Annotated in this window: 74 protein-coding genes and 3 tRNA genes; 35 read left to right on the forward strand and 42 right to left on the reverse strand. The window is 64.5% G+C overall.

The window, feature by feature from the left end; all coding sequences use genetic code 11:
* Positions 1-335 precede the first annotated feature (335 nt).
* Positions 336-3,116, reverse strand: a complete 2,781-nt coding sequence (locus ATE62_RS08500) for a TonB-dependent receptor (RefSeq protein WP_058807515.1) — start codon at positions 3,114-3,116, stop codon at positions 336-338.
* Positions 3,117-3,382: 266 nt separating this feature from the next.
* Between ATE62_RS08500 and ATE62_RS08505 the strand changes: the two genes are divergently transcribed.
* On the forward strand, positions 3,383-6,703 hold the full coding sequence (locus ATE62_RS08505; protein WP_231736205.1) for a glycosyl hydrolase: 3,321 nt from the start codon (positions 3,383-3,385) through the stop codon (positions 6,701-6,703).
* Here ATE62_RS08505 and ATE62_RS08510 read toward each other — a convergent pair.
* Genes ATE62_RS08510 through ATE62_RS08530 form a run of 5 tightly spaced genes read right to left on the reverse strand, consistent with a single transcriptional unit; the run spans position 6,700 to position 10,899 of the window.
* Complete coding sequence (locus tag ATE62_RS08510) at positions 6,700-7,800, reverse strand: copper resistance protein B (RefSeq protein WP_058807513.1); 1,101 nt, start codon at positions 7,798-7,800, stop codon at positions 6,700-6,702. The two genes, ATE62_RS08505 and ATE62_RS08510, sit on opposite strands and share 4 nt — an antisense overlap.
* On the reverse strand, positions 7,797-9,584 hold the full coding sequence (locus ATE62_RS08515) for a copper resistance system multicopper oxidase (protein ID WP_058807512.1): 1,788 nt from the start codon (positions 9,582-9,584) through the stop codon (positions 7,797-7,799). The genes ATE62_RS08510 and ATE62_RS08515 overlap by 4 nt, the downstream gene beginning before the upstream one ends.
* Positions 9,585-9,641: 57 nt before the next feature.
* Positions 9,642-10,205, reverse strand: coding sequence for an RNA polymerase sigma factor (locus ATE62_RS08520; RefSeq protein ID WP_058807511.1), 564 nt, complete (start codon positions 10,203-10,205; stop codon positions 9,642-9,644).
* Positions 10,202-10,633, reverse strand: a complete 432-nt coding sequence (locus tag ATE62_RS08525; RefSeq protein WP_058807510.1) for a periplasmic heavy metal sensor — start codon at positions 10,631-10,633, stop codon at positions 10,202-10,204. The genes ATE62_RS08520 and ATE62_RS08525 overlap by 4 nt, the downstream gene beginning before the upstream one ends.
* On the reverse strand, positions 10,633-10,899 hold the full coding sequence (locus ATE62_RS08530) for a hypothetical protein (protein ID WP_058807509.1): 267 nt from the start codon (positions 10,897-10,899) through the stop codon (positions 10,633-10,635). The genes ATE62_RS08525 and ATE62_RS08530 overlap by 1 nt, the downstream gene beginning before the upstream one ends.
* Before the next feature lie 138 nt (positions 10,900-11,037).
* Here ATE62_RS08530 and copC point away from each other — a divergent pair, with 138 nt between their 5' ends.
* Positions 11,038-11,418, forward strand: coding sequence for a copper homeostasis periplasmic binding protein CopC (copC, locus tag ATE62_RS08535; RefSeq protein WP_058807508.1), 381 nt, complete (start codon positions 11,038-11,040; stop codon positions 11,416-11,418).
* A gap of 3 nt (positions 11,419-11,421) precedes the next feature.
* The gene (copD, locus tag ATE62_RS08540) at positions 11,422-12,333 is read left to right on the forward strand and encodes a copper homeostasis membrane protein CopD (protein WP_058807507.1); all 912 of its coding nucleotides are present in this window, start codon (positions 11,422-11,424) and stop codon (positions 12,331-12,333) included.
* Positions 12,334-12,343: 10 nt separating this feature from the next.
* Here copD and ATE62_RS08545 read toward each other — a convergent pair whose 3' ends face one another.
* Both ATE62_RS08545 and ATE62_RS08550 read right to left on the reverse strand, forming a co-directional pair.
* A complete protein-coding gene (locus ATE62_RS08545) occupies positions 12,344-12,790 on the reverse strand; it encodes an Lrp/AsnC family transcriptional regulator (RefSeq protein WP_058807506.1) in 447 nt (148 codons plus the stop codon).
* A complete protein-coding gene (locus ATE62_RS08550) occupies positions 12,790-14,730 on the reverse strand; it encodes an isoaspartyl peptidase/L-asparaginase (RefSeq protein ID WP_058807505.1) in 1,941 nt (646 codons plus the stop codon). The genes ATE62_RS08545 and ATE62_RS08550 overlap by 1 nt, the downstream gene beginning before the upstream one ends.
* A gap of 178 nt (positions 14,731-14,908) precedes the next feature.
* Between ATE62_RS08550 and ATE62_RS08555 the strand changes: the two genes are divergently transcribed.
* A complete protein-coding gene (locus ATE62_RS08555) occupies positions 14,909-17,656 on the forward strand; it encodes a TonB-dependent receptor plug domain-containing protein (protein ID WP_231736206.1) in 2,748 nt (915 codons plus the stop codon).
* A gap of 179 nt (positions 17,657-17,835) precedes the next feature.
* On the opposite strand, the gene ATE62_RS08560 is transcribed toward ATE62_RS08555, so the two are convergent.
* From ATE62_RS08560 to ATE62_RS24020, 4 genes are read right to left on the reverse strand one after another with little or no spacing between them, the layout of a single operon-like run.
* The gene (locus ATE62_RS08560) at positions 17,836-19,155 is read right to left on the reverse strand and encodes a hypothetical protein (RefSeq protein ID WP_058807504.1); all 1,320 of its coding nucleotides are present in this window, start codon (positions 19,153-19,155) and stop codon (positions 17,836-17,838) included.
* The gene (locus tag ATE62_RS08565) at positions 19,152-20,363 is read right to left on the reverse strand and encodes a caspase family protein (RefSeq protein ID WP_058807503.1); all 1,212 of its coding nucleotides are present in this window, start codon (positions 20,361-20,363) and stop codon (positions 19,152-19,154) included. The genes ATE62_RS08560 and ATE62_RS08565 overlap by 4 nt, the downstream gene beginning before the upstream one ends.
* A complete protein-coding gene (locus ATE62_RS08570) occupies positions 20,356-21,189 on the reverse strand; it encodes a M12 family metallopeptidase (protein ID WP_058818493.1) in 834 nt (277 codons plus the stop codon). The genes ATE62_RS08565 and ATE62_RS08570 overlap by 8 nt, the downstream gene beginning before the upstream one ends.
* Positions 21,190-21,214: 25 nt before the next feature.
* Positions 21,215-21,343 (reverse strand): hypothetical protein, encoded by a 129-nt coding sequence (locus tag ATE62_RS24020; RefSeq protein ID WP_269433357.1) that lies wholly within the window; start codon positions 21,341-21,343, stop codon positions 21,215-21,217.
* A gap of 261 nt (positions 21,344-21,604) precedes the next feature.
* On the opposite strand from ATE62_RS24020, the gene ATE62_RS08575 reads away from it, so the two are divergent.
* Positions 21,605-23,419: a di-heme-cytochrome C peroxidase gene (locus ATE62_RS08575; protein ID WP_156420489.1), complete on the forward strand. Its 1,815-nt coding sequence runs from the start codon at positions 21,605-21,607 to the stop codon at positions 23,417-23,419.
* Between the two features lie 370 nt (positions 23,420-23,789).
* Here ATE62_RS08575 and ATE62_RS08580 read toward each other — a convergent pair whose 3' ends face one another.
* The 3 genes from ATE62_RS08580 to ATE62_RS08590 form a co-directional block, all read right to left on the reverse strand.
* The gene (locus ATE62_RS08580) at positions 23,790-24,908 is read right to left on the reverse strand and encodes an endo-1,4-beta-xylanase (RefSeq protein WP_058807500.1); all 1,119 of its coding nucleotides are present in this window, start codon (positions 24,906-24,908) and stop codon (positions 23,790-23,792) included.
* Positions 24,908-25,930, reverse strand: a complete 1,023-nt coding sequence (locus ATE62_RS08585; protein ID WP_082662688.1) for a formylglycine-generating enzyme family protein — start codon at positions 25,928-25,930, stop codon at positions 24,908-24,910. Before ATE62_RS08585 ends, ATE62_RS08580 begins: the two co-directional genes overlap by 1 nt.
* Positions 25,931-25,999: 69 nt before the next feature.
* Entirely contained in the window at positions 26,000-27,301 is a 1,302-nt protein-coding gene (locus ATE62_RS08590; RefSeq protein WP_058807498.1) for a sugar MFS transporter, read from the reverse strand.
* Between the two features lie 173 nt (positions 27,302-27,474).
* Between ATE62_RS08590 and ATE62_RS08595 the strand changes: the two genes are divergently transcribed.
* Together ATE62_RS08595 and ATE62_RS08600 are read left to right on the forward strand one after the other, a co-directional pair.
* On the forward strand, positions 27,475-29,088 hold the full coding sequence (locus tag ATE62_RS08595; protein ID WP_058807497.1) for a sulfatase family protein: 1,614 nt from the start codon (positions 27,475-27,477) through the stop codon (positions 29,086-29,088).
* Complete coding sequence (locus ATE62_RS08600) at positions 29,085-30,767, forward strand: sulfatase family protein (RefSeq protein ID WP_058807496.1); 1,683 nt, start codon at positions 29,085-29,087, stop codon at positions 30,765-30,767. The genes ATE62_RS08595 and ATE62_RS08600 overlap by 4 nt, the downstream gene beginning before the upstream one ends.
* Here the strand turns inward: ATE62_RS08600 and ATE62_RS08605 are convergent.
* Genes ATE62_RS08605 through ATE62_RS08615 form a run of 3 tightly spaced genes read right to left on the reverse strand, consistent with a single transcriptional unit; the run spans position 30,733 to position 35,581 of the window.
* Entirely contained in the window at positions 30,733-31,944 is a 1,212-nt protein-coding gene (locus ATE62_RS08605; RefSeq protein WP_058807495.1) for an MFS transporter, read from the reverse strand. The two genes, ATE62_RS08600 and ATE62_RS08605, sit on opposite strands and share 35 nt — an antisense overlap.
* On the reverse strand, positions 31,941-32,996 hold the full coding sequence (locus tag ATE62_RS08610; protein WP_058807494.1) for a LacI family DNA-binding transcriptional regulator: 1,056 nt from the start codon (positions 32,994-32,996) through the stop codon (positions 31,941-31,943). The genes ATE62_RS08605 and ATE62_RS08610 overlap by 4 nt, the downstream gene beginning before the upstream one ends.
* Before the next feature lie 14 nt (positions 32,997-33,010).
* Positions 33,011-35,581, reverse strand: coding sequence for a glycoside hydrolase family 3 protein (locus tag ATE62_RS08615; protein WP_058807493.1), 2,571 nt, complete (start codon positions 35,579-35,581; stop codon positions 33,011-33,013).
* Positions 35,582-35,715: 134 nt separating this feature from the next.
* Here ATE62_RS08615 and ATE62_RS08620 point away from each other — a divergent pair, with 134 nt between their 5' ends.
* The 3 genes from ATE62_RS08620 (at position 35,716) to ATE62_RS08630 (ending at position 37,964) form a co-directional block, all read left to right on the forward strand.
* Positions 35,716-37,221 carry a sulfatase gene (locus tag ATE62_RS08620; RefSeq protein ID WP_197411636.1) on the forward strand — a complete coding sequence of 502 codons (1,506 nt, stop codon included), beginning with the start codon at positions 35,716-35,718 and terminating at the stop codon, positions 37,219-37,221.
* Positions 37,222-37,336: 115 nt separating this feature from the next.
* Complete coding sequence (locus ATE62_RS08625; protein ID WP_058807491.1) at positions 37,337-37,585, forward strand: hypothetical protein; 249 nt, start codon at positions 37,337-37,339, stop codon at positions 37,583-37,585.
* A 70-nt stretch (positions 37,586-37,655) separates the two neighbouring features.
* Entirely contained in the window at positions 37,656-37,964 is a 309-nt protein-coding gene (locus ATE62_RS08630; protein ID WP_058807490.1) for an EF-hand domain-containing protein, read from the forward strand.
* A 105-nt stretch (positions 37,965-38,069) separates the two neighbouring features.
* Here ATE62_RS08630 and ATE62_RS08635 read toward each other — a convergent pair whose 3' ends face one another.
* A complete protein-coding gene (locus tag ATE62_RS08635) occupies positions 38,070-40,964 on the reverse strand; it encodes a TonB-dependent receptor (protein ID WP_058818494.1) in 2,895 nt (964 codons plus the stop codon).
* Positions 40,965-41,166: 202 nt separating this feature from the next.
* Between ATE62_RS08635 and ATE62_RS08640 the strand changes: the two genes are divergently transcribed.
* From ATE62_RS08640 to ATE62_RS08655, 4 genes are all read left to right on the forward strand, one after another.
* On the forward strand, positions 41,167-42,621 hold the full coding sequence (locus ATE62_RS08640; RefSeq protein ID WP_058818495.1) for a sulfatase family protein: 1,455 nt from the start codon (positions 41,167-41,169) through the stop codon (positions 42,619-42,621).
* A 97-nt stretch (positions 42,622-42,718) separates the two neighbouring features.
* Complete coding sequence (locus ATE62_RS08645) at positions 42,719-44,263, forward strand: sulfatase (RefSeq protein ID WP_058807487.1); 1,545 nt, start codon at positions 42,719-42,721, stop codon at positions 44,261-44,263.
* A gap of 11 nt (positions 44,264-44,274) precedes the next feature.
* Positions 44,275-45,318, forward strand: a complete 1,044-nt coding sequence (locus ATE62_RS08650) for an aldose 1-epimerase (protein ID WP_058807486.1) — start codon at positions 44,275-44,277, stop codon at positions 45,316-45,318.
* A gap of 191 nt (positions 45,319-45,509) precedes the next feature.
* The gene (locus ATE62_RS08655) at positions 45,510-45,959 is read left to right on the forward strand and encodes a DUF1565 domain-containing protein (RefSeq protein ID WP_156420488.1); all 450 of its coding nucleotides are present in this window, start codon (positions 45,510-45,512) and stop codon (positions 45,957-45,959) included.
* 262 nt (positions 45,960-46,221) lie between these two features.
* Here the strand turns inward: ATE62_RS08655 and ATE62_RS08660 are convergent, their stop codons facing one another.
* Complete coding sequence (locus tag ATE62_RS08660; RefSeq protein ID WP_058807484.1) at positions 46,222-52,617, reverse strand: hypothetical protein; 6,396 nt, start codon at positions 52,615-52,617, stop codon at positions 46,222-46,224.
* A 450-nt stretch (positions 52,618-53,067) separates the two neighbouring features.
* Here ATE62_RS08660 and ATE62_RS08665 point away from each other — a divergent pair, with 450 nt between their 5' ends.
* Positions 53,068-54,087: a S1 family peptidase gene (locus tag ATE62_RS08665; RefSeq protein ID WP_058807483.1), complete on the forward strand. Its 1,020-nt coding sequence runs from the start codon at positions 53,068-53,070 to the stop codon at positions 54,085-54,087.
* A 96-nt stretch (positions 54,088-54,183) separates the two neighbouring features.
* Positions 54,184-55,635 carry a Shedu immune nuclease family protein gene (locus tag ATE62_RS08670; RefSeq protein WP_082662693.1) on the forward strand — a complete coding sequence of 484 codons (1,452 nt, stop codon included), beginning with the start codon at positions 54,184-54,186 and terminating at the stop codon, positions 55,633-55,635.
* 235 nt (positions 55,636-55,870) lie between these two features.
* Here the strand turns inward: ATE62_RS08670 and ATE62_RS23240 are convergent.
* The 7 genes from ATE62_RS23240 to ATE62_RS08700 form a co-directional block, all read right to left on the reverse strand.
* Positions 55,871-55,974 (reverse strand) — tRNA-Thr (locus ATE62_RS23240).
* A 201-nt stretch (positions 55,975-56,175) separates the two neighbouring features.
* Positions 56,176-57,327: a site-specific integrase gene (locus ATE62_RS08675; protein ID WP_058807481.1), complete on the reverse strand. Its 1,152-nt coding sequence runs from the start codon at positions 57,325-57,327 to the stop codon at positions 56,176-56,178.
* 311 nt (positions 57,328-57,638) lie between these two features.
* Positions 57,639-58,880 carry a VapE domain-containing protein gene (locus ATE62_RS08680; RefSeq protein ID WP_058807480.1) on the reverse strand — a complete coding sequence of 414 codons (1,242 nt, stop codon included), beginning with the start codon at positions 58,878-58,880 and terminating at the stop codon, positions 57,639-57,641.
* A 440-nt stretch (positions 58,881-59,320) separates the two neighbouring features.
* Positions 59,321-59,812: a hypothetical protein gene (locus tag ATE62_RS08685; protein WP_197411635.1), complete on the reverse strand. Its 492-nt coding sequence runs from the start codon at positions 59,810-59,812 to the stop codon at positions 59,321-59,323.
* 179 nt (positions 59,813-59,991) lie between these two features.
* Entirely contained in the window at positions 59,992-60,255 is a 264-nt protein-coding gene (locus ATE62_RS08690; RefSeq protein ID WP_058807478.1) for a hypothetical protein, read from the reverse strand.
* A gap of 77 nt (positions 60,256-60,332) precedes the next feature.
* Positions 60,333-60,695, reverse strand: coding sequence for a hypothetical protein (locus ATE62_RS08695; RefSeq protein ID WP_156420486.1), 363 nt, complete (start codon positions 60,693-60,695; stop codon positions 60,333-60,335).
* 176 nt (positions 60,696-60,871) lie between these two features.
* Positions 60,872-61,594 (reverse strand): hypothetical protein, encoded by a 723-nt coding sequence (locus tag ATE62_RS08700; RefSeq protein ID WP_058807476.1) that lies wholly within the window; start codon positions 61,592-61,594, stop codon positions 60,872-60,874.
* A 419-nt stretch (positions 61,595-62,013) separates the two neighbouring features.
* On the opposite strand from ATE62_RS08700, the gene ATE62_RS08705 reads away from it, so the two are divergent.
* The 4 genes from ATE62_RS08705 (at position 62,014) to ATE62_RS23245 (ending at position 67,219) form a co-directional block, all read left to right on the forward strand.
* Positions 62,014-62,658, forward strand: coding sequence for a UPF0149 family protein (locus tag ATE62_RS08705; protein ID WP_058807475.1), 645 nt, complete (start codon positions 62,014-62,016; stop codon positions 62,656-62,658).
* Positions 62,659-62,891: 233 nt separating this feature from the next.
* Complete coding sequence (locus ATE62_RS08710; protein WP_082662694.1) at positions 62,892-64,235, forward strand: DNA cytosine methyltransferase; 1,344 nt, start codon at positions 62,892-62,894, stop codon at positions 64,233-64,235.
* A 6-nt stretch (positions 64,236-64,241) separates the two neighbouring features.
* Complete coding sequence (locus tag ATE62_RS22835) at positions 64,242-65,951, forward strand: AAA family ATPase (protein ID WP_082662695.1); 1,710 nt, start codon at positions 64,242-64,244, stop codon at positions 65,949-65,951.
* Between the two features lie 692 nt (positions 65,952-66,643).
* A complete protein-coding gene (locus tag ATE62_RS23245; RefSeq protein WP_197412017.1) occupies positions 66,644-67,219 on the forward strand; it encodes a hypothetical protein in 576 nt (191 codons plus the stop codon).
* A gap of 200 nt (positions 67,220-67,419) precedes the next feature.
* Here the strand turns inward: ATE62_RS23245 and ATE62_RS08715 are convergent.
* The 5 genes from ATE62_RS08715 to ATE62_RS08730 form a co-directional block, all read right to left on the reverse strand.
* Positions 67,420-67,495: transfer RNA gene (locus tag ATE62_RS08715), tRNA-Thr, on the reverse strand.
* A 546-nt stretch (positions 67,496-68,041) separates the two neighbouring features.
* A complete protein-coding gene (locus ATE62_RS23845) occupies positions 68,042-68,617 on the reverse strand; it encodes a tyrosine-type recombinase/integrase (protein WP_331458875.1) in 576 nt (191 codons plus the stop codon).
* Between the two features lie 87 nt (positions 68,618-68,704).
* Positions 68,705-68,869 (reverse strand): phage integrase central domain-containing protein, encoded by a 165-nt coding sequence (locus tag ATE62_RS24105; protein ID WP_443028861.1) that lies wholly within the window; start codon positions 68,867-68,869, stop codon positions 68,705-68,707.
* On the reverse strand, positions 68,797-69,366 hold the full coding sequence (locus tag ATE62_RS23850; RefSeq protein ID WP_231736209.1) for an Arm DNA-binding domain-containing protein: 570 nt from the start codon (positions 69,364-69,366) through the stop codon (positions 68,797-68,799). Before ATE62_RS23850 ends, ATE62_RS24105 begins: the two co-directional genes overlap by 73 nt.
* 79 nt (positions 69,367-69,445) lie before the next feature.
* Positions 69,446-69,532 (reverse strand) — tRNA-Leu (locus ATE62_RS08730).
* Positions 69,533-69,729: 197 nt separating this feature from the next.
* Here ATE62_RS08730 and ATE62_RS08735 point away from each other — a divergent pair.
* The 10 genes from ATE62_RS08735 to ATE62_RS08780 all read left to right on the forward strand — a co-directional run bounded on the left by ATE62_RS08735 (position 69,730) and on the right by ATE62_RS08780 (position 82,741).
* Positions 69,730-70,668, forward strand: a complete 939-nt coding sequence (locus ATE62_RS08735) for a complex I NDUFA9 subunit family protein (protein WP_058807519.1) — start codon at positions 69,730-69,732, stop codon at positions 70,666-70,668.
* A 75-nt stretch (positions 70,669-70,743) separates the two neighbouring features.
* Positions 70,744-71,631: a hypothetical protein gene (locus ATE62_RS08740; RefSeq protein ID WP_058807472.1), complete on the forward strand. Its 888-nt coding sequence runs from the start codon at positions 70,744-70,746 to the stop codon at positions 71,629-71,631.
* A 142-nt stretch (positions 71,632-71,773) separates the two neighbouring features.
* Entirely contained in the window at positions 71,774-72,574 is an 801-nt protein-coding gene (locus tag ATE62_RS08745) for an undecaprenyl-diphosphate phosphatase (RefSeq protein ID WP_058807471.1), read from the forward strand.
* A 159-nt stretch (positions 72,575-72,733) separates the two neighbouring features.
* Positions 72,734-74,176, forward strand: coding sequence for an NAD(P)-dependent oxidoreductase (locus ATE62_RS08750; protein ID WP_058807470.1), 1,443 nt, complete (start codon positions 72,734-72,736; stop codon positions 74,174-74,176).
* 89 nt (positions 74,177-74,265) lie between these two features.
* The gene (locus ATE62_RS23595; RefSeq protein WP_058807469.1) at positions 74,266-74,973 is read left to right on the forward strand and encodes a hypothetical protein; all 708 of its coding nucleotides are present in this window, start codon (positions 74,266-74,268) and stop codon (positions 74,971-74,973) included.
* Positions 74,970-75,587 (forward strand): DUF2059 domain-containing protein, encoded by a 618-nt coding sequence (locus ATE62_RS22845; protein WP_197411633.1) that lies wholly within the window; start codon positions 74,970-74,972, stop codon positions 75,585-75,587. The genes ATE62_RS23595 and ATE62_RS22845 overlap by 4 nt, the downstream gene beginning before the upstream one ends.
* Positions 75,584-76,744, forward strand: a complete 1,161-nt coding sequence (locus tag ATE62_RS08765; protein WP_231736211.1) for a DUF2059 domain-containing protein — start codon at positions 75,584-75,586, stop codon at positions 76,742-76,744. Before ATE62_RS22845 ends, ATE62_RS08765 begins: the two co-directional genes overlap by 4 nt.
* A 34-nt stretch (positions 76,745-76,778) precedes the next feature.
* Complete coding sequence (gltB, locus tag ATE62_RS08770) at positions 76,779-81,308, forward strand: glutamate synthase large subunit (protein ID WP_058807467.1); 4,530 nt, start codon at positions 76,779-76,781, stop codon at positions 81,306-81,308.
* Between the two features lie 265 nt (positions 81,309-81,573).
* Positions 81,574-81,999, forward strand: a complete 426-nt coding sequence (locus ATE62_RS08775) for a hypothetical protein (RefSeq protein WP_058807466.1) — start codon at positions 81,574-81,576, stop codon at positions 81,997-81,999.
* A gap of 70 nt (positions 82,000-82,069) precedes the next feature.
* Positions 82,070-82,741, forward strand: a complete 672-nt coding sequence (locus ATE62_RS08780) for a glutathione S-transferase family protein (RefSeq protein ID WP_058807465.1) — start codon at positions 82,070-82,072, stop codon at positions 82,739-82,741.
* Between the two features lie 100 nt (positions 82,742-82,841).
* On the opposite strand, the gene ATE62_RS08785 is transcribed toward ATE62_RS08780, so the two are convergent.
* Complete coding sequence (locus tag ATE62_RS08785; RefSeq protein WP_058807517.1) at positions 82,842-83,435, reverse strand: YdeI/OmpD-associated family protein; 594 nt, start codon at positions 83,433-83,435, stop codon at positions 82,842-82,844.
* Complete coding sequence (gene ubiG, locus ATE62_RS08790; RefSeq protein ID WP_058807464.1) at positions 83,432-84,157, reverse strand: bifunctional 2-polyprenyl-6-hydroxyphenol methylase/3-demethylubiquinol 3-O-methyltransferase UbiG; 726 nt, start codon at positions 84,155-84,157, stop codon at positions 83,432-83,434. Before ubiG ends, ATE62_RS08785 begins: the two co-directional genes overlap by 4 nt.
* Before the next feature lie 158 nt (positions 84,158-84,315).
* Between ubiG and ATE62_RS08795 the strand changes: the two genes are divergently transcribed.
* A complete protein-coding gene (locus tag ATE62_RS08795) occupies positions 84,316-85,563 on the forward strand; it encodes an aspartate kinase (protein WP_058807463.1) in 1,248 nt (415 codons plus the stop codon).
* Between the two features lie 20 nt (positions 85,564-85,583).
* Here the strand turns inward: ATE62_RS08795 and ATE62_RS08800 are convergent, their stop codons facing one another.
* From ATE62_RS08800 to ATE62_RS08820, 5 genes are all read right to left on the reverse strand, one after another.
* Positions 85,584-86,078 carry a YdeI/OmpD-associated family protein gene (locus ATE62_RS08800; protein ID WP_058807462.1) on the reverse strand — a complete coding sequence of 165 codons (495 nt, stop codon included), beginning with the start codon at positions 86,076-86,078 and terminating at the stop codon, positions 85,584-85,586.
* A gap of 21 nt (positions 86,079-86,099) precedes the next feature.
* Positions 86,100-86,699, reverse strand: coding sequence for an inner membrane-spanning protein YciB (locus tag ATE62_RS08805; protein ID WP_058807461.1), 600 nt, complete (start codon positions 86,697-86,699; stop codon positions 86,100-86,102).
* Positions 86,700-86,829: 130 nt separating this feature from the next.
* Positions 86,830-87,939 (reverse strand): HlyD family secretion protein, encoded by a 1,110-nt coding sequence (locus tag ATE62_RS08810; RefSeq protein ID WP_082662697.1) that lies wholly within the window; start codon positions 87,937-87,939, stop codon positions 86,830-86,832.
* Positions 87,936-88,352, reverse strand: coding sequence for a PaaI family thioesterase (locus ATE62_RS08815; RefSeq protein ID WP_058807460.1), 417 nt, complete (start codon positions 88,350-88,352; stop codon positions 87,936-87,938). The genes ATE62_RS08810 and ATE62_RS08815 overlap by 4 nt, the downstream gene beginning before the upstream one ends.
* Entirely contained in the window at positions 88,349-88,942 is a 594-nt protein-coding gene (locus ATE62_RS08820) for a TetR/AcrR family transcriptional regulator (protein ID WP_058807459.1), read from the reverse strand. Before ATE62_RS08820 ends, ATE62_RS08815 begins: the two co-directional genes overlap by 4 nt.
* 55 nt (positions 88,943-88,997) lie before the next feature.
* Here ATE62_RS08820 and ATE62_RS08825 point away from each other — a divergent pair, with 55 nt between their 5' ends.
* Together ATE62_RS08825 and ATE62_RS08830 are read left to right on the forward strand one after the other, a co-directional pair.
* Complete coding sequence (locus tag ATE62_RS08825) at positions 88,998-90,611, forward strand: DHA2 family efflux MFS transporter permease subunit (protein ID WP_082662698.1); 1,614 nt, start codon at positions 88,998-89,000, stop codon at positions 90,609-90,611.
* Positions 90,612-90,717: 106 nt separating this feature from the next.
* Positions 90,718-91,143: a hypothetical protein gene (locus ATE62_RS08830; protein ID WP_058807457.1), complete on the forward strand. Its 426-nt coding sequence runs from the start codon at positions 90,718-90,720 to the stop codon at positions 91,141-91,143.
* A gap of 101 nt (positions 91,144-91,244) precedes the next feature.
* Here ATE62_RS08830 and katG read toward each other — a convergent pair whose 3' ends face one another.
* On the reverse strand, positions 91,245-93,434 hold the full coding sequence (gene katG / locus ATE62_RS08835; protein ID WP_058807456.1) for a catalase/peroxidase HPI: 2,190 nt from the start codon (positions 93,432-93,434) through the stop codon (positions 91,245-91,247).
* A 368-nt stretch (positions 93,435-93,802) separates the two neighbouring features.
* Between katG and ATE62_RS23250 the strand changes: the two genes are divergently transcribed.
* The gene (locus tag ATE62_RS23250) at positions 93,803-93,946 is read left to right on the forward strand and encodes a hypothetical protein (RefSeq protein WP_156420483.1); all 144 of its coding nucleotides are present in this window, start codon (positions 93,803-93,805) and stop codon (positions 93,944-93,946) included.
* Between the two features lie 73 nt (positions 93,947-94,019).
* Here ATE62_RS23250 and ATE62_RS08840 read toward each other — a convergent pair whose 3' ends face one another.
* Both ATE62_RS08840 and ATE62_RS22850 read right to left on the reverse strand, forming a co-directional pair.
* Positions 94,020-96,572 carry a TonB-dependent receptor gene (locus ATE62_RS08840; protein WP_058807454.1) on the reverse strand — a complete coding sequence of 851 codons (2,553 nt, stop codon included), beginning with the start codon at positions 96,570-96,572 and terminating at the stop codon, positions 94,020-94,022.
* 93 nt (positions 96,573-96,665) lie between these two features.
* Positions 96,666-96,839 carry a YezD family protein gene (locus ATE62_RS22850; protein WP_231736213.1) on the reverse strand — a complete coding sequence of 58 codons (174 nt, stop codon included), beginning with the start codon at positions 96,837-96,839 and terminating at the stop codon, positions 96,666-96,668.
* 190 nt (positions 96,840-97,029) lie between these two features.
* On the opposite strand from ATE62_RS22850, the gene ATE62_RS08845 reads away from it, so the two are divergent.
* On the forward strand, positions 97,030-98,034 hold the full coding sequence (locus ATE62_RS08845; RefSeq protein WP_058807453.1) for an NAD(P)H-dependent flavin oxidoreductase: 1,005 nt from the start codon (positions 97,030-97,032) through the stop codon (positions 98,032-98,034).
* Positions 98,035-98,139 lie beyond the last annotated feature (105 nt).

Here is a 98,139-nt window from a genome sequence, read left to right on the forward strand (position 1 = left end):
CCCTCCACCATGCTTCGCATGGTCCCCCTCCCCATCGCTTCGCGACAGGGAGGATTAAAAGGGCCGCTCCCGCCCGAAAACCGCCCCAGCAAAAACCGCTTTCCTAATAAATCGCGCCATGGTCTACCCTGCCGGATGACGCCCATGCCCATCCGCAGCACCACGCGCTCACCGCGATTGCCGCTAACCCCTTGTTCCCGCGCGCGATGGGGCGTCAACTTAGTCAACTTCCGCCCCAAACCCGCCACAAAAAATAGGCCCCCCGCTTGGCGGCGGGAGGCCCATGAAGTCAAAGGGATGGGCGGGAGGAAAATCGACCCACCCCCTGGGACAGATCAGAATTTCGCGCGCACGCCGAACGACAGGCGGCGGCCGGTCATGCGATATTCCTTCGTACGGTCGGGGCTCATCGAATAGATGAACTCCTTCGCATTCAAGAGATTGAGCCCGTCGGCGAAGACCGTGAAATTGTCGGTCAGGTCGTAGGACAGGCTGGCGTCGAGCTGGCCGTAACCGTTGAAATATTCCTGTTCGCTGTTGCGGCCGATCGCGACCTGCAGGAAGTCGTCGCGATAGGTATAGGCGACGCGCGCCTGCAGCCCGTATTTCTCGTAATAGCCGACAAGGCTGTAGGAATATTTCGACAGGCCCTCGAGCGTGTAGGTCGCGCCCGGCGTGATGCTGGGATAGTTCGCGTTCGAGTCGGTGTAGTTGAAGCTGGTCTGGACGCCGAAGCCGTCGAAAGGTTCGGGCAACCAGTTGGCGAAGGACTGGCGGTAGCCGACCTCGAAGCCCTTGACCGTCGCGCCCTTGCCGTTGCCGGGGACGGTCACCTGGAAGGTGACCTGGTCGACCTGTTGCGGCGTGGTGATCAGCGTCACGAAGCTGTCGATCTTCTTGTAGAAGACTGCGGCGTTGATCAGCGATTCCGGCGCGAAATACCATTCGGCGCCGATTTCGGCCTGCCAGGCGCGGAACGGCTGCAGGTCGGGGTTGCCGCGGCGGATCGTTTCGTTGCCGGGGTTGGTCTGGATCGTCTGGCGCGGCGACAGGTCGGTCAGCGTCGGGCGCGTCATCACCTTCGACCCTGCGAAGCGCAGGATGAAATCGTCGGTGACGCTCAGCCGGACGTTCAGCGACGGCAGCCAGTCCTGATATTTGCCCCGGAAGTTGACCGGAATGTTCGGCGAGACGACGATGTCGTTCTGGCCCGTCGGATTGCCGTTCTGGTCGACACGCGGCCGCGCGCTGAGCACGGTCCGCGACGCGCCTGCCGAGGTATAGTCGGTGTCCTCGAAACGCACGCCGGCGTTGATCGCGAGCCCCATGCCGCCGATCTCTGTATCGAGCGAGCCCATCAGATAGGCGATGCGCACCTTCTCGTCGATCACCGACGAGGCGGTCGCCGACGGCGTCGCGGGGTTGAAGGCGCGCCCGTCGGCGGTCGCGAACTGGTCGACCTGCAGCACCAGCGCGCGCGGGTCGTAAATCACCCAGTCGCGCAGGATGTCGCCGTCATAGCCCGAGAAGAAACCGCGGTTGGTCGGAGCGAACAGCGCCTGCGGCAGCACCCGGTCCGACCCGCAATAGGCGCATTGCTCGCCGAACGGCATTTCGAGCCCGCGGATTTCCTTGAGCCGGTTCGACGCCATCGCACCGGCCGCGAGGGTGAAGGGGCCGCCGCCGGGGTTCCATTCGACGTCGCCGCGATATTCCTGGATCTCGTCGTCGGCATTCGCGCCGCCACCCCAGATATAATAATGCGCGGTGATCCCCTGCGGGTTGGTCGCGGCATTCTGGTAATTGGGGCTGGTGAAGCCGTAATCGTAGATCGGGCTGCCGCTGCGGCGGTCGAACCAATGGTCGATATTCTTGCGGCGGATCGTCGTGAACAGATTATTCTCGGCCCCGCGCTTGCGCGCGCGCGAAAGCGAGATGTCGAGCTTGACCTTCAAATCGTCGCTGGCCTGCCAGTCGACGTTGGCACCGATCTGGTCGGTGGTGACGTCGCGGTCGTCGTACTGGATGATCTGGTCGACGAAGCCGCCGACATAGCGCTGGTACACCGCTTCGCCGCCGGTCTGGACGCCGTTGACGACGCTGCCGCCCTCGACGACCTGCTCGACGAGCGTGCCGCCGGAGAAGTCGTAGGCGAGGCCCGTCTGCTGCTCGAGAAAGCGCGACTTGGTGTAGAGGCCGTCGATCGTCACGGTGAAGCGATCGGAAGGCTTCAGCTGTATCGCGCCGCTGACGCCCCAGCGGTCGAGTTCGCGCTCGAAGAAGAAGGGCGACAGGTTCGACGGCATCGACACATTGGCGAAGGGCTGGACCCCGGGACCGACGCGTGCCCCCAAGGTGTTGTTGACCGTATAATAGCTGTCGGTGCGCGAACGCTTCACATGGCCCGCGCCGATGGTGAACTCGTCGATGCGGTTCTTCTGGTTGGTCCAGACGCCCGACAGCGCGACGCCGAAGGTGCCCGCGTCGTTGCGCCAGCTGCCGACCGCGGCGATCTCGGGGTTGAGCTTCTCCGACAATTCGCTCCACGTGCCCGTCGCCGAGCCCGCGATGTGTAGGCCGGCCTTCTGGTTCAGCGGCCGCATCGTGCGGATGTCAACCGTCGCGCCGATCGACGCGCCGTTGATGTTCGCCTGCGGCGACTTGTAGACGTCGGCGCCCGAGATCATTTCGGACGGCAGCACATCGAACGAGAATTCGCGGCCATTGTTGTCGGTGGCGAGCGTGCGGCCGTTGACGGTGACCGCGTTGAACTTGGGACCGAAACCGCGGACGGTGACGAAGCGGCCCTCGCCGCGGTTGCGCTCGATCGTCACGCCAGCGATGCGCTGCAGCGATTCGGCGACATTCTGGTCGGGGAGCTTGCCGAGATCCTCGGCGACGATCGAGTCGACCACCGCGACGCTTTCGCGCTTCAAGTCGATCGAGGCGCGCTGGCTGGCACGGATGCCGGTGACGACGATCGCATCGCCGTCGGCTTCATCGGGGGCCGCGGCGGGAGCGGGCGACTCGCTCTGCGCATAAGCGGAAACCGACAGACCGGCGCTCAAGGCCGAAATGGCGATGCCGCCCACAAGAATGCGCCGCAAATCAAGCATTGAACTACCCTCCTCTACCCTGGTCCCTGGCAGGCGTAGAAATCGCACTGCCTTTATCTGAAATATCAGATACCGTAATTGACATCGCAATGGCAACAGGATTTTGACGATCCGGCGACAAAATTGCGATTTCGGGCGCCGCGGCATCGGCGCGAATGCCCGTAAAACCGCCATTTTGTCGAGAAAATTTGCGCTGCTAATAATATTATTATATTAATATCAAAAAGTTGGGGAATCGGATGCCAGCCTGTCGAACCGCAACGATCTTGTCGGCAATTTTGTCGATCGCCCTTCCCGCCGCGGCGCAGGAAGCGCCCGATCCGCTGAGCGGGGCCTTCGAGGAGCCACCGCCCTCGGCCCGCCCGCGCGTCTGGTGGCACTGGATGAACGGCAATGTCACCGAAGAGGGAATCCGAAAGGACATCGACTGGATGGCGCGGATCGGCATCGGCGGGCTGCATAATTTCGACGCCGCGCTCGAAACGCCGCAGATGGTCGAAAAGCGCCTCGCCTATATGACCCCCGCGTGGAAGCGCGCCTTCCGCCTCGCCGCCGAACTCGCCGATCAAAAGGGCATGGAACTCGCGGTCGCCTCCTCGGCCGGGTGGAGCGAAACCGGCGGCCCATGGGTCCCGCCCGCCGACGGGATGAAGAAGCTGGTGTGGAGCGAGACGGTCGTACGCGGCGGCGCGCGTGTTGCCACCCTGCTGCCGCGCCCGCCGGGAAACACCGGCACCTTCCAGGACATGCAGCCGATGAAACATGTCACCGCGACCCAGCCCGCGACACCGATCCCCGATTTCTACGCCGACGCGCGCATACTCGCCTATCCGGTAACCGATGGGTCGCCGATGCCGCCGCCGCGCATTACCTCGAACGCGCCGCCCCCCATCGATGCCGCGCTGCTCGTCGACGGCCGTTATGGCGCGAGCATCGACCTGCCGCGCGGGACCGACGCCGCACCGGCGTTCCTCGCTTTCGCTTATCCAGCGCTGCAGACGATCCGCGCGGTGAGCGTCGCGCTCGACAGCCGCGGCCGCGTCTATCGCCCCAGCGACGTCGCGCCCGCGCTCCAGGCAAGCGACGACGGCGCGACCTGGCGCACGGTCGCCGAGCTGCCGATGCTCACTGGCGTCCCGACGACGGTCAGCTTCGCGCCGGTCACCGCGCGCCATTTCCGGATGATCTTCCCCACGCGGCTAGTCGACGATCTGCGCGTCACGATCGGCCATGCGCCGGGCGCCGTGAAGCATCTGGTCGATACCACCCCGCTGCCCGTCATCCCGATCCGCGAACTCACCCTCCACCGCGAGCCGCGCATCGACCGCTTCGAGGCCAAGGCAGGCTTCGTACTCGTCGACGACTATTACGCGCTGGACCGCGCGCTGGCTTCCGAGGGGGCCATCGCGCCGGGCAGCGTGATCGACCTGACCGACCGTATGGCTCCCGATGGCCGGCTGGAGTGGACCCCGCCGCCCGGCGACTGGCGCGTGATCCGCCTCGGCTATTCGCTAACCGGCACGCTCAACCATCCCGCGACGCGTGAGGCGACGGGGCTCGAGATCGACAAATACGACGGCGCTGCGGTGCGCCGCTACATCGACCATTATCTGGGTACCTATGCCGACACGACCGGCCCAGGCCTGATCGGCAGCCGCGGACTGCAGGCGATGCTCACCGACAGCATCGAGGCGGGCCCCGCCAACTGGACCGGCGACATGATCGCACGCTTCAAGGCCTTGCGCGGCTATGATCCGGTACCCTGGCTCCCCACGCTCACCGGCGTGCTCGTCGGCTCGCGCGAGGCGAGCGAGAAATTCCTCTACGATTATCGCCGCACCCTGTCGGACCTTGTGTCGTCACAACATTACAAGGTGATCGCCGACGCCGCACAGGGTCGCGGCCTGACGCTTTATGGCGAAGCTTTCGAGGTCGATCGCCCCTTTTTCGGCGACGACATCGCGATGCGCCGCTACGCCGACATCCCGATGGCGGCGCTCTGGACCTGGCAGCCCGAACGCGGCGTGCGCACCACTTTGCTCGCCGACATGAAGGGCGCTTCGTCGGCCGCGCATCTCTATGGCCGCCCCATCGTCGCGGCGGAGTCGCTGACCTCGGCCAACGCCCCCTGGGCTTTCGCGCCCGCCGACCTCAAGCCCGTGGTCGACCTGCAATTCGCCTATGGCATCAACCGCACGGTCATCCACACCTCGGTCCACCAGCCTGTCGACGATCGCCAGCCCGGTCTCTCGCTCGCCCTGTTCGGCCAATATTTCAACCGCCACGAGACCTGGGCCGAGATGGCGAAGCCGTGGATCGACTATATCGCGCGCAGCAATTTCCTGCTCCAACAGGGCCGCAATGTCGCCGACGTCGCCTATTTCTATGGCGAGGAAGCGCCGCTGACCGGGCTCTACAACCAGCGCCCCGTCTCCGACGCGCCGCGCAGGTTCGCTTATGATTTCGTCAACGCCGACGCGCTTCTCGACGATCTTACCGTTGAAGCCGGCGAGATCGTCAGCCGCGGCGGGGCGCGCTACCGGCTGCTCTATCTGGGCGGCAGCAGCCGGCGGATGACCTTGCCTGTCTTGCGGCGGATCGAGGCAATGGTCCGGGCGGGCGCGACGGTTGTCGGACCCAAGCCCGAGGCCTCGCCCAGCCTCGCCGACGACCCCACAGTCTTCGCTACCCTGGCGACGCAATTGTGGAGCGACGGCGACATCGGCGCGGGCAAGGTGATCGCGAGCAACGATATCGAGGCCGCGCTCGCCGCACTCGATGTCGCACCCGACTTCGCGCATTCCGGCACCGCGGAAGATGGCGACATCCTGTTCGTCCACCGACGGCTAGACGACGGCGACCTCTATTTCCTCAGCAATCGCGGCAACCAGCCGCGCCGCGTCGAGGCGCGCTTTCGCATCGCGGGCAAGGCACCCGAAATCTGGCGCGCCGACGGCGGCGCGCCCGAGGCCGCAAGCTATGCGATTTCGCAGGGCATCACCAGCATCCCGCTCGACCTGCTTCCCAACGACGCCTTCTTCGTGATGTTCCGTCAGCCCGCGACCGCTACCCGGCACACCGTCGCGCGCATGGCGCTCCGCGAGCTCGCGACGCTATCGGGGGCGTGGAACGTCGCCTTCCAGCCCGACCGCGGCGCGCCGCCCTCCGTCGATCTGCCAGCGCTCGCGCCGCTAGACACCCACAGCGATCCCGGTATCCGCCATTTCTCCGGCACGGCAACCTATCGCAGGACGCTCACGCTGCCTGCCGCGGCGTGGGGCAAGACGCTGTGGCTCGACCTCGGCCGGGTGGGCGATGTCGCCGAGGTGCGACTGAACGGCCAACTCGCCGGCACGGCCTGGAAGGCGCCCTATCGCGTCGACATTTCAGGTCTGGCGTGCGCGGGCTCGAACGAGCTCGAAGTGCGAGTCGCGAATCTGTGGGTCAACCGGCTAGTCGGCGACGCACGCTCGCCGGACAAGAAGGTCGCCTTTACCACGCTTCCTACCTATCACGCCGACGCGCCGCTCCGTCCCTCGGGCCTGATCGGGCCCGTCACCATCCTCGTGCAGGAGCCCGCGCGCTAGAACCAGGCGCGGAGTCCCATCACCAGGCTGACGCTGCTCGCATCTTCGCCCGCGGCGCGCGCGAAGCGGGCGGTGTCGCCGAATTTGCGCGCCCATTCGACCCCGACATAGGGCGCGAATTCCCTGACGATCTCGTAGCGGAGGCGAAGGCCGAGCTCCATGTCGGAGAGGCCTGACCCGACGCCGAGCTCGGGCACGTCCTGCGCCGCGACATTGAGTTCGGCCATCGGCTGCAGGATCAGCTGCTGCGTGATGCGCTGGTCGTAATATCCTTCGATCCGGGCGCTGACGTCGCCCTTGTCCGACACAAACAGCGCGCCCTCGACCTCGAACCAATAGGGCGCGAGCCCCTCGAAGCCGACGGTCGCATAGGTCCGGCCGGGGCCATGCCCCAGATCCTGGCGGATACCCGCCTGCAGGTTGAAATAGGCATCGACCGGGCGGCTGTAGAGCAATTGCGTCTCGATGCTTTCGATCGCCTCGCCGAAACTGCCCTCGCCCTCGCTCTTCACCGTCACGCGGTTGATGTCGCCGCCGTACCAGCCCTCGGCGTCCCAGCGATAGCCGTCGCGGCCCTTGCGCACCTGATATTCGGCGAGGTTGAAGCTCAGGAAGGCGGTGGTCTGCGCGCCATTCTCCAGCATCATCGCGTGGCGCGAATGCTCCATCTCGCTCTTGGGATAGAGACGGTCGGCGTACCAGTCGCCCGGCGGCGGCGGCGCGGGGGCATCGCCGGCGGGCAGGTCGGTCCCCACCATGCCCGTAGCCGAAGGCGCGGGCATGGTGGGCGGCGCGATGGCCGGGGCGCAATGCCCCATGGCCGCATGCTCGGGCGGACAGGCGGGCGCATCGTCCGGCGCGGCTGCCTCCGCGTCCGGCGTGCAATGCCCCATCGCGGCATGTTCGGGGGCGCAACTCGCGCCGGCCGGCATCTCCATTTGTCCGTGATCGCCGTCGCCCGCGGGCGCTGGCTTTTCGGGCATCGGCATCGGCGCGGACTGGGTTCCGCCATGCCCCGCATGCCCCGACTGGGCCGCAGCGGGGGCGCCTAATGCCAGAGTCGAAAGCCCGGCGAGCAGCAGCGCCGCGCGCATCACGCCGCCTCCCCCTTCGGGCGCACGCTGACGACGCGCATCATTCCGGCGTGCATGTGATAGAGGAGGTGACAGTGGAAGGCCCAGTCGCCGAGCGCGTCGGCGGTGAAGTCGAAGGTCGCGATACCCCCCGGCTGGACGATCACCGTATGCTTGCGCGGCGCGCGGTCGCCCTTCCCCGTCACCAGCTCGAAGAAATGGCCGTGCAGGTGGATCGGGTGGACCATCATCGAATCGTTGATCAGGTTCACGCGCACGCGCTCGCCCTCGATGAAGGGAATGGGCTCGTGGTGGTCGGACATCTTCACGCCGTCGAACGACCACATGAAGCGCTCCATATTGCCCGTCAGATGGATGTCGAGCGAGCGGCTCGGCGCGCGCACGTCGGGGTTGCGCTCGAGCGCGACGAGGTCGCGGTAGGTGAGCACCTTGTGCCCCACATCCTCCAGCCCCTGCCCCGGCTCGCCCATGCGGTCGGCGGGCATCGGCGAGATCGTCTGCACGCTGGGGTCGCGCTTGACCTGCGGCGCGACCGAAAAGTCGCGCATGCTGTGCTCCATCCCGCCCGCGCCATGGCCCATGGCGGCATGGTCCACGGCAGGTGCGGCCTCGGCCGGCGTGCAATGTCCCATGGCCGCATGCTCGGGCGCGCAGGCCGCGTCGCCGCCGCCCGCCATCGCGCCCATGCCCATGTCCTTCATCGTCGCGAGCGGGCGTTTGCGGAGCGGCGGCACCTCGGCGGCCATACCCGCGCGCGGCGCCAGCGTCGCGCGAGCCATGCCCGAGCGGTCGTTGACCTCGGCGATGAAGCTGTAGGCGCGATCGGCAGCGGGGGTGACGATCACGTCATAGGTTTCGGCGACGCCGATCTGGAACTCATCGACCGGCAGCGGCACGACGTTGAGTCCGTCGGCCTGGACGATCGTCATGCCGAGCCCCGGGATGCGGATATTGAAGATCGACATCGCCGAGGCGTTGACGATGCGCAGCCGCACGCGCTCGCCGGGACCGAAGAGCGCGGTCCAGTTGTCGCGCGGGCCGTGGCCGTTGATCAGGAAGGTGTAGGTCGAGCCGTTGACGTCGGCGACGTCGGTCGGATCCATCCGCATCGCGCCCCATTCGACGCGTTCCTCGAGCGACTGATCCTCGCCCGCGAGCAACCCGCCGAGCGTCTGGCGCTGCCTGTTGAAATGCCCAGGATTGACCTTGAGTTTGCGAAAGATCGCCTCGGGCGACAGGCGGCTGTGGTCGGACAGCACGATCACATGCTCACGGTCGTAGGCGACGGGGTCGGCGTCCCTGGGATCGATGATCAGCGGGCCACAATGGCCGATCTGCTCCTGCAGCCCCGAATGGCTGTGGTACCAATAGGTCCCCGCCTGCACGACGGGAAATTCATAGACGAAGGTCGAGCGCGCCTTGATGCCGGGGAAGCTGACGCCGGGCACGCCGTCCATATGGAAGGGCAGGATCAGTCCGTGCCAGTGGATCGAGCTTTCCTCGTCGAGGTCATTGATCACAGTCAATCGCGCCCGCTGCCCTTCGCGCAGGCGGACAAGCGGTCCGGGGATCGTGCCGTTGATCCCGATCGCACGGCTGATCTTGCCGTCGACGCGCATCGTCTGCCGCGCGATGCGGAGCGTAATATCCTCGCCCGACACGGTCGGCAGCTGCGATCGGAGACCCGCCGACACCGGCTGCGCCCAGGCGGGGAACCAGGCGGCGAGCGCCGCCGCGGCGCCGCCCCCCGCTGCCGCGCCGATAAAGTGCCGCCGATCGATCCGCATGATAGTCCCGTCTTCCTCTTGTATCCGAAGCATATACGCGCGCGACGCGCGCGCCCCTCACGCGTCCAGCATCGCGCGGAGCTTCGCGCGCGCGCGATAGAGGCGCGTCTCGACCGCCTTTTCGCTGACGCCCAGCATTGCGGCCGCTTCCGTCTGGCTCAACTCCTCGATGCCCCGCAATATGATGACTTCGCGCAGATTGGCCGGCAGGTCCATGATCGCCTTTTGCACCCGCGCCAGCTCGGCGCGGTCGCTCGCTTCGACGTCGATCGACGGGGTGTCGCTCGCGACTTCATAGGCGCTCTCGAGCGGCAGCGCGCGCGCGAAAAAGGCGCGGACCTTGCGGCGGCGCGCCCAGTCGCGGCATTTATTGAGCGCGATACGCGAGATCCAGACGCGAAACGGCCGCTCGCCGTCGTAGCGCGCGAGCGCGGCGAAACCGGCGACGAAGCTTTCCTGCACCAGGTCCATCGCCTCGCCCTCGTCACCGACATGCGCATGGATCAGGCGAAAGACCGGGGCCTTGTAGCGCGCCAGCAATTCGCGATACGCCTCTTGCCCGCCCGCGAGCGCGAGCGCCGCGAGCTCGCGCTCGCCAAGCTGCGCCAGCGCGCCGGTCACCTCGCATCGGCGGTCAGCGCCTTGACCACATGCTTGTCGAACAGCGCCGCCTGCTCGGCATCGAGGACGCTGCGCATCGCGAACAGGTGCCGCAGCGTTTCCTTCTGCAATTCGCCCATCAGCCTATGCGTGTCGTCGATCGCCGCGGTGACGCGCGGGCCATAGCCATGCTCGGCCTCGATCGCCTGCGCGAGGCGGGTGTTGGCGGCGCGCATCTCGCCCTCCAGCGCCGCGCGCCGTCCCGCGAAGCGCGCCTCGATCGCCTCCAGCCGCTTTTCCTGCGCGGCCGACAGCGTGAGTTCGCGGTGCAACAGTGCATGGAGCTCGGTCTCGCTCTGCCGCGGTGCGTCGACGAGCAGCCGGCCGGCGAAGACGCCGGCGAGCGCCGCGACGAAGGCGATGAAGCCGATGATCGCGACCCGCCGCATCAGCGCGCATCCAGCAAGGTCGAGGGCGCGAGCGGGCTCGCCGAAATCAGCGGGGTGAGCGGGCTCGCGGCGACGGCTTGCGGCGCGAAGGCGCTGCCCGCCACCATGCCGCCGCCGAGCGAGAAGAGCGCCGCGACCATCATCAGCCGCCGTGTCGCCGCGATCTCGGCCTTTCGCGCCACGAGCGCGGCGAGCACGCGGTCGTCGAGCGCGTCCAGCGCCGGAGGCAACGCCGCGGTATTCAGCTTTCGAAACGCATCGTCCATCGCCTGATCACCGGTCCTTTCACCAGCGCTATACGCGCCCGCGCACGCCACCCCTCATTTCCTTTTTCGCCGACCGGGCGCGAGGGGCGCCGCCGCGCCCTGCGTATTAGCAGCACGACCCTGTGATTGGAGCCCAATATGATAAAGCCTGCCCTCGCCGCCCTTGCCGCCGCGGCGCTCACTCTGGCGCCGACCGCCGCGCTGGCGCACGCCAGGCTGCTGGCGTCCACCCCCGCCGCGAACGCCACGGTGGCCAAGGTAACCACGATCCAGCTGAAATTCAGCGAAAAGCTCATCCCCGCGACCGTGCGCGCCGAGCTGGTGATGACCGCCATGCCGGGCATGGCCGACCATCCGCCGATGAAGATCTCGATCGGCTCGGCGATGGGCAAGGACGGCAAGTCGATGACACTCACCCCGAAGCGTGCGCTCGCCGCCGGCACCTACAAGGTGACCTGGTCAGCCGCGGGCGCCGACACGCACCGCATGGGCAGCGACTTCGCCTTCACGGTGAAATAAGTCATGACCGATCCGCTCATGACCGGCCTCAGGTTCCTGCTCTTCGCCGACCTGATGCTGGTCATGGGGCTGGCCGCCTTCCCGCTCTATGCGCTCCGTGCCGGCGAGCGCGAGGATACGGAGCTCGTCGCCGGATTGACCGCGCCGCAGCCCTGGCTCTGCGGTCTCGGCCTCCTCGTCTCGCTCGGCGGCATGCTCGTTCTCACCGCGAATATGATGGGCATCGCGGTGACCGACGTCGGCCCCGACATGCTGGCAACAATGGCTTTCGAGAGCGACGCCGGCAAGGCGTGGATCGTTCGCACGCTCGCGCTCGTCGCCGCCGCGATCGCCGCGACGCAGCTCGGCCGGAGCCCGGCGGCAGCGATGCGCGTGCTGGCCTTGACGGGGGCGGTCGCGCTCGCCAGCCTCGCCTGGTCGGGCCATGCCGCCGCGAGCGAAGGCCTCGCCGGGGCGGTGCACCGCATTGCCGACGCGCTGCACCTGATCGCGGCAGGGATCTGGATCGGCGCGATCGGCGCCTTCCTGGTCCTGCTGCGCCCGGCGGCGGGCGACGCCGGACAGGCACGGCTCAACCTCGCCGCGCGCAGCCTCGACCGCTTCGCACGCGTCGGCACGCTCTGCGTGCTCACCGTGACCGCCACGGGGCTGGTCAATCTGCAGATGATCGTCGGCATCGGCCGGGCCGGGCGGCTCCTCGATTCCGCCTATGGCCAGCTGCTCGTCGCCAAATTGCTGTTCTTCGCCGCGATGCTCGGCTTCGCGGCGCTCAACCGCTGGCGGCTGGTGCCCGCCCCGGCGCTCGTCGGCGGCGGCGCATCGACCCGCGCGATCCGCACCAGCCTCGCGCTCGAAGCCAGCGCCGCCGCGCTGATCCTTGCGCTGGTCGCGGCGCTGGGTTTGCTGGAACCCTGAAAGGAAACGGTCAGCGCTCGATCTTGGTCGCCAATATGACCGAGGTCGTGGTGCGCTCGACCCCTTCGAGCACCCCGACGTCGTCGATCAGTTCGTTGAGCTGCGCGCTGTCCTCGGCCTCGAGCATCGCGATGATGTCATATTCGCCGCTGATCGCATGGATAGCCTGCACCTGCGGCAGTGCCGCCAGTGCTGCCTCGACCTCGCGGTGGAAGCGCGGCAGCGTCTTGATCATCATATGCGCGCGGATGCGACTGGCGGCGAAGGCATGGCCCAGGCGGACCGTATAGCCCGCGACGACCTTGTCCTCCTCGAGCCGCGCAAGGCGCGAATAGATCGCGCCGCGCGAGATGCCGAGTTCCTTGGCGAGCTGCGCGATCGTCTGGCGGGCGTCGTCGCGGAGCAGGCTGAGCAGGCGTTCGTCGACATCGTCGAGACTGACGCCCGTATGCGGCATCACTCGGCCAGCTTTTCGTCCGCGAAGATCGCGGTTTGCGGAGACCCCCCGGCGCTCATCCGGCCACGATACATGCCGAGATCGTTGATGGCAAAGGCCGGATCGCCGTCGGGGCCCATCGCGATCAGCCCGCCGTCGCCGCCGATGGCGCCGACCGCCATGATCGAAGCCTGCGCCGCGTCCTTCAGGCTCTCGCCCTTCCACGCGACGCGGTCGCAGACCTGGCGCGCGGCGCTTTCGCGGATGAAATATTCGCCCGATCCGGTCGCCGACACCGCGCATTGGCCGTTCTTGGCATAGGTGCCCGCGCCGATGATCGGCGAATCGCCGATGCGGCCCCAGCGCTTGCCGGTCATACCGCCGGTCGAGGTCGCCGCGGCGAGATTGCCCCCGGCGTCGAGCGCGACCGCGCCGACGGTGCCGAACAGATGCGTCGGGTCGATGGCCGCCTGCGGTTGCTTCTCCCGCCATTTAAGCAGCGCCTGCCAGCGGTCCTCGGTGCGGAACCAGGCGGGGTCGACCTGTTCGAGCCCCTGTTCGAGCGCGAAGCGGTCGGCGCCGTCGCGTGCGAGCATCACATGCGGGCTCTTGTCCATCACCGCACGCGCGAGGTCGATCGGGTGGCGCGTGCGCGTGACCCCCGCGACCGCGCCCGCCTTTTGCGTCTTGCCGTCCATGATCGCGGCGTCGAGCTCGTTCTTGCCCTCGGCGGTGAAGACCGCACCGCGCCCGGCGTTGAACAGCGGATTGTCCTCGAGCACGCGCACCGCCGCGGCGACGGCGTCGAGCGCGGGGCCACCCTTGTCGAGCACCGCCCCGCCGACGCGCAGCGCCTCGTCGAGCCCGGCGCGATAGGCGGCTTCCTTTTCGGCGGGCAGCGACCCGCGCTCGATCACCCCCGCCCCGCCGTGGATCGCGAGCGACCAGCGCGGAACTTCGGCGATGGCGCCGGCGCGCGCGGCATAGTGCCGCTCGAACACCGGATTGTCGACGCGGCCCGAGGGCAGATGGATCACCGAGCCGGGGCCGACGCCGGTCACCTTGATACGCGGCGCGTCGAGCGGGCGGCGCGGGGTGGCGCCCTCGAGCCCGGCGCCGTCGACGACCCAGGCATAGCCATCGGGCGCGGTGGCGTAGATGCGCCCGCGCCCGTCGGGCTCGACCGCGAGCGCCGCGCTTTCGTCGACACCGAGGCCGAGCATCGGCGGCAGAGCCGGGTCGCGCCCGACCTGAGCCTTGGCGACAAAGGCGAAGAGGCGCCCGAGCCGTTCGCGCTCCTTGAAATGCGTGTCGGTGACGATGCCCTTCAGGAGTGCGAGATGGAGGAAATCGCCCTCGATCGTGTTCGCGGGACCGAGCGGATCGGCGAGCGCCTCGGGGCTCTTGATGCTGCCGTCGTCCATCGCGCCGTAAAGCTTCTCGCCCTGCATCGCGAGGCCGGCGCTGGTCCCGGCGAGCGGCTTGCCCGCAGCGACATGCGCGTCGAGGATCTCGTTCACCGGGGTGCCGCGCCAGTAGCGGACGTAGCGCGCCTGGTCGCCGCCGGCGATGAAGATGCCGTCAGCCTTGCGCAGCCGGTCGAGGATCTTCTTGTCGGTCGATTGCGAGCGCGCATGGAAGACGAAGATTTCGGCCGACTGGATGCCGCCGATCTCGCGGAAGAATTCCTGGCCCATCTCCTCGCCGTAAGAGGCGCTGATGATCACGATATGGCCGTTCCCGGCCTTGCCGAAGAACCATTTCATCGCGTCGAGATTGCGGTCGCCGCCGCCCATCAGCAGCAGCCCGCCCGACACCGGGCCGGGGGTCGGGGTGTTCAGCTTGCCGAAGACATAATGTTCGACGGGCTTCTCCTTCGCCTCCTTCGCGGTGGCAGGGCTCAGCCCCAGCCCGAGCGCCGCGACCAGCAGCCAGATTTTCCCGATCAACGCGCGCAGCATGGTTTTCCTTCCACCCGAAATCTCGCTCCACGTTACATAATGTCGCACATCAAAGACAATATGATTTCCTGATTCGTCATATTGATTGAAATTATCGACGGTTTCTGGTGGGGTGCGCGAAACATCCGGACCGCGGGGGCGTAGGGCATCGAGTCGAGCCGGACAAGCAAGGGGTTGTATGATGACGAAATTCCGCCGCCGGCCGGTCAAATTCCTTCTGGCACTAAGCGTTTGCACGCCGGCGCTGATCGCCCCCGCCTTTGCGCAGGACGCGCCGACAGCCGGAGACGAGCAGGAAATCATCGTCACCGGATCGCGCATCCCGACGATCCGCGACCAGGGGCCCGCGCCGGTCACGACGATCGATTCCGACACGATCCGCGCCAACGGCTATACCAGCGTCCCCGAACTGCTCGCGGCGATGACGCAGAACAGCGGCGAGACGCAGAGCCCGCAATCGGGCAGCAGCGCCGACTTCACCCCCGGCGCGCAGCAGGTCGATCTCCGCGGCCTCGGCCCCAACCACACGCTGGTGCTGATCAACGGGCGCCGCATCGCCGACTTCCCGCTGCCCTATATCGGCCGCAGCAATTTCACCGACATCTCGAACATTCCCGTCAGCCTGATCGACAAGGTCGAGATTTTGAGCGGCGCGGGGTCGGCGATCTACGGCTCCGACGCGATCGCGGGCGTCGTCAACTTCAAGATGAAGGAAAAACTCGACGGCATCACGCTCGACTATCGCCACGGGCGCACCGAGCATGGCGGCGGCATGTCGCACCGCGTCACCGCGACCGGCGGCTGGTCGACGGACCGCTTCAACATCGCGGGCGGCATCGAATATCTCGACCAGCGGCCGCTGTGGGCGTTCGACCGCAGCATCCAGGACAGCACGCAGGACAATCCGGTCAACACGCTCGCGCGGCGCACCTTCCTGCGCATCGACGAGAATGTCGACTATATCGCGCCGCCGCCGGGCGCCTGCAACGCTTTGTCGAGCCTCAACATGGGGACGATCCGCCAGTATAACCGCCCGCGCTATGGCGATTTCTGCGGCAGCGAGGAATCGATCGCCTATGGGACGATCATTTCGGGCCGCAAGGGTTTCAACAGCTTCGGCACCATGTCCTACGAACTGTCGGACAATGCCAAGCTGTTCGCCGACTTCCAGTTCGGGATCAGCAAGGTCCGGCTGATGTACGACGTAACGAGCTGGGCCTTCGAGCAATCCTCGTCGAGCGCCGACAATTATTTCTACAACAGCTTCACGGACCAGCTCGAGGACTGGTCGCGCCAGTTCACGCCCGAGGAAACCGGCGGGTTCGAGATGCAGCGGATCAAGCAGACCACCTACAGCATCACGCCGGGCATCCGCGGCACCGTCGCCGACAAATGGAATTACGAGCTGTCGTTCAACTACAGCCGTTACCAGTCGGTCGTCCGCTGGCCGCAGATCATCAACCAGAAGGCGCAGGACCTGTTCCTCGGTCCGCAGCTCGGGATCGATCCCGGCACCGATTATCCGATCTACAACGCCAACCCGTCGCGCCTCTACACCGCGCTGACGCGCGCCGAATATGAGAGTATCTCGGCCGACACCGTCTATCGCCCCTATGCCTGGACCAGCAATCTGCAGGCGACGCTGACCAATGGCGAGCTGATCGAACTGCCCGCCGGGCCGGTCGGCTTCGCGGTGGTCGCCGAATATGGCAAGCAGGGCTACAACCTCCGCCCCGACCCGCTGGCGCTCACCGACTATTATTACAGCTGGCGCGACAGCGACGGCGAAGGCAAGCGCAGCCACGCCGCGATCGGCGGCGAACTCCGCGTCCCCGTGCTCGATTTCGTCACCCTGACCGGCGCCGGGCGCTTCGACACCTTCGGCTTCGCGGGCCGCGACGTCAGCAAATTCACCTATAATGGCGGGCTCGAAATCCGGCCGACGAACAGCCTGCTCTTCCGCGCCGCTTATGGCACCGCCTTCCGCGCGCCCGACCTCCACTATGTCTTCACCGGCCCGGGGAACGTCCAGAGCAGCGTCGACGATTATTATCTCTGCGGCATCGAGGAGCCCGACGAGGATATCGGCGATTGCACCTATTCGGGCACCGGCGTCGTCGTGAACCGCACCGGCAACCGCGACCTCAAGGCCGAAACGGGCAAGACGCTGACCGCTGGCATCGTCTTTGCGCCGTCGAGCCGGCTGCATGTCTCGGTCGATTATTTCCGCGTGACGCTCGACAACCAGGTCGACGACCTCAGCATCGACCAGATCGCGCGCGACGAGGCGGCGTGCCGCCCCGACATCAATGGCAACACCGAACTCGATCCCACATCACCGACCTGTCAGGACGCGATCGCGCGCGTGTCACGCTTCACGTCGGGCGGCTTCGTCAATCAGATCTCGTCGATCCGCGTCAACCCGATCAACATCGCGCAGGAGCGGACCAGCGGCATCGACATCGCCTTCCGCGGCACGCTGCCCACCAGCTTCGGCGATTTCACCCTGTCGGCGGCGCACAGCCATGTCTTCAAGCACAGCTTCCAGCAATATCCGGGCGACCCGATCGAGAACAAGCTGGCATTCGACAGCGGCTTCTATCTGCCGCGCGACAAGTCGAACGGCAGCATCAGCTGGGCGAAGGACGGGCTGCAGTTCACCTTCTCGGGCACGCGCCTCGGCAAGCTGCCCAATTATGACGAGGATGCCTTCCTGAAGGCGAGCTACCTCTTCAACGCGACGCTGCAGTACGACTTCACCGACCATATGCGCGGGTCGCTGACGATCCGGAACCTGTTCGACACCAACCCGGTGAAGGACCCGACCTGGTCGGCCTATCCCTATTACAACACCAGCTGGTTCGACAGCATCGGGCGCAGCGTGTTCCTGCAGCTGACCTACAAGCTCGGCGGCGCGGGGCTCTGAGCCCGCCGACGGACCGGGGAGCGGTGCGGCCGGCCTGCCGCTCCATCCGGCGTGCTGCTGCCCGGCGGTCGGGCCGCGGCGAGCGTCGCCTCGGTCTTCGCGAACGCCTCCTGGAGGACAAGCGCGTCAGGGGCGTGACCGTTCCAGCGGCTTGAGCAGGATATCGGAAAAAAGGCGTCCTATTTCTGACCGATAGGCACGTCGAACGTCGTAAAGACGTGACCGGTGGACAGGAAGGGGGTCAGACGCTCGAACCGCTTCTTTGCCGCGCCAAATCTTTCCCAATCGTCGGCGCCGACACCAAGCGACTTGCGCGACGCCCCTTCGAGATCGAGATAGAGGCGCAGCCGTTCGACCAGATAGCTGACGCCCGCCCTGCACCACGGGCATTCGGCGTCGAGCGCCCTGGACAGCGCCGCAGCGGCCTCCGCATGGCGGCCGGTCCTGGCGAGGAATTCGACGCGCATCGCCCGGATATCGGCCACTTGCGGCGCGCGCTCGGCAAGCGCATCGATCCATTGCTCGAGCGCGTCGACGGCATTGGTGCGCAGCATGACATAGACGCCCGTCATCCCGCGCAGGAGGGAGAAACCGGGTTCGTCCAGCAGTCCTGGACCGCGCTCGATAAAAGCGGCGCTCACGGTCTGCATGCCGCCGTAGATGCCCGAATCGACAAAATCGAGCAGCGCGTTGGCCTCGCTGCAGAACGGCGACCGGTAGCGCACCGCGGCGATCCCCTGGTCGCGCCTGAGCAGGGCGAGGATCGAACCGCGCGCCGCGTTATCGGGATCCTGGCCCGCGGCTCGGTCGAACGGCACCACGCAAAGCCGGAGCATCGGCCGCGAGTCCCCCGCCTCGTTCACCGCCTGATGCCGGAGAACGAGACATTGGTCTTCGCCCGCCTGGGTCACGATCTCGACGGGTTGCCCTTCGCTCAAGGTCATCGCCGGATCCAGGAAATTGCCGTCGAATATCGTCTGTGGGCCATCCCATGCCTCGAGGAGGCTTCCTCGCCAGAGCCCCGCCGCGACCTGACCGGTTTCGGGTGCTGCAGGGGCTGGATCGGCTTCGGCCGCAGCGGGCTCCGCGCCCACGGGCGACGCGGCGGCCGTCGGCGGCGGCACCGCGATACTCTCGGGCAAGGCTTCGGCCACAAGGTAGGAATCCGCGGAGGCGGTGGTGTCGAAAAAGGCCGTCTCCGCCGGGCTCGATATCTGCACCGCGATATTCGCGCTCACGCCGCGCAAGCTATCGAGATCGATCCGCGGGGCGACGATCTTCCCTTCCTTGACATGGGTCAGCTTTTGCGAGGGCACCTCCGTCCCGTCGGGCATCAGGACGCTCACCACATAATCGCCGAGCGGCACCTCGAACTGCTGGCCCGAAAAGCCGCTCGCGACCAGGATGCCGTCGCGCGTGCGCACGCGGACCGGCAATGTGCCGAGCTCTGCGATCTCTTTCGCTTTCACGTTCCAGAGGATTTCACCAGCCTTGATCATGGCAGTCCCGCGATTGTGAAGGTCCACGGCATTTTACGCTGGATCGAGAGAAACTCTATTCCCGATGTCGCCATCGGGTCGACTTTGCTCTTCTCGCTCACGACCAGCCGATAATAGCCGGCAGGAATCGAACTGTCCCAGATTGTTTCCCCGGATGATCGCTGTGTCGACGGAATCTCGCTCTCCGTCTTGTGATTGAGCTCGATGAGGGTCACTTTTTCGACCCTTGCGACGGCGTCTCCCGGCTGAAGCGCGAGCTTGAACCTGAGGCTCGGAGCGTCGCGGCGGAAGCAGAGCACGGGGTCCGCCACCAGGCCCGTCAATTCGATGCGGTTTTCGAAAAGCTCGTCGGCGGCTTCGACCCCCGCCTTCAGCGACTGCGCCGAGATCGGCCAGATCGCCCCGATGCCCACCATATCCGTCGCACCAAAGGATCCGTGATCGAGCGACCATAGCAGGGCCTTGGCGAAATAGGTCGCCTCGCCCGAATTGCCGGCCGCAACCCCGCCGGTCTTGGTTGCGAACAGGATCGGCGCCTTGCGGTCGTCATAGGTTCCAAGGTCGGTCTTGAATATCTTGGGGGTCTGCGTGTCCTCGAGCTGGTCGAGCGCATCGGGTTTGTCGCGGCAGGCGTCGATGAAATAAAACTGGTCGCGGCCGATATCGGGGAACCGCGCCGATGGGACCATGCCATTGTAGATGTTGCGCAGGTTGAACGCGAGGTTGAGCTCGACGTCCTCATTTGCGTCGAGAAAATTGCGCGCGAGCAATATCGTCTCTTCGAGCGATCGGCGGATGCCATGGCCGCTGAAATAGAACAGCGCCTGTTCGTTCCGGCTTTGGGCGACATCCTTGCGCCAATCGATGAGCGCGGTCCGGATATTTTCGCGGTTCGGATCGGCGCCGCCCGCGCCCGCGAGCGCGGGCTGTGCATCCAGTTCGATCACCGACGGGGCGACCAGAAGCCGGAGCGTCTTCAAACGGCGGACCAGCCGGCTCTCGGCGTCGAGCGCCCGAAGCTTTTCGGAGACCTGCCAGGCCGACAGCGCGGCCGACTGCAGCTTCTTGAGCGCCGCGAGGCCCTCGCCGGGCGGCGAATCCGGATCCTTCAGATTGCTGTAGTCGCTTATGCCGATCAGGATCGCATGCAATCCCGGCTCCGAACCCATGTCCGTCCGGCGGTCGACGATCAGCGACGCGTCAGCCACCGGCCGAGGGCACGTCTTTGTAGAGCTCTTCGACCGCGGCGACATCGCCCGCGCTGAGCGCCGTTCGCTGTCCCATGACGACTCCCGCCGGAAGGGGCCGGCGGGGCCGGATCGTCGTCGATGCCGGCGTCATCCCGAACGCTGTCGCGGGGTAATGCATGATCGATCCATAGTCATAGGCCCCGAGATCGACCCCGTCCGATATATGCTGCCTGAAATTATGTTCCGTTCCAGGCGTGATATTGTCCTCGATGATCTCGACAAAGGTGTCGCGGTCTATGCGGCTCTGTTCGTGCCACAGGCCGACGGCATGGCCGAGCTCGTGGATAACGTTGCCGAGGGTGCAACTGTCGCGCAGGACCAGCGTTTGCTCCCCGCCCTGCCGCCCGACCATCGATGCACAGCCGTTGGTCATGCGCTTGAAAAGGATATAATCATCCTGGTGGGTGCGCGGGACAAAGCGGATGCTGGTCTTCTCGTGCCAGTGCGCGATCGCGTTGGTGACGCGGCCCGGATCGGGAAAATCGGCGGGCAGCACGAATGGCACCGTCCTGTTGTCCCAGCGATATTGCTGACCCAGAATCGCGGAGCCGTGAAGATTGATGCCGGGGTCGGTCAGCAGCTTCGGCATCGACGCGATCCGCTGCTGGAGGACACCCTTCACATGCTCCATATCCTCGGTCTGGCCGAGGATGATGCAGCCTTCGAAAATCGCCTCGCCGTCGACATTCGCATAAGTGACTTCGCGCCACGCGCCTCCAAACGGTTTTATGAAGGTGGTGCGGACGTCGCTGCTCCGCATGAGGTCATGATCGTCTCCGCACATCGCATTTCTCCCTGCCGTGCCCGTGCTAGCTATTGTCGAAAAGATCGGCCGCGACGCTTCCGAACAGCGCGGCAATCGCCGCGCCCCCGACCGTCGTGAGATCACCGAGAGTGACGTCGCTCTTCCGACCGATCGAAAATGTGGCAGCGGTCATGACTGGCGCCCCCAAGCTAAAGAATAATCAAAGCTTTCCGTCGCTTAGTCGACTTTCTATGGAAAGGCCGACCGATTCTTCCGTCGCAATCCATAATATTCGTCAATTGCCCTGCCGATGTCAATGAACAGCGGAATCGAGTTTGCGCCACATTGCGCAATGACAGGCTTGTTTTTCAAGACGACCGGGCGCAGTCTGTTGAAGAGGGTGGAGTCCCGAAACCTGTTATACATGTAGCTCTTCGATCGAACGGAGGCAAAGATGCTCTTTCGCCCTATCGTCGGATTAACCATTTCTGCCGCGCTCCTTGCCAGCTGCGCGGGTTCCTCGTCCGAACCCGAGACATTGCAAGGCTGGAGCGATCCCGATCGCTACGCCTGGTATGATGCGACGCAAGGCTCGCGCCTCATCCCCTACAGCTGGCTGCGCGCGCTCGAGCAGCCCGGCGGACAGGGCGCGTTTGCGGATCCATCTTATCTCGAAACATTCGGCTATTTGCGCTCGCGCGGGGACCGGCGGGAAATCCTCCCCATCGGCTTCGCCATCGACCAGCAGCCCGACACGGGCTTCAAGGTCACTGGCCTTCGCTGGTACGAAGGCCAGAAAGGGGACCGCGCGAGCGAAGCCGAGCAATGGGTCGGGCTCAATTGCGCCGCCTGCCACACCGCCGAACTTTCTTACAAGGGCAATGCCGTGCGCGTCGACGGCGGGCCTGGCCTCGGCGACTTCCAATCCTTCATCGAAGCGCTGGATCTCGCGCTCCGCGAGACGATCACGCAGGACGATCGCTTCGACCGCTTCGCGGCCAAGGTTCTTGCCGGAAAGGATACGCCGCGCAATCGACAGAACCTCAAAGATGCGCTCGGCAAATTGGTCGCGTGGGAAGAACGGGTCGAAGAGGCCAATCGCACGCCGCTGCGCTATGGTTTTGCGCGCGTCGATGCGTTCGGCCATATCTTCAACAAGGTGGCGCTTTTCAATGGGGCCGAAGACCAGGTGCGCAATCCTGCGGACGCGCCGGTCAGCTATCCGTTCCTGTGGGACATCTATCGCCAGAAGCGGGTCCAGTGGAATGGCGTCGTGGAGAATACGCCGACCAAGGTCGGCGCCGGAACGCTAGATTTCGGCGCGCTCGGGCGCAATTCGGGCGAAGTGATCGGCGTCTTCGGCGAGGTGCTCATAACCAAGCCCGGAGGCCTGGGCCAGACGTTCAAGGGCTATAAATCCAGCCTGCAGGTCAAGAATCTCGATCGCATGGAAGTCCTGCTGAGAAAGCTTCGCGCGCCCGCGTGGCCTGCAGCCTTTCCTGCGATCGACACCGCGCTTGCGGCCCGCGGAAAGATCACCTTCGACCGCGATTGCGCGTCATGCCATCTCCCGCGCGAGCAGTGGGTCGCGGACAAGCCGATCGAACGGATGATGCCGCTCAACACGATGAAGGAAAATCTGACCGACATCTGGATGGCCTGCAACGCCGTGACCTATGTGGCGCGCACGGGCAATCTGAAGGGCACGAAATTCGGCTTTGTTTCGGGCGAGCCCCTGCAGGCCAACGAGCTCATCGTCAAGCAGCTGCAGACCACGGTGAAGGGCGCCCTGATCGGCAAGAAGGGCGATATCGTCGCCGTCGCCGCCGACACCTTCATCGGGGTGGACCGGCGACCCAAGGTCATCCCGGGCGCGGCCGATGCCGAGACCGCCGACGACCAGCGCGAAGCGCGCCGCGAATTCTGCAAGACCGACACGGACAAATTGCTGGCGTACAAGGCACGGCCGCTGAACGGCATCTGGGCTACGGCCCCCTATCTCCACAACGGCTCGGTGCCGACGCTGTTTCATCTGCTCCAGGCGCCCGAAGACCGCCCGAGGACCTTCTGGGTTGGCAGCCGCGAATTCGACCCCCAATTTGTCGGCTATATCTGGAAAGACCGGCCGGTCGGGCCGGCGTTCGAATTCAGCACCCACCTCGGCGATCAGCCGATCGACGGAAACAGCAACGAGGGCCACGACTATGGCGCCAGTTCGCTCACCGACACGCAGCGATGGGAGCTCGTCGAATATATGAAGACCCTGTGATCCTGCCGAGGCGCGGCCTCGGCCCTAGAGCGAAAGGATTGCGGCTACCGTCGCGCTCAGTCGAAGCCGAAACTGATCGCGCCCCGAGATCGGCGCCACCGACCCGGAAGCTTTCTCCCGTCGGGACGAGCGTCGCGAGGCGGGTAGCCCGTCCATCATCCAGACGATGATCGGCCGCGATTTCCGCGTCCAGCGCCAGCGGCGTCTTGCCGAGATCGAACGGCGGGCCGCTTATCCGCAAGCCGGCCGTCCCTACTATGCTCTCATAGGTTTGACGTGCGAGCTACAAGGCGGTCACCGATGATCCCTCGCTGGTCCCATCCAGCTTCGTGCGGACATAGGCTGTGCCGATGAACGGCTCAGCGGGACGTCAGCTCCGGCGGTCGGGAGCGGCCGCGAGGGCCGCGGCGATCGCGGTACGAAGCGGCTTGGGCTTCATCTCGGCGTCATAGGGGTGTCCGCGCATCGGCAGTCGGTCGGGCCGCCGCCGCTCGTCGGGATAGCCGGGCCGGTCGAGGTAGCTGTCGAAGTCGGTCAGGCTCCACGCCACCACTTGCTTTACATTTGTGAAGCTCAAGGTCAGGTCGAGATACCCCTTGGCAAAGGCCGCCGTCTCCGCGTCGCGCGTCGCCGGATCGGTCGCGGCGACGTTTCGGTCGCTGCAGTCGAGCTCGGTGATCAGCACCTGTAGCCCCATGCCCTTCACGGTTTCGAGGAAGTGGCGCCATGCCTTTTCATCGCGCGGCCGCCCCAGCGTGCCGCCGATGTGGCTCTGGATGCCGAGCGCGTCGATCTTCACGCCCCGCCCCAGCGCGCCATCGAGCATCCGTAGTACGCCGTCGCGATGGTCCGCCTTCGCGTCCCAGCTCATATAGTCGTTATAGACCATCTGGCATCCGGGCAGCGCGGCGCGCATCATCGCAAAGGCGGTATCGATGAAGCGCTCACCGAGTATGCGAAGGAAAAGCGAGCTTCTGAGGGCTCCGTCCTGAAGCTGAACCACTTCGTTGACCACATCCCATGACGCGATCGCCGGATAGCGTTTTGCCAGATAGTCGCAGTGACGCTGCATCAGCGCGACGAGCGGCTTACCACCGTCCCGGGCCAGCTCGGCTTCTTTCGCGAGCATCCAGTCGGGAATGCGGTTATCCTGGCTCCACACAAAGGTGTGGCCGCGAAGCTGCATCCCTTCGTCGTCGGTAAAGTGATAGAAGGCGTCGGCTTCCGCCGTACGATATTGGCCTTCAACGCGTTCGAGATGTTTCCACTTGAGCTCATTCTCGGGCGTCAGCACCCCGCATTCGCGCGCGATCAGCGCCCGTGAGTCGGCTCTGCGGAGCTGATCGAAAGAGGCTGCCGTGCCAAAGCGCAAGCCGCCTCGCTTCGCGATCGCGTCGAGCGTTTCACCTTCGGCCGCCCACGCCGGAGCGCTCGCCGCGGCAACTGCGGCGCCGACAGCACTCCCCACGAAGGCGCGACGCGCCAGCATCAGGCGGTCGGCGCCTTGTCATAGACGAGGCGGAAACCAACGTTGCTGGTGCCGAGCCCGGGATCACGGCCCTGGCGTGACGCGGGGCGATAGCGCTGGCAATAGTTGGGGGCGCACAAATAGCTGCCGCCCTTGACCGTCCGCGACGGCATCCCCGGGTTCAGCGGATCATAGGCGCTGTTCTCGTCAGGCCCCTTGGGATTATCCTTTTCGTCGGGATTGTGGCCCGGCTTGAAGAAGTCGGAAGTCACTTCCCAGACATTGCCGACCATATCGTAGAGGCCGTTGGCGTTGGGCTGGTAGCAGCCGACCGGCGCCACGCCCTTGAAACCGTCGGTTTCGGCATTGTAGTTCGGGAAGGCGCCCTGCCAGCTGTTCGCCTCGGCGGGCTGGACATTCTTCGATCGTTTCCCGGCGCTCGCGGCATATTCCCATTCGGCCTCGGTCGGGATGCGGCCGCCCGCCCATTTGGCATAAGCGACCATATCGTCCCATGCGAGATGGACGACGGGCTCGTTCGCAACCTCTGCCGGGCCGGCCGGGCCAAAGGGTTTTTTCCAGTTCGCGCCGGGCACATATTTCCACCAGTCGGCATAGTTGTTCGACGGGAAATCGGGCGGCGTGAACACCGCCGACCCGGCCTTCAGCATATCCGCAGGAATCTGCTCCACGGGAACCTGAAACTGCTTCGGATCGACGGGCTTTTCGGCGACGGTGACATAGCCGGTCGCCTTGACGAAAGCAGCAAATTGGCGGTTGGTCACCTCGTGCGGGTCGATCCAGAAGCCGGCGACGGTCGTTTTGCGTACCGGCCCCTCCTCGTCATAGACATCGTCCTCGCCCATCTCGAAGCTGCCGCCGGCAAGCTTGACCGGCGTGTCGGCGATCGCCGGGCATTTGCGCGAAGCCGCCGCCGTGACCGGCTTCTTGTCGCCCGCGGCGCCGTCGCCACAGGCGGCGAGAGCGAGGAGCGAGGCGGTCAGCGTCAGCACGCAGAGGGATGCAGAAGACTTGCGAAGCATGGATGTCACCCGTGAATGATCTGATAGGATTGCCGCACGAACCAAAGCTGGACGGACGCGTGTTACTGGTCAATGGGCGGAAGCGGTCGTGCCGGACAATCGCGTTCGCGCTCGGGAAGCCCCAGCCGCGAAAGCGAAGCAGGCGAGCATCACATAGCAGGTGAGCGGCACCAGGAAGGAGGCGGAATAGCCCTGGGCGTCGGCGATGGATCCTGCAACCAGCGGCAACAGTGCGCCGCCGATGATGGCGGTGCAAAGAAAGCCCGAGGTAGCCTCGACCGACGCGCTCGATCGCTCGAGCGTCAGGGTGAAGATCAGCGGGAACATGATCGAGTTGAAAAGGCCGATCGAAAGCGCCGCGTATCCGGCCACGGGTCCCGACGACAGGAAAATGAAGAGGCAAAGCAGCGCATTGACCGCCGCGAAGATAGCCAGCAGCCGCGCGGCCGGAATCCGGGTCAGCAGCACCGATCCTGCAAAGCGGCCGATCATGGCTCCCAGCCAGTAGAGGCTGACATAATATCCCGCATGCTGGAGCGGGATGCCCCATATGCCGTCGTCGGAGAGGAAAAGCGCCATCTGGGTACCGATGGCAACCTCGGCCCCGACATAGAGAAAAATGGCGGCACCGCCGAGCAACGCCCATGGTGAGGCTAACACCTGCTTGAGCGTGCCGACAAAACCGGGCGCTTCGCCCGAAGCCGCAGGCGCGGCACTGGCGATGCGGCGGCGCGAACGCCAGATGAAGGCCGCCAGCAGCGCGAGCAGCGCGCCGACGATCAGGAAACTGAGATCGATCGAGGCAAGCGCGGCCGACCGGTCGGCCGCGCTGATCGCTTGCCCTTCGGGCACCTCGACACGTTCGAGGAGCAGCTTTGCCCCGAGCAACGGGCCGAGCACGGTGCCAAGCGAATTGAACGCCTGGCTGAAAGTCAGGCGGAAATGACTGCGTTCGGGGGCGCCGAGCGCAGCGGCGAGCGGATTCGCCGCGACCTGCAGGATCGTCACGCCGCTCGCGAGGATGAAGAGCCCGAGCAGCACGCCCGCATAGGTCGCTAGGTTGCTCGCGCCGAGGATCACCGCGCAGGCGAGGATCATCAGCGCGATCGCAAGAACGATCGACGGCACCGCGCGCATCCGCGCGACGAGCAATGCCGCCGGAATCGAGACGACGCCATAAGCGATGAAGAAAGCGAAGGCGGTGAGCTGCGCTTCGAGGTTCGAGAGCGCAAAAATGCCCTTCACCGCGGCGACGAGCGGGTCGATCAGCGAGGTAATGAAACCCCAGGCGAAAAACAGCGTCGTTACGCTGGCAAAGGCACCCGCCGTCGAAGACGCGGCGCGCGTCGGGGCTTCGGCCCGGTCGGTCATCACTTGGCTCTCCCACCGCCGAATCAATGCGTCGGCAATGGCGCAACATTGGCAGGTTGCCATCCTATGTCAATATTGTCATAACCGCGAATCAGCCATTTATGGAAGGACATGGCGGATGGAAGCGGCGTGCCACGGATGCGCGGCCCTCCGCCTGAAAACGGGTGAGGACGATGACGAACAAAAAGTCTCCGGCAGCATTTCGCGCGGCGCGGACCGCGCTCGCGTTCGGCGCGCTGACGCTGCTCGCGCCGGCCGGGCCGGCTGCGGCACGGGGCGCGGCCAAGCCCGCGCATCCGAACATCGTCTTCATCCTGAACGACGACCAGCGCTACGACGCAATGGGTTTCCTCGATCCCGCGATCAAGACGCCGAACATGGACCGGATCGCGCGCGAGGGTGTCTATTTTCGCAACGCCTTCGCGACCACCGCGCTCTGCTCGCCCAGCCGCGCCTCGATCCTGACGGGGCAATATATGCACAATCACGGGATCGCCGATAATAACATCAAGTTCCGTTCGGGCACCTTCTTCTTCCCGCAGGCGCTGCAGCAGGCGGGCTATGCGACTGCCTTTATCGGCAAGTGGCACATGGGCGGACACACCGACGCGCCGCAGCCCGGTTTCGATCACTGGATCAGCTTCAAGGGTCAGGGCAATTATTTGCCTGACGACGGCAAGGGCGGACCGCGCCACAGGCTCAACATCGATGGCAAAAGCGTCGAGCAGCGCGGCTACATCACCGATGAACTCAATCAGTTCGCGCTCGACTGGCTGAAGCAGCAGAGCGGCAAGAAGCCCTTCTTCCTCTATCTGTCGCACAAGGCGGTCCATTCGGACTTCATCCCCGCCGATCGCCACAAGAACCTCTATTCGCGCGATTCCATCAAGCTGCCCGCATCGATGGCCGATACCCCCGAGAACCGCGCGGGCAAGCCGATGTGGGTGCAGAACCAGCGCAACAGCTGGCACGGCGTCGACTTCCCCTATCATTCGACGCTCGACATCACCGACTACAAACTGCGTTACAATCGCACGCTCGCCGCGGTCGACGAGGGGATCGGCGCGATCATCCAGCAGCTCAAGGACAAGGGCCTGCTCGAAAACACCGTCATCATGATGATGGGCGACAATGGCTTCATGTTCGGCGAGCATGGCCTGATCGACAAGCGCAACGCCTATGAGGAATCGATGCGCGTGCCGCTCATCGCGTTCAGCGGCGGCATGACCAAGGGGCGCGTCGTCGACGACATCGTCGCGAACATCGACATCGCGCCGACCTTCCTCGCGCTCGCGGGGGCAAGCACCAATGCCAAGATCGACGGCATGAGCTTCGCCGACCAGCTGATGGGGCGGCAGCACGAAGGCAAGTGGCGCGATGCGCTGAACTACGAATATTATTGGGAGTATAATTACCCGCAGACGCCGACGACCTTCGCGCTGCGCGGCGACCGTTACAAATATATCCAGTATCACGGCATCTGGGATACCGAAGAGCTCTACGACCTCCAGAACGATCCAAAAGAGATGCGCAACCTCGTCGCCGACCCGTCGCTCAAGAATATCGTCCGCACGATGCGCGCGGCCTTGTTCGCCGGCCTCGATCCCGACGAAGGGCGCTCCTACGTCACCTTCACCGAGCGGAATGGCGAAGGCGCGGTGCTGCGGAGCCGTAAGGGCGCGAAGGCGGGCGAATTCCCCGATCGCTGGATGCGCAACGGCAATGAGGCGGACCTGCGCGACAATCTCAAGAGCGAAGGCGGCAAGAAAGAAAGCACCTCCGAATGACGCGCGTGCTCGCGGGGCTCGCCGCGCTGACCCCGATGCTGCTCGGGGGCTGCGCGGGAAGCGCGCCGCGCGCCGCAACAGCGTCTGCATCCGCGCGGCCGAACATCATCCTGATCACCGCCGAAGACCTCAGTCCGCGCATCGGCTCCTACGGCGATAATGTCGCAGTCACGCCGAACATCGACCGGCTCGCGGCCGAGGGCGTTCGCTTCACCCGCGCCTTCACCACCGCCGGTGTGTGCGCACCCTCGCGCTCGGCGCTGATCACCGGGGTCAGCCAGGAGACGCTCGGCACGATGCATATGCGCACGCGCGACTATGGCGCGAAGATGAAGGAGGGCTTCCCCTATGAGGCGGTACCGCCCGCCGAGGTAAAGGCCTTTCCTGAGCTGCTGCGCGCCGCGGGCTATTACACCGTCAACGACCAGAAGACCGATTATCAGTTCGGCGACTCCTTCACCATATGGGACCAGAACCGCGACGAGGCCGACTGGAACGCGCGGAGGCCCGGCCAGCCCTTTTTCCTGATGTTCAACCACGAACATACGCACGAAAGCCGGACGTGGCCGCTGGATACCGACGTAAAGCTGCATCCGTCGGTCGCCAATGTCATGAAGCAGAACACCAGGCTCGATGCCGAAAAGACCTTCGCGCTCACCGATCCGGCGAAGGTCCGTGTCCCCGCTTATTATCCCGACACCCCGGTCGTTCGCGCCAATATCGCGCGCGAATATGACAATGTCCGCGCGATGGATGCCGCGGTCGGGCGCCTGCTCGACCGGCTGCGCGCCGAAGGGCGCTTCGACGACAGCATCATCATCTTCATGACCGACCATGGCGACGGGCTGCCGCGCGGCAAACGGACGATCTTCGACAGCGGCACGCAAGTGCCGCTGATCATCCGATTCCCCGACCGCCATGGGGCAGGAACGGTGCGCGGCGATCTGGTCAGCGCGATCGACCTTGCGCCAACCTTTCTCCACTGGGCCAAGGCGCCGGTCCCCAAGTGGATCCAGGGCCGCGACCTGTTCGGCGGGAAGGCTCCCGACGCGGTCTATATGGGCGGCGACCGTTTCGACGAGGTGCCGCAGCGCTTTCGCGGCGTGCGCGAGGCGCGCTATCATTATATCCGCTATTATTCGGACCTGCCGGTGATCCCGTCGCTCGCCTATCAGAACGTCAATCCGATCATGCGCGAATGGCGCCGTCTGCTTGCGGCGGGCGGGTTGACGCCGCTGCAGCGCGCCTATCTCGAAGGCCCGGCACCGCGCGAGATGCTGTTCGATACGGCCACCGACCCCGACGAGGTGACCAATCTTGCGGGCGATCCGAAATTCGCGGCAGAGAAGAAACGGCTTTCGGCGAAACTCGACCGCTGGATCGCTGCGAGTGGCGACCAAGGCCGCGACAGCGAAGCGGTGATGACCGAACGCATGTGGCCGGGGGGCAAGCAGCCGGTGACGGCGCCCGTCGCGGCGTGTCGCCTGTCCGTCGGCACCATCCGCCTGGCGTCCCCCACATCCGGCGCATCGATCGGATGGGGCGGCCCCGAAGGCAAGACCAACCTGTACGCGGCTCCGCTGGTGGCGAACACGCCCTTCATCGCACGCGCCATCCGCTATGGCTACAAGCCCAGCGAAGCGATTACGGTCGATCCGGCGAAGCTGCCGGCGTGCTGAGCCGGCGGCCGTAGCGCAGCGCGAACAGCGCGATACCGCCAAAACAGAGCGCCGGGACCCAAAGCGCAGCGGCCAGCGAGAAACGGTCGGCGACCTCGCCGAACAGCAGCGGCACGATCCCGCCGCCGACGATGCCGGTGCACAACCAGCCCGCCGCCTTGGCGCGGGCTTGCGGCTCGAGGTCGGCGCTGGCGATCGCGAAGATCGTCGGGAACTGGGGCCCGCCAAACAGCCCGACAGCGAGGATCGCGATCGCCGCCACCGCGCCGCCCGCTGTGCTGGCGATCAGGCAGAGCGCTGCTGCGAGAAACGCCGTCGCCGCGAGCACCCTTTGCCGCTCGAAACGCAGCAGCACCGGCACTGCGGAAAAGCGGCCAACGAGCATCCCCAGCCAGAAGAGCGCGACGAGCGCCGCCGCCGCCTCACGCGAAATCGCAAGCCTCTCCTCGAGGAAGTTGACGAGCGTGGTGGTGATCGCGACCTCGGCACCGACGTAGAGAAAGATCGCCGCGACCCCGGCACGCAACCGGGCCGTCTCGATCAGCCCGAGCGCCCGTCCCGGCTCTTCGGGCCGCGGCGACTGTGCCTTTTCATTCTCGCGCAGCGTCAGCCGCGCCAGCAACGCCAGCGCCAGGACAAAGAAGGCGACGCCGGCGAACAGCGTGCGGACAGGCTCTAGCGCACTGTCGGGCGTCCCGAGGAAGGCCGCGCCCGCAATCAGCGGTGCCGCAACCGTCCCCAGCGAATTGAAGCCCTGCGCGAACGTCAGATTGCCGGAAGCGCTGCGCAAATGGCCCTCGACGGCCGCGAGCGGGTTCGCCGACACCTGGAGCAATGTCACCCCGCTGGCGAGCACGAAGATCGACGGCAGCAGCGCAACGAACTCGCCCGCCAATGTTGCAGCGGCGAGGCCGAGCGCGCCCAATCCGATCAGCACCAATCCGAGCATGGCGCCGTTGCGAAACCCGATCCGCGCCGTAATGGCCCCGCCCGCGCGCGAGAAGAGCAGATAGGTGATGAAGAAGGCCGACTGGACGAGCAGCGCGTCGCGATAGCCGAGCTCGAACGCCGCCTTGAAATGCGGCACCGTCATCCGGACGAGGACGCCGACGACGCCCCAGGTCAGAAAGACGGCAAGGAGCGTGATCCGTCCGGCGGTTCCCAGCCGGTAGTTCACTTCGGCTGCGGCGCGGGGCCCGTCGATTCACGAACGACCAGCTCATAATCCAGCTGGACATTGTCGAGCGTCGCGCCTTCGGGGTCGCGCTGATATTCGATGACCTTGCGCGCCGCGGTTGCGGCCATGTCGGCAACGGGCTGGCGAATGGTGGTCAGTGGCGGCCACATGGCGGAGGCCGTCGCAGCGTCGTCGAAGCCCGCCACCGAAATGTCGCCGGGCACGGCATAGCCTCTGCGCTGCACTGCGATCAACGCGCCCGCCGCCATGTCGTCGTTGCTCGCAAAGATGGCCGTCGGCGGCCTCGAAAGCGCCAGCAACCTATCGGCGCAGACCAGCCCCGAGCGCATCTGGAAATCGCCCTGCTCGACCAGCGTCTCGTCGAAGGCGATACCCGCCGCGGCGAGCGCGTCGACATAACCCTGCAGCCGGTTCTGCGTCGTCGCGGTGCCCGCGCGCCCCTTGATGAAGCCGATCCGCTGGTGCCCGAGCTCGATCAGGTGGCGCGTCATCGCGCGGGCGGCGCCACGGTCATCCATCGAGACCCCGAACCCCATTGTCAGTTCGCGGCTCGGCGAGATGCGCGCAAAGGGGCGATTGAGCTTCGACAACGCGGCGAGCACCGTCGGGTCGTCGCAGAGCGGCGGCGGCACGATCACGCCGTCGAGATTGCCCTGGATGACGAGCTGGGTGATCGCTGCGCCGAGCCCCTTGCCATTGCGTTCGAGCGGTTCGAACACGAGCTGATAACCCTGCTCCTTCACCGCCTGCTGCGCCCCGATCAAGAGGTCGAACGTATAGCTGGGGTTGGGATTATCGAACACGAGCCCGAGCATGAAAGACCGCGCGCCAGTGGTGCTCCGCGCGGAGATCGTCGGGCGATAATTGAGCTGCTCGATCGCCGCGCGGACCGCCTTGCGCGTGTCCTCGCTGACGTTCGGTTCCTGCCGCACGACGCGCGAGACGGTCTTGATCGACACGTCCGCGAGGCGCGCGACGTCGGTGATCGTCGAACGACGCACCTGCGTGTCGCTGATTTCGCCGTCGGACATGCTTCCCCTTCGCATCAGCAGGACAATTTCCGTCCGCGCGCCGGGCCAAGGCCCAGGCTAGCAAGCTGGATAGCGAAGCGGCCGTCGGTGGCAAGCATCAGTGGCATGTCGACGTTCGAAAAATCGACGTTCGGACCCGCGAAACATTTGAGCGGAACGCTGATTTCTTCCCACTGACCGGGGGTCAATTGCTTCAGCAGCGGCGTCAGGTCGACGCTGCCATTCTTCGGAACGGTGCCAAAGCTGGCGGTCACATTGGCGGCCGGCACTTCGAGCAACGAAACCGACAGCACCACCGACTCGTCGTCGGCGACGCGCTTCGACATGTCGACATCGTTATAGCCGAGCACGAACATCTTGCCGGCACCCTTGCCCGACCAGCGCGCGATCTTCGTATCTTCCTGCCGGTTGCGGTCGGCGCTTTCGAAGCTGATCGCGCCGGTGCGGCTGGTGACATAACGATCGCCTTCGGTCTTCAGCCGCGCCTCGGCGCTGTCGCCCAGATAGACGCGCCACGGCGCGACCGCGCGGCCTTCACTGAAAAAGACGCCGTTGCTCGCCGCACGCAGCATCTCGGCCGAAATGCCGGGATCTTCGCCGAGTTGGCCGATCGGCTTGCGGCTGCCAAGCGACAGGCCATAGCCGAGCGCGAAGAGCGGATCATAATCCTTGCCGCCCTTGTTGAGCGCGGTCTGGCTCGCCAACTTCGGCCAGGAGAAGGACAGCCGGCCGGTGAAGTCATAGGCCGGCCCGCCGTCGGCATCCGCGACGATCAGGTCGGCGACCGCGCCGCCGCCCTCGGTCCCCGGGAGGAAGGCCGCGACCATCGCGTCGCTAGCATTCAGTTGCGGGTTGATCCACAGCGGGCGGCCGCTCAGGAAAATGCCGATCGTCGGGATGCCCGCGGCCTTCAACTTGCGCAGCGTCGCAAGATCGGGATCGCTGTCGGGCGCCTTGTAGATCACGCTTTCGCGGTCGCCCTGATATTCGGCGTAGGGGGTCTCGCCGAACACGACGACGGCATAGTCGGGCTTGCCCGTGAAGCTGCCGTCGCGGCTCAGCGTCGCGGAACCGCCGTTCGCGTCGAGCGCCGCCTTGAGTCCCGCGTAGACGCTGGTCGAACCCGGGAAATCCTTGTTCGACAGGCCGGTGCCCTGCCAGTTCATCGACCAGCCGCCGACCAGCATCGGAACATTGTCGGCGCCCGCGCCCGCGACGAGTATCTTCGAGTTCGCCGGGAACGGCAGGATTTTCGGATCGTCCTTGAGCAGCACCATCGACTGGCGCGCGGCACGGCGCGCGATCCCGCGGTGTTCGGCGGTGCCGATATGCTGCTGGCCTGCGAAGGCGCGCGCCGAGGGCTTGGGCGCGTCGAACAGCCCGGCGCGCTCCTTGACGCGCAGGATACGCCGTACCGCATCGTCGAGCCGCGCTGCCGGGATGGTGCCGTCCTTCACCTGCTTGACCAGATTGCCGTAGAGCGGCTTCCAGTCGACGGGGATCATATACATGTCGACGCCTGCAAGCAGCGCGTCTGGGCAATTGCCGTTGGTACAGCCGGGGATCAGCGCATGGCCGTTGAAGTCGCCGACGACGAAGCCGTCGAAGCCGCCATGATCCTTGAGCATCGAGGTCAGCAGCGGCCCATGGCCATGCATGCGAACGCCATTCCATTTCGAGTAGGAGGCCATGATCGTCTGCGCGCCGGCCTGCAGCGTCGGCACGTAGGGCGCGAAGTGCACGTCGCGCAGTTCGCCCTCGGGAACCACCGCATCGCCCTGATCGCGCCCGTTCTGCGTGCCGCCGTCGGCGACGAAATGCTTGGCGGTCGCGATGATCGAGCCTGCGGGGAAGAATTTGCCCTTGGGATCGCCCTGCAGCCCCTTGGTGTAAGCGGCGCCGAGCGTTCCGGCGATCGTCGGGTCTTCCGAATAGCCCTCATAGGTACGGCCCCAGCGATCGTCGCGCGGGATCGACAGCGCGGGCGCGAAGGTCCAGTCGGTGCCGATCGCGGCGCTTTCGACTGCGGTCACGCGGCCGACCTCGACCATCAGCTTCGGATCGTTCGCCGCGCCAAGGCCGATATTGTGCGGAAAGATCGTACCGCCGAACACCGAGTTGTTGCCGTGGACCGAATCGATGCCCCAGATGATCGGCACCCCGACACCGCCCCCGGTCTTGTCGGTCGAGGCCGCCCAGAAGGCGTCGGCCATCGCCAGCCAGTCGGCGGCGGGGGCGTGGATATTCTTGTTCGGGCGCCCGTTGCCGCCGTTCAGCACCGACCCGATATGATATTGCTTCACCTCTTCCGGGGTGATGTTCATGATCTCGGGCTGGAGAAGCTGGCCGACCTTTTCCTCGACGGTCATCCGCTTCAGCATCGCCTCGACGCGCTTTTCGGTCTTCGCACGCGCGTTGGCGGGCACCGCCGAGCCGATCACCGGCCAGCTCTTGATGTCGAGTTTCACGTCCCCCGCGGGCAGCTTTATCGCGCCGTCCTTCGCAGCCGCGCCCGCGGCGAATCCCGCCGCGATCAGCGGCAGCATCGCAAGCGCCCAGCGTGCGGGGCGAAAAACCTTGGCCATCACAATCTCCCTTTCGCCGCTGTTTCGACATGGCGCGGGCCCCAGTCTTGCGACAAAACTGCGACAATTGCGCGATTGACAATGTTGTCTATTTAGGGAATGCCCAGCCCAGTCAAGATAAAAATGGGAATTGGATGACTATGGCCCGCTTGCTTCCCCTCCTGCGTTCGACCTCGCTCGCGACCACATGCCTCGCCCTCGCCGCCTGCGCGGTCGGCGGCGTCGCCGCGGCCCCCGGGCCCGCCGCCGCGACGGAACAGGCGCCCGCGCCGGCACCCGGGGCGAAGGGCAAGCCCAATATCCTGTTCATCATGATCGACGACCTGCGCCCCGACCTCGGCATCTATGGCCATCCGACCGCGCAGACCCCGAACATGGACGCGCTCGGCAAGTCGGGGCTCGTCTTTGAAAATGCCTTCGTCAGCCAGGCGGTCTGTGGCCCGTCGCGCGCGGCGCTGATGACCGGGCTGCGCCCCGACACCACGGGCATCAAGGACCTCGAGACGCCCGTCGACAAGGCGGTTCCCGACGCCGTCACGCTGACCGAGCTGTTCAAGCAGGCGGGCTACGGCACCTACGGCTATGGCAAGATCTATCACCATACAGACGATAATCCCGAAGGCTGGACCGTTCGCAAACCCGACATGGAAAAGGTCATCCAGCGCCAGAAGCGTAAGGACGGCGAGGAAAAGGTCGCAGTGGCGCGCGCCGCCGATGGCGAGGAATTGCCCGACACGATCAACGTCAACCTCGCGCTCGAACAATTGCCGCAGCTCGCGAAGAGCGGCGAGCCCTTCTTCATGGCGGTCGGCATCCACCGCCCGCACCTCCCCTTCATTTCGCCGAAAAGCGACTGGGACCGCTACACCGCAGCCACCGTGCCCGCGCCGATCAACCCCGAGGGACAGAAAGGCGCGCCGCCCTGGGCGCTCGTCGCCTATGAGGTCTGGAACTATCCCGACACCAAGCCCTTCCAGCCCGACATGCCCCAGAACAAGGCCGACGAGCTGCGCTGGGGCTATCTCGCCGCGGTGAGCTACGCCGACGACCTCGTCGGCCGGCTGATGGCCGCGCTCAAACAGCAGGGCCTCGACGACAACACCATCGTCGTCCTGTGGGGCGACCATGGCTGGAAGCTCGGCGACCATGCCAAATGGTCGAAGCACAGCACCGCGAACATCGACATCCACATCCCGCTGATCATCCGCGCGCCGGGCGAGACGCAGGCGGGGACGCGGTCGAAGGCGATCGTCGAGACGGTCGACATCTATCCGACGCTCGCCGAACTCGCGGGCCTCGGTGCACCCACCAACCTCGAAGGCCTGTCGATGGTGCCGGTGCTCGAAAAGCCTGACCGCGCGTGGAAACAGGCGGCCTTCGCCCAATATGGCCGCAACGCCGGCCTCACCGAGGGCAATGGCGCGCTGACCGGCTATACGGTACGCACCGACCGCTATCGCTACACGGGCTGGGTCGATGCCGCCGCGAAGCTGGTGCGCGCCGAGCTCTACGACCTCGAGCAGGACCCCAGCGAAAGCGTCAATCGCGCCGACGATCCGGCGTACAAGTCCGCCGCAGCCGAACTGGAAGCGGTGCGCAAGGGCGGCTGGAAACCGGTGCGCGAGCGCGTCGGGCGCTGAGCCGGGGGCATGGCGCAATCGCCGCGACACTCTGCGACAAATTTATACAGCGATGGCATTCGATCGCGGGACGGGAGTGATATCGGCACGGCAGTCATAAAAAAGGAGAAACTCCATGATTGCCTTGCTCCCCACCCTGCTCCTCTCGGCCACGGCGACCCAGGCGGCGCCCGCCCCCGCGCCGACGATCTTCGAACACGACGGCCAGCGCTATCACGCGGTCGATTTCCGTCGCGGCGCCGACCGCATCATTCGCGGCAAGCGCAGCGACGGCGCGAAGTTCCGCTTCGTCGTGCGCGGCGACCGGGTGACCGGCATGGTCGACGGCCAGCCGGTCGCATTCCCGATCGCCGACGCGCGCTGAGGGACAGGCGGCCTTCAGCCCGCCCAAGATAGAAAACCCCAAATCGTCGCACCCAAATAGAGGAAATATCATGCGTAGATGGATCATTGCCTTCACTGCTATCGGCCTCGCCGCCGGCACCGCCCACGCCCAGGAAGGGCGCGGCAAGATGTTCGCCAAGTTCGACGCCAATGCCGACGGCCAGCTCGACGAGAGCGAGGTCACCGCGATGCTGAAGGCGCGCGCCGAAAAGAAGGGCGACCCCTCGCTTGCCGAGGACAAGAAGGTGAAACGCTTCATCAAGCGCCTCGACACCGACGGCAACGGCACGGTCAGCCAGGCCGAGATGCAGGCGGCAGCCGCCGCGAAGCAGGCCGCGGGCGGCGCCGAAGCCGAATAGGCCGCCGGCAAAACCGCAAAGCAAAGGGGCCGGGGATCGTTCTGATCCCCGGCCCCTTCGCCTTTGTGCCGGGCCCGCAGCGACCACGCGGACCCGGCGGAAGGGTCAATTCTTGATGCGGATCCCGAACAGGACGCGCCGGTCGTTGACGCGGTACGACAGCAGCCGCTCCTCGAGTTCCTGATAGCGGAGCTCGGGCTCGTTGAGCAGGTTCAGCCCCTCGACGCTGACGCTGATATTCGGCGTGATGTCATAGCTGATCGACGCGTCGAGCTGGCCATAGGCCTTGGCGAAGGACGCCTGGTTGGTGTCGGTGCGCTCGTCATAGAATTTGCTGCGCCAGTTATACGCGGCGCGCGCCTGGAAACCCCATTTCTCGAAATAGCCGATCAGATTGTAGCTGTGCTTCGACAGGTCCTGCACCGGCAGCACCGTGCCGCCCGCGCTGACCCCGCCGCCGCTGGCGTCGACATAGGTATAGTTCGCGATGAAGCCGAGCCCGTCGAGCGGCGACGGCAAGAAGTCCAGGCTCTGCTGCCAGCCGAGCTCGACGCCCTTGACCGTCGCGCCGCCGACGTTGAGCGGCAGTTCGAGGCGCGTGCGATCCTGACCGACCAGGCAGCCGTCGTTGCCCGGTGTCTCTTCGAGACCGCCGACCGGGGTCGGCAGGCACAGCTCGCTGATGCCATTCTCGATCCGCTGCTTGAAATCCTTGTAGAAGAAGGCGGCCGAGATCAGGTTCGACTTGCCGAAATATTTCTCGATCGAGAGGTCGAACTGGTTGACCTCCTGCGGCTGCAGCGTCGGATTGCCGCCCTTGGCGCGGTCGAAGGAGTCGCTGATCACGATCGTCGGCGCCGAATCGAGCAGCGACGGCCGCGCGATCGACTTCGCCGCGGCGAGGCGGACATAAAGGCGGTTCGCGGGCTCGAAGGTCAGGTTGATGCTCGGCAGCAGCTTCGAATAGCTGTTGCCGACCGTGACGACGTCGAGCGTGTTCGCGCCCTGCGTGCCGCCCGGGATGACGCCGGTCGCGGTCTGGTCGGTGTGGATCCAGCGCAGGCCGGCGTTGCCGAACACCGCGAGGCCGCCCACGTCGAACTCCAGATTGGCCTTGGCGTAGAGCGCCTGGTCCTTGCGCGTGACGTCGAAGGCATAGCTGGGATCGACCGCGAAGACGAAGCCGTATTTCTCCTGCAGCCGGTCGAGATTTTCGTTCAGATATCCGGGATCGGGGTTGAACCAGAAACGCTGGAAATCGCCCGTCGCGCCGTCGAGCAGGTCGTCGAAGGGCAGCCCGACGATCAGGCCCGGCTCGGCGGCGTTCAGCGCCGGATAGAGCGTCCCGCCGAGCGTCCCGTCGGCCGCGCCCGCGGCGTCGCGTGCGCGCATCCGCGAGCGATAGCCACGGTAATGGGCATGGCGCCCGCCGAACTCGATCGACTTGATCGGCCCGGCGCCCACGTCATAGGTCAGGTCGAGCCGCAGCGCGGTCTCGCGCGTGCGCTGGCGGTCGCGGTTGATCGCGATATTGGCGAAATTATAGAGCGCGGGGTTGGTGAAATCGTAGCGCGCATCTTCGCGGAACGCGGTGACGCGCTGGCCACCGACCACCGACTGCTGCGGCACGATCGTCGGAATGTCGCTGTCCGCGGTATAATCGAAGAAGAAGAAGGGGCGGTCGGCATTGTTGATGCCGCTCGTCGTGTTGATGAACCGGTTATATTGCTTGCCGTTGGCGAAGGAGAGCTGGCCTTCGACGTGCAGCCGGTCGGTCGCGTCCCATTTGATGCCCGTCTGCAGCGACAGCACATCCTGTTGCGGCGGGTTCGACGCGCCCGACAGGTTGAAGCCGATGCCCTGCGCGACGCCGCGGTTGTTGAACGACCCCACGAACGCCTGCAGCACCGTATGATCGGGCGAGACGAGGATATTGCCCAGATTGGCATATTGCGTGCCGAGCCGGCTGCCGCCGTTCGCGGCGTCGGGGACGATCGCGTTGCTGAGGTTGGCGACGACCTGGTGGCTCTCGTCCGACGCCTTGCTCTGGCTATAGGTGCCGTTGATGTAGAATTCGAAGCGGCTCGACGGGCGCATCTGGATCGCGCCGGTCCAGCTCTGCAGCTTGCGCACCTGTTCGGTGACGCGCAGCCGCGTCTGCAGCGGGACATAGACGCCGTCCTGCAGGTCGGTGATGATGCCGCTGTCGGCATCGCGGCTGATCGCCTCGCCGACCACGCCGTCGCCGTCGAGGTCGCGGCCGATGCCGTTCACCGCCTCCCAGCCACGCACGTCGAAGAAGTCCTGGCGCAGCTTGCGCTCGTTGCGCGTATAGCCGAGCAGCACGCCCACCTCGCCGTCGCCGAGCGACCAGCCCTTGCTCGCGAGCAGGCTGATGTTCGGGGTCCAGGCATCGGCGCGTTCGGCATATTGCGCCTGCGCATTGGCCGAGAGGATCAGCTTGCCGCCATTGTCGAGCGGCATGCGCGTGTTGAAACGCACCGTGGCGCCCAGCGAACCCTCGATATCGCTCGCCGACGGCGATTTCACGACTTCGATCTTCGAAAAGGCTTCGGAGGGAATGGTGTTGAACGCGATCGCCCCGCCTGCGTCGCTGCCGATCTGGGTCTGGCCGTTGATCTCGACGCGGTTCTGCGCGAAGCCGCGCACCGCGATTTCCGACCCTTCGCCGAAGTCGCGATTGATCTGCACGCCGGTGATGCGCTGCATCGCCTCGGCGACATTGGTGTCGGGCAGCTTGCCGATGTCCTCGGCGCTGATGACGTCCTTGATCTGGTCGGCCTGCTCCTTGTCGCGCGCGGCGTTGGCGAGCGAGGCACGGATGCCCGAGACGACGATTTCTTCGGTCGTCGGCTCGGCGGCGGGCGGCGTTTCCTCCTGCGCCGCGGCGGGCACGGCAGCGACGAGCGCGATCAGCGACGCACCCAAAAGCGAGTGGCGTACGGCTTCGGACAGGCAATCGGCATGCTTACGGGTCATTTTCCCTCTCCCCACGGGCAGGTGATTCGTTCGTCACCGGCCTCTAACCATCGAAAATTCAAGGAGCTAAGCCCGCCCGGCGGACTATAGCGCATCCCTGTTGCGACACCTTGTGACAATATTGACATCAATTGACAATATTATCATTGTAAAAATATGTCCGGACGGAGATTCGGGGAATCTGACGATGGGAGAGAATGACATGCGAGGGAGAACCGCCCGGCTCCTGCTATGCGCCATCGGCCTGGCGCTGGCCGGACCCGCTGCCGGACAGGCCGGCACGGCGCCCGCGCGCCCCAATATCCTCATCATCTATGCCGACGACATGGCCTATGGCGACCTGAGCGCGAACGGCGCGGGTGCCTGGGTCGAAACGCCGAACCTCGACGCGCTGGTGGCATCGGGCGTGCGCTTCACCAACGGCTATTCGGCGGCGCCCGTCTGCGGGCCAAGCCGCGTCGCGCTGCTCACCGGCGCTTATCCCGCGCGCTATGGCGCGTGGTGGAACCCCGACACCGGCAAGGTCAAGATTCCCGACGCGCGGCTGCTGCCCGCGGTGCTTGGCGAGGCCGGCTATGCCACCGCGGTGGTCGGCAAATGGAACCTGCCCAACGATCCCGCCAGATCGGCGCACACGGTGGTCGACAAGATGACTTGGGGCGGGCGCTATTGGCCCAACCCCGACGGCAGCTATACGGGGGTCGGCAAGGGCAGCGGCGCCGAGGGCGGCGATTCAGGAAAATGGGACGTCTCGCGGCCCGATAATCTCTACCTCACCGACCGGCTGACCGAAAATGCCCTGTCCTTCCTGGACAAGCGCGATCCGGAAAAGCCCTTTTTCCTCTATCTCGCCTACAACGCGCCGCACAGCCCGCTCGAGGCGGCCGAGCGCTTCAAGGATCGCGTCGCGCATCTCGATAGCGAACCCAAGCGGCTCTATGCCGCGATGGTGCTCGCGCTCGACGAAGGCGTCGGCCGCGTCCGCGAGGCGCTGGCCCAACATGGACTGGACAAGAACACGATCGTCGTCTTCGCCAGCGACAACGGCCCCGCAAAGTCCGACTTCCGCGGCTATCAGCCGGACTGGCCCGACGAAATCCTGGGCGCGCGCGGGGTTCTGAGCGGCGAAAAGGGCACGTTTCGCGAGGGCGGGGTGCGCGAACCCTTCGTCGTCAGCTGGCCAGGCGTGATCGCCGCGGGACAGGTACGCGACGAGCCCGTGATCACGATCGACCTCTATCGCACGCTGATCGGGCTGGCGGGGAGCACCGCGCCGCAATCGGCGGTGCCGTTCGACGGCAGCGACCTGATGCCGCTGCTGACCGGCAAGGCCGGGCTCGCCGAGCGCGACCTCTTATGGGCCGGGCGCATCTGCAAGGCGAAAAAGGGCTGCGTCGATTCGGGCGCGCTGCGCCGCGGCCGGTGGAAGCTGCTGATCGAGCAGGGCGGCAAGCCCAAGCTGTTCGACCTCAATGCTGACCCGTCCGAAAAACGCAACCTCGCATCGGCGAACCCCGCGCTGCGCGACGCGATGACCGCAAGCTACGCACGCTGGAAAGCGACGTTGCCGACGAATGCGTCGGGGACCGCCGGCAAGCCCAAGCCCGCAAAGGGCAAAGGCAAGCGCGGCGAACGCGATGCGGGCGGTGACGAATGAAGTGCGCCCCTTCACCTTCGCGACAGTCTCTTCATCCTATCCTTTGATCCGGTTTCGGGAGGTTTATCCGATGTCCTTTGCCCTATCCCCGCGCCGCATGCTCTGCTCGGCCGCCGCCATTGCGTTGCTCGGTGCCTGCGCCGCCGCGACGATCCCCGCCGCGACCGCCGAGCCAGCCCCGGCCGCGAAGCCCGCGGAGCAGCGCCCCAATATCCTCGTCATCCTGATGGACGACCTTGGCGCGCGCGACGTCAGCTATGCCGGGTCCGATTTCTACGAGACGCCGGCGATCGACCAGCTCGCGCGCGACGGCATGCGATTCGACAACGCCTATGTCGCCTATCCGCGCTGCACGCCCTCGCGCTATGCGCTCATGACGGGCCGCAACCCAGCGCGCGCGCAAATCCCCGGCGGCAGCGGCGGCGAGGTGATGGCCGCGTCCGAATATACCATCGCCGAGGCGTTGCACGCCGCGGGCTATGCGACCTTCTTCGTCGGCAAATGGCACCTCGGCAAGACGCCCGACGCGATGCCCGAGGCGCAGGGTTTCGACGTCAACATCGGTGGCGGCTCGACGGGCGCGACGGGATCGCACTTCTTTCCTTATAGCGCCGAAAAGGGCCGCACGATGGGCCCGGGGCTCGAAACCGGCCAGCCCGGCGAATATCTGACCGACCGGTTGACCGACGAGACGATCCGCCTGATCGAGGCGCATCGGAAAGCCAAGCCCGGCCAGCCCTTCTTTGCCTATCTGTCGCATTATGCGGTGCACACGCCGCTTCAGGCCAAGGCCGAATATCGCGCCAAATTCGCCAAGAAGCTGGCGGCGATGGGCGGCGCGAAAGCCGACGCCTATCTGGCACGCGACGGCGAGACCAAGAAATATCAGGACAATGTCACCTATGCCGCGATGATTGCCAGCATGGACGATAGCGTCGCCAAGCTCCGCGCGGCGCTGGGCCGGATGGGCATCGCCGACAATACGGTCATCGTCTTCACGTCCGACCATGGCGGGCTCAGCAACCGCGGCGTCGGCGGCAACCGCGAGGTCGCGACCAGCAACCTGCCGCTGCGCGCGGGCAAGGGCCATGTCTATGACGGCGGCACGCGCGTACCGATGATCGTGCTGTGGCCCGGCCACACCAGGCCGGGCAGCCACAGCGCGGCCTTCGTCAACAACACCGACCATTATCCCTCATGGCTCGAGATGGCCGGTGCGGCGCTGCAACCCAAGTCGCACGTCGATGGCGTGCCCTATCTGCCGCTGCTCGCAGGCGGCAAGGGCGACCCGGCGCGCGTGACCTATTGGTACAGCCCGCGTCCGCGCCCCAACCAGACCGGCGACACCGCCGCGGGAGCGGTGCGCGTCGGCGACTGGAAACTTGTGCGCAACTATGACCCGTCGAAGAAGGACGAATTGTTCAACCTCGCCGCCGATCCCGGCGAAAACAAGGATCTGGCGACCAGCGATCCGAAGCGCGCCGCGACGATGCGCCAGCAGGTCGACGGATGGCTCGCCTCGATCGGCGCCGCCAAGCCTCGGCTCGGGCGCGGCGAAGAAAATGACAAGAAGGCCGCGCGCAAGGAAAAGCGCCGCGCCGCAAAGGGCAAGGAAACGGCGAGGGAGCAGGACGAGGATTGAGGGCCTGCCGCATGGCGTGTCTCCACCGCATCCTGCTCTTCGCTACCCTGGCCTTGGCGCAATCGGCCGGAAGCGCCGCGCAGGACGCGCCGGCCGGCTGTCCCGAAAAGGCGCCGGCGGACCTGCTAACGCTGGAAAGCGCCGGCAGCCCGCTCGCCGCGACGATTGCCCCAGGTGCCGGCGGCGAAATGGTGTCGCTCCGACTTCGCGAGGCAGCGCCTTCGCGCGAGCTTCTGTATCGCGGCGCCAATTTCTGCGCGGCCGACGGTTTCGAGGGCAAGGCGCCCATCCTGTGGCCGGCAACCGGTCGTACATACCTGCCCGATACGCCCGGACAAAAACCACGGCGCGGCTGGCTGTGGCAGGGCAAGACCTATGACATGCCGGTCCACGGCTTCGCGCGCGACCTGCCGTGGCGCGTTGTCGACACAAAGCGCGATGACTCGGAAGCGAGCGTGACGCTCGAACTCGTCGACAGCGCCAATACGCGCAACCTCTATCCCTTCGGCTTCCGCTTCCAGCTTCGCTACGTCCTGCGCGGCCGGGTGCTATCGGTCGAACATCGCATTCGCGCGGCGCCGGACAACAAGGATCCGATGCCCTTCTCGCTCGGCAACCATATCGCCTTCGCACTGCCTTCCTCGGGCGCCACGTTGACGAGCGCGGCAACACGGCGCCTTTTCCTCGACGCGCAGGCGCGGCCGACCGGCAGGGCCGAACCGATGGCGCCGCTGGCAGGCGCGCCTCTCGCGCCGTTCGCGACCGGCCCCGCGGTTCCTCTCGCGGGCTACGGCCAGCCTGCAGCGGCGCGCCTCGACTTCGGCGACGGCTTGTCGATCGGGGTCGAACATCGCGGGAGCAAGGCCGCGACCGGCGATCCGGTCGGCTTCAACATGTGGGGCGATCTCGAGAAGGGCTTTTTCAGCCCCGAACCCTGGTGGGGAAAACAAGATGCGCTCGCGACAGGTGACGGCGTCGTCACGCTCGCGCCCGGGGAGGCGTTCGAATGGCGCTTCGACGTCGAGGTATCAAGTCCGCCAGCTGAAAGGAAATAACAACGCTACGGGGCAAAACAGGCGAGACGCATGACACGGAACTGGGGAATTCCGACACCGGCCATGCTCGCCTCGACGAAGGCACTTTCCGCATGCGGCGGTGGCGGCAAGAGCAAGTCGCCACCGGTGACGATCGCGGCGACCGCACCCGTAGCTGGCGGTGAGGCCCGCGCGCTGTCGCGGTCAGCGCCATGGCCAGTAGCGGTACGCAAGGCCGGAACCGCAGCTTCACCGTGACCGTCGGCGCGGGCGCTGCCGACCCCGCAGGCATCTATGTCGCGCCAGGCGGCACCGACAGCAATGCCGGCACGGCGACCAGCCCCTTCCGGACGCACCGCAAGACGCTGCAGACCGTGAATCCCGGGCTAACGATCTTCGTGCGCGGCGGCGAGTATCGAAACAGCAAAATGGATTCGCCCTATTCCGGACGCACCGAGGCAAGCCTCGTCCGGATCACGCGCGACGGCACCGCGGCCCAGCCGATCATCTTCCGTCCCTTCGGCAATGAATATGCCAAACTCGTCAGCGATGTCAGCCGCATCGCGATGCAAGGGGCCGGCTACTGGACCATTCAGGGTTTCGAGATCGCCGGCAACGCCCAGCCGCTGGCGTATATCGCACCGACCCGTCGGCCTGGTTAGTATCCGCACCCTTCAGATCGGCGTTCGGACCGAAAAAGATGATCCGCCTGCAAATGGTCAGAAGAGACATCGAGTTTCTTCACTAGTGGATTGATACAAAAAGAGAAAATTGAGCAAATTTTGAAGATGCCCCGGAAAGTGCCCTCGACTTTTTTTGATTGAGTGGTTCGAGTCCCGTCACGCATTTCAGATGCCCACCAAGATGCCCGGGCCCCGCAGGTCGCCCTCCACGCCGTGTGATCTATGGCAACGTCCACGGATGTCACTCACCCCATCTATGGATTTCGCGAAAACGGCTGCATATCCGTGAAATCTCGACTTCGAGCCTCTCCGCTTCATCAGGCGTCGCACGCGCGCGCTTGCCGTCGAGTTCCGCCGCGCGATGGAGAAGCCACCGTCCGAGCGTATCGACGCTGTTTCTCATTCTCTCACGTTTGATGAGCAAAGGTCCGAGACCCCGCTTGACGCGTTCGATGCGGTGCAGATGGTCATGTTGGTCGAGCACATAAAGGGCCCAGCGGGTGTCTCCACCCTCTTCGTGCCTTCGCCGCCGCGCAATTTCCACATAGATCAGAAGGCTTTTGTTCGCTTCCGTAAGAAGTTTCCGCAAAAATGCGCGAGGCGCGGTCGCACGCCATCCCGCGCCTCTGTGCCCCTCCTCGTCTCCCCACATGGCAAGTGAGATTGCAGTTTGATTTCCTGAAGCGCGCCAGCGCCTATCACGGGCGTCGAACTGGAGGTTCATCGAATCGATGCACCGGCCTTCGGGGCGAATGGGCACCCCCGACACGGCACCGCGCAGCATGTCGCAATGATCCGACCGCGTCTCGCGTTCGGTGTAGCGGAGCCATCCTTCAAGTTCGAACCCGGGTTCGTTGAATGTATGATCGTCACCTGTACCAGGGACCAGAAAATCCATGCGATCGCGCGCAGTCAGCAGCGCTTGACCGAGCGCAAGGGCTGTCTCGGGCGTCACGAGCGAACTGCGGACATCGACCGCCTGCGTCCTGTCGCCCCAGCGCAGACTAAAGTCGGCCGCAATGACGAGGTCGCTATCGTCTAGGTCGATTTCGGCATCGAAGACCTCGGACTTTACCGAGAAAATCCATGGATCATGAGGTGGCGCCGCTCCCTTTCTCCGGTGCAGCGTCTCGGGATCGGGTTCTTCGACGTCATCGGTAGGAGGGTGTCCCCAAAAACGGGCTTCGAACGGCGCCGGTGTCCGAAGATCGCTCAACCATGCTGGCCCGATCGTCGGCATCCTGTCGCCCAGCCAATCTGCAAAGCTGTTACCATAGCGCCCCGGCTTGGCGAGCGGATGCGTCTCGATCAATTCGCCAAGTGCGCACATCATCCCGTTCCACTCGAGATAATGGGTAAGCCGCTCGACCATCGGGCGCGCACCATGACGGTTCGAGACGTGACGCTGTTCGGTCTCGATACGTGGCAGCCTCGGCTCTTTGATCCAATGGGTCGTCTCTTCGCCATAGCCCCAGCGCCCGTGGATCCACCCCTCGATGCGGTCGAGGAAGCTTTCCATATCGATATCGAACAAGGCGGCCGGCGCCTGATACCAGTAACGGATCGTATCCATCGTATCAAAATGGAAGGGCCGTTTCTTCTCCTCTTCATGGAAAGCGGCCGCCCTCAGCGAACGATCTTTGCCAACCACCGGTGCGAACTGGCTCCGGTTGAGTTTGCGAACATAGTCGCTGTCGACCGGCGACAGCGAAATCGCCTTATTCGCTTCGAGGTCGAGCAAGATCGCCTTGCCCAGTTCGCGAACAATGAGATGCGGGTCGGATCTCAGGCAGGCGAGAATCTCAGGGACGAAGCGCGCTACGGAGGCCGGCACCGACTGGCTCGCGCGCCATAGCACCGTCATCAATTGCTCACGCGCGGCATAGAGATAGAAATCCGCCCCGACAAAGTCCCGCTCGTCGGTGACAGCAAGTTGGCGAACAAGATACTCGGTCGCCGGATCCCCGATTTCGACGAGTAATAATGCAGCGTGCGACGCGCGCCATCGTATCCGCTTATCGACGTCCGCCATCGCCGCAAAGAGGAGGCGCGCGACCGACTGGTCACGGTTGTCGAGAATGTCGACACCGACGAAACTTACCGCTGGTGGTTGTCCGGCGCGGTCCGTCACCCGCTTGATAAGAGTATCGAGCAGCGCGTTGCGATCCTCCGGAGCGGCTCGCGCAGCGATCACGCCGACCAAAGCGAATAGAAGTTCGGCCGAGATGGTCTCGGCATGATAGGCAATCGCCTCAAGAACGATAATCGCCTGTGCGTCAGACGGTAATCCCGTCGATTCGAGCAGCGCCTCGAGTGGCCCTGTTTCTTCATATCGCCACTCGAAGAGGTCGCGAAGCGCGAGCGCGACATAGCCACCGATGCGTTCGCCCGCCCAAAGCTTGACCGGAGGGTAATCGGACCACTCCCTCAGGAGGTCGGGCAAAACTTGACCAAAGTCACCCTTTTCTCCCGCTGCCGCCAGCGCGAGGTCGAGGAAGGCAACGCGAAGGTTGCGCGACATGACCCGCGCAGCGATCTTCTGGAACGCATATTTGCTGATACCATGCTCCGCCGATCGTGCAGCGTCCAACGCTGCCGCAATGCCCTCCCGACTGGTCAGCGGGGCCTGTGGCGCCGCGGACGCATCATCATCATCATCATCATCATCCTGCTCGCTGGCCTCGCGATCCTCGGAACCGAGAGCGAGGAGCGCCCGGCGCTGCGCTTCGGCTTCGGCAAGCGCCGGACTGGTTCGGATGTCGGCAATGTTGGCGATATCATTCAGCGCATCGGCAAAGCTGTTGAAGTCGCCCGAAAGCAGGCGAGATCGGCTTTCGGCAGCGATCACGGGTTCGGGAACCGGCTCGCCGTAGACCATTTGCGACAGCGACGGACGGCTTTCATCGCTCAAGAGCGAAATCGCATAGCGCTGCGCTGGGGTCAGCCGCCGCGCAGCCGGCGCGGTAAGGAACTCCGGAATGGTGATTTCGTAGCGGGCAACACCGAGTTCATGCCAGCGGCTGATCGCAGCAAGACCCGTTGGAAGATCCCCCGCCGCGATCGCGCAGGCGGCACCCTGCCAAGAAAAATCGCCTCCCAGTTCGAGGGTGGCGGCGACCGCGCCCGCGGCATCGCCGATACGCTTTGCCAGGTCGGCACGCTCGGAACGCGTTCCGCCAAGTCCGGCCTCAGCGATGGCGCGGCACGCGGCCATTTCGGCGATCGCCTCAAAATCGACCCCGGCTGTGCGGGCAAGGGCGGAAGCGAAGAATCCGGCCGCAAGCGCGGGGTCGAGCGGCAGCGCCACGCGCGCGCACTGCGCGAGCAATTTGGCGCGTTCGGACGCGGCGCCGGCGTCGGTTTCGAACTCCTGCGCGAGTTCGACAAGCCATGCCAGCGCTGCGTCATGTCCGGCGCGCAGCAGCACCAGCGCCGACGCCATCTCGAGCATCGTCTTGTCGTTCGCTGCGTGCCAGGATTTTAGTGAGGACTTGGCCCCGGCACGCAACCCGGCGAGGTCCGCGCCCGCAAGACCGGCGTGGAAGAGATAGCTGCGCACCAAGAGGGTGGTGGCACCGGACTCCCGCGGTCGCGAGTCGTGATCGGGGGCATAGCTGATCGCTTCCGGAAATCGCTCAGCCGCCTCGGCGGGGCTGATTGTACCGATAAACAGGTCGCGCGTGACCCGCGCGGCCGCCAACATGGTACCGAACACGTTGAGGGTCGTCGCGCGCGTCTCGTTCCAATATTCCTCTGGCGATCTCTCCTGCCGAGGAGCGCTCCATGCCGCCCTTCGCCCGGCTGCCGGACGTGGATCCCGCGGAATCGGACGCGGCGGCGGCAGGATATCCTGCAAGATGATGGCTTCGCCGTCGATAAGTTCGGTAAGCGCCATCACCCTGACGCGCAGCGCGCCAGCGGTGCGGAGTTGGAACAGGTCATGGGTTTCCGCGAGAACCGGCATCGGGAAGGCGCGCGCCAGAATCGTCCCGACCGCTGTGCGGAGCGCAGGATCCGCAGCGGCGCGCTCGCACAGGAATAGCAGGGCTTCGTGCCAACTCAGCGGTGGCGATTGGCTCGCATGATGATCGACGGGCTTGGACCATTGCTCCGCTGTTGCGCTTGCAAGGCGGTCGAGCGCGCCGCGCAGGATCTGATCCGCAAAAGTCTCGCCGGCAAGCAGCGCGGCAGCGACCAGTGGCGCGAGCGCACAGGGCGGCCAGTCTCGGGCGATGATCGCCTCGCGCAGCGGCTCGGGCCGGCGCCCGGCGGCGCCCTGCGCGAGCCGCTGGAAAACCGGGGCAAGACTTTCAAGCGGTGTCCATTGCTGGATACGGTCCATTGCTGCAGCATCGCCAGCGATCGTCGCATGCGTGAAGACGTCGGCAACGATATCGGACGAGAGAATATCGAACTTGGCGTCGTCCGACAAAGCGGCGTCGCGCAGATGTTCCTGCCACCAGCGATAGTCGCCGCGCGCTGCGGCTGGATCGGTTTCGGAGAGCGCCGCGGCGCGTTCGACGCGATAGCGTGCGACGTGCTTGCGGTAACGGCGGCCGGTCAGGACGAGACGCATCGCAGCATCGGGTTCGAAGCGAACCGACAGGTCGAGATTGTCGACAATCAGGTCGTCCATGATTTTTTGCCGCTTGGTCGCTTCGGCGGAGGCGATGAGCAAGTTGCACGCCATGCCGATGTCGGCGGCACGCTGGCACGCCCGGAGCGCAAGCGCGAGCCGTCGTGAGCGGATAAATTCGCCTTCTGCGGCGGAGACATCGGGCGGCATCGGCGCCTGGCCCGTCACCAGTGCATAGAGGTCGTCGAGCTTTCCGGCACTGACGAGCACTTCGCCGAGCGCCAGCGCCGCATAGGCGTCGCTCTCGGCGCGGGCGGCAAGAATCTCACTTGCCCGACGGAGGAGCGCAGAAGCGCTGTCCTTCGCGCGCTCATCGACGAACGCCTCGAAATCTTCGTCGGCAAACGACCAGCCGCTCGGATGTGAGACGATCCCGCCAATATCGTTGGCGATGTCCCGCACATCAGCGGTGTTGAGTCCGGCGATCGCCGCGAGGATGTGGGCGGGGACGGGGCGCGGTAGCCGTGCGAGCGCGCTCAGCATCGGCCAGATACGCGTCGGACCGCCGACCCGTACACCCGCTTCCTCGACGCGCTTGGCGAAGAGCGGGTCGATCCCGGTCGCCCGCGGCAGCAGCCGTGCAACCGCAAGGTCTTCTTCTTTGTCGCCGAGGCCCTCCACGGCATAGACGAGCCGGCGAGGATTACCGCCTGTCAGGTCATAAAGAATCGCTCCACTCTGCGGCGACCATTGCGGCTGCCATAGCGCGACCAGATCTGCCGATTCCATTTTATCGAGCGGCAAAACCGGAAAGTCGTCGTAGAGGTCGGCGGCCCCGACGTCATCGAGACGTGCGTTGCGACAACTGACCACGATCCGGACGTTGTCAGGCCAGACCGATGCCGCGGCGAGATCGTCGAGAAAGCAGGGCTCGACCCAATGCTTTGCTCCGATTCGCGCATTGTCGACAGCATCGAAGGCGAGGACCAGCAGCGCGTCGGGGCCGCGCGCCGCGATGATCTCGCTTGCGGCTGCCACTCGCCGGCGAAACGCCGAAAAGGCGCTGAGGCTCTCATGACGCCGGATCACAAAGGGAGTGCAAAGCCGTGCGGCAAGTTCGTTACCGAGTTGGGTGAAGGCATGTTCGGGAAGATGCCGCCTCTGGTCCGACGCGAGAAAAAGTCCGCCGCCATAGCAATCATAGAGGAGAATCTCCGACCCCTCCGGCAGCAGGCGATCGAGCGTGCTGATAAGGCCGGTCTTCCCGCATCCACCGTCCGCCCTGATCCGCAGGGGTTTGGCGAGCGGTTCTTTCAATCGCCCGGCGAGAACGGCGGCGATGGACCGGGTGAGGAGCGGATTTGGGGGAGAGATGGCCGAGGGTGCCGGGAAGAAGATTTCTTTCGCGCCTGCTCCCAGCCAGAGCAATATGGACTCGCGCGTGAGCGCACCCATATGCTGGCCCTCGGGCAGCATCAGTTGCTTGATGTTGTGTTGCAGCCTTCGCGCGTCTTCGCGCGCATCGGCATCGGTCGAGTCCGCAAGACGCCGCACGACCTCCGTATGAAGTTGGAGCCGTGAAACCGAGTTGAAGGCGCTCAAATCCCAAGCGCGAAGGAAGCGGAGAAGTTCATCGCCCTTGAGCCCCAACTGCTTCATCAGCAGCGTCGCCGTTTCGGGCGGATCGCTCGGCAGTCGATCGCCAAGAGCGAGCAACGCCTCGATGTCATTGGCGACATCCTCGTCGAGCGGCTGGTTCGTGACGATCGCGAAGTCACCCTTGAACGATACCCCGCGCATCAACCCTGCGAGTTTGCCGAGCACGCTGCTGTATTTTTTTGTTTTTGCCTTGGGCGTCGTCAGTCGCGCCCAGGTCCACGCCTTTTCGGGATGCGACGGCGAATATTTGAGCTGAAGGTAGCGAAAGGACTGAACGCCATCCTTCTCCAGCGTCAGCGTGACATCGACTGCCTGCGCATGCTCGCCAAGATCAGCATGTGCGGCGTCGTCGGGCACATTTTCGACGAGGATCGACGCGGTTTCCCCATCCGGATCGAGCAATCGCAGAAGTTCGCGCGCAACCCATTGTTCGTGGAAATCATCCCCCGCGCTCGATGCTACGGCCCCTAGAAAGCTATTCTCCTGTGCCAATCCAGACCTCTTAAACAGACGTGATCGCCGCCCCCAACAAGCAACGCCTTCACATATTCACCACCATAGCATCGGGAATCGCTTCCGCTTGCGCTACTAATCCAGATGAACCATCGACGCATCTGCCGGACAACCGGTTCACAGTTTCGGAATGTCGCACTTCTTGCCGGTCGTGTGAAGCAACGCGGGCCACTGCGAATTTCTTTGCGAGTCGCGATTCGATTCGGTCCACGCGAGGCTGGAGAACCGACATGTCCTCGGCACTTCTGATCAAGACACCGGATGCGCGCATCGGCGGAACGATCATCGCGCCATCGGCGAGATAATACGGTAAGGGGCGTCGTCATCCCGGAGCCAGCCATGCCGTTCCCTTTCGATATCGCGGGCGAGACGCCCGATCGGCGCGATCTGTATCTTGTACAGGATCCGTACCTGCGCGAACGCATCCTGCCGCTGCTACGCTTTGATCCGAACGAACCCGACGATCGGCCGAGCGGCCACGGGACGGCGTTCCGGATCGACCCCTGGTCCCGTTGCGCGACGGCTTTCCATGTGCTGGAAAATCTTTTCGAGGTCGATCGCGCGGGGACGACGACCCACCTAAAGGACAATGTGCGCCTGGCCGCGCTCGAACTCCCCGGACAGGGATATGGGCTGCTGCCGATCCCTCGCGACGCGTGGCGGCCGATGCACGCCTCCTTCAGCTATTTCCGGATCGATAGGCCGTTCGGTCAGGCCGCGAGTTTCCGAAACCTGATCGAGTTGATGGTGCTGCGGATTCGACCGGCCTCGCCGAGCGAAAGCGGCACCCCCTATTTGCCTGTGAATCTGAGCAGTTGGCGGCCTTCCATCGGGGAGCGCGTGATGGCGATAGGCTATCCCGACCTCGACGAGGCGAAGGACGGAGAGGACAAGGACGATCCGAACAGACCTTTTCATCAATATCTTTACGCATCGGTAGGCGAGATCACCGATATCGAACCTGCGGACACACGACGTGCGCGGCCTTGGCCGATGCTACGGATTGACGCGAACTGGCCGGGTGGCATGAGCGGTGGACCGGTGTTTAACGAGCAGGGCCATGTGATTGGCATCGTCTCCGCCGGGTTCGAAGGAGAGGGCGGTGCGACCGCGACCTATTTCTCCAGTTGGGATGTTCCCCGGCAGATTTTCGGCTCGCTCGATCCCGATAATCCGGGGCGTTTCATGAACTGGGGCGTTTTCGACGCCAGCGGCACCCTCGTTTACTGCGGTCAGGACAAGGCCGAGATCGAACGCTTCGCTCGGGATCACGGCCTGAACGACTTCGGCATGGTGTCGATCGACCCGGTGACAGAGGAATGGTTGCGCTCGCAGGTGGTGGCATTTCCCGAATCCTGACGCCCACTCCAAGGGCGCGCTCGCTGATGTCGGTAAAGTTGCTCAGCCTGCGCGCATCGTACATCAGCGTAGCGAAGCGATACTTGGAGAGGCGGCATGGCAGACTTCGAATTATTGGCAGCTGCGACAAGCAACGGAATCGCGTTCGATCTCCGGATGAGCCGAACGATCAGCCGAATGGCCGATCCGAAGCTGAAACGAAGCGATCCTCTCCCGACCCGCCGACTCTTTGATATTCACGTCGGAGAGGATCAACTCGTCACCTATCCTACTTTTACGCGGCCGACCGACCGCTTTCTGACCGGCAAATACGCACCCCTGCAGTCGATCAGCTTCGAACTCACCGAGCCATTTTCGCTGCCGGACACGCAGGAAGACGCGGTCGCCTTTCTTGACGACCGGCTGCCGCCGATGTTCATCCGCGACCCCGCCTTTGGCCTCGGCGTGACCACCCTCATCGCCCCGCTGATAAATGTCATCTGCGAGATCGGCACGATCATTTACTTGGCCCTGGGCTCGGACGAGACACATATCGAAGGCAAGACATTCCATCTGAATTACGACGACTATGAAGATCTTCGCCTGAACTTTGGCCGGATCGCTCGCAAATATCAGAATGAGAGCAAGATAGACCGCACGATCGCCGCCAACGATATGCTGCTTCATGATCTAGACCCCGAGCGCTTTCCTCTGCGCGGACGGCCCTACCAGACGGGTTCGATTCACAAGTTGCTCGGGGGCCCCAATCTTCAAAAGACACAACTCAAAGGCAAGGATCGGGTCGGCGTAGCCCAAGCAGCCTCCGCCAATGCGAAGACATTGGCCCGAAAGGAACCGCTCGAATTCGCTGCCCTGCAACGCGACATCGAACTGGTGAGTCTCGATACCCTGATCGAACGGTTCGACGCCTTGATGAAGGCCAATGCATCCGAGTCTCGTTGGCAGAAACTGCTCGACGCCAATCCCTTTATATTGTCCATGGTGTTCGGCTATCCGGTCGTCCTCGTTGCCAGCAGTTCCCCCGTGGGCGGCATCCGCTTCGGCGGAAATGGCCAGAAGATCGCCGATTTCCTCTACAAAAATGATCGGACACAGAATGCTGCCCTGGTCGAGATCAAAAGGCCCGACACCGACCTGATCGGTGCAGTCTATCGCGGCGAGGTCTGGCCGCCCCATTGGAAATTGACCGGCGCGATAACCCAGGTGCTCGACCAGCGCGCCAAGTTCATCAAATCGCTGCCGGCGCTCAAGGAGAGTTCGGAATATTATGCGATCGAGGCGAATGCGGTCGATTGCGTGATCGTCGCCGGAACGACGCCCGAAGACCGCGACAAGCGCGCCAGCTTCGAATTGTTCCGGGCGCAAATGAAAGATGTCCGGATCGTCACCTTCGACGAGTTGCACGCCAAACTGGTGATGCTGCGCGAACTCCTCGCCGCACCGGTCGGCCCCGACGATGGCGGTGCGATCGGTGCTGCGGATGAGCGGGCAGAACTCGACGAAGCCCATCTTGATGATGCGGATCCGCGCCAGGATTACGACCTGTAGTACTGCGCCCCGCGAGGCAACTGTCTCTGCCACCAGCGCAAGTATCTTTTCAACTCCGTCTCGCTCGCGCGTCCTATGATCGAACCTGACGGCGCGCGATCCGGCGTCGCCATCGAACGGAAGGAGCGGTTATGCACGAAGCGGGTGACGAGCGGGCGAACTCCCCGGAGACAAAGCGCACGCACCATCGGACCCGCACAACTATGAGGCCTAAGTCATTGATATTGGTGAGCGATGGTGCCGCTTACAGGACTCGAACCTGTGACCCCATCATTACGAAGGAAAATCGCGTGCGCAGAAGAAGCGAGGATTGTCAACGGCTTTTGCGATAATGGCGGCGGTATCGAGCAAAGACCCAAGCGCGACCCAATCAGGCGTGGCATTGTGGGACGGCCCTAACCTTGTGAAAGTGCTTTCACCCAATCACGAGATGAAATCGGACCTCCGAATGTCCCACAAGCTTCGGTGACGACGGCCCAAAAAAATAGGAAGGCCCAACCCCGGACCTGCGCAAGGCAAATCCGGGGTAAGGTAAGTGTTCTAGCTCGCCCAGCCTGCGGCGCCCGCCTCAACCGCTTTCATAAGCGTGTCATTGGCAAGATGGCTATACCGCTGCGTGCTTTGATGATCGGCATGGCCAAGGATGCGACCAACCGCATAGAGATCGATTCCCGCGTTGATCATGAACGACGCCGCTGAGTGACGCAGGTCATGGATGCGAAGATCGGGAAGCTTAGCTGCCTTCCTCGCCTCGTCCCAAGCCCGTTTGATGTTCGTCAGCGGTTGCAGGCTAATCGGGTGGGGCAACAGCCAAGGGCAGCCGTCCCATTTTGGTAGGTCGGTGATAATGTCGATCGCCGCCTGACTGAGCGGGACATGTCGAGCCTTCCCGGTTTTCGAAGTCGGGATGTGCCAAGATCGTCGTTCCAGGTCGACATGCTCCCACTTTGCATTGAGCAGTTCGGACTTCCGCGCCCCGGTCAGCAGGAGCAGACTTACAATGTTGGGAAGCTGCGGATTGGTTGACTTTGCCACAGCCTCCTTGAGCCGCTTCGCCTCCGCCGGGGTCAGATAGCGTTCACGGGCGTTGTCATACTTGGGTCGCGGCACATGCCTAACCGGGTTTGAAGCAACGCCGGGTAGCTGCCATTTCATCGCCAGCTCGAACGATCGGTTGAAGGTGATCCTAATCTTCTCAACCGTCGCCGGAGCAAGACCCGACGTGCGTTTCTCGGCGAGCCACTTGGCGACATCCTGCGTCTTGATCTCGTCGAGCCGGACCTTGCCCCAACGTGGCAGGATGTGGCTGTTCAGCACGCGCTCGGTATTCTCGGGGCGTTTCTGATACCCCTTGGCGAAGGTCAGATGCTGATCGGCGAGTTCGGAATAGAGCGGCACCGCCTTCTTTTCCCTCTTCTCGGCTTGGGGATTGCCGCCGAGATCGACTTCGGCGCGCAGCTTTCGGGCGGTCTTACGGGCCTGTTCATTGGTGATCAGGTCGAAGCGGCCGATCTTCCGTTGTCGCTGCGTTCCGCCATCGTCGGTGTAGCGCAGGGCATAGGTCTTGCCGCCACCGGATCGCACTTCGAGCACGAACCCCGGAATGATGTTGTCCCAGTGGTCGGTCTTGCGGCGTCCCGGCTCGCAGGTCGCGGCCTGACAGTAAGCGTTATCGAGCTTTGCCTTGGGCATAGCTGTTCTCCTTGATTAAGTGATGTTGAGGTTGAGTTCGGACAGAGCCGCCCGTGGCGGGCGAGGCCCCATGTTGAATCGGTCGGGTTTCGCAGCACAGCGAGGCTGCAGCGGCGCCTGATGGGGCGGGAGGGGCGCATCCGGCATCCCGCCACCCCCAAGTTGTATCAGCAGCCGTTGCGTTTCCTCGGCGCTGGAGCCGGGGGGCAGGAGGGGCAGCATGGTCGGCTAGTCGCGAGCGTTAACAGCGTCCCATCCACTCCCATTTTTTCATTTTATGCTACCCCTCCCCCCACCCGGCGACGTTCAGGTCAGTATATTTCGGCAGATTTCCTGACGTGGATAGGTTGCCATGCGGTGGCGCCATTGTCGGTCAGCGGCACCTTCCAGCGGTTGATGCCCTTGATCCGCTTCGATTCCCCAAGCAGCGACCGCAAGGCGGCGGCGCACTCTTTCGCCTGTGGATTGGTAGGCTGCTTATAGCCCATCAGTTCCAGCATCTCGGTCGCCGTCACCAAGGCGACGCGCGGCCCGTCGAAGCCGTCGAGATCGACATACTCGGCGAGCTTCTCGGCAATGGCACTGATCGTCTGATGACGACCGTTCAGGGCTTCCAGCGTCGCTTCTTCCTCTTCGGTCAGCCACCATTGCGCCCCGTTTTCGAGGTCGACAGCCAGTTGAGCGAAGACTTGCTGCATGTCGATGCTGTGGTGAAAGTCGAGCTTCTGCACCGGGATGACCCACCAGCGGGTGTTCCCCGTCGTGTCGGTCAGGAAGTTGGAATCGTTCACCGTGGCCATGAAGACCGTGCGGCGAGGATATTCCGATTCCCGCCGATCGTAGGGACGACGAACCCGGTCCGAATCACTGGTTAGAAAGCCCTTCAGCCGCGCAATGTCCTTCTTGAAGGAGCTTTCCAACTCGCCGATCTCGACCATCCAGTGACTGATGGCACCAAGGATGGTGTCCTTGTTGCCCGCGTCCATGTGATGATCGAGTTTGACCACTTCGTCGCGGAGCCTTGCATCAGTGACCAGCGATTTGACCCACGAAGTTTTCCCGATGCCTTGGGCTCCTTGCAGCGTAAGCACGCCCCGGCAGCGAAAGCCGGTCGGGACTAGCGCCGCAGCAACCGCGCTAAGGAGCCATTTCCGGATTAGGATTTCTTTCAAAACCCCAGGATAGTCCGGTCCCGCAACAACCGTGGCATAGAGGTCGCCGAGCCGGTCCGTTCCATCCCATTTGCGGGACCTGATCCAGTCGGCCACCGGGTTATAGGCGTTCCGGTCGGCGACGGCCTGGACAAACCCTGGCACATGACCTGTGGGGAGGCCGTGCTTCGATGCCGCGCTGACGATTCTGGTCAGGGTGACATTATCCACATTGTCCGACGTCCCTTGGTGACCGGGAATGCAGATTTCATCCTTTTTCTTGATCACATTGTAGCGGACGGTGATGCCTTCGTGGTTCAAGAGGTGAGCCACATTCTCGATCGTCGCCGGAAGCTTGGTGTGCCCCGTGGGCGGCTTGTCGGGGAAGTCGAGCTGCGTCACTCGTCACCGTCCTCGTCATCGTTGCCAGACAGGCGGGTGAGGTGTTCGACCAACTCTTGCCAGATTGCGGCGATGCGCTGGCCGAACGTCATTTCGTTCAGCATGATATTTCTTCTTATTTTGCGGTCCGTCGTCCTGCGGACATGTCAAAGATCGCCTTTCGCGGACGTAGCGAAAGGTCGAACTGACCGACCAGAAACGATGGGGAGCGTGGAGCCCTCGACGCAATTATGGCGCGTTCAGTTCGAACTACGCCCTCAATGCCTTTGCGGAGGACTGCCCGGCGGTCGCTTTTGCGGTTGCCGGATGCCTCCTACGTGGTGAGGGCGCATGAGATTGGCAAGGGGCAATCGATCAGAGTGCCAGAAGAGAACCTACCCCTGCCAACCTGTAAGCCCCCGACCCATGAAGCGGTTTCACGGGTCGAGGACATCACCACGTCAGGCTACGCGGTACGTCAGCTTCCAGGCGAGGTCGCCGGGCTCGAAGACCCACGTGAAAACCTTGTCGCCGTAGTAGAACGGATCGCTGAACTGCCGGGATTTGGTGGCCTCGGGTAAATCCGGCGACGGCAGATGCCTCACCGCATTGAAGACTTGCGCGTCTTGCTCGTTATCGGCTGCGAGCGGTTCGTCACTGCCGATGTCCGGTTCTTTGGCAACCAGCACCGACCAGCGCGGGATAGCGGCAACATAGCGGCGAAAGTATCGCTTCTCGCCGAATTGGTAGGGACCGAACACCTCATTATGGGTTGGGTCTTGGGGCTGCGGCTCCGGGTGAGCTGCTGCGAAATCGATCAAAAACTGATCGTCAAGTTGGTGATAATTCAACGTCTTACTCTCTTCATTCAGCCGGAGCTGAGGTGGTGCCGAGCGACGTTGGGACGCAATCTTGCAGAGACCCTGTCGCACGGCGTTGGTGGCGGTGGACACGGCAAAAGAAGGCACACGGGTGACCCGGAGAGAGTCATCCACTCAACGCTGACGTTTTAGCGATGTGCCGGCCTTAAGCCGTGCCTCAACGCACACCGTGCGGAGGTCTGCTCAACGGCCTTGCATATAGCAGAAGAGCGCGGCGGCCTCTGGACCTGATGAACTGATTCGTCAAGGCGTTAACTATCGTCAGGACGTTCTTTCGCGAATCCGCCGACTTGGGTCGCAATGATTGCTGCTCCGACGATCAGCAGGCTCGGCAGCGGATGGGCCTTGAGCAGGCTTAGCGCAGCGCAAAAGGCGAGGAAACCCATCACCTCTTTTGGATGCAGGCACACGCCCCAGATCAGCGCGATCGCGAACAGGATTATCAGCGCGACGATCGCCGCCTTGACGACCGCTAGTGCCACGCAGGCGGAGAGGAGTATGAGGATGAGGCGCATTTGGTGGCCTTTCGTGGGAAACGAAAAGGGCCGCGCAGCGGCGGCCCCTTCGAGGTTGTCAGGATTTGTGATGGCGCTCAGGTGCAGAAGGCGCGAAGCATCCCCATCAGCTCGGGGTCCATTCCATCGGCAATCTGCACAAACAGGACTACGGCATAGCCATCGTCGCTGAGGACGAACACGGTCTCGTAGCAAACGCCCTCGTGGACCAGCACCCACTCCCATTGCGGGAGGCCGCAGTCGGGGTTCGGCCGGATGGGCCAGCGAATGACGGCTTCTGTGGCGTCGATCGTGTCGCCAGGCTCAACGACAACGAAGTGAGCCATCTCTGCGAACGGCATGTCGTCGCCAAGGATCGCGCGGCGGCGGCGGATGAGGTCGAGTAGTTCAGGGTGCAGCGGTTTCTGCAATGCGGACGCGATCGCCGCGTCATCGGTCATGGAAATCATAGGTTTTCCTTTCGGGCAAGAAAAACGCCCCTGAAGCGGATGCCTCAGGAGCGCGTTGTGGTTTCGATGTTTTGCTTCGGACTGAGGTTCAAGACCCGTCGAGGTCGGCTGTCAGTTGCTCGGCAACGAGCCAGTTTGCTGCCTGCATTTCGTACGATTTCGACAGGTCATTCGGCCACGGTCGGTTCGCCGACACTGACGACGGAGCAATCGTTGACATTGATCCGCGCCTTCACAGTTGCGGCCCTCAGCGCGCCAAAGCCGTTCTCGGCTCGGAAGCGCATCGCCACGTTGTTACCGGCACTGTCGGTGACGATCGCCAGGGTTTCGATATGTTGGAACGCGTCCGGATTGTGGAGCGAGCCCTTCAACTCGTCCTCCAGATCACCAATCCGATGGTCCCAGCTTGAAAAGCACCCTTCCAACTTCTCTTCGTAGGTCGCAAGGTCGGCTCGGGTCTGTTCGGCTTCTGCGAGAACGCGCTTGGTGGCAGCACGCTCTTCGGCCTCTTTGGCAGCGAGAGCGTCGGCGGCTTCCTGCTTCGCCATCTCGGCTTTGCCCTCTGGCGTTCGATGAAACGCGGCGACGGACTGACTGCCAACGGTGCCCATCAAGACCAGAAACGGGATGATAGCAACATAGACTCCTACCTGCCACTTGCGCGGGCTGCGGAAAAAGACCGCCGGGAAGTGCGATGCGGAAAGGACCGCTGACAGGCCGAGAAGCGACCAGAAAAGGGCTTCCGGGAAACCGTCGAGGCCGCGATATTTGAAATGGATGATGTTTGAGATTCCGAGCAAAAGCACGGCCATGAACATGACGCCCTGCAACAGGTGCAGGAGCTTGACCCCGAGGCCGGTCGGGGGTTTGGATGTGTTGTCGTTGGTCATTGATCATTCCTTTGGGCATGGGATGCGCAAGACGCGCGTGAACAAGCCGCAGGAAAGACCCGCCGCGACAGATGCCATCGATGCATGAAACCGCCCCTCTCTTTCGGGAGCGACGATCGGCTTTGATCTACCTGCCGCTCCTATGTCCTCTTGGAGCGACGGCCAAAGCCGGATGTTGGAAACCCGCTGAAGCAACGAGCGCATGCGCCTTTACCGGCGAACCGGCTGGACATACGCGCATGCCACCCGGCCGATGATCTCGACCGAGTTGCTTCAAAAGAGGTTTCCACGCCCCACCTTCTGGCTTTCACAGAAGGCAATGCGACTTTGGCTGGAGTTCAGGGCAATCGCAATAGGCCCTGCGGATGTTCATATAAGATGGGTGGTTTTGCGCGCGGGTTCTGCACTATGCGAGTCCGATGGATGATTATCGCGATCAGCTCGACAGCCTCCTGCTCCATCAGTTTGAAGACGGAATGCTGCTGTCCGAACTAGACGGCTATCTGACGGGCTTGATCGTCAGCCCCGACCTCGTGCCGCAATCAAAATGGCTCAAAAAGGTCTGGGGAGATGCGCCGCCGAAGTTCGATAGCACGGCGGACATGCAGCACTTCCTCGATCTCCTTATGCACCATTACAATGGCATTCTGGACGACCTCGCTAGTCCCGGCGCGTATGAGCCGATCCTCGACCGAGATACCCGCAACGGCGACATACTGTGGGAACTCTGGATCGAGGGCTTCGCGCAAGCCATGAAGCTGTCGTGGACCGGCTGGAGCCGAATCCGTATAAGCGATGACGAAGGGCCGAAGGCGGCCTTGGCGGGGATCACCGCGCTCGCTTCGTTCGTGAACGACCGAACGATCATGACAGAAGCCGAGCAAGCACGCTGGAATCGGCAGACCCCAGACTTGATCCCAATTTGGGTTCAAATGCTGCACGAATGGCGGCTGGAAAATGACAAACACCGCCCAGAATCGGCCAAAAGTGCAAAAGTTGGCCGGAATGATCCATGCCCTTGCGGATCGGGGAAGAAATACAAGAAGTGCTGCGGGCTTAACTAGCTCTTGCTACATCCAAATGGGTGGCTGTCGCTGCCGACAAACTGGTATTCGCAAACCGCGACCCGATCTTCGATTCGTCGCCGAAACGGGGCAGACCGTCGGCAAACGGAGATTTGCCCTTGCAATCAGAACAAAGAGCGAACATAGCCTAAGCTACTGATGAGCGTGACGATGTGCGGGGTTGGTGTCGACCCTCGTCGCTGTATTCCGCGCCAAGGTAGGGGAAGACGAGTATGATTAAAAATGGTCTTGGGCAAGCAGAAGTTGGAGCCCCAAAAGTTCTCGATTTGTTCTGCGGAGCGGGTGGCTTAGCAGAAGGGTTCCGACAGGCAGGATATCGGATTCTCGGCGGAGTGGACTATTTTTCCGCCGCGATCGAAACATTTGAAGCCAACATCCCAGGCTCTGTCGGTGTACTCGCCGATCTCCGCAAACCAGATCTCGATGATCTGGAGGCGCGCTTCGCTGGCGTTGATGTAATCGTGGGCGGCCCCTCATGCCAAGGTTTCAGCACCTCTGGTGGCCTGAGCAAGTCGTCCGGCCGCGACCAGAGCGATCCGCGCAATCACCTCTTTACGAATTACATCGATATCGTTGAGCGCCTCCAGCCGAGTTGGATCGTGTTCGAAAATGTCCCCGGCTTGCTTCTTTACGAAAATGGAAAGGTCGCTTTGGAAATTGTCCGGGCTTTCCGGGAGATAGGCTATGAATTGGTGCCTATGATTCTGCTGGCCGCCGATTACGGGGTGCCCCAGTTGCGACGGCGGCTGGTGTTCGTCGGGAATCGAACGGGATCTGACATTTCTCTTCCCGCGCCAACCCACGGTGACGTAAATCTGTGGAAGGGCTTTTCTCTTCCGTTTGCCCATCTGTCTAGGATTGGCCACGGGAGCGAGGACGGGTTGCTCTCACACATCACCTTTGACGAGGCCTGTTCTGATTTGCCAGATGTTGCCGAGGGCAAGGAGGTCGATGGCAAGCCTTACGGATCGGAGCCCACGACCACCTATCAAGTAGAAATGAGGACTGGCTCGGAGACTGTCCGGCAACATGCCGCGGCCGAACTCGCAACGCTTGATCGCATCGCTTCGCAAACTTTGAAACAGGGTCAAAACTGGCGTGACTTGTCTGAAGACGTTTTGCCAGATCGCTTTAAGAAAATCCGCCGATATGACGCCACGACTCTGTTGAAGCGCTTGCGGAACGACTTGCCAGCTTATACGATCACTACCAAATTTAATGAGGCAACAACGGGAGCGTTCATTCACCCAACGCAGGCGCGGACGATTACATTGCGCGAAGCGGCGAGGCTGCAGTCGTTTCCTGACACGTTCGTCTTTTCAGGGACCGCCGCACAGATCAGGCAGCAAATCGGGAATGCTGTCCCACCGCTGCTAGCCAAAGCTATCGCCGAAGCCATTTTGCCAGCGGTGATGAAAGATGCCTTCGGGATCGAAATAGAGGCCGTCAGGGACTCGGTGGTGGTGGATCACGGGGTATCAGAAACCGAAATTCTCAAGCTTCATGGGGCTCGGAAAAAACCGAAAACCCGATCGATTGAGGCGATAGCTGCATGAGGCGCAATGCCGTATTTTTCGTCTGACCAAATTGAACGCAGTTTGGTGTACCTGTCTGAGATAGGTCACCCGTCGCTCGTCAGCCTTTTGGCTATGTTGAGGGCTGATGTGCCCGTCAGCGATAACGGGTCTGAGTCGATAAACTTCGGTTCGAAACAAGAAAACGCTCTGTTGGAAGACTTCTTCCGCCCCGAGCTGGCGCCTGACGAAAAGCCCTACTATGTTCCTTTTGGAGAGTCGGGGGGCAAAACGCGCTGGCATGACAGCAGCTATGCCGGGAGCAGCCTCCAGCGGCAGCGCAAAGAAAGATCGAATATATTTGCTCAACCGCCGAGCGACAACAAGCGGTGGTACTTTCGATCAGACTATGTGGCTCAGATCGTCGGAAGTCCGGCCACAGCGGGGAAGTATATAATTTCGCTTCCTGCGCTATCTGCTTGGATTTTTCGTACAGCAGAAGTCGACAGTCTTCAGGACGCTGTTCAGAAGGTAACTGCCGAATTCAAGCTCGATCGAGATCATCTGATTGGAAACGATACCGTTTTTACAAATGCTGATGTGGTGGGTATAGGCGACCTACCGTTTGCTGAGGCCCCTATCGAGGCTGAGGCGCTGCTGGAATTGCTGGCGAAATTCTCGCCGCGACCCAAATCAAAGCCTGACGTGTCGGACGATGCCAGTTCTGATTTATCGACCGGCATCCTCCATGAGGTTGCTGCTCCTGGCAACTGGGAAATTGCCGAAAGTGACCTGGACGATTTCTCTGGGCTACAGGGTGTTCGCGAACCTGTGATGCGCGCGATTGCAGCCCTCCACTCTGGGATGCACGTGATTTTCACCGGACCGCCTGGCACAGGAAAGACGTCTCTGGCCGAAGCAGTCTGCAAGCTAGCTGGTTTCCCATCTTGGACGGTGCCTGCGACCGATCAATGGACAACGTTCGAGACGATAGGCGGCTACTTCCCTGTTCCGTCCGAGTCATCATCGGACGACAGATTGGATTTTCTACCCGGCACCGTGGTCGCTGCGATCGAGCAGCAGCGTTGCCTAATCATTGATGAAATCAATAGAGCGGACATAGACAAGGCGTTTGGTGAACTATTTACTCTTCTCACGGGTAAGTCTGTCACCCTCCCTTATCGTCGTCGATCCGACAAAGGCTTTCGGAGGGTAAGATTACAGGCGAGCGCAGGCCTCATTGAGGAAGACATTGATGCTATCCAGGTGCCGCATTGGTGGCGCTTGATCGGTGCAATGAACGATGCCGACAAAGCTAGTTTAAAGCGGCTTTCGCTTGCGTTCATCCGACGATTTGCGTTTGTTCCCATCGACTTGCCCGAAAAAGAGGTCTACATTGCGATCCTTGAGCGTGAATTGCTGCTCGCCGATACAGCGGTTCGAGCCCGGCTGGCAAAACTTGAAACTTGCCTGCTGGAGCTGTTTTCCGACAAACAGACAGGGTTGGGTGCGATAGGATTACCCTTGGGACCTGGCATCCCGTTGGCTATGATCCGACATGCCGTTTCTGAAGCAGTCTCCTGGCCGTCGAGGACTGGCGATGAAATCTTACAATCGGCCGTTGAGTCGTACCTCATTCCACAGTTTCAGGGACGTCCAGACAAGCATTCGGAAATCCTGTCGGCATTGTCAGACTATGTTGCCGATCTTGACGGGCTTGCATCAGTTTTGAGCGTCTGGACAGGCGTGCCCACGTGACAGGCAACCGCGCCAAATGGCGTGAGTTCATTTGCGCGCCCGATCATCCATACCGACATTTGGCAAGTCTCGGTGCCTCTGTCCAAGGCGCTAAATCAGATGCGTTGGACCTCGCGAGCTTAAGTGACTTCCTGCTGAAGTTACGCGGCGAACACGATAGTACGCTGCTTGCAGACATGGTTGACCTTGTCTCGGGACCATACGAAGCCTTTTCGGAAGGGCACCTACTCCGTCTGCTCGACGTCTTGGCCAATGAGATGGAGAGTAGGGACGAAGTGGTAGGCCCCGGCCTGCGAGGCAATCCACGCTGGGATCGAACGGTGGTATCGCGGATGGCAGGCGTTCTGCCGGTGGGTAGGTATTACTCCCGAACCGCCCACAGGTCATTTACGCTTCCTGAAAATCAATTGCTTCGCTGGCTCGTAGATGAATTGATCGCCTCAATCCGAAATCTCACGCGGCGATCCGCTAGCGCCTCACCTCACAAAACACTCGTCGCCATTCTCCAACGATGTGAGGAAGCAGCCGCCCATCACTGGCTTTCCCAGTTGCCAGTGCCCCCATATCTTAATCCCGAGATGGTCGCGGCAGCGAAAAGGAGTCGGCGGCCAGAATATCGAATGGCGGCCGATTTGGCCGAATCTAGAGCGCGATTGAGATCATCGTCCGATGACGCTCGCTGGTATGCAACCTTGATGTTGCTTGCCGTTGGTTGGTTAGAGCCTGTGTCAGACGACGACCTGTTTGAACTGTATTCATTGACGTTGGTAGTTGATGTGCTCGCTCAGGAGTTGGGATTTGGCGAACCCGAAGAATATGGCTTAGTCACTTCAGGTCGAGGACATATCGCAGCTTTTAGAAGCGACCAAGGCAGACTGCGTGTCCTTTTTGATCAAAGTCCTATCGGCCTAACCGGTTCGCACGACAGGTATCGCGGCATTGTCGCCGCTCATGAAGGGGCCACAGGCAGCGCCCGCCGTCCAGATATTTCAATCGTCTATGATCGCTCAGATGGCCGACGCTTCTTGATTGTGGAGGTCAAGCGGACGGCAAACGAGCGCTATGTTAGCGACAGCATCTACAAGGTTTTCGGCTACCTATATGACTTTTCGGCGATGTGGCCAGACGATCACCCAAGCCCCCGGTCGATTCTTCTCGTGCCGGAAGGCATCAAACGCATGGCTGATCAGCCGTATAGGGAAACGACAGTTATCTCAGGCGACGATCGTCAGGAACTTGCAGCAGCGCTTCGATCAGCCATTCTCTAGTACACTCTCAACCAGCTTTTTCCCCTGCACAGCTAAGCCGACAGTCGCAGCCAATTCACTGAGGTGCGCCGATTTGGACTTCGAGGTATAGAATGGGTCGGGCGAGTTTCCCTGCTCAAAACGACCCAAACAGGACCCAGCGAGACACCCACGCGAAAGCCGCTTTGGCCGCATGTGTCGGATTTCCCTGCTGAAGGCGATGGTGCCGCTTACAGGACTCGAACCTGTGACCCCATCATTACGAATGATGTGCTCTACCAACTGAGCTAAAGCGGCAACGAGGCGCGCCTCTATCAGCGCGGGCTCCCGAAAACAAGCGTCGTTCCGCAAAGAATCTTGGCGGCGATATCGCGGCCCGGTTCCCGCGCTCCCGATCCCAATTCCATCACCCGTCCGGACGCGGCCCGCCGACCGAAGCGCGGCGGCTCGCCCCGGCTCCCTCCCGAAGCGAGTTTTCCCAAGCATGTACAGACCCATCGAGACCGACGCTCATGCGCCGATCGCAGCCGTCGCCAGCCCCGCCAGAGAAAAGAGGTCACCTCCTCCACTCAAGCGCGGCCCCAAGCCGAAGCCGGTCGTCGAATTTCCCGATGCGTTCGCCGGTCCTTGGATCGATCCGCCCGCCTTCTCGGAAGCGCTGGCGCTCCATATGCGGCGGCATGGCGATAGCTGCACGCATCTCCACAAATGCGTCACCGGGCCCGACGCCAAGACGTGCCGCAAGACGATCCGCAAATGGATCAACGAGAAGACGACACCCGAGAGCGTCGAGAGCTTCGACATCCTCGCGCGTATCGAACGGCGCTACCAGCTCCCGGCCGGCTATTTTCGGGGCAAGCTGACCTCGAACGCCCGCGCCCCGCGCGGAAAGCCAATCAAGGGCATATCGGCAGCCGAGCAGCGGCGGCTGGCCTGGCACCTGCCGTCCGACTTCCCCGGATCGCATTTTGCGTCGTTGTGGGCGAGCGAACGTTCGATGGCGTCCGGACTCCATAGGCCGGATTCGTTGAGCAGGGTCGATGCGGTCGTCCGTAGCCCGTGTGCGGTGACCTGTGCGAACGTGAACCCCATGCGTCGGAACGCCCGGTTCATCGTATTCTCGCACATCGGGCGCCGGTGGCTGTGGAAGGCGGGGAACATCAAACCGTCCGGCCCGGTGTGCACGGCGAGCTCCCGCAAAAGGGCGAGCACTTCACGTGACAGCGGAACCGAGTATGGGCGGCGCATTTTCATGCGCTCCGCGGGAATAGACCAAACCGCACCTTCCCAATCGATGTCCGACCAGACGGAGTGACGTAGCTCTCCGGGACGGAGCATGACATGAGGGGCGATCCTGCACGCGAACCGGGTGATCGGATATCCTTCGTAACCATCTATCGCACGGAGGAGCACTCCCACTTCCTGCGGGCCCAAGAGGGATGCATGATGCGTCGTCCGCGGGACGATCAGGGCGCCCCGTAGGATGGCGCTCGGATCGACCTCTCCTCACCCGGTAGCGACACCGTAACGGAAGACCCGGTTGGCGAACGAGCGACAACGGCGCGCGGACTGGTGATTTCCCTTCTTCTCCAGCTTTTTCAGGGCGGCGAGAACTTCCAAGGGTCGGCGATCGGCAGCTTCGCGATCGGTGCCAGTTGCTTGAGCAACCAACGAGCCTTGTCCAATGTCGCGTCGGCGCGCCCCTCCTTCGTGATCTTCATGATATACTCGTTGGCGACGTCTCCGAAACTGTTCGCCATCTTCACTGCCGCGGTAAGCTTTTCGCGCTTGCGGCTAAGAACCGGATCGACACCCTCCTCGACGCTGCGCTGTGCCTCGTCTCGCTTTCGCCGAGCATCCTTGAGCCCCACTACAGGATAAGCGCCCAAGGCGATCCGCTTGTCCTTGCCGTGAAGAAAGTAGCGATATCGCCAGAGCCGGGACCCGTTCGGTCTGACCTCGAGGTAGAGACCGCGGTCGTCCGAAACCTTGTACAGCTTGTCGCGCGGTTTGAGAGTTCTAACCTTCGTATCGCTGAGAGCAATGCACTCATCTCCAATGCGCTCACGGCTTCGATTCCAAAGTCGAGTACTTAGGTCAGGACTCGAATTCTGGAAAAAAGCGGTGACCCGGTTTGCTCTGAGATGGAGTGAATATCTATGGAACATCCCGGGTCACCAGCGTGTCCCGAAATGCCATATTTTCCAGCATTTTTCAAGGTTTTCAGCACCCTATGAGAAGGGTACCTGGTGCCCAGAAGAGGACTCGAACCTCCACGACCTTGCGATCGCCAGCACCTGAAGCTGGTGCGTCTACCAATTCCGCCATCTGGGCACGGGGTAGGAGCGGGCGCTTAGCGGCGGGGCTGGCGGCTTGTCAACCGCGGCGGAGGCCCCGCGACGATTTTTCTGTCGTGCCCACGCATTTGCGCGCCCGATCACCGCCCTGCCCCCTTGCCCGGCGCGGCGCTTCGCGGCATGGGGGCGACAGGCGGCCCCGCGCCGCGACGGAATCGGACAAAGATGGGCGCCATGCGGAATCTCGACGGACAATTGATCACGGTCTTCGGCGGCGGCGGCTTCGTCGGGCGCTATGTCGTGCAGAGACTCTTGGCTCGCGGCGCGCGCGTCCGCGTCGCCGAGCGCGAACCGCGCAAGGCGCTGTTCCTCAAACCGCTCGGCGGGCTCGGCCAGACGCAGTTCGTCGCCGCCGACGTCCGCGATGCCGCGAGCGTCGCGCGCGCGCTCCAGGGCAGCGATGCCGTGATCAACCTCGTCGGCAGCTTCGACGACATGTTTGCGGTGCAGGCCGATGGCGCGGGCAACGTCGCCGCCGCGGCGTCCGCCGCGGGCGTGAACGCGCTCGTCCATGTCTCGGCGATAGGCGCCGACAGCGAATCCGAATCCAAATATGGCCGCAGCAAGGGCGAAGGCGAGGCTGCAGTCCGCGCCGCCTTTCCGCAGGCCGTGATCGTCCGCCCCTCGATCGTCTTCGGGCGGGAGGACAAGTTCATCAATCGCTTCGCCGGCATGGTCCGCATGGCACCGGTCGTGCCGGTGATGGCGCCTAAGGCGAAGTTCCAGCCCGTCTATGTCGGCGATGTCGCCGACGCGGTGGTCGCGGCGCTCGGCGACGATGCGGCGGGCAAGGTCTTCGAGCTCGGCGGGCCGCAGGTGCTGACGATGCTCGAGCTCCAGCGCTGGATCGCCGACGCGACCGGCCGCAGCCCGTTGTTCGTCGAAATCCCCGATGTCGTCGGCGGTGCCCTCGCCTCCGGCCTCGGCTGGGCGCCGGGCGCGCCGATCACCAAGGATCAGTGGCTGATGCTCCAGCGCGACAATGTCGTCGCGCCGGGCGCGGCGTCGCTCGCCGATCTGGGCATCGTGCCGACCTCGCTCGCCGCGGTCGCCGACGGCTGGCTGGTGCAATATCGCCGCCACGGCCGCTTCGCCGAGCTCACCGCGCGCTGACCGGACCCACTGGCGCCCGCCCGAAAAGCTGCTAGTCTCCCGCGCGGGGGTCGCATCTTTTTCGATGCGGGGTGCATGATGAAATTCGGGGGAACGACCGCGCTGGTCAGCGCGGCATTGATACTGGCCGGCTGTGACAATACGCCGACGGATTTGCATGGATTGCCGAAGGACGCAGCCGAGCGCGCGACTTTGTGCGGGCGAGCCGCGGTCGCCTATACCGCCGCGGGCGGCAGCGCCGACCCGGCCGAGGAAAAGCGGCGCCAGGATCTGCTCCAGAAGATCGTCGACGAAACGGGCTTCTTTGCCGCGACGGGGCTCGACGATGCCAAGGGCAAGGCGCTGCTCGGCGATATCGAGGCGACGCTGGCCGGCGGCAACTGGATCGGCACGCTCAACCAGTGCAAGGCCGCCTATGCGCTCGGCGATCCCGAGCCGCTGCCCAAATTGCCCGAGGCGGCGGAACGCCCAGCCGCCTGCGCCGCGGTGGCGGTGGCGGCATCGCTCGGCGAGGGCGCCAAGACGCCCGCCGACGTGCAGAAACTGGTGATGAAGAACCCGCAATCCTCCTATTTCCTGCTCGTCGCGGCGAAGGACGGCGGCATCGCGGGGGCGCAGAACAATATGCTCAAGCATATCGAATGGGCGGTGACCTCGGGCGCGGTCGGCCCGCTGACCGACGCCTGCGTCAAGGAATATCCCAAGGCTGCGGCGAACGGTGCGGTGACTTTGCCCACCGACGAGGGGCAGGCGGTCGCGGCGTGCAGCTTCAATGCCGGACTGATGGGCGGCATCGACGGCGACGAAGGCACGACGGCCAAGGCGGTCGCGAAGCGGATGCAGGACGGCAGCAAGATGCCCGACATCGAGCTCGCGACCAGCCCCGACAAGCTGATCCAGCAGGCGCTCGACCTCGGCCCGCCAGCCAATGTGCTGAAGGCGTGCGACGCGCGGTTCAAATAGCCGCTGGAAAAACCGGCCTGCCCTGCGTAGGTCTAGGAAAGGGCGTCCGGCCGGTGTCGGGCGCCCTTTCCTTATTCGCTCACCGCCGCAGGATGCCCATGACCCCCTTCCCCCCTCGCCTCCCCCACCAGGATCCGGCCCGATGAACGAGATCATGACCGCGATCATCCTCGGCATCGTCGAGGGGCTGACCGAATTCCTGCCGGTCTCGTCGACCGGCCACCTGATCCTCGCGACCGAGTTGCTCGGTTACGACGCCGGGCGCTGGGCGATTTTCAACATCGCGATCCAGCCGGGCGCGATCCTCGCGATCGTCGTGCTGTACCGGAAGCTGTTCTGGGACATGTTCACCGGTCTGTTCCGCCGCGATCCGCAAGCGATCGCCTTCGTGCGCAACCTGCTGCTCGCCTTCTTTCCCGCGGTGATCCTCGGCCTCGCCTTCGGCGACTATATCGAGCTGCTGCTGGAGAATGCCGTCGTCGTCGCCTGGGCGCTGATCGTCGGCGGCTTTGCGATCCTGCTCGTCGAGCGTTACGCCAAGACCGTGGACGTCGGCGGGGTCGCCAATGTGTCGACGCGCCAGTCGATCCTCGTCGGGCTCGTCCAGTGCATCGCGATGATCCCGGGGGTCAGCCGCTCGGGCGCGACGATCCTCGGCGCGATGTCCTTCGGCGTCGACCGCAAGACCGCGGCCGAGTTCAGCTTCTTCCTCGCGCTGCCGACGCTGACCGGCGCGACGGTGCTCCAGCTGTTCAAGCATCGTGACGCAATCACCCCGAACGACCTGTGGCTGATCGCGATCGGCTCGCTCGTGTCCTTCGTCGTCGCCTGGGCGGTGATCAAGGCCTTTCTCGCGGTGGTGACGCGCTACGGCTTCGCGCCCTTCGCCTGGTACCGAATCGTCGTGGGCATCGCGGCGCTCGCCTGGCTGGGCATGAGATAGGGCCGATATTTTACCAATTGCGAAACATAGTTGCGCGCGAGACGATTTCCTTCTGAATCACCCTTGATTTAAGGTCAGTTATACTGACCTAATCGACATTTCGTCCGTGACAACGAGGTTTTGGCCCGCCATTCGCCTTCGCGAGAAGGGGAAAACCTCATGGCTGCAGATCGCATGCTCCGCTTCGTGGAGCGTGACCAGAATTATCCCGACAAGCGCTCGGCCGAAGAGCGCGCGCAGGATTTCCGCGAAATCGCCGAGCGCTATGCGGCGCCCGACGCCGACGCGCAGGCGGCGCGCTGCTCGCAATGCGGCGTACCCTATTGCTCGGTGCACTGCCCGCTGCACAACCATATCCCCGACTGGCTGCGGCTGACCGCCGAGGGGCGCCTGCGCGAAGCCTATGAGCTCAGCAACGCGACCTCGACCATGCCCGAGATCTGCGGCCGCATCTGCCCGCAGGATCGCCTCTGCGAAGGCAATTGCGTGATCGAATTTTCGGGCCATGGCGCGGTAACGATCGGCAGCGTCGAGAAATATATCACCGACACCGCCTGGGCCGAGGGCTGGGTCGAGCCCGTGCATGTCGGCAAGCCGACGGGTCAGTCGGTCGGCATCGTCGGCGCCGGCCCCGCGGGGCTCACCGCCGCCGAATATCTCCGCGTCGCGGGGCACGAGGTCCATGTCTACGACCGCCACGACCGCGCGGGCGGCCTGCTCACTTATGGCATCCCGGGCTTCAAGCTCGAAAAGGACGTCGTGATGCGCCGCATCGAGCGGCTCGTCGACGCCGGCATCCATTTCCATCTGGGCTTCGAGGTCGGCGCCGACGCGACGCTCGACCAGCTCCGCCAGAAGCACGACGCGCTGCTGATCGCGACCGGCGTCTACAAGCCGCGCGAGATCAACGTTCCCGGCAACGAGGCCGAGGGCGTCGTCGCCGCGCTCGACTATCTCATTGCCTCGAACCGCAAGGGCTTCGGCGACGAGGTCGCAGCGTTCGAGGACGGACGCCTCAACGCGATGGGCAAGCATGTCGTCGTCATCGGCGGCGGCGACACCGCGATGGACTGCGTGCGCACCGCGGTGCGCCAGGGCGCGCGTTCGGTCAAATGCCTCTATCGCCGCGACCGCGAGAATATGCCGGGCTCGCAGCGCGAGGTCGCCAATGCCGAGGAGGAAGGCGTCGAATTCGTGTGGCTCGCCGCCCCCGAAGGCTTCACTGCGACGCGCCGCGTCAAGGAAGTCGCGGTCGCGGGCATGCGCCTCGGCGCGCCCGACGCCAGCGGTCGCCGCAGCCCCGAGGCCGACCCCGAACGCAAGTTCGACCTGCCCGCCGACATGGTGATCAAGGCGCTGGGCTTCGATCCCGAGGAACTGCCGCACCTGTTCGGCGCCCCCGATCTCAGCGTCACGCGCTGGGGGACCCTCCGCGTCGATCACCAGACGATGATGACCAGCCTGCCCGGCGTCTTCGCCGCGGGCGACATCGTGCGCGGCGCCAGCCTGGTCGTGTGGGGCATCCGCGACGGCCGCGACGTCAGCGAGCAGATGGCGAAATGGCTGAAGGCCAAGGCCGCGGGCGAACGCCAGGCGGCATGAGCTTTTCTTCCGCCCGGTACCTGATAAGCAGGGCGCATGGGTCGCGCCTGCCCGGACCCTATGTCCGGGCCCCAGAGGATATCGGACCCATGGCGTTCAAGAAGCTGACCGTTGTTGCCACACTTCCCGCGCTCGCGCTGCTCGCCGGCTGCGGCGACAAGCTGCCCACCGGCGAGGCTGCGATGCGCGAAATCATCCCCGCGATCACCGGCGCGGGCCCCGAGGCGCCGTCCGAGCGCATGGCGGTCGAGATCGCGACCTTCACCGTCAGCATGGCGAGCGGCTTCGCGGGCGAGGAACTCGCCGGCCAGTGGAGCGACGCCGTCGTCGCCAGGAAGGTCGCCGCGGCGCTCGAGCCCAAGCGCAAGGCGGCGGCCGACGCGCTCTATGCCGACCTCGCGAAGAATCTCGACGCCGAAACGACGAAGGAAATCGTCGCCGACGTCCGCGACCCCGCCAAGCTCAAGGCGCTGAAATGCGCGTACAAGCCCGAGGGTACCTTCGGTTTCCCCGACTGCGACACCGCGGCGCTCGGCAAGGCCGAGGATTATCTGCCGCGCTACGTCAAGCTCAAGGAAGCGATGGACAAGGCCGCCGAGACACCCGCCGCGCTCGGCACCGCCGGCACCGCCGCCTGCGATGTCTCCGACGAATTCCTCGCCGCCGCGAAAAAGGCAAATCCCGACTTCACCTCCGAAGAGCTGAAGATCACCCGCAACGGCACGCCCTATACCTGCGACACCTTCCGTGGCCTCGCCGGCGGCAGCGCAGCGGCGAAGAAAAAGGAACCCGCATGACCATCAGGGGGAGAATCGTGACGATGCCGGGATGGAAATCCGCACTGCTCGGGCTCGCTCTCGTCGCCGCGCCGGCATCCGCCATGGCGCAAGCGGCCGAGCCCGCCGTCCAGCCGAGCGCCGACCGTTTGGCCGCCGCCCAGAGGGTGATGGGCGCGCTGATGCCCGAAGAACAGCGCGATGCGATGATCGAACAGATGATCTCGGCATTGATGGCCAATATGGTCGAGGGCGTCAAACGCGGGCTCGGCGCCGATACGCGCCTCGCCAGATCGGAGGCCGGACCGGTTTTCGACCGGTTCGTCAAGCGCCAGGAGGCGCTTGCCATCGCCCAGTTGAAGACCGAACTGCCGGCGATGATCGACGCGATGGCCCGCGCTTACGCGCGGCGCTTTTCTGCCGAGCAGCTCGACGAGATGCACGCCTTTTTCCGCACGCCGACCGGCCAGCTCTATGTCCGCGAATCGATGAACATCATGGCCGACCCCGATGTCGCCGCGTGGCAGCGCAATTCCATGGCAAAAAGCATGGAGAAGATGCCCGCGGAGATGAAGCTGTTGGTGGACGAACTCGAGAAGGCCTTTGGTCCTCCCGCGAAGGAGAAAGACGCATGAACCGCCGTTTCAAGGGGAAGGCCCGTAAGATGCTCGAACTGAAAGCCATTCTGCTCGGCGGCGCGATGATGCTCGCGCCGCTCCCCGTCTTCGCCGCGCAAAAGGAAGCCCCGCAAGCCGAAATCCTTGCGACCGACGCGCCCGCCGAACTGTCCGACGAGGCGATGGCCGCGCAGGCCAAGGCCAAGATGCAGAAGGAGATCGACGAGGCGATCGCGCTGATCGAGAAGATCTACGGCGTCGACCAGCTTCCCGCAATCCCGCCCGCGCAACTCGCGCTCGCCAAGAAGACCAGCGGCGCGCTCGTTCCGGCGGGCAGCCTCGAAAAGATGATGGACAATCTCTACGGCAAGCTGTTCCGCGGCGTCCTGGGCGAATTCGGCGGCGTGTCCGACCTGATGCTGTCGTACAAGACCGGGGTCGAAAGCGAGAAGATCGCCGCGCTCGACCAGCCGACGCGCGACAAGATCGCCGACATCTTCGACCCGCAGCGCAAGGCGCGCGAAGAGCAGATCATGGCGAACGTCAAACCGATCATGAGCGAGGTGCTCCGCGACCTCGAGGTGCCGATGCGCGACGGCATGGCCGCCGCCTTCGCGCGCAAGTTCAGCGCCGACCAGCTCACGCAGATGAACGCCTTTTTCGCGACCCCGGCAGGCAGCGCCTATGCCAATGAATGGATGGCGCTGCAGGCCGATCCCGAGGTGATGCTGGCGATCATCCGCTCCGTGCCGCCGATGATCGACAAATGGGTCGACCGCGCCCCCGAACTCGAGGGCAAGTTCAAGGACCTGCCCAAGGAAAAGCAGCTGACCGACCTCAGCGACGCCGAGTTGACCAAGCTCGCCGGCCTGCTTCAGGTCGATGTCCAGACACTGAAGGATCAGCGCGACCTCTACAAGTCCGCCGAAGAAGCGAGCTACGATGCGGCCAGCGCGGCCGATGCCGCCGCCGAAGCGACCGACGCCGCCATGGCGGTCGACGATTACGGTCCCTGGTACGAACGCGAAAATTGGAGCGCCGAGGACCTCGCCAAGGTCGAGGCGATCGAAGCCGAATCGAACGAGATTTTCGGTCGCTCGATGGAGGCCCAGCAGGCCGCGATCGACAATGCGCGCAAACGCCTCGCAAAAGAGGGCGCCTCGCCCTCCGAATAATCAAAACAAGCCACACGGCCAGGACTGCAAAAAAATGACCCATTACCCCACCCCCGATCACGCGCGCCTCGCAGCCGAGGGCATGTATCGTCCCGACATGGAATCCGATGCCTGCGGCGTCGGCATGGTCGCCGCGACCGACGGCAAGCCGTCGCGCCGCGTCGTCGAGGCGGCGATCGAGGCGTTGCGCGCGGTCTGGCACCGCGGCGCGGTCGATGCCGACGGCAAGACCGGGGACGGGGCGGGCATCCATGTCGACCTGCCGGTGCGCTTCTTCGACGACGCGATCGCGGCCTCGGGGCACAAGGTGCGCCCGAACCGCCTCGCGGTCGGCATGGTCTTCCTGCCGCGCACCGACCTCGACGCGCAGGAACATTGCCGCACGATCGTCGAGGCGGAGATCATCGACGCCGGCTATACCATCTATGGCTGGCGCCAGGTCCCCGTCGACGTATCGGTGATCGGCGACAAGGCGCAGCGCACGCGGCCGGAGATCGAGCAGCTGATGATCGCCGGTCCGCTGCCCGACGAACAGTCGCTCGCCGAGTTCGAAAAGCGCCTCTACCTCGTCCGCCGCCGGATCGAGAAGAAGGTGATCGCGGCACAGATCGCCGATTTCTACATCTGCAGCCTGTCGGCGCGCTCGATCATCTACAAGGGCCTATTCCTCGCCGAGAGCCTCGCCGATTTCTATCCCGACCTCACGAACAAATTGTTCGAGAGCCGCGTCGCGATCTTCCACCAGCGCTATTCGACCAACACCTTCCCGCAATGGTGGCTGGCGCAGCCGTTCCGCACCCTCGCGCACAACGGCGAGATCAACACGATCCGCGGCAACAAGAACTGGATGAAGAGCCACGAGATCAAGATGGCGGGCCTCGCCTTCGGCGAGCATTCGGAAGACATCAAGCCCGTAATCCCCGCGGGCGCCTCGGACACCGCCGCGCTCGACGCGGTGTTCGAGACGCTCTGCCGCGCCGGCCGCGACGCGCCGACCGCGAAGCTGATCCTGGTCCCAGAAGCTTGGGTCACCGACGACGACATGCCCGAAGCGCATAAGGCGATGTACTCCTACCTCGCCAGCGTCATGGAGCCCTGGGACGGCCCTGCCGCGCTCGCGATGACCGACGGCCGCTGGGCCGTCGCGGGCATGGACCGCAACGCGCTCCGTCCGCTGCGCTACACGCTGACCGCCGACAATCTGCTCGTCGTCGGCTCGGAGAGCGGCATGGTGCTGCTGCCCGAGGCGAGCATCCGCAAGAAGGGCCGCCTCGGCCCCGGCCAGATGATCGCGGTCGACCTCGACGAGGGCCAGCTCTACGACGACCGCGCGATCAAGGACAAGATCGCGGGCGCCGCCGACTATGCCGCGCGGGTGAAGGGCTTCCGCACCATGGCCGACCTGCCCAAGGGCGGGAAGTCGAGCCTGCCGACATGGGATCGCCCCGAACTGCTCCGTCGCCAGGTCGCCGCCGGCCTGACGATGGAGGATATGGAGCTGATCCTCTCGCCGATGGTCGAGGATGCCAAGGAAGCCGTCGGCTCGATGGGCGACGACACGCCGCTCGCGGTCATCTCCGACAAGCCGCGCCACGTCGCGCAATTCTTCCGCCAGAATTTCAGCCAGGTCACCAATCCGCCGATCGACAGCCTGCGCGAACGGCATGTGATGAGCCTCAAGACGCGCTTCGCCAACCTCGCGAACATCCTCGACGAAAAGGGGCAGAGCGACCACGTCCTCGTCATCGACAGCCCCGTGCTCGTCGGCGACGACTGGGACCGCCTGCGCGCCTATTTCGGCGATGCCGTCGCCGACATCGACTGCACCTTCCCCACCGGCGGGGACGCGTCGACGCTGCGCGAAGCCATCGCGCGCGTCCGCAAGGAAGCCGAAGATGCGGTGCGCGCGGGGCGCAGCGAGCTGTTCCTCTCCGACCAGTCGATCGGCGAAGGCCGCGTCGGCATGGCGATGGTGCTCGCCGCCGCCGCGGTACACACGCATCTCGTGCGCAAGGGCCTGCGCAGCTACGCCTCGATCAACGTCCGCTCGGCCGAGGTGCTCGACACCCATGCCTTCGCGGTGCTGATCGGCGTCGGCGCGACCACGGTGCACGCCTATCTCTCCGAAGCTGCGATCGCCGATCGTCATGCACGCGGGCTGTTCGGCGGCGAGCTGTCGCTGGTCGACTGCCTCCAGCGCTTCCGCAAGGCGATCGACGACGGGCTGCTCAAGATCCTCGCCAAGATGGGGATCGCGGTGATCTCCTCCTATCGCGGCGGCTATAATTTCGAAGCGGTCGGCCTCAGCCGCGCGCTCGTCAACGACCTCTTCCCCGGCATGCCGGCCAAGATTTCTGGCGAGGGTTATCAGTCGCTGTTCATCAACGCGACCGAGAAGCACGAAGGCGCGTTCGACAAGCGCGTCACCACGCTCCCGATCGGCGGTTTCTACCGCCAGCGCGCGGGAGGCGAGACGCACGCCTATTCGGCGCAGCTGATGCATCTCCTGCAGACCGCGGTCGCGACCGACAGCTATTCGACCTACCTCCAGTTCGCGCGCGGGGTCGCCGACCTGCCGCCGGTGTATCTGCGCGACCTGATGGAATTCAACTATCCCGCGACCGGCGTCGCGCTCGACAGCGTCGAGGCGATCACCGAAATCCGCAAGCGCTTCGTCACTCCCGGCATGTCGCTGGGCGCGCTTTCCCCGGAAGCGCACGAGACGCTGGCGATCGCGATGAACCGCATCGGTGCCAAGGCGGTCTCGGGCGAAGGCGGCGAAGCAAGCGAGCGCTACCAACCCTATGCAAACGGCGACAACGCCAACAGCAACATCAAGCAGATCGCCTCGGGCCGCTTCGGCGTCACCGCCGAATATCTCGGCGCGTGCGACGAGATCGAGATCAAGGTCGCACAGGGCGCCAAGCCCGGCGAGGGCGGTCAGCTTCCGGGCTTCAAGGTCACCGAGTTCATCGCGCGGCTGCGCCACTCGACCCCGGGCGTGATGCTCATCTCGCCGCCGCCGCACCACGACATCTATTCGATCGAGGATTTGGCGCAGCTCATCTACGACCTCAAGCAGATCAACCCCAAGGCGCGCGTCTGCGTGAAGCTCGTGTCGAGCGCCGGCATCGGCACCGTCGCAGCGGGCGTCGCCAAGGCGCATGCCGACGTCATCCTCGTCTCGGGCAACACCGGCGGCACCGGCGCAAGCCCGCAAACCAGCGTCAAATATGCCGGCACGCCGTGGGAAATGGGGCTCAGCGAGGTCAACCAGGTGCTGACGCTCAACGGCCTGCGCCATCGCATCCGCCTGCGCACCGACGGCGGGCTCAAGACCGGCCGCGACATCGTCATCGCCGCGATCCTCGGCGCCGAGGAATATGGCATTGGGACTTTGAGCCTCGTCGCGATGGGCTGCATCATGGTGCGCCAGTGCCACAGCAACACCTGCCCCGTCGGCGTCTGCACGCAGGACGAGAAGATGCGCGCCAAGTTCACCGGCTCGCCCGAGAAGGTCATCAACCTGATGACCTTCATCGCCGAGGAAGTGCGCGAAATCCTCGCGAAGCTCGGCTGCCGCAGCCTCGACGAGGTGATCGGCCGCACCGAATTGCTGCGCCAGGTCAGCCGCGGTGCCGAGCATCTCGACGACCTCGACCTCAACCCGATTCTCGCCAAGGTCGATGCCCCCGACGAGCAGCGCCGCTCGCAGGGCCCGCATTTCCGCAACCCCGTGCCCGACAGCCTCGACGCGCAGATATTGAGCGATGCGAAGCCGCTGTTCGAGCGCGGCGAGCGCATGCAGCTGACCTATAATGTCCGCAACACCCACCGCGCCGTCGGCACGCGCCTCTCGGCCGAGGTCACCGCGCGCTTCGGCATGAAGGGCCTCGCCGACGACCATGTCCAGGTGCGCCTGCGCGGCACCGCGGGCCAGTCCTTGGGCGCCTTCCTCTGCCAGGGCATCACGCTCGAAGTGTTCGGCGACGCCAACGACTATGTCGGCAAGGGCCTGTCGGGCGGCCGCATCGTCGTGCGCCCGACCGTGTCGAGCCCGCTGGTCAGCCAGCACAACACGATCGTCGGCAACACCGTCCTCTACGGCGCGACCGCGGGCACGCTGCTCGCCGCGGGCCAGGCGGGCGAGCGCTTCGCGGTGCGCAATTCGGGCGCCCATGTCGTGGTCGAGGGCTGCGGCGCCAACGGCCTCGAATATATGACCGGCGGCATCGCGGTGATCCTGGGCGCGGTCGGCTCGAACTTCGGTGCGGGCATGACCGGCGGCATGGCCTTCGTGCTCGACGGCGACGCCAGCTTCGAACGCCGCGCCAACGGCGAATCGATCGTCTGGCAGCGCATCGAGAGCGCGCATTGGGAGGGCGTGCTGAAGGCGCTGGTCGAGGATCATGCGCGCGCGACGGGCAGCAAATGGTCCGCCGAAATCCTCGCCGACTGGGACCGCCGCGTCGGCGAATTCTGGCAGGTGTGCCCGAAGGAAATGCTGTCGCGGCTGGATTATCCGCTACGCGACGCCGAAGCGGAGGTCGTCGCGGCGGAGTAAAGATCCTCCCCATCGCGAAGCGTTGGGGAGGGGGACCGCTCGCGAAGCGAGTGGTGGAGGGGCCAGCAGCGCTGGCTCTATTACCCCTCCGTCAGCGCTTCGCGCTGCCACCTCCCCATGGCTACGCCAAGGGGAGGATCATCTCGCCCCGCCAGCGCATCGCCCCACCGCATCCCACCCTGACGTTCAGCCCAGCGAAAGCCCGCCTCCCCTAGAAGCGCCACCTTGATCGACCCCGTGTCATCGCCGCAATAAGGAAGATGCCATGCGCCGCTGGACCCTCGCCGCCCTCCCCCTTCTCGCCATCGCCGCGCCGATTCCGGCGCAGGCCGCCGACGTGCGCGACGCCGCCGAGGCGCTGACCGATCCGGTCGAAAGCGATCGCATGGCCAGCACGGTGACCGCACTCGTCGACGCGCTGATGCGCACCAACATCGGCCCGCTCGCCGAGGCGATCGCGCGCGTCGATCCCGAATCCGACGCTGCCTATATCCCGCCCGATGCCACCTTGGGCGAAGTGACCGGCACCGACCCCGACTACGGCCGCCGCCTCGGCGGCGACGTCCGCGCAACCTCGCGCATGGCAGGCCACCTCGCGACCGCCGCGGCGGCTTACGCCCCCGTCCTCAAGGAGATGGCGCGCGACATGGCGGCGCAGTGGGAACGCGAGCGCGACGCCGCGCGCCGCTGATCCACAGTCTCTCCGCCGCATCGCACCATAGGCGTTGCGCGCGGCGCCCCGCTGCCGCTATGCCCTCTATATGTGGCAACTTTACCAATTTCCGCTCTGCCCCTTCTCGCGCAAGGTCCGCCTGCTGCTCGGCGAGAAGGGCGTCGGTTACGAACTGGTGCGCGAATCGCCGTGGGAGCGCCGCGACGAATTCGTCGACCTGAACCCCGCCGGGCGCACGCCCGTCATGGTCGATAGCGCCCGCGGCCAGGTGCTGATCGACAGCGCCGCGATCTGCGAATATTTCGAAGAGACGGTCGAGGGCAAGGCGATGATCAACGGCACCGCCGCCAATCGCGCCGAAATCCGCCGCCTCACCGCCTGGTTCGACCATGATTTCTATTATGAGGTCACCGGTCCCCTGCTGTTCGAGCGCATGCAGAAGCGCATCGTTCACCGCCAGCCCCCCGATGGCGGCGCATTGCGCGAGGCGATGAAGGCGGCGAACCAGCATCTCGACTATATCGATTACCTCATCGACCACCGCACCTGGCTCGCCGGCGCGACGATGAGCCTCGCCGATCTCGCCGCCGCGGCGCATATTTCGGTCGCCGACTATCTCGGCGGCATCGACTGGACCGGGCACGAGCAAACGAAGGGATGGTATTCGGGCCTCAAATCCCGGCCGAGCTTTCGACCCCTTCTAGCCGAGCGGATGGAAATCGTGACGCCGCCGAAATATTATGAGGATGTGGATTTCTAGCCAATCGTCATCCCGGCGAAGGCCGGGATCTCGCCGGTACGGCATGACGAGAGGTTGAGATCCCGGCCTTCGCCGGGATGACGAGGTTAGTTGCGACGCCTCAACAGCCCTTATATTTCCAGTTCCGGTCCTTGCCCTCGGCGACCTGCGCGACGATCGTTTCGATGCGCTTGACCCGCGTTTCCTCGCGCTTCGCCTCGAGCACCCATTCGATATTGTCGCGCCGCTTGCCCGGCGAAAAAGCGTCCCAATGCCCCTGCGCCGCGGCATTGGCGCCCAGCGCCGCGCCCAGATCCTCGGGCAGGTCGAGCGCGGCCTTGGGTTCGGCTTTCGGCCGGTTCGGCTTGCCCTCGCCGCACAGCGCCGCAGCCTTGGCGATCCACGCCGCCATCTGCTTGTCGCCCGGCAGGTCGGCGAGCGTCGCAAGCCGCCCCATGCTCCCCATCGCGCCGGTATCGCGCGGCGAGCCCGTGACCTCCTCGTCGCGCCAGAAGCCGAAGGTCGCATGGCCCTTGAACGCCCCCATGCCCGCCAGATTCTGCCCGTTCAGCACGAAATGCGGCACGCCCCATTTCAGCGTCTCTTCGGCGCCGGGCGCATGCTGGTGCACCAACTCGCGCAGATGCTTCAGGATCGGCTGCGCGAACGCCTGTCGCGCCGCGATATAGGCATCGACGCGCGGGTCGCGGGTCACGCCGGCCACCGCGCGGCGACGAGATAGTTGAGCGCCTCGCTGCCGCCGAGCTTGAAACCCTTGGCGGCCGACGGCGACAGGCCGGTGCGGTCGAAAACCTCGAGTCCCGCATCCTCGATCAGCTCCGTCAATTCCTCGGGCTTCAGAAACTGGTCCCAGTCGTGCGTGCCCCGCGGCACCGCGCCGATCCGCTCGGCCGCCTCGACGAGCAGCAGCTTCGAGAGCGCGGTGCGGTTCGGCGTCGACAGAATCATCAGCCCGCCGGGCGCCAGCCGCGCCGCGAGCTCGGCGATGAAGGCCGCGGGGTCGCTCACATGCTCGACCACCTCCATCGACGTGACGAGGTCGAATTGCCCCTTCGGCAACTCTGCCAGCTCGCCCGCGAAGTAATCAATCGCTAGCCCTTGCCCCACCGCATGCGCCTTGGCCGCCGCGATATTCTCGGGCGCCGCATCGACCCCGGTCACCGCCGCGCCCATCCGCGCCAGCGGCTCGGCGAGCAGCCCCGCGCCGCAACCGACGTCGAGCGCGCTTTTGCCGGTCAGCGGGCGGCGTTCGCGCGTGTCGCCGTGCCAATGCGCGTCGATCTGCCCGCGGATATAGGCGAGCCGCACCGGGTTCAGCTTGTGCAGCATCGCCGACGAACCATGCGGGTCCCACCAGTCGGCGGCGAGCGCGCCGAAATGCGCGGCTTCGTTCGGGTTGATCGTGGCGCTACTCATGCCCCGCGATGTGGCACTGCGGCATCACCGGCGCAAGAAATTCTATCCGCCGCATACGAAGCCGGCCTTGCCTTCCCCGCCCCCCTTCCCTAACAGCCGAGCGCCGCAGAAACGTACGAATGTTGCGGCGGAAACCAGTTTCTTGAAAGCGGGGCGAGATGGCGCGGATCGTGATGAAATTCGGGGGCACGTCGATGGCGGGCACCGAACGAATTCGCACCGTGGCGAAGCTCGTCGCGCGCGAGGTCGCCAACGGCAACCAGGTCGCGGTCGTCGTCTCGGCGATGGCGGGCGAGACCGACCGGCTCGTCAATTTCTGCCGCGAGGCGAACCCGCGCTACGACCCCGCCGAATATGACGTCGTCGTGGCCTCGGGCGAACAGGTGACCTCGGGCCTGCTCGCGCTGACGCTCCAGGCGATGGGCACCCCGGCGCGCAGCTGGCTCGGCTGGCAGCTCCCGATCCGCACCGAGGAAGCCCACGCGCGCGCGCGAATCGCCGACATCGACACCGGCGCGCTCGGTGCCGCGATGGCGAAGGGCGAGGTCGCGGTGATCCCGGGCTTCCAGGGCATGATGGACGACGGCCGCGTCTCGACGCTCGGCCGCGGCGGCTCGGACACCAGCGCGGTTGCCGTCGCCGCGGCGCTCAAGGCCGACCGCTGCGACATCTACACCGACGTCGATGGCGTCTACACCACCGACCCGCGCATCGTCGCGCGCGCGCGCAAGCTCGACTATGTGACCTATGAGGAAATGCTCGAACTCGCGAGCGTCGGCGCGAAAGTGCTCCAGACGCGCTCGGTCGGGCTGGCGATGAAAGAGGGCGTGCGCGTGCAGGTGCTCTCCAGCTTCGTCGAGGGCGACGAAGCGCCCAAAAAAGGCACGATGATCGTCAGCGACGAGGAAATAGAGGAACATCAGATGGAACGGCAGCTGATCACCGGCATCGCCCACGACAAGAATGAAGCGAAGATCATCGTCACGCGCGTGCCTGACAAGCCGGGCGCCGTGGCGAACATCTTCGGCCCGCTCGCCGCCGCCGGGATCAACGTCGACATGATCATCCAGAACGTCGGCCGCGAAAAGGGCGAGACCGACGTGACCTTCACCGTCCCCGGCACCGACCTCCTTCGCTCGATCGACCTGCTCGAGGGCGCGAAGGACAAGATCGGCTTCAACCGCATCATCAGCGACGACAAGGTCGCCAAGATCAGCGTCGTCGGGGTCGGCATGAAGAGCCACGCGGGCGTCGCGAGCACGATGTTCCGCGCGCTGGCCGACCGCGGCATCAACATCCAGGCGATCTCGACCAGCGAGATCAAGGTCAGTGTGCTGATCGACGAGGACGAGACCGAACTCGCGGTGCGCGTACTGCATACGGCCTACGGGCTCGACGCCGAATAAGCCGAAGGTTCCGCGGGCGCTCAGTTCCAGTCGCGCGCCAGGAACCGTTCCTTCGCGCCGCCGAGCACGGCGATGGCGCGCTCGACATTGCGCTGCCGTGCCGCGTCCGATTTCAGATTGGCCAGATAGCGCAATATCTCTTTCTGCAGGCTGGGGGTCAGCCCGTCCCATCGCGCCTTCGCTGACGGGCTCTGATCGAGGCGCGCCGCGAATTCAGGCAGCATGTCGTGCTGCGGCCCGCTTCGATACGCCTCGTCGAAGACGACCGACACCGCGACCATGTCGCCCACGTCGGTGCCCGACGCCTTGCGAACGATGCCGTCGAGATAGAGATAGAAGCTGCCGTCGCCCGCCGGCATCATGTTGACGCGCCACGCCGGGTCGGGCTGGCCGTTCACCTGGACCAGCACGGGCATCGGCTTTTTCCAGCCGGCCTTGATCCGCCCCGCCCGCGCCGGGCTCACCAGCACATAAGGATTGATGCCTCTAAGCTCGATCTTGGCTTTGAACTTCATCCCTAGCCCGTAGCACAGCGATCAGGACGGCGTGACCACCGAAGAAGCGGGCGCCGCGCCGATATCGGCTGCTTGGCGGCGCAGCCGCGCCTGGCCGATGAAATGCACCACCGCGATGTGGATCGCAAACAGCCCGAATTTCGAGGCCAGCGGGAATACGCCGATGAACAGCGGCCACCATTGGGTGAAGAAGAGCGCGATCACCAGGTTGAGCCCCGCACTCGCGAACATCAGCGCCGACCAGATCATGCCGAAGCGATCCATGACGTCGCCGACCAGCGCCATCTGCTCGGGCGGGATATAGCGGCTGAGCCAGCCCTTGCGCAGCATCACCGTCCCGACGATCAGATAGACGACGGTCGGCTTCGCCATCACGAAGCGTGGATCGCCGGTCAGCAACGTCGCCGCGGCGGTGAACAGCACCGACGCGAGGCTAATCCACTGCAGCGCCGCGACCTGATGCCCGCGCGCCAGTTCGTAACCGACCACCCCGACCGCGACGACGGTGCCCGCGATCACCGCAGGAACGATCCCCGCGCCGGCCGCCAGCAATATCGCGAAGACGATGATCCCGAGCGAGTCGAAGAGCATCGGGCCGAGGGCATAGAGCAGAGTGCGCATGGTCGTCCTTTCCGGGGACTCAATGTTACTGTCGTAAACATTGCACGCAGCATGCAAGCCGGTCAAGCAGAAATTGACATTGTTAACATTGCGCAGGACGAGCCGCCGTACGCGCGCGGCGAACCGAGCCTCAGTCGCGCAGCCGCACCTTCGCGGTCACCGACAGGCCCGGCCGCAGCTGCGCGAGCGCCGCCTGCCCCGGATCGAGCCGGATGCGCACACCCACGCGCTGGACGATCTTGGTGAAGTTGCCCGATCCGGGCTCGAAAGGCAGCAGGGTGAACTCGCTCCCCGACCCCGGCGCCAGGCTGTCGACCGTGCCCGCCAGCGTCTCGCCGAGTGCATCGACATAGACTTCGGCCTTCTGTCCCGGCCGCATCGCGTGCGTCTGCGTTTCCTTGAAATTGGCGACCACATAGATGGCGCGCACCGGCACCACCGACAGCAGCCGCGTGCCCGGCTGGACAAAGTCGCCAACCTGCACCTGCCGGTTGCCGACGACCCCGGCGATCGGCGCCCGCACGACCGTATGCCCGCGGTCCTGCTTCGCCAGCGCCCGCGCCGCGCGCGCCTTCAGCGCTTCGGCCTCGGCCGCCTGCACCTCGGCCAGCAGCACCGGCCGCCGCGCGCGCGTCACCGCCGCCTGCTCGTAACTGGCGCCAAGGTCGGCGCGCGAGCGCCGCGCCGCCGACGCCGCGCCGACCGCGGTCGCGCGCACCTGGTCGGCGTCGCGCCGCGTCACGAAGCCATCGACCAGCAGCGTGTCGTAGCGCTTGAGGTCGGCCGCCGCGCGCACCGATTCGGCGTCGGCGGCGGCGATCTCGGTCCCAACCGCGCGGATCTGTGCCGCGGCGAGCCTTTCGTCGGCGCCCAGCGCGGCGAGCGCCGCCCGCGCGGTCGCGACCCCGGCATCGGCGTCGGCGACCGCCGCCTCGGCCGCCTGCAGCCGCGCGTCATAATCCTCGGCGTCGATGCGGACGAGCGGATCGCCCGCCTTCACCGCCTGATTGTCACGCACCAGCACCGCGGCGACCAGCCCGCCGACCTTGGGCGCGACATTGCTGGAGTCGGCCTTCAGATAGGCATTGTCGGTCGACTCTGCGGTGCGCGGCGCGGTCAGCCACCACACACCGGCCGCCGCGACCAGCAAGGCGATCAGCCCGACCTTCCACGCCTTCTTTGGCAAGGCGAAGCGGCGGCGCACCGGTGCCTCGGTCGCAATCGCGCTCTGCGCGTTCATTGCTGGATCACCAGCAGCGTCGACGTCGCGGTGGCATAGAGCCGCCCCGCCTCGTCGGCCAGCTTCGCCTCGACATAAGCGACGCGGCGCCCGATCGAGATCACCCGTCCCTCGGCGCGCACCTTGCCGGTCTCGCCGGTCATCGCCTTCAGATAGCTGGTCTTGAGCTCGAGCGTCGTCATCGCCTGATCGTCGGCGAGCTTGGTGACGACCGCGATGCCGCACGCCGAGTCGAGCAAAGTCGCGGCATAGCCGCCGTGGACGATCCCCATCGGATTATAATGCTGCGGCCCCGGCACGCCCTCAAACGCCGCCCAGCCGTCGCCGGCGTCGACCAGCTGGAAGCCCAAAGTCTCGCCGATCGGCGGGCGCCCCCCCGAGGCAATCAGCCCCTGCACCTTGGCGAGCGTCATTGCGCCGCCTCCAGCCCGTAGCGCGCGACGATGCTCGCGTGCGTGTCAGCCAGCATCGCGTCCGACAGCGCCGGATCGCCCACCGCCCGCGCCAATGCGACCCCGCCGACGAGTTGCGCAAGCAAGGCATGCGATTCCGCCGCAGCATCGGCATAACCTAGTTCCGCCAACGGCACCGCAAGCCGCGAGGCGATGCCGACCACGCCCGTACCGAAACGCTCGCGCGTCGCGGGCTCCGAGCGCGCGAAATCGCCCGATAGCGTCGGCAGCGGGCACCCCCGGTCGCGGCTGTCGCGATGCGCGGGCGACAGATAGAAATCGACATAGGCGCGCAGCACCGCCCTGGGATCGCCCGCCGCGTCGATCTTCGCCGATCGCGCGCGGGCATCGGCGAACATCGTCCCGATCGCCTCGCCGACCAGCGCTTCCTTCGACTTGAAATGGGCGTAGAAACCGCCGTGGGTCAGCCCCGCGCGCGCCATGATCCCCGCGACCGCGACATTGTCGGGGCCCTTGGCGCGAATCTCCTTCGCGGCTTCCTTCAGCACCCGCTCGCGGGTCTCGGCCTTATGCTCGCTCGAATAGCGCACTTGCGATCTCCTTTATATGATGCATATAATATAAAGACTGCAGGACACAAGCCCGATGGCATCGATTCCCCTCTCCCCCGGCCGGACGGCATCCATGCCCGACGCGCCCTTCGACCCCGCGAGCCTCACCAACGCGCGCAAATATCTGATCTTCGCGGTGATGGCGTTCGGCCAGTTCATGGCGCTGATCGACATCCAGATCGTCGCCGCCTCGCTCAACGAGGTGCAGGCGGGGCTCAGCGCCGGGCCCGACGAGATCAGCTGGGTGCAGACCGCCTATCTGATGGCCGAACTGGTGATGATCCCCTTTTCCGCCTTCTTGGCCCAAGCGCTGTCGACGCGCTGGCTGTTCGCGACGTCGGCGGGGCTGTTCACCATCGCGAGCGTGCTGTGCGGGCTCGCGTGGAGTATCGAATCGATGATCCTGTTCCGCGCGGTGCAGGGTTTCGTCGGCGGCGCGATGATCCCGACGGTGTTCGCGACGGGCTATATGCTGTTCGAGGGCAAGCAGCGCGCGCTGATCCCCGCGATCCTCGGCATGGTGTCGGTGCTCGCGCCCACCTTGGGCCCGACGGTCGGCGGCTGGATCACCGACGCGATGGGCTGGCGCTGGGTCTTTTTCATCAACGTCCTGCCCGGCGCGATGGTCACGCTCGCGATCCTCGCGCTGGTGCGGATCGACAAGCCCAACCTGCCGATGCTCCGCCGCATCGACTGGGTCCATCTCGCCTCGATGGCGGTGTTCCTCGCCGGGCTCGAGTTCGTGCTCGAGGAAGGACCGAAGCACGACTGGTTCAGCGAGCCCGAGATCGCGATCGGCGCCTGGGTGTCGTTCGTCGCCTTCGGCCTCTTCCTCGAACGCTCGTTCCGCTCGGACGGGCCGATCGTCCGGCTCTCCCCCTTCCGCAAGCCGACCTTCGTCTTCGCCTGCATCTTCAACCTCGTGATCGGCTTCGGCCTTTATGCGAGCACCTATCTCGTCCCGATCTACCTCGGCCGCGTGCAGGGCTATAATGCGTCTGAAATCGGCACGACGGTGTTCGTCTCGGGCCTCGCGCAATTGCTCGGCGTGCCGATCGCCGCCGCGCTGTCGCAAAAGGTCGATCAGCGCATCGTGATCACTTTCGGGCTGACGCTCTTCGCGACTGGGCTCTGGATGTTCAGCTTTATGACCCCCGAATGGGGCTTCGCCGCGCTGTTCTGGCCGCAGGTCGTGCGCAGCTTCGCGATCATGCTGTGCATCGTTCCCTCGGTCGGCCTCGCGCTCGGCAATTTCGAGGGGCCCGAACTGCGCTACGCCTCGGGCCTGTTCAACCTGATGCGCAATTTGGGCGGCGCAATCGGCATCGCGCTCGTCAACACCTGGCTCGGCGACAATCTCCGCATCCATATGCTGCGCCTCTCGGAAGCGCTCGGGCGCTCGGCGGAGGCCGCGAACGAAGCCGCAGCCGGGCTGGCGAAGCATATTGGCCGAACCGTGTCCGACCCCGCACTCGCGCAGCAGATGGCCGAGGGCACGCTCGGCCGCATCGTCGGCCGCGAGGCGCTGACGCTCGCCTTCGACGACGTCTTCCGCCTGATGGCCTATCTGTTCCTCGCGGCGCTGGTGATGGTGCCCTTCTGCAAGCCCCCGCCGATCGGCGGGCCGGCGCCGAAGGATGCGCATTAGCGGGGGCTTAGGGTGGGGAGCTGCCGTTGCGACCTATTGTTGCTCACAGCCGGCTGACGAAAAAAACTTCTTTCCTAAAATATCCCGCTATGTTCCAAACTGGCAGATGGAACATACCGACTCGCCCGCCCGGCAGCTCGCGGACACCTGCCTCGCCTTCACGCCCGTCTCCGCGCAGCGGCACCGCGCCGACGGCTGGACATCCGAAACCCAGGCCAATTTCATCCGCGCGCTCGAAGCCATGGGCTCGGTCGGCAAGGCAGCGCGCGCCGTCGGCATGGGCCGCGCCTCGGCCTATCGCCTCCGCGAACGCGCCGATGCCGCCAGCTTCGCCGCCGCATGGGACCGTGCCATATCGATGGGCCGCACGCACCAGTTCAGCATCGCAATGGACCGCGCGCTCAACGGGGTCACCACCGTACGCGTCCTGAAGGGTGGATCTATCGACGTCAGCGGCGGCCCCGACATGGCCGTCGTCCACGCTGCGCTGCGCGAAGAGGGCATCGCTAAAGCGACAAAGGAGACATTCTGAACGCGCATATGCGTATCTTTTGTCGCTTTAGGCCCCACAAAAAACCCGCCCCCGGGCCCATGTCCCCGGGGGCGGGTCCTTGCGACCCGTCGGTTACCCGATCAGGCGAGGTCGAAACGGTCGGCGTTCATCACCTTGGTCCAGGCCTTGACGAAGTCCTTCACGAACTTTTCGCCATTGTCGGACTGCGCATAGACCTCGCCGACGGCGCGGAGTTCGGCGTTCGAGCCGAAGATGAGGTCGGCGCGCGTCGCACGCCACTTCTCGCCGCCGTCCTTGCGGTCGGTGGCGACATATTCGTCGTCGCCCTCACCCGCGGTCTTCCAGACATTGGTCATGTCGTAGAGGTTGACGAAGAAGTCGTTCGTCAGTTGCCCCGAGCGCTTGGTGAAATGCCCGTGCCCGCGCTCGCCGTGATTGGCGCCGAGGACGCGAAGGCCGCCGATCAGCACGGTCATTTCGGGCACCGACAGGCCGAGCAGCGAGGCGCGGTCGAGCATCATTTCCTCGATCTTCACCGCCAGCTTCTTCTTGCCGACATAGTTGCGGAAGGCATCGGCTTCGGGCTCCATCACCTCGAAGCTGTCGGCGTCGGTCTGCTCCGCCGTCGCATCGCCGCGGCCACCGGTGAAGGGCACCGCGACGCTGAACCCCGCATCCTTGATCGCCTTTTCGAGGCCCACGACGCCGCCGAGCACGATGACGTCCGCCATCGACAGGCTGCCGCGCAAGCCATCGAGCGTGCCGAGCACCTTGGCGAGCTGGTCGGGCTCGTTGACCTCCCAGTCCTTCTGCGGCGCGAGGCGCACGCGCGCACCGTTGGCGCCGCCGCGATAGTCGGACTTGCGATAGGTGCTCGCCGACGCCCAGGCGGTCTTGATCAGCTGGCTGACGGTCAGCCCGCTGCCCGCGATCGCCGCCTTCACCGCCGCGACGTCGGCATCCGACGGCATCGAACCCGCAGGGACCGGATCCTGCCAGATCAGGTCTTCGGCCGGAACCTCGGGGCCGAGGTAGCGGATCTTGGGGCCCATGTCGCGGTGGGTCAGCTTGAACCAGGCGCGGGCAAAGGCGTCCTTGAACGCTTCATGATCGGCGCGGAAGCGCTCGCTGATCGCGCGGAATTCGGGGTCGCGCTTCAGCGCCATGTCGGCGGTGGTCATCATCGTCGGGACTTTGATGTTCGGATCCCACGCCGCCGGCGCCATATCCTCCTCTTTCTGGTTGATCGGCTGCCACTGGTTCGCGCCCGCGGGCGACTTCACCAGCTCATATTCATAGTCGAAGAGCAGGCGGAAATAATTCTCGGTCCACTCCTTGGGCGTGTTGGTCCACGCGCCCTCGATGCCGCTGGTCACCGTATGCTCGCCGATACCGCCGCTTTCGTGGCTGCTGACCCAGCCGAAGCCCTGTGCGACGAGGTCGCCGCCCGACGGCGCATTGCCGAGCAACGACGCATCGCCATTGCCGTGCGCCTTGCCGAAGGTGTGCCCGCCCGCGGTCAGCGCGACGGTTTCCTCATGGTTCATCGCCATGCGCGCAAAGGTTTCCTTCATGTCGCGCGCCATGCCCGCGTCATCGTGCGGATTGCCCTGCGGCCCTTCGGGGTTGACGTAGATGAGGCCCATCTGGATCGCGGCGAGCGGGCCTTCCAGTTCGTGCAGGCCATGTTCGGGGGCGATGCGCGTCTGCACGCCTTGGTTGACCCACTTGTCTTCCGAGCCCCAATAGATGTCGCGCTCGGGCTCGAACGCGTCGGCGCGGCCGCCGCCGAAGCCGAACACCGGCCCACCCATGCTCTCGATCGCGACATTGCCGGTCAGGATGAACAGGTCGGCCCAGCTGATCTTGTTGCCATATTTCTGCTTGATCGGCCACAGCAGGCGGCGCGCCTTGTCGAGATTGCCGTTGTCGGGCCAGCTGTCGAGCGGCGCGAAGCGCTGCTGGCCGCTGTTGGCGCCGCCGCGGCCGTCGGCGGTGCGATAGGTGCCCGCGGCGTGCCACGCCATGCGGATGAAGAAGGGGCCATAATGGCCATAGTCGGCGGGCCACCAGGGCTGGCTGTCGGTCATCAGCGCGGTGAGGTCGTCCTTCAGCGCCTGATAATCGAGCGACTTGAACGCCGCTGCATAGTCGAAATCATCGCCCAGCGGGTTCGACGCGCCGTTGGGATTGAGGATCTCGGTCGCCAGCATCTCGGGCCACCAATCCTTGTTGGTGCGGCCGAGCAGGCCGCGGGCGCCGTCATGGTTTATCGGGCAACCGCTGCCGATGGGGGTCTGGTCGTTCATGCAGTCTCTCCTCTTAGGGCTTTTTGGCGGATTATAGTGGCGTGGAGCGATGACCGGCGCGTGACGCCGCGGCGGCGCAGGGCCACAGCGGGCGTGTCGACAGGGGCAGGCCGCGAGTCGATGGGGTCATCCTTTCGCCTTGGGACGGAAAGGATAGGCCGCGCCCCTCCATCGCCATAACCGAATAAGCTGAACTCAGTCATTGAACGAACCGATTACCGGCGAAGGAGTTGCCGCAAGGAAATGACATTGGTCGCGGCGACGCCACGCCCCGGCGAAAGCAGGCCGCCAGCAGGCAACACCCTGCGCTTGCGGCGGGTTGACCGAGGGTCGTGCCCCTCCCCCGGCGCGGCAGTAGGAGAGAGAAAGTGGCTAACCAGAACCCAAACCAGCAGCAGCAGCGCGACGAGGAAGAACGTCGCAAACAGCAGCAGCAACAGCAGGGTGGCCAGGATCGCCAGCAGGGCGGTCAGCGGTCCGACCAGGATCGCGACAACCAGCAGCAGCGCTGACGAACAGCCTGCACGAGAAAGGGGCTGCTCCGTCTGGAGCGGCCCCTTTTCTTTTGCCTCGAGGCGGCAGCGATCAGAAGCTGACCTTGATCGTCCCGCCCCAGGTCCGGGGATCGCCCGGCGTACCCGCGATCAGGCCGACATTGCCCGGCGCGACCTGCAGCAGTTCGATATAATTGACGTCGAACGCATTGCGGACCCAGCCGAATATGTCGATGCCGTCGCCGCGGAAGCCCAAGCGGAAGTTGGTCAGCGCATAGCCCTTCACATCGGTGTAGATCGACGGCGACGCGTTCGAATTCCAGTGCGAGCGGTAATTGCCGTCGACGCCCAGATAGACCTGCCCGTCCTTGGCAAACAGCTCGACCGGCAGATTGGTCTCGGCGCCATAGGAGAAGGCCCATTTCGAAACGCCCGGCAGGCGCTGGCCCGAAATGTCGCACTGGCGCGGGCTGAGCGCGCCCGGAACGCCCGGTTGCGAATAGTCGGGCGCCGCATTCGCCGGCTGGAAACTGCCGCCCGACAATTCGGGCGGGCACGGCGCGCTGGTGAACTTCTTGTATTTGGCGTCGGTATAGGCCGCGTTGGCATAAGCGGTGAAACGGTCGCTGGTGCGGATCTTGAAATCGGCCTCGACGCCCTGCGACACGACCTTCTCGGCATTGGCCAGATAGCCGCGCACCGTGCCGAACTGCCCGCCGTTCACCGTGGCCTGGAAATTCTTGATCTCGGTGCGGAAGGCGGTGAGGTTGAAGGTCGCGAGCCGGTTCAGGAACTGGGTCTTGATCCCGATCTCATAATGATTGACCGACTCGGGCTTCACCGTGCTGGCGCTCAGCACCGGCTGGTTGTTGGTGTCTAGCGGCAGGCCGTTCTGGTTGATCCCGACGGTCTTGAAGCTCTTGGCGTAGGTCGCATAGGCCAGGATATCAGGCGCGACCTTGTAGTTGATGTTCAGGTCGTAGCTGAAGTTCCAGTCGCTGACCGACGGCGTGGTCAGCTGCGGCTGATAGACGCCGCATTGCGCCGTGAGCACCGCATTGCCCGCGGTCGCCGACGGCGCACAGCTGGCGATCATCTGCCCCGCGCCGGTGGTCACCACGCGCTGGTAGAACCCTTCCTTCTTGTCGTAATTGACGCGGATGCCCGGCTGGATCGTCAGCTCGGGGGTCAGCTTGTAGCTGACCTGCCCATAGAGCGCGGCGCTGTCGGCCTTCAGATATTGGGTATTGATCGCGGTCAGCCCGTTCAGCACCTCGGGCCGGTTGTACACGTTGGTCGGGTCGTTCGACGGCGCGAGGCTGTAGCGCGTGGCGTCGATGCCCTGCTGCTCGGTACCCTGCGTGTCGATACGCTGCTTGAAGCCGAAAAGCCCGACGACGAAGTCGATTTTGTCGCCTTCGTAATTGTAACGGAACTCCTGGCTGTACTGGTCCTGCTGCGACGGGTTCTGCGAGCGCGAGACCACCGAGGCGCCGGTGAAGTCGCGGTCGTTCTCGGGCTGCCAGTCCCAGAAGCGCCACGCGGTAATCGAAGTGAAGGTGCCGGGACCGACATCCCACTTCACGCGCAGCGACGCGCCGCCGATCTTGTTGCCCGCGCTGAGGCTCGCGTCGATGTCGGTCAGCCGGTCGTACACGTTCCGGCTCGGCACGATGTAATTATAGTTCGGATTGGCGGCCTGCAGCCGCGCGATGATCGCGTCATATTGGCGATTGAGCGCACGCTGGGTCGTGCCGACGCGGACGAAGGCGGTGCCGCAGCATTCCGGATTCTGGCGGCTGTAATCGCCCGCCAACGTGATCGACAGATCGTCGTTGGGCTCGAACAGGAGCTGGCCGCGCAGGCCCAGATTGTCCTGCTCGTTGATCCAGCGGTCGGTGCGCGTGTTGAACAGCGTCCCGCGGCGGCTGGTCGCGGCGATCGCGATGCGCGCGGCGATCTTGTCGGTCAGCGGCCCCGACACCGCGGCCTTCGCCTGGCGGTAGTTGAGGTTTCCGACGGTCACCTCGGCGCGGCCCTCGAAATCGAAGGTCGGCTGGTTGGTCGTGATGTTGATCGCGCCCGCGGTGGTGTTCTTGCCATAGAGCGTGCCCTGCGGCCCGCGCAGCACCTCGACCTGGTCGACGTCGAGAAAGTCGAAGGTCGCGGCGGCGACGCGCGAATTATAGACATCGTCGACATAGATGCCGACGCCCTGTTCGAAGCCGTCGCTGGTGAGCCCGAAGGGCACGCCGAGGCCGCGGATATTGACCGAGGTGTTGCGCGGGTTCGAGGTATAGACCTGCAACGTCGGCGCGAGTTGCTGCAATTTCACGACGTTGAAATTGCCCGTCGCTTCGATGGAGTCGCCGCGGATGACGGAGATCGCAACCGGCACCTCCTGCGCGGTTTCCTGGCGGCGGCGCGCGGTGACGATGATGATGTCGCCGCGGCTTACATTATCGTCGTCGGTCTGGGCGGCCCCCTCGGCCGTCGCAGCGCTATCGGCGGCCGCAGCTTCGGCAGTGGCGGTGGTTTCTTCTTCGGCGGCCGCGGCGGGCTGCGCCGCGAAGGCGAGAAGGAACGACAAGGTGACGGCACTCGCCGGAACGCGCCGGCGGACGGAAGGATATTTGGCAGTCATGGCAATTTCCTGTTGCAAAGAAAATTGCCACATCCGGTGGTCCGGTCTGCGGCATCTTTGGGGGAAGGCATCCCCCGGCTTGGGAGCCTGAAATCAGTTGGGGTAGCGGTGGCGCTCGGTGATATCGACCTGCACCAGCTTGCCCTCGTGGACGGTCAGCTGGATCGCGCCGAAACGCAGCTTGTCGAGCGCGTCGAGCACCGTCTGCACCGCGCGCGGCACAGCCTCGCGCTGGCCACTGGCCTGTTCGGATGAAGCGGACATCATTTCCCTTTCCCTGGTTCGATTCGGCGACAAGCATATGCCAAGTGATTTAGTTGACAATGATTGATTTGCCTTCTGCGCCGAAAGGTTCGGTTCGTGCGCCCAAGCGAGACCTTTGCCGTTCCGCAGCATTTACGCATGCGCGGACGCTAGGGATTGCGCGCGAGTCGCTGGGCTGGCAAAGGCATGCGCGATGACAAAAATTAACGATCTGATGGCGCGGGGAACCGCGCTTCTGGGTAGCGACTACGCGATTTTATGCGGTGCGATGAGCTGGGTTTCGGAACGGAACCTGGTCAGCGCGATCAGCAATGCGGGCGGTTTCGGGGTGATCGCGTGCGGCGCGATGACGCCCGAATTGCTCGACACCGAAATCGCCGCGACCAAGGCGCTCGCGACGCGGCCTTTCGGCGTCAACCTGATCACGATGCACCCGCAATTGTTCGACCTCATCGATGTCTGTGCGAAGCATGGCGTCGGGCATGTCGTGCTCGCCGGCGGCCTGCCGCCCAAGGGCAGCCTCGAGGCGATCAAGGCGTCGGGCGCCAAGGTGATCTGCTTCGCGCCGACGCTGGCGCTCGGCAAGAAGCTGATCCGCTCGGGGGTCGACGCGCTGGTGATCGAGGGCATGGAGGCGGGCGGCCATATCGGTCCCGTCTCGACCAGCGTGCTCGCGCAGGAAATCCTGCCGACCCTCGCCGACGAAGTCCCGGTGTTCGTCGCCGGCGGCATCGGCCGCGGCGAGGCGATCGCCGGCTATCTCGAAATGGGGGGATCGGGGGTCCAGCTCGGCACGCGCTTCGTCTGCGCGACCGAAAGCATCGCGCATCCCGCTTTCAAAAAGGCCTTCATCCGCGCCTCGGCGCGCGATGCGGTCGCCAGCGTCCAGATCGACCCGCGCCTGCCGGTCATCCCGGTGCGCGCGCTCAAGAACGCCGGGACCGAGGAATTCACCGCCAAGCAGCGCGAGGTCGCGAACCTGCTCGACGGCGGCGGTATCGACATGGTCGAGGCGCAGCTGCAGATCGAACATTATTGGGCCGGCGCGCTCCGCCGCGCGGTGATCGACGGCGACGTCGAAAACGGCTCGTTAATGGCAGGGCAATCGGTGGGTATGGTAACATCCGAGGAATCCGTGGGGGATATTATCGCGTCACTGGTGCAACAGGCCGAAGCGGCCTTGCACGCGCGGGGTTGATGCCGCATTCTTGTGCGGCAGGGGAGTGAGGTCATGAAATTGTTGCGTAAAATCATCGTCGTCGGGCTGCTTGCGAGCGTCGCCGCCTGCGCCCCCCCGCCTCCC

Origin of the sequence: Sphingopyxis sp. HIX, assembly GCF_001468285.1 — a bacterium.
In the GTDB taxonomy this organism is placed as follows: domain Bacteria; phylum Pseudomonadota; class Alphaproteobacteria; order Sphingomonadales; family Sphingomonadaceae; genus Sphingopyxis.

Excerpts from the sequence above, each read along its gene's own strand:
- ATE62_RS08500 (WP_058807515.1), bottom strand. The coding sequence starts at position 3,116 with ATGCTTGATTTGCGGCGCATTCTTGTGGGCGGCATCGCCATTTCGGCC.
- ATE62_RS08515 (WP_058807512.1), bottom strand. The coding sequence starts at position 9,584 with ATGCGGATCGATCGGCGGCACTTTATCGGCGCGGCAGCGGGGGGCGGC.
- ATE62_RS08525 (WP_058807510.1), bottom strand. The coding sequence starts at position 10,633 with ATGCGGCGGGTCGCGATCATCGGCTTCATCGCCTTCGTCGCGGCGCTC.
- ATE62_RS08530 (WP_058807509.1), bottom strand. The coding sequence starts at position 10,899 with ATGGACGATGCGTTTCGAAAGCTGAATACCGCGGCGTTGCCTCCGGCG.
- copC (WP_058807508.1), top strand. The coding sequence starts at position 11,038 with ATGATAAAGCCTGCCCTCGCCGCCCTTGCCGCCGCGGCGCTCACTCTG.
- copD (WP_058807507.1), top strand. The coding sequence starts at position 11,422 with ATGACCGATCCGCTCATGACCGGCCTCAGGTTCCTGCTCTTCGCCGAC.
- ATE62_RS08545 (WP_058807506.1), bottom strand. The coding sequence starts at position 12,790 with ATGCCGCATACGGGCGTCAGTCTCGACGATGTCGACGAACGCCTGCTC.
- ATE62_RS08550 (WP_058807505.1), bottom strand. The coding sequence starts at position 14,730 with ATGCTGCGCGCGTTGATCGGGAAAATCTGGCTGCTGGTCGCGGCGCTC.
- ATE62_RS08555 (WP_231736206.1), top strand. The coding sequence starts at position 14,909 with ATGATGACGAAATTCCGCCGCCGGCCGGTCAAATTCCTTCTGGCACTA.
- ATE62_RS08560 (WP_058807504.1), bottom strand. The coding sequence starts at position 19,155 with ATGATCAAGGCTGGTGAAATCCTCTGGAACGTGAAAGCGAAAGAGATC.
- ATE62_RS08570 (WP_058818493.1), bottom strand. The coding sequence starts at position 21,189 with ATGTGCGGAGACGATCATGACCTCATGCGGAGCAGCGACGTCCGCACC.
- ATE62_RS24020 (WP_269433357.1), bottom strand. The coding sequence starts at position 21,343 with ATGACCGCTGCCACATTTTCGATCGGTCGGAAGAGCGACGTCACTCTC.
- ATE62_RS08575 (WP_156420489.1), top strand. The coding sequence starts at position 21,605 with ATGCTCTTTCGCCCTATCGTCGGATTAACCATTTCTGCCGCGCTCCTT.
- ATE62_RS08580 (WP_058807500.1), bottom strand. The coding sequence starts at position 24,908 with ATGCTGGCGCGTCGCGCCTTCGTGGGGAGTGCTGTCGGCGCCGCAGTT.
- ATE62_RS08585 (WP_082662688.1), bottom strand. The coding sequence starts at position 25,930 with ATGCTTCGCAAGTCTTCTGCATCCCTCTGCGTGCTGACGCTGACCGCC.
- ATE62_RS08590 (WP_058807498.1), bottom strand. The coding sequence starts at position 27,301 with ATGACCGACCGGGCCGAAGCCCCGACGCGCGCCGCGTCTTCGACGGCG.
- ATE62_RS08595 (WP_058807497.1), top strand. The coding sequence starts at position 27,475 with ATGACGAACAAAAAGTCTCCGGCAGCATTTCGCGCGGCGCGGACCGCG.
- ATE62_RS08600 (WP_058807496.1), top strand. The coding sequence starts at position 29,085 with ATGACGCGCGTGCTCGCGGGGCTCGCCGCGCTGACCCCGATGCTGCTC.
- ATE62_RS08610 (WP_058807494.1), bottom strand. The coding sequence starts at position 32,996 with ATGTCCGACGGCGAAATCAGCGACACGCAGGTGCGTCGTTCGACGATC.
- ATE62_RS08615 (WP_058807493.1), bottom strand. The coding sequence starts at position 35,581 with ATGGCCAAGGTTTTTCGCCCCGCACGCTGGGCGCTTGCGATGCTGCCG.
- ATE62_RS08620 (WP_197411636.1), top strand. The coding sequence starts at position 35,716 with ATGACTATGGCCCGCTTGCTTCCCCTCCTGCGTTCGACCTCGCTCGCG.
- ATE62_RS08625 (WP_058807491.1), top strand. The coding sequence starts at position 37,337 with ATGATTGCCTTGCTCCCCACCCTGCTCCTCTCGGCCACGGCGACCCAG.
- ATE62_RS08630 (WP_058807490.1), top strand. The coding sequence starts at position 37,656 with ATGCGTAGATGGATCATTGCCTTCACTGCTATCGGCCTCGCCGCCGGC.
- ATE62_RS08635 (WP_058818494.1), bottom strand. The coding sequence starts at position 40,964 with ATGACCCGTAAGCATGCCGATTGCCTGTCCGAAGCCGTACGCCACTCG.
- ATE62_RS08640 (WP_058818495.1), top strand. The coding sequence starts at position 41,167 with ATGCGAGGGAGAACCGCCCGGCTCCTGCTATGCGCCATCGGCCTGGCG.
- ATE62_RS08645 (WP_058807487.1), top strand. The coding sequence starts at position 42,719 with ATGCTCTGCTCGGCCGCCGCCATTGCGTTGCTCGGTGCCTGCGCCGCC.
- ATE62_RS08650 (WP_058807486.1), top strand. The coding sequence starts at position 44,275 with ATGGCGTGTCTCCACCGCATCCTGCTCTTCGCTACCCTGGCCTTGGCG.
- ATE62_RS08655 (WP_156420488.1), top strand. The coding sequence starts at position 45,510 with ATGGCCAGTAGCGGTACGCAAGGCCGGAACCGCAGCTTCACCGTGACC.
- ATE62_RS08665 (WP_058807483.1), top strand. The coding sequence starts at position 53,068 with ATGCCGTTCCCTTTCGATATCGCGGGCGAGACGCCCGATCGGCGCGAT.
- ATE62_RS08670 (WP_082662693.1), top strand. The coding sequence starts at position 54,184 with ATGGCAGACTTCGAATTATTGGCAGCTGCGACAAGCAACGGAATCGCG.
- ATE62_RS08675 (WP_058807481.1), bottom strand. The coding sequence starts at position 57,327 with ATGCCCAAGGCAAAGCTCGATAACGCTTACTGTCAGGCCGCGACCTGC.
- ATE62_RS08690 (WP_058807478.1), bottom strand. The coding sequence starts at position 60,255 with ATGCGCCTCATCCTCATACTCCTCTCCGCCTGCGTGGCACTAGCGGTC.
- ATE62_RS08695 (WP_156420486.1), bottom strand. The coding sequence starts at position 60,695 with ATGACCGATGACGCGGCGATCGCGTCCGCATTGCAGAAACCGCTGCAC.
- ATE62_RS08700 (WP_058807476.1), bottom strand. The coding sequence starts at position 61,594 with ATGACCAACGACAACACATCCAAACCCCCGACCGGCCTCGGGGTCAAG.
- ATE62_RS08705 (WP_058807475.1), top strand. The coding sequence starts at position 62,014 with ATGGATGATTATCGCGATCAGCTCGACAGCCTCCTGCTCCATCAGTTT.
- ATE62_RS08710 (WP_082662694.1), top strand. The coding sequence starts at position 62,892 with ATGATTAAAAATGGTCTTGGGCAAGCAGAAGTTGGAGCCCCAAAAGTT.
- ATE62_RS22835 (WP_082662695.1), top strand. The coding sequence starts at position 64,242 with ATGCCGTATTTTTCGTCTGACCAAATTGAACGCAGTTTGGTGTACCTG.
- ATE62_RS23850 (WP_231736209.1), bottom strand. The coding sequence starts at position 69,366 with ATGTTCCATAGATATTCACTCCATCTCAGAGCAAACCGGGTCACCGCT.
- ATE62_RS08735 (WP_058807519.1), top strand. The coding sequence starts at position 69,730 with ATGCGGAATCTCGACGGACAATTGATCACGGTCTTCGGCGGCGGCGGC.
- ATE62_RS08740 (WP_058807472.1), top strand. The coding sequence starts at position 70,744 with ATGATGAAATTCGGGGGAACGACCGCGCTGGTCAGCGCGGCATTGATA.
- ATE62_RS08745 (WP_058807471.1), top strand. The coding sequence starts at position 71,774 with ATGAACGAGATCATGACCGCGATCATCCTCGGCATCGTCGAGGGGCTG.
- ATE62_RS08750 (WP_058807470.1), top strand. The coding sequence starts at position 72,734 with ATGGCTGCAGATCGCATGCTCCGCTTCGTGGAGCGTGACCAGAATTAT.
- ATE62_RS23595 (WP_058807469.1), top strand. The coding sequence starts at position 74,266 with ATGGCGTTCAAGAAGCTGACCGTTGTTGCCACACTTCCCGCGCTCGCG.
- ATE62_RS22845 (WP_197411633.1), top strand. The coding sequence starts at position 74,970 with ATGACCATCAGGGGGAGAATCGTGACGATGCCGGGATGGAAATCCGCA.
- ATE62_RS08765 (WP_231736211.1), top strand. The coding sequence starts at position 75,584 with ATGAACCGCCGTTTCAAGGGGAAGGCCCGTAAGATGCTCGAACTGAAA.
- gltB (WP_058807467.1), top strand. The coding sequence starts at position 76,779 with ATGACCCATTACCCCACCCCCGATCACGCGCGCCTCGCAGCCGAGGGC.
- ATE62_RS08775 (WP_058807466.1), top strand. The coding sequence starts at position 81,574 with ATGCGCCGCTGGACCCTCGCCGCCCTCCCCCTTCTCGCCATCGCCGCG.
- ATE62_RS08780 (WP_058807465.1), top strand. The coding sequence starts at position 82,070 with ATGTGGCAACTTTACCAATTTCCGCTCTGCCCCTTCTCGCGCAAGGTC.
- ubiG (WP_058807464.1), bottom strand. The coding sequence starts at position 84,157 with ATGAGTAGCGCCACGATCAACCCGAACGAAGCCGCGCATTTCGGCGCG.
- ATE62_RS08795 (WP_058807463.1), top strand. The coding sequence starts at position 84,316 with ATGGCGCGGATCGTGATGAAATTCGGGGGCACGTCGATGGCGGGCACC.
- ATE62_RS08800 (WP_058807462.1), bottom strand. The coding sequence starts at position 86,078 with ATGAAGTTCAAAGCCAAGATCGAGCTTAGAGGCATCAATCCTTATGTG.
- ATE62_RS08805 (WP_058807461.1), bottom strand. The coding sequence starts at position 86,699 with ATGCGCACTCTGCTCTATGCCCTCGGCCCGATGCTCTTCGACTCGCTC.
- ATE62_RS08810 (WP_082662697.1), bottom strand. The coding sequence starts at position 87,939 with ATGAACGCGCAGAGCGCGATTGCGACCGAGGCACCGGTGCGCCGCCGC.
- ATE62_RS08815 (WP_058807460.1), bottom strand. The coding sequence starts at position 88,352 with ATGACGCTCGCCAAGGTGCAGGGGCTGATTGCCTCGGGGGGGCGCCCG.
- ATE62_RS08825 (WP_082662698.1), top strand. The coding sequence starts at position 88,998 with ATGGCATCGATTCCCCTCTCCCCCGGCCGGACGGCATCCATGCCCGAC.
- ATE62_RS08830 (WP_058807457.1), top strand. The coding sequence starts at position 90,718 with ATGGAACATACCGACTCGCCCGCCCGGCAGCTCGCGGACACCTGCCTC.
- katG (WP_058807456.1), bottom strand. The coding sequence starts at position 93,434 with ATGAACGACCAGACCCCCATCGGCAGCGGTTGCCCGATAAACCATGAC.
- ATE62_RS08840 (WP_058807454.1), bottom strand. The coding sequence starts at position 96,572 with ATGACTGCCAAATATCCTTCCGTCCGCCGGCGCGTTCCGGCGAGTGCC.
- ATE62_RS22850 (WP_231736213.1), bottom strand. The coding sequence starts at position 96,839 with ATGATGTCCGCTTCATCCGAACAGGCCAGTGGCCAGCGCGAGGCTGTG.
- ATE62_RS08845 (WP_058807453.1), top strand. The coding sequence starts at position 97,030 with ATGACAAAAATTAACGATCTGATGGCGCGGGGAACCGCGCTTCTGGGT.